The 111,033-nt window shown below is 60.5% G+C and carries 111 protein-coding genes and 2 tRNA genes (1 of these 113 only partly in view); 59 read left to right on the plus strand and 54 right to left on the minus strand.

Translation table 11 applies throughout. The features are described 5' to 3' along the window. A partial coding sequence (locus C1949_RS13230) for a class I SAM-dependent methyltransferase (RefSeq protein WP_146040318.1) occupies positions 1–361 on the plus strand: 361 nt, incomplete at its 5' end. 66 nt (positions 362–427) lie between these two features. Here C1949_RS13230 and C1949_RS13235 read toward each other — a convergent pair. Beyond that, on the minus strand, positions 428–2,086 hold the full coding sequence (locus tag C1949_RS13235) for a long-chain-fatty-acid--CoA ligase (protein WP_104738952.1): 1,659 nt from the start codon (positions 2,084–2,086) through the stop codon (positions 428–430). A gap of 231 nt (positions 2,087–2,317) precedes the next feature. Between C1949_RS13235 and C1949_RS13240 the strand changes: the two genes are divergently transcribed. The 5 genes from C1949_RS13240 (at position 2,318) to C1949_RS13260 (ending at position 6,965) form a co-directional block, all read left to right on the plus strand. Continuing rightward, positions 2,318–3,859, plus strand: coding sequence for a 2-isopropylmalate synthase (locus tag C1949_RS13240; protein WP_104738953.1), 1,542 nt, complete (start codon positions 2,318–2,320; stop codon positions 3,857–3,859). A 323-nt stretch (positions 3,860–4,182) separates the two neighbouring features. Next, positions 4,183–4,620: a hypothetical protein gene (locus tag C1949_RS19280; protein WP_146040319.1), complete on the plus strand. Its 438-nt coding sequence runs from the start codon at positions 4,183–4,185 to the stop codon at positions 4,618–4,620. Next, positions 4,617–5,069, plus strand: a complete 453-nt coding sequence (gene rimI / locus C1949_RS13250) for a ribosomal protein S18-alanine N-acetyltransferase (RefSeq protein WP_104738955.1) — start codon at positions 4,617–4,619, stop codon at positions 5,067–5,069. Before C1949_RS19280 ends, rimI begins: the two co-directional genes overlap by 4 nt. Before the next feature lie 4 nt (positions 5,070–5,073). Then, positions 5,074–5,973, plus strand: a complete 900-nt coding sequence (locus C1949_RS13255) for a DMT family transporter (protein ID WP_104738956.1) — start codon at positions 5,074–5,076, stop codon at positions 5,971–5,973. Continuing rightward, on the plus strand, positions 5,973–6,965 hold the full coding sequence (locus C1949_RS13260) for an isocitrate/isopropylmalate dehydrogenase family protein (protein WP_229744411.1): 993 nt from the start codon (positions 5,973–5,975) through the stop codon (positions 6,963–6,965). The genes C1949_RS13255 and C1949_RS13260 overlap by 1 nt, the downstream gene beginning before the upstream one ends. A 229-nt stretch (positions 6,966–7,194) precedes the next feature. On the opposite strand, the gene C1949_RS13265 is transcribed toward C1949_RS13260, so the two are convergent. After that, on the minus strand, positions 7,195–7,782 hold the full coding sequence (locus tag C1949_RS13265; RefSeq protein WP_104738957.1) for a DUF2726 domain-containing protein: 588 nt from the start codon (positions 7,780–7,782) through the stop codon (positions 7,195–7,197). Between the two features lie 471 nt (positions 7,783–8,253). On the opposite strand from C1949_RS13265, the gene C1949_RS13275 reads away from it, so the two are divergent. The 13 genes from C1949_RS13275 (at position 8,254) to C1949_RS13340 (ending at position 16,207) form a co-directional block, all read left to right on the plus strand. Continuing rightward, the gene (locus C1949_RS13275) at positions 8,254–8,514 is read left to right on the plus strand and encodes a hypothetical protein (RefSeq protein WP_104738959.1); all 261 of its coding nucleotides are present in this window, start codon (positions 8,254–8,256) and stop codon (positions 8,512–8,514) included. Continuing rightward, positions 8,507–8,719, plus strand: a complete 213-nt coding sequence (locus C1949_RS13280) for a hypothetical protein (RefSeq protein ID WP_104738960.1) — start codon at positions 8,507–8,509, stop codon at positions 8,717–8,719. The genes C1949_RS13275 and C1949_RS13280 overlap by 8 nt, the downstream gene beginning before the upstream one ends. Continuing rightward, positions 8,716–8,961 (plus strand): hypothetical protein, encoded by a 246-nt coding sequence (locus tag C1949_RS13285; protein ID WP_146040320.1) that lies wholly within the window; start codon positions 8,716–8,718, stop codon positions 8,959–8,961. Before C1949_RS13280 ends, C1949_RS13285 begins: the two co-directional genes overlap by 4 nt. Continuing rightward, a complete protein-coding gene (locus C1949_RS13290; protein WP_104738962.1) occupies positions 8,958–9,206 on the plus strand; it encodes a hypothetical protein in 249 nt (82 codons plus the stop codon). Before C1949_RS13285 ends, C1949_RS13290 begins: the two co-directional genes overlap by 4 nt. A 352-nt stretch (positions 9,207–9,558) precedes the next feature. Continuing rightward, positions 9,559–9,759 (plus strand): hypothetical protein, encoded by a 201-nt coding sequence (locus tag C1949_RS13300; protein WP_104738964.1) that lies wholly within the window; start codon positions 9,559–9,561, stop codon positions 9,757–9,759. Positions 9,760–9,906: 147 nt separating this feature from the next. Continuing rightward, a complete protein-coding gene (locus C1949_RS13305; RefSeq protein WP_104738965.1) occupies positions 9,907–10,254 on the plus strand; it encodes a hypothetical protein in 348 nt (115 codons plus the stop codon). A gap of 11 nt (positions 10,255–10,265) precedes the next feature. Then, on the plus strand, positions 10,266–10,478 hold the full coding sequence (locus tag C1949_RS13310) for a hypothetical protein (RefSeq protein WP_104738966.1): 213 nt from the start codon (positions 10,266–10,268) through the stop codon (positions 10,476–10,478). Between the two features lie 10 nt (positions 10,479–10,488). After that, entirely contained in the window at positions 10,489–10,698 is a 210-nt protein-coding gene (locus C1949_RS13315; protein ID WP_104738967.1) for a major capsid protein, read from the plus strand. Between the two features lie 144 nt (positions 10,699–10,842). After that, positions 10,843–12,294 carry a virulence factor TspB C-terminal domain-related protein gene (locus C1949_RS19680; protein ID WP_229744414.1) on the plus strand — a complete coding sequence of 484 codons (1,452 nt, stop codon included), beginning with the start codon at positions 10,843–10,845 and terminating at the stop codon, positions 12,292–12,294. Then, complete coding sequence (locus C1949_RS13325; RefSeq protein WP_170063075.1) at positions 12,294–12,593, plus strand: DUF2523 domain-containing protein; 300 nt, start codon at positions 12,294–12,296, stop codon at positions 12,591–12,593. The genes C1949_RS19680 and C1949_RS13325 overlap by 1 nt, the downstream gene beginning before the upstream one ends. Positions 12,594–12,605: 12 nt before the next feature. Further along, positions 12,606–13,808, plus strand: a complete 1,203-nt coding sequence (locus C1949_RS13330) for a zonular occludens toxin domain-containing protein (protein WP_104738969.1) — start codon at positions 12,606–12,608, stop codon at positions 13,806–13,808. A gap of 138 nt (positions 13,809–13,946) precedes the next feature. Beyond that, positions 13,947–15,230 carry a hypothetical protein gene (locus C1949_RS13335; protein WP_104738970.1) on the plus strand — a complete coding sequence of 428 codons (1,284 nt, stop codon included), beginning with the start codon at positions 13,947–13,949 and terminating at the stop codon, positions 15,228–15,230. After that, positions 15,227–16,207: a phage integrase gene (locus tag C1949_RS13340; RefSeq protein WP_104738971.1), complete on the plus strand. Its 981-nt coding sequence runs from the start codon at positions 15,227–15,229 to the stop codon at positions 16,205–16,207. Before C1949_RS13335 ends, C1949_RS13340 begins: the two co-directional genes overlap by 4 nt. A gap of 68 nt (positions 16,208–16,275) precedes the next feature. On the opposite strand, the gene C1949_RS13345 is transcribed toward C1949_RS13340, so the two are convergent. Together C1949_RS13345 and C1949_RS13350 are read right to left on the minus strand one after the other, a co-directional pair. Continuing rightward, positions 16,276–16,352, minus strand: a tRNA-Met gene (locus C1949_RS13345). Positions 16,353–16,476: 124 nt separating this feature from the next. Further along, on the minus strand, positions 16,477–19,434 hold the full coding sequence (locus tag C1949_RS13350) for a DUF748 domain-containing protein (protein ID WP_104738972.1): 2,958 nt from the start codon (positions 19,432–19,434) through the stop codon (positions 16,477–16,479). Between the two features lie 172 nt (positions 19,435–19,606). On the opposite strand from C1949_RS13350, the gene C1949_RS13355 reads away from it, so the two are divergent. Then, positions 19,607–21,292, plus strand: coding sequence for an amidohydrolase (locus C1949_RS13355; RefSeq protein ID WP_170063076.1), 1,686 nt, complete (start codon positions 19,607–19,609; stop codon positions 21,290–21,292). Positions 21,293–21,345: 53 nt separating this feature from the next. On the opposite strand, the gene ychF is transcribed toward C1949_RS13355, so the two are convergent. From ychF to C1949_RS13395, 8 genes are all read right to left on the minus strand, one after another. Then, the gene (ychF, locus tag C1949_RS13360; RefSeq protein ID WP_104738974.1) at positions 21,346–22,446 is read right to left on the minus strand and encodes a redox-regulated ATPase YchF; all 1,101 of its coding nucleotides are present in this window, start codon (positions 22,444–22,446) and stop codon (positions 21,346–21,348) included. A 37-nt stretch (positions 22,447–22,483) separates the two neighbouring features. Then, complete coding sequence (gene pth, locus C1949_RS13365; protein WP_104739072.1) at positions 22,484–23,059, minus strand: aminoacyl-tRNA hydrolase; 576 nt, start codon at positions 23,057–23,059, stop codon at positions 22,484–22,486. A gap of 44 nt (positions 23,060–23,103) precedes the next feature. Next, positions 23,104–23,730, minus strand: coding sequence for a 50S ribosomal protein L25/general stress protein Ctc (locus C1949_RS13370; protein WP_104738975.1), 627 nt, complete (start codon positions 23,728–23,730; stop codon positions 23,104–23,106). 94 nt (positions 23,731–23,824) lie between these two features. Next, positions 23,825–24,766, minus strand: a complete 942-nt coding sequence (locus tag C1949_RS13375; RefSeq protein WP_104738976.1) for a ribose-phosphate pyrophosphokinase — start codon at positions 24,764–24,766, stop codon at positions 23,825–23,827. Positions 24,767–24,886: 120 nt separating this feature from the next. Next, positions 24,887–24,961 (minus strand) — tRNA-Gln (locus C1949_RS13380). A 29-nt stretch (positions 24,962–24,990) separates the two neighbouring features. Further along, positions 24,991–25,842, minus strand: coding sequence for a 4-(cytidine 5'-diphospho)-2-C-methyl-D-erythritol kinase (gene ispE / locus C1949_RS13385; RefSeq protein WP_104738977.1), 852 nt, complete (start codon positions 25,840–25,842; stop codon positions 24,991–24,993). Beyond that, entirely contained in the window at positions 25,839–26,456 is a 618-nt protein-coding gene (gene lolB, locus C1949_RS13390; protein WP_104738978.1) for a lipoprotein insertase outer membrane protein LolB, read from the minus strand. The genes ispE and lolB overlap by 4 nt, the downstream gene beginning before the upstream one ends. Before the next feature lie 3 nt (positions 26,457–26,459). Further along, positions 26,460–28,184, minus strand: coding sequence for a tetratricopeptide repeat protein (locus C1949_RS13395; RefSeq protein ID WP_170063077.1), 1,725 nt, complete (start codon positions 28,182–28,184; stop codon positions 26,460–26,462). A 239-nt stretch (positions 28,185–28,423) separates the two neighbouring features. Between C1949_RS13395 and hemA the strand changes: the two genes are divergently transcribed. The 6 genes from hemA (at position 28,424) to C1949_RS13425 (ending at position 33,751) form a co-directional block, all read left to right on the plus strand. Further along, entirely contained in the window at positions 28,424–29,719 is a 1,296-nt protein-coding gene (hemA, locus tag C1949_RS13400) for a glutamyl-tRNA reductase (protein ID WP_104738980.1), read from the plus strand. Beyond that, positions 29,716–30,801, plus strand: a complete 1,086-nt coding sequence (gene prfA / locus C1949_RS13405) for a peptide chain release factor 1 (protein ID WP_104738981.1) — start codon at positions 29,716–29,718, stop codon at positions 30,799–30,801. The genes hemA and prfA overlap by 4 nt, the downstream gene beginning before the upstream one ends. Continuing rightward, complete coding sequence (prmC, locus tag C1949_RS13410) at positions 30,798–31,631, plus strand: peptide chain release factor N(5)-glutamine methyltransferase (protein WP_104738982.1); 834 nt, start codon at positions 30,798–30,800, stop codon at positions 31,629–31,631. Before prfA ends, prmC begins: the two co-directional genes overlap by 4 nt. Further along, positions 31,624–32,373, plus strand: coding sequence for a molybdopterin-synthase adenylyltransferase MoeB (gene moeB / locus C1949_RS13415; RefSeq protein WP_104738983.1), 750 nt, complete (start codon positions 31,624–31,626; stop codon positions 32,371–32,373). The genes prmC and moeB overlap by 8 nt, the downstream gene beginning before the upstream one ends. Further along, positions 32,370–33,152, plus strand: coding sequence for a glutamate racemase (murI, locus tag C1949_RS13420; RefSeq protein WP_104738984.1), 783 nt, complete (start codon positions 32,370–32,372; stop codon positions 33,150–33,152). Before moeB ends, murI begins: the two co-directional genes overlap by 4 nt. 74 nt (positions 33,153–33,226) lie before the next feature. After that, entirely contained in the window at positions 33,227–33,751 is a 525-nt protein-coding gene (locus C1949_RS13425; protein ID WP_104738985.1) for an acyloxyacyl hydrolase, read from the plus strand. Positions 33,752–33,760: 9 nt separating this feature from the next. On the opposite strand, the gene C1949_RS13430 is transcribed toward C1949_RS13425, so the two are convergent. From C1949_RS13430 to C1949_RS13470, 9 genes are all read right to left on the minus strand, one after another. Further along, the gene (locus C1949_RS13430; protein ID WP_104738986.1) at positions 33,761–34,300 is read right to left on the minus strand and encodes a DUF2878 domain-containing protein; all 540 of its coding nucleotides are present in this window, start codon (positions 34,298–34,300) and stop codon (positions 33,761–33,763) included. Between the two features lie 9 nt (positions 34,301–34,309). Continuing rightward, positions 34,310–35,581 (minus strand): SAM-dependent methyltransferase, encoded by a 1,272-nt coding sequence (locus tag C1949_RS13435; RefSeq protein WP_104738987.1) that lies wholly within the window; start codon positions 35,579–35,581, stop codon positions 34,310–34,312. Beyond that, positions 35,562–36,380 (minus strand): DUF1365 domain-containing protein, encoded by an 819-nt coding sequence (locus C1949_RS13440; RefSeq protein ID WP_104738988.1) that lies wholly within the window; start codon positions 36,378–36,380, stop codon positions 35,562–35,564. Before C1949_RS13440 ends, C1949_RS13435 begins: the two co-directional genes overlap by 20 nt. Beyond that, positions 36,380–37,627: an NAD(P)/FAD-dependent oxidoreductase gene (locus C1949_RS13445; protein WP_104738989.1), complete on the minus strand. Its 1,248-nt coding sequence runs from the start codon at positions 37,625–37,627 to the stop codon at positions 36,380–36,382. The genes C1949_RS13440 and C1949_RS13445 overlap by 1 nt, the downstream gene beginning before the upstream one ends. Then, the gene (locus C1949_RS13450) at positions 37,627–38,400 is read right to left on the minus strand and encodes an SDR family NAD(P)-dependent oxidoreductase (RefSeq protein WP_104738990.1); all 774 of its coding nucleotides are present in this window, start codon (positions 38,398–38,400) and stop codon (positions 37,627–37,629) included. The genes C1949_RS13445 and C1949_RS13450 overlap by 1 nt, the downstream gene beginning before the upstream one ends. Continuing rightward, positions 38,397–38,828, minus strand: a complete 432-nt coding sequence (locus C1949_RS13455) for a nuclear transport factor 2 family protein (RefSeq protein WP_104738991.1) — start codon at positions 38,826–38,828, stop codon at positions 38,397–38,399. The genes C1949_RS13450 and C1949_RS13455 overlap by 4 nt, the downstream gene beginning before the upstream one ends. Further along, on the minus strand, positions 38,825–40,246 hold the full coding sequence (phrB, locus tag C1949_RS13460; protein WP_104739073.1) for a deoxyribodipyrimidine photo-lyase: 1,422 nt from the start codon (positions 40,244–40,246) through the stop codon (positions 38,825–38,827). The genes C1949_RS13455 and phrB overlap by 4 nt, the downstream gene beginning before the upstream one ends. 63 nt (positions 40,247–40,309) lie before the next feature. Continuing rightward, entirely contained in the window at positions 40,310–41,275 is a 966-nt protein-coding gene (locus C1949_RS13465) for a YbgA family protein (RefSeq protein ID WP_104738992.1), read from the minus strand. A 120-nt stretch (positions 41,276–41,395) separates the two neighbouring features. Next, entirely contained in the window at positions 41,396–42,382 is a 987-nt protein-coding gene (locus tag C1949_RS13470; protein WP_104738993.1) for an NAD(P)/FAD-dependent oxidoreductase, read from the minus strand. A gap of 199 nt (positions 42,383–42,581) precedes the next feature. Here C1949_RS13470 and C1949_RS13475 point away from each other — a divergent pair, with 199 nt between their 5' ends. Continuing rightward, positions 42,582–43,484 (plus strand): TIGR01777 family oxidoreductase, encoded by a 903-nt coding sequence (locus C1949_RS13475; protein ID WP_104738994.1) that lies wholly within the window; start codon positions 42,582–42,584, stop codon positions 43,482–43,484. A gap of 27 nt (positions 43,485–43,511) precedes the next feature. Beyond that, positions 43,512–44,534 carry a ferrochelatase gene (gene hemH, locus C1949_RS13480; RefSeq protein WP_104738995.1) on the plus strand — a complete coding sequence of 341 codons (1,023 nt, stop codon included), beginning with the start codon at positions 43,512–43,514 and terminating at the stop codon, positions 44,532–44,534. Positions 44,535–44,555: 21 nt separating this feature from the next. On the opposite strand, the gene C1949_RS13485 is transcribed toward hemH, so the two are convergent. Continuing rightward, positions 44,556–45,188, minus strand: a complete 633-nt coding sequence (locus C1949_RS13485; RefSeq protein WP_104738996.1) for a LysE family transporter — start codon at positions 45,186–45,188, stop codon at positions 44,556–44,558. 65 nt (positions 45,189–45,253) lie between these two features. On the opposite strand from C1949_RS13485, the gene C1949_RS13490 reads away from it, so the two are divergent. The 6 genes from C1949_RS13490 to C1949_RS13515 all read left to right on the plus strand — a co-directional run bounded on the left by C1949_RS13490 (position 45,254) and on the right by C1949_RS13515 (position 51,307). Continuing rightward, a complete protein-coding gene (locus tag C1949_RS13490) occupies positions 45,254–46,219 on the plus strand; it encodes a 2-hydroxyacid dehydrogenase (RefSeq protein WP_104738997.1) in 966 nt (321 codons plus the stop codon). Positions 46,220–46,384: 165 nt separating this feature from the next. After that, positions 46,385–46,846: a type IV pilus modification protein PilV gene (gene pilV, locus C1949_RS13495; protein ID WP_104738998.1), complete on the plus strand. Its 462-nt coding sequence runs from the start codon at positions 46,385–46,387 to the stop codon at positions 46,844–46,846. Continuing rightward, positions 46,843–47,616 (plus strand): PilW family protein, encoded by a 774-nt coding sequence (locus C1949_RS13500; protein WP_104738999.1) that lies wholly within the window; start codon positions 46,843–46,845, stop codon positions 47,614–47,616. The genes pilV and C1949_RS13500 overlap by 4 nt, the downstream gene beginning before the upstream one ends. Further along, a complete protein-coding gene (locus tag C1949_RS13505) occupies positions 47,609–48,073 on the plus strand; it encodes a pilus assembly PilX family protein (protein WP_104739000.1) in 465 nt (154 codons plus the stop codon). Before C1949_RS13500 ends, C1949_RS13505 begins: the two co-directional genes overlap by 8 nt. Beyond that, the gene (locus C1949_RS13510) at positions 48,054–50,912 is read left to right on the plus strand and encodes a PilC/PilY family type IV pilus protein (RefSeq protein WP_104739001.1); all 2,859 of its coding nucleotides are present in this window, start codon (positions 48,054–48,056) and stop codon (positions 50,910–50,912) included. Before C1949_RS13505 ends, C1949_RS13510 begins: the two co-directional genes overlap by 20 nt. A 5-nt stretch (positions 50,913–50,917) precedes the next feature. Beyond that, positions 50,918–51,307, plus strand: a complete 390-nt coding sequence (locus tag C1949_RS13515; RefSeq protein ID WP_211287159.1) for a type IV pilin protein — start codon at positions 50,918–50,920, stop codon at positions 51,305–51,307. A 7-nt stretch (positions 51,308–51,314) separates the two neighbouring features. On the opposite strand, the gene C1949_RS13520 is transcribed toward C1949_RS13515, so the two are convergent. Together C1949_RS13520 and upp are read right to left on the minus strand one after the other, a co-directional pair. After that, on the minus strand, positions 51,315–52,562 hold the full coding sequence (locus C1949_RS13520) for a uracil-xanthine permease family protein (protein WP_104739003.1): 1,248 nt from the start codon (positions 52,560–52,562) through the stop codon (positions 51,315–51,317). Further along, on the minus strand, positions 52,562–53,203 hold the full coding sequence (gene upp / locus C1949_RS13525; protein ID WP_104739004.1) for a uracil phosphoribosyltransferase: 642 nt from the start codon (positions 53,201–53,203) through the stop codon (positions 52,562–52,564). The genes C1949_RS13520 and upp overlap by 1 nt, the downstream gene beginning before the upstream one ends. A gap of 165 nt (positions 53,204–53,368) precedes the next feature. Here upp and C1949_RS13530 point away from each other — a divergent pair, with 165 nt between their 5' ends. From C1949_RS13530 to C1949_RS13540, 3 genes are all read left to right on the plus strand, one after another. Then, entirely contained in the window at positions 53,369–53,926 is a 558-nt protein-coding gene (locus C1949_RS13530; protein ID WP_104739005.1) for a hypoxanthine-guanine phosphoribosyltransferase, read from the plus strand. 22 nt (positions 53,927–53,948) lie between these two features. Further along, positions 53,949–54,419, plus strand: a complete 471-nt coding sequence (locus tag C1949_RS13535) for a hypothetical protein (protein WP_104739006.1) — start codon at positions 53,949–53,951, stop codon at positions 54,417–54,419. Between the two features lie 67 nt (positions 54,420–54,486). Next, on the plus strand, positions 54,487–54,780 hold the full coding sequence (locus C1949_RS13540; protein ID WP_104739007.1) for a PA4642 family protein: 294 nt from the start codon (positions 54,487–54,489) through the stop codon (positions 54,778–54,780). Here the strand turns inward: C1949_RS13540 and C1949_RS13545 are convergent. Continuing rightward, the gene (locus tag C1949_RS13545) at positions 54,777–54,992 is read right to left on the minus strand and encodes a hypothetical protein (RefSeq protein ID WP_104739008.1); all 216 of its coding nucleotides are present in this window, start codon (positions 54,990–54,992) and stop codon (positions 54,777–54,779) included. The two genes, C1949_RS13540 and C1949_RS13545, sit on opposite strands and share 4 nt — an antisense overlap. 176 nt (positions 54,993–55,168) lie before the next feature. On the opposite strand from C1949_RS13545, the gene C1949_RS13550 reads away from it, so the two are divergent. Then, positions 55,169–55,753 carry a YajG family lipoprotein gene (locus tag C1949_RS13550; protein WP_104739009.1) on the plus strand — a complete coding sequence of 195 codons (585 nt, stop codon included), beginning with the start codon at positions 55,169–55,171 and terminating at the stop codon, positions 55,751–55,753. 51 nt (positions 55,754–55,804) lie between these two features. Here the strand turns inward: C1949_RS13550 and C1949_RS13555 are convergent, their stop codons facing one another. The 5 genes from C1949_RS13555 to gatC all read right to left on the minus strand — a co-directional run bounded on the left by C1949_RS13555 (position 55,805) and on the right by gatC (position 61,692). Next, on the minus strand, positions 55,805–57,853 hold the full coding sequence (locus tag C1949_RS13555) for a BCCT family transporter (RefSeq protein WP_104739010.1): 2,049 nt from the start codon (positions 57,851–57,853) through the stop codon (positions 55,805–55,807). 154 nt (positions 57,854–58,007) lie between these two features. Then, the gene (locus C1949_RS13560) at positions 58,008–58,403 is read right to left on the minus strand and encodes a septal ring lytic transglycosylase RlpA family protein (protein ID WP_104739011.1); all 396 of its coding nucleotides are present in this window, start codon (positions 58,401–58,403) and stop codon (positions 58,008–58,010) included. Positions 58,404–58,459: 56 nt separating this feature from the next. Continuing rightward, the gene (gene gatB / locus C1949_RS13565) at positions 58,460–59,908 is read right to left on the minus strand and encodes an Asp-tRNA(Asn)/Glu-tRNA(Gln) amidotransferase subunit GatB (protein WP_104739012.1); all 1,449 of its coding nucleotides are present in this window, start codon (positions 59,906–59,908) and stop codon (positions 58,460–58,462) included. Positions 59,909–59,922: 14 nt separating this feature from the next. Further along, positions 59,923–61,374 carry an Asp-tRNA(Asn)/Glu-tRNA(Gln) amidotransferase subunit GatA gene (gatA, locus tag C1949_RS13570; protein ID WP_104739013.1) on the minus strand — a complete coding sequence of 484 codons (1,452 nt, stop codon included), beginning with the start codon at positions 61,372–61,374 and terminating at the stop codon, positions 59,923–59,925. A 30-nt stretch (positions 61,375–61,404) separates the two neighbouring features. Next, entirely contained in the window at positions 61,405–61,692 is a 288-nt protein-coding gene (gene gatC, locus C1949_RS13575; RefSeq protein ID WP_104739014.1) for an Asp-tRNA(Asn)/Glu-tRNA(Gln) amidotransferase subunit GatC, read from the minus strand. Between the two features lie 305 nt (positions 61,693–61,997). Between gatC and C1949_RS13580 the strand changes: the two genes are divergently transcribed. The 8 genes from C1949_RS13580 to tldD all read left to right on the plus strand — a co-directional run bounded on the left by C1949_RS13580 (position 61,998) and on the right by tldD (position 72,839). Beyond that, positions 61,998–63,038: a rod shape-determining protein gene (locus C1949_RS13580; protein WP_104739015.1), complete on the plus strand. Its 1,041-nt coding sequence runs from the start codon at positions 61,998–62,000 to the stop codon at positions 63,036–63,038. A 107-nt stretch (positions 63,039–63,145) separates the two neighbouring features. Then, positions 63,146–64,084, plus strand: a complete 939-nt coding sequence (gene mreC, locus C1949_RS13585) for a rod shape-determining protein MreC (protein ID WP_104739016.1) — start codon at positions 63,146–63,148, stop codon at positions 64,082–64,084. After that, positions 64,074–64,547: a rod shape-determining protein MreD gene (gene mreD, locus C1949_RS13590; RefSeq protein WP_104739017.1), complete on the plus strand. Its 474-nt coding sequence runs from the start codon at positions 64,074–64,076 to the stop codon at positions 64,545–64,547. Before mreC ends, mreD begins: the two co-directional genes overlap by 11 nt. Further along, a complete protein-coding gene (locus C1949_RS13595; RefSeq protein ID WP_104739018.1) occupies positions 64,537–65,118 on the plus strand; it encodes a Maf family protein in 582 nt (193 codons plus the stop codon). Before mreD ends, C1949_RS13595 begins: the two co-directional genes overlap by 11 nt. Positions 65,119–65,180: 62 nt before the next feature. Beyond that, on the plus strand, positions 65,181–66,638 hold the full coding sequence (gene rng / locus C1949_RS13600; protein ID WP_104739019.1) for a ribonuclease G: 1,458 nt from the start codon (positions 65,181–65,183) through the stop codon (positions 66,636–66,638). A 15-nt stretch (positions 66,639–66,653) separates the two neighbouring features. After that, a complete protein-coding gene (locus C1949_RS13605; protein WP_104739020.1) occupies positions 66,654–70,547 on the plus strand; it encodes a YhdP family protein in 3,894 nt (1,297 codons plus the stop codon). Next, complete coding sequence (locus C1949_RS13610) at positions 70,547–71,404, plus strand: carbon-nitrogen hydrolase family protein (protein WP_104739021.1); 858 nt, start codon at positions 70,547–70,549, stop codon at positions 71,402–71,404. The genes C1949_RS13605 and C1949_RS13610 overlap by 1 nt, the downstream gene beginning before the upstream one ends. Beyond that, complete coding sequence (gene tldD, locus C1949_RS13615) at positions 71,397–72,839, plus strand: metalloprotease TldD (RefSeq protein WP_104739022.1); 1,443 nt, start codon at positions 71,397–71,399, stop codon at positions 72,837–72,839. The genes C1949_RS13610 and tldD overlap by 8 nt, the downstream gene beginning before the upstream one ends. A gap of 147 nt (positions 72,840–72,986) precedes the next feature. Here tldD and C1949_RS13620 read toward each other — a convergent pair whose 3' ends face one another. Continuing rightward, positions 72,987–73,469: an asparaginase domain-containing protein gene (locus C1949_RS13620; RefSeq protein ID WP_104739023.1), complete on the minus strand. Its 483-nt coding sequence runs from the start codon at positions 73,467–73,469 to the stop codon at positions 72,987–72,989. 31 nt (positions 73,470–73,500) lie between these two features. Between C1949_RS13620 and C1949_RS13625 the strand changes: the two genes are divergently transcribed. Then, a complete protein-coding gene (locus C1949_RS13625; RefSeq protein ID WP_104739024.1) occupies positions 73,501–73,812 on the plus strand; it encodes a GIY-YIG nuclease family protein in 312 nt (103 codons plus the stop codon). Between the two features lie 54 nt (positions 73,813–73,866). Continuing rightward, positions 73,867–74,802, plus strand: a complete 936-nt coding sequence (locus C1949_RS13630) for a glutathione S-transferase family protein (protein WP_104739025.1) — start codon at positions 73,867–73,869, stop codon at positions 74,800–74,802. A 59-nt stretch (positions 74,803–74,861) separates the two neighbouring features. Here the strand turns inward: C1949_RS13630 and C1949_RS13635 are convergent, their stop codons facing one another. Continuing rightward, a complete protein-coding gene (locus C1949_RS13635) occupies positions 74,862–75,602 on the minus strand; it encodes a hypothetical protein (protein WP_104739026.1) in 741 nt (246 codons plus the stop codon). A 210-nt stretch (positions 75,603–75,812) separates the two neighbouring features. On the opposite strand from C1949_RS13635, the gene C1949_RS13640 reads away from it, so the two are divergent. Continuing rightward, complete coding sequence (locus C1949_RS13640; protein ID WP_170063078.1) at positions 75,813–76,772, plus strand: ABC transporter ATP-binding protein; 960 nt, start codon at positions 75,813–75,815, stop codon at positions 76,770–76,772. Then, positions 76,769–77,530: an ABC transporter permease gene (locus C1949_RS13645; protein ID WP_104739028.1), complete on the plus strand. Its 762-nt coding sequence runs from the start codon at positions 76,769–76,771 to the stop codon at positions 77,528–77,530. The genes C1949_RS13640 and C1949_RS13645 overlap by 4 nt, the downstream gene beginning before the upstream one ends. Before the next feature lie 17 nt (positions 77,531–77,547). Here the strand turns inward: C1949_RS13645 and yejK are convergent, their stop codons facing one another. The 5 genes from yejK to C1949_RS13670 form a co-directional block, all read right to left on the minus strand. After that, positions 77,548–78,555, minus strand: coding sequence for a nucleoid-associated protein YejK (gene yejK, locus C1949_RS13650; protein WP_104739029.1), 1,008 nt, complete (start codon positions 78,553–78,555; stop codon positions 77,548–77,550). Positions 78,556–78,617: 62 nt separating this feature from the next. After that, the gene (locus tag C1949_RS13655; RefSeq protein WP_104739030.1) at positions 78,618–81,536 is read right to left on the minus strand and encodes a valine--tRNA ligase; all 2,919 of its coding nucleotides are present in this window, start codon (positions 81,534–81,536) and stop codon (positions 78,618–78,620) included. A gap of 185 nt (positions 81,537–81,721) precedes the next feature. Further along, the gene (locus C1949_RS13660; protein ID WP_146040321.1) at positions 81,722–82,213 is read right to left on the minus strand and encodes a hypothetical protein; all 492 of its coding nucleotides are present in this window, start codon (positions 82,211–82,213) and stop codon (positions 81,722–81,724) included. 3 nt (positions 82,214–82,216) lie between these two features. Next, the gene (locus C1949_RS13665) at positions 82,217–82,648 is read right to left on the minus strand and encodes a DNA polymerase III subunit chi (protein ID WP_104739032.1); all 432 of its coding nucleotides are present in this window, start codon (positions 82,646–82,648) and stop codon (positions 82,217–82,219) included. Positions 82,649–82,743: 95 nt separating this feature from the next. Then, positions 82,744–84,237, minus strand: coding sequence for a leucyl aminopeptidase (locus C1949_RS13670; RefSeq protein ID WP_104739033.1), 1,494 nt, complete (start codon positions 84,235–84,237; stop codon positions 82,744–82,746). A gap of 151 nt (positions 84,238–84,388) precedes the next feature. On the opposite strand from C1949_RS13670, the gene lptF reads away from it, so the two are divergent. From lptF to C1949_RS13690, 4 genes are all read left to right on the plus strand, one after another. Then, positions 84,389–85,492 (plus strand): LPS export ABC transporter permease LptF, encoded by a 1,104-nt coding sequence (lptF, locus tag C1949_RS13675; RefSeq protein ID WP_104739034.1) that lies wholly within the window; start codon positions 84,389–84,391, stop codon positions 85,490–85,492. Beyond that, positions 85,479–86,540: an LPS export ABC transporter permease LptG gene (gene lptG / locus C1949_RS13680; RefSeq protein WP_104739035.1), complete on the plus strand. Its 1,062-nt coding sequence runs from the start codon at positions 85,479–85,481 to the stop codon at positions 86,538–86,540. The genes lptF and lptG overlap by 14 nt, the downstream gene beginning before the upstream one ends. Positions 86,541–86,630: 90 nt before the next feature. Next, a complete protein-coding gene (locus tag C1949_RS13685) occupies positions 86,631–88,829 on the plus strand; it encodes a sensor histidine kinase (protein ID WP_146040322.1) in 2,199 nt (732 codons plus the stop codon). Next, complete coding sequence (locus C1949_RS13690; protein ID WP_104739037.1) at positions 88,826–89,497, plus strand: response regulator; 672 nt, start codon at positions 88,826–88,828, stop codon at positions 89,495–89,497. Before C1949_RS13685 ends, C1949_RS13690 begins: the two co-directional genes overlap by 4 nt. A 154-nt stretch (positions 89,498–89,651) precedes the next feature. Here C1949_RS13690 and C1949_RS13695 read toward each other — a convergent pair whose 3' ends face one another. From C1949_RS13695 to folM, 6 genes are all read right to left on the minus strand, one after another. Next, positions 89,652–90,146, minus strand: a complete 495-nt coding sequence (locus C1949_RS13695) for an RDD family protein (RefSeq protein WP_104739038.1) — start codon at positions 90,144–90,146, stop codon at positions 89,652–89,654. Positions 90,147–90,149: 3 nt separating this feature from the next. Next, entirely contained in the window at positions 90,150–90,491 is a 342-nt protein-coding gene (locus C1949_RS13700; RefSeq protein ID WP_104739039.1) for a HopJ type III effector protein, read from the minus strand. Then, positions 90,488–90,790, minus strand: coding sequence for a DUF1244 domain-containing protein (locus tag C1949_RS13705; RefSeq protein ID WP_104739040.1), 303 nt, complete (start codon positions 90,788–90,790; stop codon positions 90,488–90,490). The genes C1949_RS13700 and C1949_RS13705 overlap by 4 nt, the downstream gene beginning before the upstream one ends. Before the next feature lie 103 nt (positions 90,791–90,893). Beyond that, on the minus strand, positions 90,894–91,268 hold the full coding sequence (gene folX, locus C1949_RS13710; protein ID WP_104739041.1) for a dihydroneopterin triphosphate 2'-epimerase: 375 nt from the start codon (positions 91,266–91,268) through the stop codon (positions 90,894–90,896). A 2-nt stretch (positions 91,269–91,270) separates the two neighbouring features. After that, on the minus strand, positions 91,271–91,834 hold the full coding sequence (folE, locus tag C1949_RS13715; protein WP_104739042.1) for a GTP cyclohydrolase I FolE: 564 nt from the start codon (positions 91,832–91,834) through the stop codon (positions 91,271–91,273). Positions 91,835–91,851: 17 nt separating this feature from the next. After that, complete coding sequence (folM, locus tag C1949_RS13720) at positions 91,852–92,580, minus strand: dihydromonapterin reductase (RefSeq protein ID WP_373289808.1); 729 nt, start codon at positions 92,578–92,580, stop codon at positions 91,852–91,854. A 187-nt stretch (positions 92,581–92,767) separates the two neighbouring features. Here folM and C1949_RS13725 point away from each other — a divergent pair, with 187 nt between their 5' ends. Next, complete coding sequence (locus tag C1949_RS13725) at positions 92,768–93,685, plus strand: MerR family transcriptional regulator (RefSeq protein WP_170063079.1); 918 nt, start codon at positions 92,768–92,770, stop codon at positions 93,683–93,685. A gap of 6 nt (positions 93,686–93,691) precedes the next feature. Here C1949_RS13725 and C1949_RS13730 read toward each other — a convergent pair whose 3' ends face one another. Further along, positions 93,692–94,123 carry a PAS domain-containing protein gene (locus C1949_RS13730; RefSeq protein ID WP_104739045.1) on the minus strand — a complete coding sequence of 144 codons (432 nt, stop codon included), beginning with the start codon at positions 94,121–94,123 and terminating at the stop codon, positions 93,692–93,694. A 136-nt stretch (positions 94,124–94,259) separates the two neighbouring features. Between C1949_RS13730 and C1949_RS13735 the strand changes: the two genes are divergently transcribed. Continuing rightward, positions 94,260–94,712 (plus strand): flavodoxin domain-containing protein, encoded by a 453-nt coding sequence (locus C1949_RS13735; protein ID WP_104739046.1) that lies wholly within the window; start codon positions 94,260–94,262, stop codon positions 94,710–94,712. Positions 94,713–94,715: 3 nt separating this feature from the next. On the opposite strand, the gene C1949_RS13740 is transcribed toward C1949_RS13735, so the two are convergent. Further along, on the minus strand, positions 94,716–95,432 hold the full coding sequence (locus tag C1949_RS13740; RefSeq protein ID WP_104739047.1) for a Crp/Fnr family transcriptional regulator: 717 nt from the start codon (positions 95,430–95,432) through the stop codon (positions 94,716–94,718). Positions 95,433–95,597: 165 nt separating this feature from the next. On the opposite strand from C1949_RS13740, the gene C1949_RS13745 reads away from it, so the two are divergent. Both C1949_RS13745 and C1949_RS13750 read left to right on the plus strand, forming a co-directional pair. Beyond that, complete coding sequence (locus C1949_RS13745; RefSeq protein ID WP_104739048.1) at positions 95,598–96,371, plus strand: class II aldolase/adducin family protein; 774 nt, start codon at positions 95,598–95,600, stop codon at positions 96,369–96,371. Next, a complete protein-coding gene (locus C1949_RS13750; RefSeq protein WP_104739049.1) occupies positions 96,361–97,275 on the plus strand; it encodes an alpha/beta fold hydrolase in 915 nt (304 codons plus the stop codon). Before C1949_RS13745 ends, C1949_RS13750 begins: the two co-directional genes overlap by 11 nt. A 16-nt stretch (positions 97,276–97,291) precedes the next feature. On the opposite strand, the gene yaaA is transcribed toward C1949_RS13750, so the two are convergent. The 9 genes from yaaA to C1949_RS13795 form a co-directional block, all read right to left on the minus strand. Beyond that, a complete protein-coding gene (yaaA, locus tag C1949_RS13755; protein WP_104739050.1) occupies positions 97,292–98,068 on the minus strand; it encodes a peroxide stress protein YaaA in 777 nt (258 codons plus the stop codon). Positions 98,069–98,348: 280 nt separating this feature from the next. After that, entirely contained in the window at positions 98,349–99,731 is a 1,383-nt protein-coding gene (locus tag C1949_RS13760; RefSeq protein WP_104739051.1) for a PhoH family protein, read from the minus strand. Positions 99,732–100,078: 347 nt separating this feature from the next. Then, a complete protein-coding gene (gene rhlB, locus C1949_RS13765) occupies positions 100,079–101,608 on the minus strand; it encodes an ATP-dependent RNA helicase RhlB (protein WP_104739052.1) in 1,530 nt (509 codons plus the stop codon). Positions 101,609–101,729: 121 nt separating this feature from the next. Next, positions 101,730–102,386 (minus strand): alpha/beta hydrolase, encoded by a 657-nt coding sequence (locus C1949_RS13770; protein ID WP_104739053.1) that lies wholly within the window; start codon positions 102,384–102,386, stop codon positions 101,730–101,732. Positions 102,387–102,497: 111 nt separating this feature from the next. Then, positions 102,498–103,064, minus strand: a complete 567-nt coding sequence (gene efpL, locus C1949_RS13775; RefSeq protein ID WP_104739054.1) for an elongation factor P-like protein EfpL — start codon at positions 103,062–103,064, stop codon at positions 102,498–102,500. Between the two features lie 81 nt (positions 103,065–103,145). Continuing rightward, a complete protein-coding gene (gene mscK, locus C1949_RS13780; RefSeq protein WP_104739055.1) occupies positions 103,146–106,559 on the minus strand; it encodes a mechanosensitive channel MscK in 3,414 nt (1,137 codons plus the stop codon). 162 nt (positions 106,560–106,721) lie between these two features. After that, positions 106,722–108,524 carry an acyl-CoA dehydrogenase gene (locus tag C1949_RS13785; protein ID WP_104739056.1) on the minus strand — a complete coding sequence of 601 codons (1,803 nt, stop codon included), beginning with the start codon at positions 108,522–108,524 and terminating at the stop codon, positions 106,722–106,724. Positions 108,525–108,611: 87 nt separating this feature from the next. Next, positions 108,612–109,589 (minus strand): serine/threonine protein kinase, encoded by a 978-nt coding sequence (locus C1949_RS13790; protein ID WP_104739074.1) that lies wholly within the window; start codon positions 109,587–109,589, stop codon positions 108,612–108,614. Positions 109,590–109,672: 83 nt separating this feature from the next. Then, positions 109,673–110,305: a ComF family protein gene (locus C1949_RS13795; protein ID WP_229744416.1), complete on the minus strand. Its 633-nt coding sequence runs from the start codon at positions 110,303–110,305 to the stop codon at positions 109,673–109,675. A 175-nt stretch (positions 110,306–110,480) separates the two neighbouring features. Here C1949_RS13795 and bioB point away from each other — a divergent pair, with 175 nt between their 5' ends. After that, positions 110,481–111,033, plus strand: partial view of a biotin synthase BioB gene (gene bioB / locus C1949_RS13800; RefSeq protein WP_104739058.1) — the 5' portion only. It continues 491 nt past the right edge of the window; only the first 553 of its 1,044 coding nucleotides appear in the window; its start codon is at positions 110,481–110,483; its stop codon lies beyond the right edge, outside the window.

The raw sequence follows: 111,033 nt of genomic DNA on the forward strand, positions 1-111,033 counted from the left end.
GGCTGTCGATGTACGGGGGATACACGCCGATGACCGTTGCTTCGACACTATCGTCATGACCTTTACGCTCTGCAGTATTGCCGACCCGTTGCCGGCCTTGCGGGAAATGCATCGCGTACTGCGTGACAGTGGAAAGCTGTTGTTTTGCGAGCACGGGCTGGCTCCTGAGCCTGGCGTCCGACGGTGGCAGCATCGCCTTACTCCCTGGTGGAAGCCATTCGCAGGCGGTTGCCACCTTGATAGGGATATCCCAGCATTGATAGGTGATGCGGGTTTTTCCATCGAAGAGATTGAAACCGGTTACATCAAGGGGCCACGGCCGATGACATTTCTGTATGAAGGTGTCGCGACGAAGGGATGATTGTTCAGTGCCATAACAAAAGAGCGCCCTTGGGCGCTCTTTTGTTATGGCGGCGATCAGAGGCGGTCAGGCGCGACCCCACTCCAGGTCCTGCAGGTGGCGCCACATCAGCTTGCCTGTTGGCGATTTGGGGATGCTGTCGGCGAAGGAGACCATCTGCGGGCACTTGTAGGCGGCCATATTTTCATGGCACCAACTGATGATGTCCTGTTCGCTGGTGTTCTCCTTGCCTGCCGCGAGGACCACTACGGCCTTGACCGTTTCGCCACGGCGCTCATGCGGTGTAGAGATGACACAGACTTCCTGGATCGCAGGGTGCGCGTACATCAGCGACTCGACTTCCGCAGGCCATACCTTGAAACCGGATGCGTTGATCATGCGTTTCACCCGGTCAACGAGGAAGAAGTAGCCCTCTTCATCGTAGTAGCCCAGATCGCCAGAGCGGAAGAAGCGATGGCCATCCAGTTCGACAAAGGCTTCTTCGGTGGCATCCGGGCGGTTCCAGTAGCCCTGGAAGATCTGCTGGCCGCGCATGATGATTTCACCGGTTACGCCGGGTTCGACTTCCTTGAGCGTTTCCACATCGATGACGCGTGAGTCGACACCGATGAACGGAATACCGAGGCATTGTGCCTTGGATGCCTGCGGAGGGTTAACGTGGGTGGCAGAGATCGTTTCCGATAGGCCGTAGCCTTCCATATAGGTCAGCCCTGTCTTTTCCTGTAACTTGGCTGCGACGGCCGCCGGCATGGCTGCGCCACCGCCACCGATGCCTTTGAGTGAGCTGATGTCGTACTTGTCGATATCAGGGTCGGACAGCATGTCGACGACCATGGTCGAGATGTTGCGCCAGGTATTGACCTTTAGGCGCTCGATCAGGGTAGCGGCGACCTTGCGGTCCCAGCGGGTCATGACGACCAGTGTGCCGCCGGCATACAGCGTCGAGTTCATGCACGATTGCATGCCGGTCACATGGAACATCGGCACTGATACCAAGTGAATGCAGCTGTGCTGGGTGTTGACCCAGGCTGCGCCATACACCGTGGTAGCCATCACGCTGTGATGGGTGTGCACGCAGCCCTTGGGATTCCCGGTTGTGCCCGAGCTGTAGGGAATTACGCACAGGTCCTGCGGTCCTGCGGTCAGCGGGCCGGGCTGCAGCTGTGCATTGAGCGCATCCTGCCAGCGAGTTACGCCTTTGGCTGTATCGACGGTCGCCGGCTCTGTAACGGCTTCGGGTAGTGGCAGGTCAGTTGGGTTCTTCACGTACTCGCTGTAGGCGCTGACAATTACCTCGCGCAGACTGCTTTCGCCAATGTGGGGGGCGACAAAGTCGCTCAGTTCCTGGGCACATAGCGCGACTGGGGCTTGGGTGTCTTCGATCAGATAGGCCAGCTCGGCGGTGCGGTTCATCGGGTTGACGGGCACTACCACAGCATTTGCCCTGAGGATGGCGAAGTAGCCGATGATGTACTGCGGGCTGTTCTGCATGTAAAGCAGAACCCGATCACCAGACTGCACACCCGCCTTTTGCAGGTAACCGGCCAAGCGCTCGGTCTCATCCTGCAGTTCGCGATAGCTGATATCGCTGCCGTAATAATGGATGGCTGGGTGTTTCGGGTAGCGCAGTGCCGAGACGGTGATGTTGTGATACAGGTTGGTTGCGGGTAGCTCCAACTCGCGGGGTACCTGCTCCGGCCATACTGCAAAATGACGATCAAACATGCATCCAGTCTCCTGTTATTGTCAGCGCGTTGGCCATGGGCGCGCACCGACTGTTGTATTTGGGCATCGTCGCAGCATAGGGGGCGGCGTGGTTCAGGGGAATCAAACTGCACTCTCGTGTTAGCAGGCAATAAACAGCGCTTAGTCGGCGTCCCGTTGAGGGGCGTGGATCGGGTATAGTTACCGACTAAGGGTAGCGCCATGACGTGACCACGGGAGAGGGCTGCAGGCATGACACAGAATCAGGTAATCATCTTCGATACCACACTGCGTGACGGGGAGCAGAGCCCCGGCGCGTCCATGACCAAGGACGAGAAGCTGCGTATCGCTCGGGCGCTGGAGAAGCTGCGCGTCGACGTGATCGAGGCCGGTTTTGCAATCGCCAGTCCTGGCGACTTCGACGCGGTCAAGCTGATCGCGGATACCATTCAGGACAGTGTGGTGTGCAGCCTGTCCCGAGCCATGGATGCCGATATCGACCGTGCTGCCGAGGCGCTGGCCGGTGCGAATGCTGGCCGTATTCATACCTTTATCGCTACCAGTCCGATTCACATGCAACACAAGCTGCGTTTGCCGCCGGATCAGGTGGTGGAGCAGGCGGTCCGTGCGGTCAAGCGTGCGCGCAATCTCTGTCCGGATGTCGAGTTCTCCTGCGAGGATGCGGGTCGCTCGGAGATCGACTTCCTCTGCCGTATCATCGAGGCGGCCATCGACGCAGGGGCGCGCACCATCAATATCCCCGATACGGTCGGCTACGCCATTCCACATCAGTTTGCGGACACTATCGGTCAGATCATCACCCGGGTGCCGAATGCCGACAAGGCGATCTTCTCTGTTCATTGCCACAATGACCTGGGACTCGCTGTCGCCAACTCGCTGGCGGCGGTAACCGCAGGCGCGCGCCAGGTCGAGTGCACCATTAACGGTCTTGGGGAGCGGGCGGGTAACGCTGCGCTGGAAGAGATCGTTATGGCGATCAAAACCCGCAAGGACCTCCTCAACGTGGAGACCCGCATTCAGACGGAGAATATTCTCGCAGCGTCGCGTCTGGTTTCCGGTATCACCGGCTTTCCGGTGCAGCCGAACAAGGCAATCGTAGGGGCTAACGCCTTTGCTCACGAGTCTGGCATCCATCAGGACGGTGTACTCAAGCATCGGGAAACCTACGAGATCATGAGCGCCCAGTCGGTTGGTTGGCATACCAACAAGCTGTCATTAGGCAAGCTGTCGGGCCGTAACGCCTTCCGTTCCCGGCTTGAAGAGCTGGGCATCGAGCTGAGCGGCGAGGCGCTGAATGCCGCCTTTGCCCGTTTCAAGCAACTGGCAGACCGCAAGCACGAGATTTTCGACGAAGATCTGCAGGCCCTGGTAACCGACACTCTGACCGAAGTGGAAGAGCACATTCGCCTTGTTCACTTGGATGTGACCTCCTGTATGGGTGAGGTTCCGGTTGCGACAGTGCAGTTGACTGTAGACGGTGAAGAGAAGACCTCAAGTTCAGAAGGCTCCGGCCCAGTGGATGCGGCGTTCAAGGCCATCGAGCAGCTTGTTGGCTCGCAATCCAGTCTTCAACTGTATTCGGTCAACGCGATTACCCAGGGTACCGACTCTCAGGGCGAGGTAACGGTAAGGCTTGAGAAGGCCGGGCGCATTGTTAATGGCAATGGTGCTGATACTGACATCGTTGTGGCGTCCGCCAAGGCGTATATCAATGCGCTGAATCTGATGCGCGAAGGCGCTTATCGGGCTCATCCGCAAGCGGCGGACGTTTGATGTTCGAAGCGACTCGCCTCGCTTATCTGGAGGCCTTGGGCGTTACCAATTGGATGCCGCGAAAACCTCTTGCGGCGGTGCCTGCGCGTGCGCCCGCTCTGCTGTTGCCGGAGCCAGAGGTGTCCGCGGCGGAGGGTATTGCTGCGCCTGTCGAGCGAGCCACCGCCGCGCCGCGCGTTGAGGTGCCAAGGCCAGTCAAACCGACAGTCGCGCCAGCTCCTGTTCCTGCTTCGCCGGCGCCGGTTCCCGAGCCGGTGAAAAAAGGCCCCGCGGCGGAGCCGGTCGCAGCGTTCTACTTGCAGCTCTGGCAATCCGGTCCGTGCATGTTGCTGATTGAAACGCCCGAGCCGGGGCTGGAAAGCGCGATGCCCGGCTTTATCTTATTGCAGGACATTTTGCGTGCGGTGCAACTCCCGGATCGTCCGACATTGGTCGGTGATTTCCGCTGGCCGCTCAATCGCAACCCGCAGCTGGACCGCAGTGCTGCTGCGGCCAATCGCGGGTTGCTGGCCTTTTTGCAGGCGCGGCTGGAGTCACAGCAGATCGTTTCGGTTGGCTGCTTTGGTGTGATGAATACCCTGATGGTTGAAACTGACCTTACCCAGGCCGATGCATTGCTTGGTTGTGAGGAATCTGTCGAGGGGCTGCCACCGGTCTGGTTTGCGCCCAGCCTCGACAGCCTGCTGAAACGCCCGCAGGAAAAGGCGGCGTTGTGGACGTTGTTACGCCGTGTGCGATCGCGCTGGCAGGAGAAGTCATGAGTACGTTGTCCTTTCGCCGCATGCAGGAGTCAGATCTGGATGCGGTGCTGGCGGTCGAGTTTGCGGCATTCAGCCATCCCTGGACACGCGGCATCTTCCTGGACTGTATTCGTTCGGGGCATGAGTGCTGGCTTGCCTACAGCGGGCAGCAGCAGGTTGGGCACGGCGTGCTGTCGGCTGCCGCCGGTGAGTCGCATTTGCTCAACATCACCATCAAGCCCGAGAGTCAGGGCAACGGCCATGGTCTGGCGTTGCTTGATCACTTGATGCAGCAGGCCAAGGCGCGTGATGCCGAGGTCACGTTCCTCGAAGTGCGCGAATCCAACCAGAGTGCAGCGCGACTATACGAGCGTTACGGCTTTAACGAAATTGGTCGGCGCAAGAACTACTATCCGGCAGTGGGTGGGCGCGAAGACGCGCTCGTCATGGCCTGCTCGCTGCTCGATTGACCCCATGTCCAACGCACGTCGTAACGGCGCCATTGCCGGCCTGGTGATCTGCACGCTGGCCTGGGCCGGTAATGCACTGGTGGCGCGCGCCAGTGCCGGGATGTTACCGCCAATCGGGCTGTCCTTCTGGCGCTGGTTGACCGCGCTGCTGTTGTTGCTGCCATTCACCTTGCCGAGCCTGTACCGGCACCGCGATCTGCTCTCAGTGCACTGGAAACAGATCGCGATACTTGCGGCGCTGAGTATCTCCTCCTACAACACTCTGCTGTACCTGGCCGCGCAAAGCACCACCGCGATCAACATTACGCTGGTCAACACCGGCTTACCGGTCGCTGCCTTTATCTGGTCTGTCGTATTGCTGCGGCAGTGGCCGACACGGCTGACGCTGCTTGGCACATTACTGTCATTTCTCGGCTTGTTGCTGATTCTCAGCGCCGGCAAGCCATGGCAACTGCTACAGATCGGCTTTAATCGGGGCGACCTGATTATGGTGCTGGCGGTGCTCACCTGGGGCCTGTACTCCGTTCTGCTGCGGCGCTGGCCGGTTCCGGTGCCCGGGTTTACCTTGCTGGCGGCCATGCTGCTGTGCGGTGTACCACTGCTGTTGCCGTTCTATCTTTGGGAGTTGAATGCGCACGGTGGCATGCCCTGGTCGCCTCAGGCATTCGGCGCGATTGGCTACACTGCCGTTATGGCGTCGCTGGTTGCCTACTCCGCCTGGAACCACGGCGTGCGCGTGCTCGGGCCGGCAACAGCGTCGTTGTTCAGCTATCTGATGCCGATATTCGCCTCGTTGCTCGGCATTCTGCTGCTGGGCGAGCATTTGCACGCCTATCACCTGGCTGGCGGCGCGCTGACTTTTGTCGGCTTGTTGCTTGCGACTTGGCAGGGACGGAAAGCCTGATGCAGCTGTGTGTTATTCCCGGTGACGGGATTGGTCACGAGGTCATACCGGTTGCCGTTTCTGCGCTGCAGCGGTTGCTACCGGGCTTGCAGACGCAGACGGCGGATGCCGGATGGGAGTGCTTTCAGCGCTGCGGCTCGTCCGTTCCGGAGGCCACGCTGGAGCAATTGCGAGCGACAGGTGCCGGGCTGTTTGGCGCTGTCTCATCACCGGCGCGCAAGGTTGCTGGGTATCGCAGCGCCATTCTGACCCTGCGCCAACAGCTCGGCCTGCACTGCAACCTGCGCCCGGTGCGCAGCTGGCCAGTCATCTCGCCTCGCAGCGGTATCGACATGCTTATCCTGCGGGAGAACAGCGAAGGGCTGTATGTCGGTCGCGAGCACATGGAGAGCGAAGACATTGCGATCGCCGAGCGACAGATCAGCAGAGCGGCATGTGAGCAGTTCGCTGCACGTATCGTCGAGGTGGCCGAGCAGCGCAGTGCCCGCAGGGTCACCCTGGTGCACAAGGCCAATGTGTTGCCGCTGACCTGCGGGCTGTTCCGCGACACGTGTCGTCAGGTGCTCGCCGCGCATGGCTGGGAGACTCAGGTAGACGAGCGGCTGGTAGATGTTGCGGCTCTGCAACTGGTCGAGTCGCCGAATAGCTTCGACGTGCTGGCAACTACCAACCTGTTCGGTGACATCCTGTCCGATCTGGCCTGTTACTGGTCTGGTGGGCTTGGTATGGCGCCTTCGCTCAACTGGGGCAAGGGTATTGCCCTTGCCGAACCGGTACACGGCAGCGCACCGGATATTGCGGGGACCGGTAGGGCCAATCCTATTGCGGCCCTACTGAGCGCGGCCTTACTGCTGAGATATCACTGGCAAGAACTAGAACTGGCCGCGCGACTGGATGCGGCGGTTGAGGGGTTTTTGGTCGAGGCGGGTGCAGTTGATTTTGCCGATCGCACCACAGAGATTATTGCCGACGGCGTGATCAGCAGGCTGTAGTGCGACTACAGGCTATACGCGTAAACATAAAAAAAGGCCTAGCCGAAGCTAAGCCTTTGAAAAGGTTGGTGGCTACACCGGGACTTGAACCTGGGACACCAGCATTATGAATTATGTCTGACTCTCCCGGTTGAACCTCAAAGCCTTCTATTTCGGGCGTTTCAGCCCTGCGCCTTCCTCGTTAGAACTGGCCTTTACAGGTAGTTTCTGCCTTTTGGGCACACTGTTTTTATGCTTCTGGAAAGGCTAGAGCTATTTGCTCTGTTGACGGCATCACTTCGCATCGCCACCTGATTACCCGTATACCGGCAGCTGTCAGCACCTTGTCCTTCTTAGCGTCGGCCTTCTGCCTCTGTTCGTCCATGTAGTGTGTTTTGTCGTCCAGTTCGATCGCCGCAATGGTGTTTAGGTTCTGGTCCGTCACCACAAAATCAACGCTCATTCTGCTAATGCGTGCAAACCATCGTTGGAAGCTGTGTCCTTTCTTGATGCTCACCATCTGAGATAGTTGCACCTGGGTAAAGATGTGGTGGTTCGGTAAAGCCTCTTTCAGCCGTTCAAACAAAACTATTTCTGTGTCTGTTATCAGCCGTCGCTTTGTAAATGGCCACGCTTCGTCGGGTGCGTACTTGTAACCGTCGTCCCACTTCTTCGCCCCCTTGCTCTGCTCCGGTTTTTTCTCGTCTTCCTGGGCTTTCGGCTGCGTCGTTTTCAGCGTAGGGGCGTTCCACGTTGATCGGGTGGTTTCGTTCTTTCTCGCTTTGCTTAGTAGCACCAGTGCAGCAGCCAAAACCAGTGCGTAGAAAATCCATTCCATACTGTGATGCTTCCCTGACTCGTCATTTCCGGGCAAACCAGCGCTGTCCGACTTTCTGGGTGATCGCTATCCCGCGTGGTGATTGGTCAAGTTTCTGTTTGCCTCGTCGTACTCGGGGCTTGTTTGGCCGCATTCTGGCGCAATTTTCCCCCCTGCCAACCATAAGGCGTATTGAGGGTAAATCGCTACCAGCACGTCTAGCTCTTCGCTGCTTATCCTGGTCGTTTTATGGCGCACGTTTTTCCATCGCGCATGACCTATCGGCGATTTTCTGACCAGCTCGTCCAACCCTGTCATATATATCAGGGTTATAGCTCGTTCCTGAATTGATTCCAAAACAGTCTAACCCGCCTTCGATTAATTTTAAGGTTTAACTATTAATCCATAATCCAAGGTGCTAGTATATTTCCATGGTTTAATAATTAAACCTGATTTTTGGAATTAAGGACGCTCAGATTATAGGTGGTTTTCATGGAACAGTCAGGCGTAGCGGGGTTAAAGATCGATCAGGCCGCAGCGGTGGAAGTCATCCGCAGCGTTCCTTTCTGCACGCATGAGGCGCTGGCCGACATGGTTGGTGTCACTCACGACGTGGCGCGGGGTTGGATTGAAATGCGCACCGTCCCAAGCGTCAAGATCGGTCGCCGCCGCGTCATCAATCTCGCCCGCATCATGGCTGACCTGTCCCAGGGCAAAACCATTTTCTGCTCGGGGGATTACGGCGATGAATGAGCGCATATCGGCCAGTATCCGTCGTCAAGTTCAGAACGTTGGCAATTTAAGTAGCCCAGTCAACGACCGCCAGCGTGATTTCATCCGCCTGTGTGGTTATGTCCAAGCTTTGGAAGACGCGGAGATTATTTCTTCTGATGAGCGTCAGCGTTTTGTTGAGCAGGCATGCGACGCCCTCATTCTTGATTTGTCGGCTGGCTCATGAACTCCATGACAGCCGAGGGCGTCTGCGCCTTCTTCGAGCGGGAGCGCAAGCGCATGTACAACTTCAAGCACCTCAAGGGCTGCACCTGCGTCGTGTGTTGGAGTGCCGCATTCCACCGGCAGATGCACGACCGCAATGAAAAGCGTGCCGAACGCTGCCGCCAGCTACTCGCCAATCCTGAAACCGCTCTGACTCCAGCTCAGGGCAACTTTTTCGCCCAACTTGATGAGGTAGCCCAATGAAACCGGCCATTCCTCCCCGTCAGGAAACCATCGAAGACAAGGACCGCCGTTTTTACGTTGTCGCTCCCGGTTCTGTGTACCTGGCACTGCAACAGGAGGCCCTGCAACGCGGTTCGGACCTCTGGACCCTCGGCGGCTCTGTGTTGGCCGCTTGGCTCAATGCCGGGTGCCCTGACTTCCCCTCCGAATCCCCCAGCCCGTCACCGTCGCCTGTCGCGGGACCGACTCGGAGCGCTGAGGAATGAGCGTCAAGGGCCGCGTGCGGGCGCAGCGAACCCTTGACGCTCATTCAGCTGCGCTCAAGGTCCGCAAAGCGACCGGCGTCGGTGTCGGGTTGGGGGGTGAACCCCAGCCCAGAACCGGAACCTTGAGCGGTTTTGACTTGGTTGTTGGTGAGCGGAGCGCGCAGGCGTCAGGGATCGTTACCCGTGAGGGCCGTAATCGGCAGATTGCGGTGAGCGAAGCGAGTAGAGCCCGCCCGGACGCACAATGGATGCGAGTCGACTTTAGCGATGAGTACCAAGAGGGGTTTTATTTTGTGGTTATCCCTCTCTGTGGTGCAGACAAAGCCGGTTCCCTGCTTGAGGTGTCACCGACATGAACGAAAACACCAATTTCTATTTGAATCAGTATCTGCAGCAAGTGCGTTTTGGACCAAATGATATGCGAAAAAATGCGTATCACTTTTTCCTTGGATATATCAATGCGCTCCGCGTTTCCGGGGTTGTTAGCCATGATGAGGCGGCTTGCTTTTGTGAGATGGCGTTGACTGCCATTACTTATGGGCATGCGGAGTGATTGATATGCAGCAACACATTGCCATCCGAATTTTAACCGGCAGCGTTGTTTTTACCGTTTTGGCATCGCTGACTGTTTGGATTTTTTATTGAAGTAAAGCCGCCCACTGAAAGGGCATTAATCGTAAGTCGATAAGAGGAAAAGACGATGAGTTTCCAAATTCCTACGCTGAAAAGTACCAAGTCCCTGTTCGTGATCAACAAAGACTTCTACGCGAAGAAAGACACCGGCGAAGTCCGCGTGACTGTTGAGTGTCTCGTGCCCGCTGGCGGCACCCGCCCTAATAAAAAGGGCTACAGCGTTGCAGCGTTTACCGCTGAAAAAGAGGTGTATGACGCGCTCAATCTGGATAACGGCCCGATCATGGTTAATTTCGAGTCGGAACCACGCGAGAGCCGTAACGGCTTTGGCAATACCACCAACACCGATCACCTGTTGCGAGTCATTGCGGACAAGTCCGCAGCGGCCCCAGCAGCTCAGCCCCAGCAGAAGTAAGGGGCTGAGTAATGAATTTTCTGGCCTGTGAGGGTGCGTGGTCGGTTGCTGCTGGCTCGATCAGCTGTGACGGCACCCTCGTCACCATCACAAGTCAGGAAATCGCGGACGAGGTTAATGCCGCGTCCGCGTTAACCCTTGAGGAAGCTGGCGTGCTTATTGACGCAGCCATGCTGTTGTTTGTCGCCGTGTTTGGTTTCCTCGTTCTGAAAAAACTCCTGTGAGGTAACTCCTATGAAACGCATGAATGTGGTTCGCAAGTACGGCAGCAAGATCGCCGTCGCTACTGGTGCTCTGGCCGCTTCGGCTGGTGCGTTCGCTGACGTCACCGCTACCGAGACCGCGATTACCGCTGTCGGCGCCGACGTTTCCACCATCGGTTGGGCTGTGCTCGGTGTGCTGGTAGTAGCCGCTGGCTTCAAGTACATGCGCCGCGCCATCTGACCCGCTTTGCCCCACTGCTCGCGGTGGGGCTTTCCCTTTCCCCAGCTAATCGCAGGCCCCCGCCATGACCATCGACGCTTCCACGTACTACCTCGTTGTTGTCACCGTCGCCTTGGCGGCTTTGTTCTTTGGGCGGGTGTAGTCATGCGTTTTCTATTGCTGTCGCTGCTGATCCTGTCCACCTCTGCGTTTGGTGGTACTCGTGTTACTCCGAATGTCGGCACTAACTCCGCGATTCTCAACAGCAGCAATTCGGCTTATTTGTCTGGCAATGTGCTCTGGAAACAGGGCGATACCGCAACGTCTTACATTGAGCGCCTTGGTCGTCATACGCCTGTTGGGGTTACCCCTTCGCGTGGTGTTCCAACTGGTCGCATTGTTTCAGCGGCTAAAGACCTGATCAGGCTCTCGCCAACTTCGGTCGTTGCTAGTGTTGGGCTTATGGCTATCGTCGAGGGCGCGGGCTGGGCAATTGATGAGTTGACTGGTCAGATTAGCGTTCGTGAACAGTCTCCAGTTTTCGACAATAATTATATCTATTGGTACATACAGGCCAACGGCCAGCGCGGCGAAGGTGCCACACCAATGCTTGCTTGTCAGGCATGGGCAGATAAGTCTGCTTTTGGTGATCAGTGGGAGGCTATATCTTATACTCTTAGCTCCTACAATCATGGCACCTGCCTGGTTTCTTATACCCAGCTTTCTTCGGGTAACTCTGGAACAACTTCTAAGAATCTTGCTCGTACTGGTTCTGGTTGCCCTTCCGGAACATCCTATTCCGATGATCAATATGGCTGTATTGGCACTATTGACCGCCCGGTTCTTGATTCTGATATCTCTAAGCTAAGTATTACTGGTGATGCCTCTTTTTATGACGGGCTGATGCGCGACGCCTGCGATCTCTCCGCGTCACCTTCTCGTTGTTTCGACAGCCTGGTTGAGCAACGCCGCTTATCGGGGCCTGCCACTGTCGAAGGGCCCAAGACTACTACCACAAGCACGCAGACCAATGCTGACGGCAGCACCTCCACTGTTGAGAAGGAAACCCGGACGCAGTACGACATTGAATACGGCGACGATCACTACGTCTACACGCCCAAGACCACCACCGAAACCAAGGTAGACGGCCAGACCACCGAGACCACCACCGAGCAGGAAGATACCTCGGAAGATTCCGAGCAGAAGCCCGAGGAAGAAATGGTGTCTGAGATTTCGGGGCTTAACTGCGAGGCGTCGATTGCCTGTTCCGGCGATGCTATCCAATGCGCCATCGCCAGCACCCAGAAAGACACCAAATGCATCCTCCAAGATGCCTTGGACTTTCCAACCCAGCAGTCAGAAATCACCAGTATTTTTCAGGGTGACGAGTTCGCGCTCGATGAAGAAGAAATCGAGATTCCCTCCTTCATCAATCAGGGCACCCGGTTTCTGCCTTCCACCTGTCCCGCGCCTATCGCGCTTGCCCTGAGCGGCAAAACCCTGCAGCTCGACACGCAGCCGTTCTGCACCTTTGCCAATGACCTCAGCTTTCTGATCGTTGCGTTCTCTGCGCTCGGCGCTGCGCTCTATGTTGGTCGCGCCTTTGGAGGTGAATGATGTGGTACTACCTCGCGGTTCTGTTCAACATCATCATTGTTCCCTTGCTTTTCAAGGCGCTCAAAGCCTTAGGCATTATGGCCGTCTCCTATGTCGGCATTAACCTCGTCCTCGATCAGGCCGCCAGCTACATCCAGTCGCAGATGGGCCAGACGACGGTACTAATGCAACAGATGCTGGGCGTCGCCAAGATCGACATTGCTATCAATATCTATCTGTCCGCTATCACCACCCGCGCCGTTCTCGCCGGTATGAACAAGCTTTCCGGCCGCAAGAAAGACTTCGTGCTCAAAGCCTGATAAGGGGGACTTATGTCCACTGCTACGCTGATCATTCGAACCGGCCTGCAGGGGCACGGTAAAACCCTGAACACCATCAAGGAAGTAGACACCAAGGCGTTTCAAGAGCGGCGCCCCGTCTACTTTCACAACATCACCGATCTGGAACCGTCGAAGCTCAAGGCCGACTGGTTCCCGTTCGACGATCCCCACAAGTGGTACGAACTGCCTAACGACTCGATCATTGTCGTGGATGAGGCGCAGGGCTTTTTCCCGGTTCGTGATCCGCGTAAAGAAGTGCCCGAATACGCCTCCCGCTTCGAGATCATGCGCAAGCAAGGCCACGAAGTTCACTTGATCACCCAGGACCCGCGCTTCATTGATGTGCATGTGCGCCGGCTGTGCGGCTGCCACATTCACTACAACCGCGTGTGGGGTTCGTCCAACGTTGCCCGCTACCAGACTGAGCGCGTGTTTAATGAGGTCGAGAAATTCCCGGGCAACAAGACCGCCGACCGAACCATCATCAAGCTCGATAAAAATTACTTCGGCGTCTACAGCAGTGCCCAGGCGCAGCACCACTTCAAGTTCAAACCCAGCAAAAAGGCCCTGTTCTTCGTTGGCGCTGCAGTGGTCACGCTCTGGCTCTGTTACCGCGTCTATGACCGTATGTATGCCGCTGATCCAGAGGAAGAAACCGCCACGGCACAAAGCACTGAACAGCCGTCTGCCTCATCTAATGCAGCCAGCCTTGCCGCTGGTGCAATGGGGGCTCTGCTCAAGCCTCCGACACAAATCGAGGGCAAACCCCAAACGAAGGCGGAATACCTGGCGTCCCTTGATCCTCGCATTCCTGATGTACCGGCTACGGCACCGATCTATGACGCCCTTACTCAACCCCAGAGCCATCCACGGTTGTTCTGTGTGCTCAGTACCGACCCTGATCTAGTCGACCGGACGGATGCGCCGCGTAGTGATGTGGATGGGGTGCCGACTACTTGCCAGTGCTACACGCAGCAGGCCACCCGCGTCGAAACCAGCTTTGGGTTCTGCCTGAACGCGGTGAACCGCGGCTACTTCGACAATACCCTGCCAGATCGCATGACCGCACAAATGCAACAGCTCGCTGCTCCATCCGCTCCCGCTGTCTCCTCTCCAGGCATTCTTACTGCTCCTTCCCAGCCGGCACCGTATATCACCGTCGTCGAGTATGAAAAAGGGCGCTTCACATGGTGATCATTCGCGGCCCGGTTTTTTGCACACGCAGCGAGGCACGAGCGCGTGGCAAAAACCGGTCGCGCTGACGTCCCTGTAGCACGTCATTAAAAGGAAGGGTGAAAACCCCGTTACGCCAGATAATTACAGAGGTCTGCAATGGTAAAGCCGATTGATCAAGTGAGAATGTCTACCCTGACCGGTAGCGACGATTATGCGCGTCGCTTCATTGATCCCAGCACTTTCAAAGAGACTGATTTGTCTGGTGTGCGTTTTCTCGGTTGCCGTGTTGATACCGTTCGCCAGCTCTATCGGGGTTCCATTCCGGCCCAGCTCTTGGAACAGCTCTCCCAGGTCTCCGGCATCGCTATGTTTTTCGGTTATGAGTGGCATGTTGGCCGGGTAGGGCGCGATTCCGGTTACCAGATCAAGCTACAGAACGCTGACCTCGGTCTTATCATTCTGCTTAAGAATCATAACGTCAAAGCCGAAGTTGAAGGCCCACACCTTAAGTTTGAGGTCTCTCCCCACCTTATCGACCAGCATTCCCCGGCGCAGCTGCAATTGCTCCTAGACGAATTGGCCGGGCAGATTCTTGATGACTGTCGCCCTAATCAATGTGCTGTGCATCTTGCTCTGGACTTTCAAGGCTGGCATCCGCCTGCTGACTTCGTTGCCCGGTTGCATTGTCGTGCCCGCGCTCAGCGCGAGTTCAGCACGGTTGAGCGTATTGAGTTTGACGAGCGTTCGGCTGTGTATGGTCGTGGAATGTCCTACCTTTTTGGCTCGGCTGGTGCTGTCCAGCTCGCACTGTATTGCAAAACAGCTCAGGCCCGCGCTACTGATAAGCTCGATTATTGGGAGAGCGTTTGGCGTCGCCAAGATAACCCGTTTGATCCTGCTGACCCCGGCAACTATGACGCTGCTGTTCCAGTCTGGCGGCTTGAGGTCCGTTTCCATCATTCTGTTGTCGATCAGTTCGCGCAGGGTTCTGTCAATCTGCACACCGGGGAAATCATCGACACGTCCACCTTTGGCGAGTTGTCGGCACACCTGCAAGGCCTCTGGGGCTACGGCCTGACCGCGTTTAAGCTGCTTTCTCGCCCTGGCTGCTATGACGCTTTTTGGACTCTGATCCGTCATGACGTGACCGTGCAGGTCAGTGCTGATTCGCTTAGTGATGAGGTCGAATATCGCCGCCGCTACAAGACATCTAACGGGTTTAGCGGTAAGAACGTTGAGTTATTCATGGGAAACTTCGTTAGCCTGCTGGCACGGGAGCGAGTGGGCGCAGCAAAGGCGTTTGAGCGGCTCAAGGATTGGGAGTGCTGGCCGGTCATCCGTGACCACTTTTCCGACAAGGGTAAAGCGGAGAAGGATGTTTATGCTTGGCTGCGCGACAAGCTAACAGAGCGCACCGTCAGGTGGGGGCGTGCTGTATGACTGCCAGGAAGCTGCCCGGTGGCTGGATGGCTGACTTTTACAGCAATGGTACCCGCATTCGTAAACAGGGCTTTGCCACCAAGTCGGCGGCGTTGCGTTATGAGAGCGAATACAACGCCCAGATCAAACACACTGGCAGGCCGCTTGATGATCGCCTGTCTGATCTGATTCGCGTTTGGTACGATCTGCACGGCCAGACCCTCAAGGACCACCAAACACGCCTTGCCCGAACTCTGGCGATCGCCGATCGCATGGGTGACCCGCTTGCTATGGATTTCACGGCGTTGACCTGGGCCCGTTATCGTTCATCGCGCCTGGCCGAGGTGAAGCCGGCCACCGTCAACCACGAACAGCGCTATCTGTCTGCGGTTTTTGCTGAGCTAATCCGGTTGCGCGCTTGGCACGGTGCTAACCCTCTCGATGGCGTTCGCCAGATCAAGGTTGATGAAACCGAGCTGACGTTTTTGTCATTGACTCAGCTACAAACCTTGCTCGATGAGTGCAAGGCCAGCAGCAACAATCATTGCCACCCGGTCGCCCTGGTCTGCGCTGCTACTGGTTGTCGTTGGAATGAGGCGGAGTCACTTACCCGGTCTGCGGTCCACGGTGGCAAGGTCCATTTTCACAAGACAAAGAACAGTCGGAGCCGGTCGGTGCCGATACCTGTTGAGGTAGAAAACGAGATCTTGAAAAACGCTATTCCTGGTCCCGGTCGGCTGTTCGTGTCCTGCAAGGCTGCCTTTCGCGGTGCATATGAGCGGTGCGGTTTCCACACACCTGGGCAGATGACCCACATTCTCCGGCACACCTTCGCAAGCCATTTCATGATGGCAGGCGGGGATATTCTGACCCTGCAGCGGATTCTAGGTCACTCAGATATCAAGATGACCATGCGCTATGCGCATTTCTCGCCTGATCATCTTAGTACGGCAATGTCCCTTTCACCCTGGGCGCAAATGCAGCAGGGCCGGGCATAGCGTGGGCATAATGTGGGCATATCGGGGAATAAAAAAAGGCCTAGCCGAAGCTAAGCCTTTGAAAAGGTTGGTGGCTACACCGGGACTTGAACCTGGGACACCAGCATTATGAATGCTGTGCTCTAACCAACTGAGCTATGTAGCCATCCGAGGCGCGCATTATTCATTTCTGCGGAATTGTTGTCAACCCTGTTGGCATAACTTTTTTATCTTCTTTTTCAATTGTTTAACCATGCCCTGCCTGAGGGGGCTGGTCGGGCGATTTTGTTCTAGCGGCTGTCGAGCTGCATGGGCACGCTGACGCCCTCGGCGCTGCTGTCTTGGTTGACGCTGACGTCGATTTGGAAAACGCGCCCTGCATCCAGCCCGGCGCGATCTACCAGGTAGCCCTTAATGTTGCCTGCTCGCAGCTGGGCGAGGCGCCGGAGCATCAGCTCGCTTGCGCTCCAGTGCTCGAGGACGGCTTGGCGCAGCTGGACTTCGCGTGCTTCCTTGTCGAGCTCTGCCCATTCTGCGGGAGGCTGCCGCTTTAGCTGGGTGCGGTAGATGGCCTCCAGCAAGGCCGGCTTGTCGTCTTCGTCGACGACTAGCTCACTGGGATCGGCTGGCAGCTTCTTGCCGCTGTTCTGCAGTATCTGGTACTGCAATCGCTGGTACTCACTTTCCAGCCGCTGCGCCGCCAATGGCGGACCGTCCTGCTTGATAGTGCTGAGGCCTTCAATTTCCAGAATCAGGGCTGGCCGCTCATTTAGCGCCTTGGCAAGGGTGTCCAGAGTGTTCTGTGCGGCGCCATCCAGCTCGGCACTGCCCGCTGCGAAGCCGACTTGGCTGATGTCCTGATCGTTCCCGGAGACGAGGCCCGCAATGAACTTGAACGGTGCCTGAGTGGCACGTAGCAGCAGGTTACGGAAGGTTTTCCAGACAATCGGCATGACGCTGAACTGCGGGTCGTTTAGGTTGCCTGATACCGGCAGCGAGAGGTCGATATTGCCGTTGGTGTCCTTGAGCAGTGCAACTGCTAGCCGGACTGGTAAGTCGACTGCGTCCGGGCTATCTACTTTCTCTCCCAGTTGCAGACCTTCCAGTAGCAGTTTGTTCTGGGCGTTCAACTGACCTTGCTGGATACGGTATTCAAGGTCCAGATTCATGCGCCCCTTACGGATGCGGTAGCCGGCAAACTTGCCGGAGTAGGGGGTCAGTGTGGTCAGCTCTACGTTGCGGAATCGGGTCGCGATGTCGAGGCTGTTGAGCGGGTCAAACGGTGTGAGGCCGCCCTTGATAGTAACGGGCGCATAGCGGTCGACGCGGCCGCTGATGTCAACATCGGCAACCAGCGGCCGCTGATTGTCTATGGTGCCTATCTGGCCGTTGAGTTGTCCCATGGCGGTGGCAAAGTTGGGGGTGAGGCTGAAATCAGCGAAGTTGGCGGAGCCGTCACGTACCGAAATACCACCGATATGCAGTGCCATCGGTGGCTTGTCTGCTGTCTGCGCTTGGGTTTGTGTCTGCCCCGGCTGCTTGACGATCAGGTCGCTGAAGTTGGTGGTCAGGTTTTCGTTGACGATGAACCGAACATACGGGCGCTGCAGGGTTATGTGTTCAATGCCGAGACTGTCGCCTTGATAGTTGATGCCGGCAACGTTCAGGGTTTGCCACTTCAGCAGGTCGCGCTTGCGAGCGGAGTCGACAATATGCAGTTGACCGACGCTGGCATCACCGGTTACGCCCAGATCAAGCGGCGAGGTGCTGCGCAGCTGCAGCTTGAGGTTACTGTCCAGCAGGCCGCTACGCAGCTGAATGTGTACCAGCGGTTCGATATATGCTCTGGTCAGTTGCAAGTTGATATCGCGGGTGCTGATGTTGAAGTCGGCGGTGACAGGCTGAAGGTTGACCTCGCCGCTGGCACTGATGTGACCGGTGCCGTTCACACCTGTTTCGACGCTGAGTTTAAAGGGGGCGGCAGCGCTGCTGTCAAAGTCACTCAGGGTCAGATTGAGCGGCGCCAGTTCTAGGTTGACGTCGTTTTCAGGCAGGCGGTCCTGCAGATGCAGTTGGTATCCGCTGAGCTCTGCGTTGGCCAGCAGCACTTGCCAAGCTGGCGTTGGTTGCTGCGGCGCATTGTCTGCGCTCTCGCTGGCGGCGTCATCTTCAGCGGCATTGTTATCGACAGGCGTGGCAGAGGCGTCGCGGGCGGTGGCTGCGTCGGCGGCCGGTGGTTCCTTGCTGGTGGTCTCCGGCATCAGACTCAGGAGGTCGAGCTGACCATCTTCGGTACGGGCGGCCCAGGCTTGCAGCCCTTCACTACGGACGTTGCCGACGCGTGCCTGCCGGGTTGCGAGATCGAGTGCTCCGTCGCGGATATGCAGCGATGGTATGCGGAGCAACGGATTCTCGCCGTTGTCGATAACCAGGTCCTGGAGGTCGAAGGCGGCATTGCTCAGGCGTACGTCGGTCTGCTCAGAAAGGTCGATATGGTAGTTGGTGCTGGTGTTGACCTTGCCGCTGCGTAGCAATAGAGGCAGCCGTTCGCGTACATATGGCCAGATGGTCTGTAGCTCAGCCGCCTGTACGCTGATCTGGCCGTTGGAGCGCAGCGGAACCAGGCTAAGCTCACCTTTCCAATCCAGACCGGCGCCGTAGGGGCCGGTGGCGGTCAATACCATTTCACCGCTGTTATCGGGCAGCGTACTCAGGTTGTAAAGCTCCAACGAAAGCTCGTCGTAGGCGAACTCGACGGCATCCGAGGGACGCAGGTCTTCGAAGTTGAAGCTGTTTTTGATCAGCGCGATGCGATCGAGTATGACCGGAAAGGGCTGTGTGTTCGACTCCTGTTGCTGCGGTTCGGATGGCGGCAGTTTGAACAGCTGCAACAGGTTCAGTTGCCCCTCGGCATCAAAGCGGGCCTCGATGTGGGCGCGTTCCAGTTCGACATTGCTCAGGTGTACAGCCCCACGCCAGAGGCTGTCGAGTTCCAGGTCAGCATAGGCTCGCCGAAAGGCGATCTCTGGCGCTGCCTCTTCTCCGATCTGGAGGTTCCACAAAGTGAGTTCAAAGCTGAACGGGTTGAACTCGACACGCTCCAGTTTGGCGGGAACGTTCGCCAGTTGGCTCAGCTGCTGATTGGCAACGTGCAGCACTATGGCAGGCAGCAGCAGGACTCCAACCAGACTGTAGGCAAACACGGCTATTAACAGTGAAACAAGCAGGGTCTTCTTGCTTGGACGCATGGAATTCTCACCGCAGGACGAAGCATTGACGAATTATGGCACGGTAATCGCCGTGGCGCGGCCTTTGTCGGCGAGGTTGTAATGTCTTAAGAGTGGCACATAGGGCATGCGTGATGTTGGCGTATTGCTTCTAGAATGGTCGCAAACAATAAGACCAATGGGAGTGGCGCTTATGCGCAGGTTTGCAGTCTGGACGGCGGCGCTGGTGTTGTTGGCGGCGGCTGGAAGCTGGTGGTTGGGCAGACCACCTGCGTCGGACCTGATTTTCTATGGCGGCCCTATTCTGACCGTCAATGATCAGGACCAGGTGGTCGAGGCGCTGGCGGTCAAGAACGGGGTGATTGTTGCCGTTGGGCGTGCCGCTGACGTCCTGACCCATCGTACGGCGGATACCCGGCTGATTGATCTGCAGGGTCGTACGCTGCTGCCGGGGTTTGTCGCTGCACATGAGCACCCGACGCTAACGGCGGTGTTTCGCGGTGCGCATGACTTGTCTGGATTTACCCACCATAGCAATGCCCAGGTGTGGGCGGAGCTGAAAAAGGCCGTAGCAGACACCGACCCGGGTGAATGGGTTTATGCTGGCGGCCTGGATGCGATTCTGGTACCGGATCTGCAGGTTCCGATGCGTGAGGCGCTGGATACGCTGGCGCCGGATAATCCGGTCGTGCTCATTTCCCAGACGCTGCACTCGGCGTGGGCCAACTCCAGGGCGTTTGAGGAAGCAGGGATTACGCCGGAAACGCCTGACCCTGGTCTTGGGTCGTACTACGAGCGTGATGCCAATGGTGAATTCACTGGTTTCATTGCTGAAACGCGGGCCATGGCACCCTTTGTCGATGGCCTGCGTGCGCCGCTGGGGCTGGTGGGGCGATACGGTGACACGTTGGACGGCTACCTGAGCCAAGGTTTTACCTCGGTTGCGTCATTGGGCTACAACCTTCCGCCGTGGATGGCGCGCTTGGTTGCCCTGCGTGATTTTCATCCGCGTATTCGGCAGTTTTTCTATCTGGTCGACAGCGAGCTGAAGTTCCTGCCGGAGCGTCCGGATCATGACGAGGCGTACTTCCGCGTGCTCGGCGTCAAGCTATGGCACGACGGTTCACCTTACACCGGCAGCATGTTGACCTCGGTTCCCTACCTGGATAGCTCACTTGGCAAGACCCTTGGTATCCAGCCGGGTAGTCACGGTGCCGGGATGATCGCGCAGGACGAGTTGGTCGAGCGCGTTCGGCGCTACACGGCACAGGGCTGGCAGGTGGCAATCCATAGCCAGGGGGATGAGTCTAACCGGCAGGTGACGCAGGCTATCCTCAAGGCCCTGCCATCTGATGCGGTTACGCGGCAGGTAAGGCTGGAGCATTCGGTCATGCTGCCTCCGGACCTGATGCCTGCACTGGCGGAGCGCGGCGTCAGCGTCAGTTTTCATATCAACCATATTCTCTATTACGGCGATGCCCTGGCTGACTCAATTATCGGCCGTCGGGCGGCGCAGCAGGTGTTGCCGGTGCGTCGTGCGTTCGAGCTGCAGATGCACCCTTCGCTGCACGCGGACAGTCCGATGTTCCCGACCGAAGGTTTCAGCTTGATGCAGACCGCGATCACGCGCAAAACGTCCAGCGGGCAGACGCTGAATGTTGCGCAGGCAATCGATGTAAAACAGGCGTTGCGGGCAATGACAATTAATGGCGCTTGGCAATTGGGCATCGAACGGCAGGCTGGAAGCCTTGAGGTAGGCAAGTGGGCGGACCTGCAGATTGTCGATCGGAATCCCTATGCCGTGGCGCCGGAAACGCTGCGTTCAACCAAGGTTCTAGAGGTGTTTGTCGGCGGTCAGTCGCAGTTCGTCAGCGAGTAAAACAAAAAAGCCCCGGACGCCAAGGCGTGCGGGGCCTGTCTGCACAAGAGGGCTCAGACGTTGAAGCGGAAGTGCATCACGTCACCGTCCTTGACGATGTATTCCTTGCCTTCCAGGCGCCATTTGCCAGCTTCCTTGGCACCGCTTTCGCCGTTGTACTGAATGAAGTCGTTATAAGCGACGACTTCGGCGCGGATAAAGCCTTTCTCGAAGTCGGTATGGATCACGGCCGCAGCCTGCGGCGCGGTGGCGCCGACCTTGACGGTCCAGGCCCGTACTTCCTTCACGCCTGCGGTGAAGTAGGTCTGCAGGTCCAGCAGTTCGTAGCCGGCTCGGATCACACGGTTCAGCCCCGGCTCTTCCATGCCCATGGTTTCGAGGAACATCTGCTTTTCTTCGTCGTCATCCAGTTCGGCAATCTCAGCTTCGATCTTGTTGCAGACCGGAACTACGACCGCGCCTTCTTCGGCGGCGATTTCGCGGACCACGTCCAGATGCGGGTTGTTCTCGAAGCCTTCCTCGGAGACGTTGGCGATATACATCACCGGCTTGTTGGTAAGCAGGTGGAAGCCCTTGGCCAGTTGACGCTCTTCCGGGCTCAGGTTCTTCAGTAGCGAGCGGGCGGGCTTGCCGTCTTCAAAGTGCGGAATCAGCTGTTCGAGCAGCGCCTTCTGCGCCAGGGCTTCCTTGTCGCCACCCTTGGCGTTGCGGGCAACGCGCTGCAGCTGTTTCTCGCAGCTTTCCAGGTCGGCGAAGATCAGTTCCAGATCGATGGTCTCGATGTCGCGGCGCGGGTTGACGCTGTTGGAAACGTGGATGACGTTTTCGTCTTCAAAGCAGCGCACGACGTGGGCGATGGCGTCGGTTTCGCGGATGTTTGCCAGGAACTTGTTGCCCAGACCTTCACCCTTGGAGGCGCCTTCTACCAGGCCGGCGATGTCGACAAACTCCATGCTGGTCGGAATGACGCGCTCGGGCTTGACGATGGCGGCCAGTGCATCCAGGCGGGCATCGGGCATGGGAACCACGCCGCTGTTCGGCTCGATGGTGCAGAAGGGGAAGTTCTCGGCACCGATACCGGCTTTGGTCAGTGCGTTGAACAGAGTGGATTTGCCGACGTTGGGCAGTCCGACGATGCCGCAGTTAAAACCCATGGTGTTGTCCTCTGCCGATGGTTCGGCGTAATGAGATTCAGGCCTTGAAGCTGTGCAGGCGTTGCATGACCGCGGTCCAGTTGCCGTCGACCATGCCCGGCAGTTCGCTGATCGCCTCGTCGATGCAGGCGTCCAGAGCGTCCTGCTCGGCGCGGGGTGCTCGGCCCAGTACAAAGCCGGTCACCTGCGAGCTGTGGCCAGGGTGGCCGATACCGAGTCGCAGGCGGTGAAAACCGTTGTTGTTGCCCAGTTTGGCGATAATGTCGCGCAGACCGTTGTGCCCGCCATGTCCGCCACCTTTCTTGCACTTGACCACACCCGGCGGCAGATCCAGTTCGTCGTGGGCGATCAGAATTTCTTCGGGTGCAATGCGATAGAAACTCGCCAGCGCGGCGACGGCCTGACCGCTGCGGTTCATGTAGGTGGTGGGGATCAGCAGGCGAACATCCTGACCGTTCACGCTGATGCGTGCAGTCAGGCCAAAAAACTTGCTCTCTGGGCGCAGGCTGGTGTTGTGCCTTGCGGCCAGACGTTCAATAAAAAGGGCGCCAGCATTGTGGCGGGTCAGTTCGTATTCCGGGCCTGGATTCCCCAGTCCTGCAATCAACTTGATTCCCTGCGTCACAACGGGCGCCCTCTTCAGAGTCGTGCGGAAGCTTACTCCGCGGACTCCTCGCCTTCAGCAGCCGGCGCGTCAGCAGCAGCAACGCGAGCAGCGTGGACGTTAGCAACCGGCAGGTCGTGATCAGCGCCCTGAGCCAGAGCAGTGATAGCAACACCTTTCGGCAGTTTCAGGTCAGTCAGGTGAATGATCTGGTCCAGTTCAACGGCAGCCATATCGACTTCGATGAACTCGGGCAGATCTTTCGGCAGGCAGTGTACTTCCACTTCAGTCATGGTGTGGGAGATGATGCCGCCTTTCTTGACGCCAGCGCAGCTGTCTTCGTTGACGAAGTGCAGCGGAACGTGGACGGTGACTTCGTGGCCTGCAACAACGCGCAGGAAGTCAGCGTGCATGATCATCGGCTTGGCCGGGTGACGCTGCAGTGCTTTCAGCAGCACGTCTTCTTTCTTACCGTCGATGGACAGGCTGATGACGTGGGAGTAGAAAACTTCGTTTTCCAGAGCTTTCTTCAGTTCGCGTGCTTCCAGAGCAACGTTCTGAGGAGCCTTGTCGCCACCGTAAACGATGGCGGGAACCAGATCAGCGTTACGACGCAGGCGGCGGCTCGCACCTTTCCCCAGGTCGGTACGCGCTTTCGCATTCAGAGTGAAGTCGACCATTTGTAGTCTCCTTGCTAATTCCCCCGGGCGTTTGCGACCAACGCGTCGGGCGAGAGGTGATGCCCTCGCGGGCAGTTAAATCAGCGCGCGTTTCTTAACGGAACATTGCGCTGATGGATTCTTCATTGCTGATGCGGCGCATGGCTTCGGCCACGATCGGAGCCATGTCCAGCTGGCGAATGCGCTCGCAGGCAGCGGCGGCCGGGGCCAGCGGGATGGTATTGGTCACCACCAGCTCGTCCAGCACGGAATTGGTAATGTTCTCGATTGCCTTGCCCGACAGGATCGGGTGAGTGCAATAGGCATAAACCTGAGCTGCGCCATGGTCCTTCAGGGCCTTGGCTGCATGGCACAGGGTGCCGGCGGTATCGACCATGTCGTCAACCAGGACGCAGGTGCGACCTTCAACGTCACCGATGATGTGCATCACCTCAGACTGATTGGCTTTCGGACGACGTTTGTCGATGATCGCCAGGTCAACGCCGAGGCTTTTGGCCACTGCACGTGCGCGAACAACACCGCCGATGTCGGGCGATACAATCATCAGGTTTTCGAAGCGCTGATCCTGGATGTCGTCGATCAGTACCGGCGAGCCATAGATGTTGTCGACCGGAATGTCGAAGAAGCCCTGGATCTGGTCCGCGTGCAGATCGACGGTGAGCAGGCGATCAACGCCTACGGTGTCAAGCATGTCGGCGACGACCTTGGCGCTGATGGCAACGCGGGCCGAGCGTGGGCGTCGATCCTGGCGGGCGTAGCCGAAGTAGGGGACAACCGCGGTGATGCGGGAGGCGGAGGAGCGACGCAGGGCGTCGGCCATGACTACCATTTCCATCAGGTTGTCGTTGGTCGGTGCGCAGGTGGGCTGCAGGATGAAGACGTCCTTGCCGCGCACATTCTCGTTCAGTTCGACGTTGACTTCACCGTCGCTGAAGCGGCCGACGGTAGCGTCGCCGAGGGGGATGTGCAGTTGACGCACGACGCGCCGTGCCAGATCGGGGTTGGCGTTCCCCGTGAAAACCATCATCTTGGACACGCAGCAATACCTTTTGTGGGTAGTGGCTAGGCGGAGAATTCAGGTCTGCGGGAATGCCGAAATGGCCTCAACCAGCCAGACATGAACTGTTCTGTACTTGATTGCTGCCGGAGAGAAAAATGGCAGGGGCGGCTGGATTCGAACCAACGCATGGCAGGATCAAAACCTGCTGCCTTACCGCTTGGCGACGCCCCTGTATCTGTCCGGATGCACGGCTGCATCCGTCATGCTTGCTTTTGCAGTTCGCGGTGTAACGGGGAAACGTTACAACCTCTTGCTACAAAACTTCGCAGTGTGGCTGGCAACCGGGCGCGAACTTTATCAGCTTCGCGTTCGTTTGGGAAGGCCCCAAACAAGCAACTGCCAGTCCCGGTCATCTTAGCCTCACAATATTTGTTTAGCAAGATCAACGTGTTACGAATTTCAGGGTAACGCGTTGTGACGACCGGCAAGCAGTCATTCCGACCACCGCCTGCGACGAAGGCCGCTAATGTAATGGGCGATGTGTTTCGCGTCAACCTCTCATCGGAAAAAATTTCCGCAGTACTGACCTGGCAGTCTGGTGCAACTACCAGAAACCAAGGCTCATCCAGTTCAACCGGGGTCAGTTGCTCGCCTACACCTTCGGCCCAGGCGGCATGGCCACGGACGAATACAGGAACGTCGGCGCCCAAGCGGATGCCCAGTTCAGCCAGTTGGTCGAGGTTCAGGTCGGTCTTCCACAGAGTGTTGAGCCCCAACAGCGTTGTTGCTGCGTCGGAGCTGCCGCCACCGATGCCGCCACCCATTGGCAGGGTTTTGTCCAGCTGGATATCGGCGCCGAGTGGTGTGCCGCTGGCCTGTTTGAGCATCTGGGCCGCACGGATGATCAGGTTGTCGTCAGCGGCAACGCCGGGCAGGTCGGTCAACAGTCTGATCTGGCCGTCGCTGCGCAGGCGGAAATGCAGGGTGTCGCCATGGTCGAGGAACTGAAACAGCGTCTGCAGGTTATGGTAGCCGTCGTCGCGGCGGCTGGTGATGTGCAGAAACAAATTCAGTTTGGCCGGAGCCGGCAGGCTGAGCGTTGCAGTGGTCATTCGTTGATGCCAGGTTTCCATTCGGTGATCACCAGCGTCAGCAGCAGGTCATGGCCGGAAATCTGCAGGCGCTGGGGCAGTTCAAGGTCGCCAACCTGTTGGTAGCGACTGTATTCGATGGTCCAGCCACTCTGCTCCAGGCGTCCGAGTCGACTATGGCTATCCAGTTGCAGGCGGCTGGTTGAGTCTGGTGCGGGCAGGCCGCGTACCCACCAAAGCAGATGGTCGACCGGCAGACGCCAGCCGATCTGCTGGGCGACCAGCTCCTCTGCGGAGCTGGCGCTGACCGGGGCGTGGCCGGCTACTTCCAGAGTGGTCTGGTTACGGTCGCCCTGAATGCGGGTTGCGCCGCGCCCCAGCGGGCCGGACAGGCGGATATCGAAATACCGCTGGCGCTGCAGCCAGAACAGTGTTCCGCTGCCGGACTCTTGTGGGCTGCGGATTCCCAGCTTGCCCTGCAATATCCAGCGGTCCAGCGGTTCCAGCGTGGCTCGGTGGTTCTTCCAGGCGGTCTGGTCACCACCAAATTCGATGGTTTCGCGTTGATGCAGGCTGCCGCAGGCGGTCAGGGTCAGCAACAGGCAAAACAGAAGGGGCAGGCGCAGCGCGGGCATGGCTTATTCGGCTTCCAGGCGATCACGGGTTGAGGGAATAAGGTCGCTTTCAGGGTCCAGCTTCAATCCTTCGCGCCAGACCTTGCGGGCTTCGCGCTTGCTACCCTGGCGCCAGAGCACCTCTCCGAGGTGGGCGGCGACTTCCTGATCCGGATAGTCTTCAAACGCTTCGCGCAGCAGTGCCTCTGCCTGGTCGAGATTGCCCAGACGGAAGTGAACCCAGCCCAGGCTGTCCTTGATTGCCGGGTCCTCCGGCGACAGTTCGGCTGCACGGGTGATCAGCGAAAGGGCGCGCTCGAGTTGAACGTTGTGGTCGGCCAGAGTGTAGCCCAGCGCGTTCAGAGCCATCGCGTTGTTTGGGTCCTGCTCTATTATGGTGCTGAGGTCTTGCTCGACGCCGCGCAGATTACCAAGGCGCTCGTGCAGCATCGCACGGCTGTACAGCAGGCTGCTGTCCTGCGGGTACGCCTGCAGGGCTGTGCTGACCTGAGCCATGGCAAGCTCCGGGTGGTCGGGAAGCAAAGCCTCTATCTCTATCTGAAACAGGGTCAGTCCGTGTTGCGGGTGCTGGTCGCGGTCTTGCTGGAACTGCGCCCGCAGCGCAGTAATCCTGTCCTGCTCCAATAGCAGTTGGGCAATCTGCACGCGCGAGGTCAGTAACTCGGTGCCGCTGTCGATGCTCTGCCAGGTCAGCATGGCGTCTTCACTACGGCCGGCGGCCAGGTAGGCGCTGCCGAGATGGTAGCGCGCAGTATTGTTGCCGGGGGCCAGCTGCAGAGTGTGCTGCAGATGAATGACCGCCTGTTCTGCATCGCCCAGCTCGAGGTCAATGAGGCCCAGTGACATCTGCAGGTCAGCGTCGTCCGGGTTGTCGGCGGCAAGTTTCTGGTATTGCACCCGGGCATCTTTGAAGTTGCTGTCACTGACTAGTAGGCGGGCAAGCATCAGGCGCAGCCGGACATCGCCGGGAAAGCGCTCCAGGCCGTCATAGAGAAGTGCCTCGGCGCGCTCGGGGTCTTGCTCGGCGAGCAGGCGGCTGTGCAGCAGGATGATCGGGGCGACCTCATTACTGCGTGGGTGCTCTTCGAGCAACTCCAGGGCCTGCTCCGGGCGATCTGCCTGTTGCAATAGCAGGGCGCGGGCGAACACCAGTTGTGCGTTGTCCGGGTGGCGTTCTTGCATTTGGCGGAGGCTGGTCAGCAGGGCGTTGCGGGTCTGCGGATCAGTCTGAGCGGCGGCCAGGGCAAGAAAGTCGAAATGGGTTTCGCCGTGCAGGTCCAGAGCGCGCTGCATCATGCTCATTGCCTGTTCATGCTGGCGGGCGCGAGCCAGATGAATCGCGGCCGAGCGCAGTGCTTCCGGGTCCTGAGGGGCGATTTCAACCCACAGGGCCGTCATCTCGTTTGCCGCTTGCTCATTGCCAAGAAACTCAGCGACGCGCACGGCGCGTTCGGTGATTCCGGGATCGCGAGTGCTGCGGGCCTGTTTCAGGTAGTTGTCGAGCGCGATGTCGAAGCGGTCGCGCTGACCCGCTATCTCTGCGGTCAGCAAGTCAAACAGGGTGTCCTGGCTGAATTGACCATAGACCGTCGGCTCCGCTGCGGAGCTGGCCTCTGCTGCTGGCTGCGCTGGCTCGGCCGGCAGATCGGCCTGATTCAGAGCGCTGCAGCCGCCAAGCATCAGTGCGCTCAGCAGCGCAGGCAAGGTCGGATTGAATATACCCTTCATAGGAAATCTCGTGCGAAACGGTGGGCTGGCCTCAGCGAATGGCAGCGCTTGGCATAGCGTTGAGGCATCATGACACAGGCGCCGAGACAAGCACAGTACGGGGCTTTGCGTGGGTAACCGCGGCATCCTGACGCTGTGCTCCGAACGACCGTTGGCCATGCGGCGATTGATTGGCTTGAACTAACATAGGACAATTGCACGTTTTTGGCAGCAGCTCCGTTCTCGCAATACGAGGCATCATGGGTTTTATCGCACTGGGCATCAATCATCGGACCGCAGGGGTTGAGGTACGCGAGCGCGTGTCTTTCTCAACCGAGCAACTGCCCGATGCACTGCAACGTCTGCGTGCCGAGGCCGGTGCTGACGAGGTTGCCATTCTGTCGACCTGCAATCGCACCGAGCTCTATTGCGCTCAGGATCAGCTTGACGCCGAGCGGCTGGTCGAATGGGTTGCCCGCTTCCACGGTATGACCGCAGACGAGGTTCGCCGTTCCAGTTATTTGCATCAGGACGCTGGCGCGGTGAATCACATGATGCGCGTCGCCGCCGGGCTGGACTCGATGGTGCTGGGCGAGCCGCAAATTCTGGGGCAGATGAAGGATGCTTGGCAGACCGCGCGCACGGCCGGCACCTTGGGGCCATATCTGGATAGGCTGTTTCAGAGCACGTTCAATATGGCCAAGCAGGTGCGCACCGATACCGCCATCGGCGAAAATCCGGTATCAGTCGCCTTTGCCGCAGTCAGTCTGGCCCGTCAGATCTTTGCTGACCTGCGCCGTAGTACCGCGTTATTGATTGGCGCTGGCGAGACCATCGGGCTGGTCGCCCGCCACCTGTTTGAGCAAGGCGTTGGCCGGATCATCGTTGCCAACCGTACCCTGCAGCGGGCCGAACTGCTCAGCGAGCCGCTGGGAGGGCAGGCCATCGTGTTGACCCAGATTCCCGATATTCTTGCCGAGTGCGATGTGGTGATCAGTTCTACCGCCAGCCCGCTGCCGATTCTCGGCAAGGGCGCGGTGGAACGGGCACTGAAGCAGCGCCGGCACAAGCCGATGTTCATGGTCGACATCGCCGTACCGCGTGACATCGAGCCGGAAGTTGGCAGTCTGGCTGATGTCTACCTCTATACCGTCGATGATCTGCATGAGGTGATCGAGGAAAACCTGCGCTCGCGCCAGGGGGCTGCCGAGGCAGCGGAACGGCTGATCGAGCTGGGGACCGGCGAGTTCATGCAGCGTTTGCGTGCACTTGCAGCGGTGGATGTTGTCCGCAGCTATAGGCAGAAGGCCGAGCAGGCACGCGATCAGGAACTGCAGAAGGCGCTGGCCAAGCTGCAGCGCGGTGCTAATCCCGAGCAGGTGATGACTGAGATGGCGCGCATGCTGACCAACAAGTTGCTGCATGAACCCAGTGTGCAGCTCAAACAGATGACGGCGCAGGGGCGGGTAGAAGCGCTGGCGCTGGCGCAGGAACTCTTTGCCCTGGGCGACAACGCGCCGGGCAACAGCAATACCACGGTACAAGGCGACTCATGAAAGCATCCCTGTTGAACCGGCTGGACTCCCTTGGCGAACGTTTCGAGGAGCTGTCGGCGTTGCTCAGCGACGCCGAGGTCATCAGCGATCAGAATCGCTTCCGTAGCTACTCGAAGGAGTACGCCGAGCTGGAAGGCACGGTCAAGTGCTATGAGCAGTGGCGCCGGGTCCAGGGGGACATCGACGAGGCACGTAGCCTGCTGAAGGACAGCGATCCTGACCTGCGGGCCATGGCCGAAGAAGACCTGGAGAGCGGCTCTGCGCAGCTGGTCGAGCTGGAAGAGGAACTCAATCGCCTGCTGCTGCCGAAGGACCCCAACGATGATCGCAACGTATTCCTCGAAATCCGTGCCGGTACCGGCGGCGATGAGGCGGCGATTTTCTCCGGTGACCTGTTCCGCATGTACAGTCGCTACGCCGAACGTCAGGGCTGGCGCGTCGAGGTGCTGTCGGAAAACGCTGGCGAGCACGGCGGGTATAAAGAGGTGATCGCCCGGGTCGAAGGTCAGTCGGTCTACGCCAAACTCAAATTCGAGTCCGGCGCGCACCGCGTGCAGCGGGTACCGGAAACGGAATCCCAGGGCCGGATCCACACCTCTGCGTGTACCGTCGCGGTCCTGCCGGAAATGGACGAGCAGGCCGAGATCGAAATTAATCCGGCTGATCTGCGGGTCGATACTTACCGCGCCTCCGGTGCCGGTGGTCAGCACGTCAACAAGACCGACTCGGCCATTCGCCTGACCCATCTGCCAACCGGCATCGTGGTCGAGTGTCAGGATGAGCGTTCACAGCACAAGAACCGCGCCCGCGCGATGAGCCTGCTGCAGGCCAAGCTGGTCAACCAGCAGCGCGAGGCGCAGGAGAAGGAGCTGTCTGACACTCGCCGTTCGCTGGTGGGCTCCGGTGACCGCTCAGAGCGGATCCGCACCTACAACTTCCCGCAGGGCCGGGTGACCGATCACCGCATCAACCTGACGCTATACAGCCTGGACGAGGTGATCGCTGGCAATCTCGACAACGTCATCGAGCCCCTGCTGCGCGAGTATCAGGCCGATCAGTTGGCGGCACTGGAGTCGGCATGACGCCGACCCTGGCCGAGTTGTTGGCCAGCGCCGAACTGCCGGACTCGGACACTGCCCGGCTGGATGCGGAGCTGCTGCTCTGTCACGCCATCGGCAAACCCCGCACCTATCTGCGCACCTGGCCCGAGCGTCAGCCTGATGCCGAGCAAGTGCGTCACTTCCAAGCGTTGCTGAGCCAGCGTCGCAGCGGCGTGCCGGTAGCCTATTTGCTCGGCGAACAGGGCTTCTGGAGTCTGCAGCTGGAGGTCAGCGAAGCGACGCTGATTCCGCGGCCGGATACGGAACGGCTCGTCGAGGTGGCGCTGGAGCTGGGGCCTGCCGGACCCGCCGAGGTGCTGGACCTGGGCACAGGCACCGGGGCGATTGCACTGGCGCTGGCGGTTGAGCGCCCGCAGTGGCAACTGACCGGTGTGGACCGGGTCACCGAGGCGGTCGCGTTGGCCCAGCACAACGCCGAGCGTCTGCAGGTCAGCAACGTCACTTTTCAGCGTAGCGACTGGTTTTCCGAACTGGCGGCGCAGCGTTTTAATCTGATTGTCTCCAACCCGCCCTATATTGCCGAGAGCGACCCTCATCTGCAGCAGGGCGATGTGCGCTTTGAGCCGGGCAGTGCGCTGGTCAGCGGCGTCGATGGGCTGGATGACATCCGTATGTTGGTGCAACAGGCGCCGAGCCATCTGCATCCAGAGGGTTGGCTACTGTTCGAACACGGCTGGCAGCAGGCCGATGCGGTTGCCTTGCTGCTGCGCGAACAGGGTTTTGAGCAGGTACAGAGCTGGCGCGATCTTGGCGGCCAGCAGCGGGTAACCGGAGGACAATGGCGTGGATGACCAGCAACTGCTGCGCTACAGCCGACAGATTCTGCTGCCGCAGATTGATATTGAAGGTCAGCAGCGGTTGCTGGACAGCCGGGTGCTGGTTGTTGGGGTCGGTGGGCTGGGCTCGCCGGTCGCGCTGTATCTCGCTGCTGCGGGTGTCGGCGAGCTGGTGTTGGCCGACTCTGACCAGGTCGACCTGACCAACCTGCAGCGCCAGATCATTCATCACGCAGCCGACATCGGCCGCGATAAGGTCGCCTCTGCAGCTGAACGGGTCACCGCGATCAACCCGCAGATCACTTGCCGCACACTGCCGGTCGCACTGGTGGGCGATGCTTTGCTGGCCGCAGTGGGCGAGGTCGATCTGGTGCTGGATTGTTCCGACAACTTCGCCACCCGCCACGCGGTGAATGCCGCGTGCGTGCAATTGGCCAAGCCGCTAGTATCCGGCGCTGCGATTCGGCTCGAAGGCCAGCTCAGTGTGTTTGATTCGCGCCGTGACGACAGTCCCTGCTATCAGTGCCTGTATGGTGATGGCGACGAGCAGGCGCTGAGTTGCAGTGAAGCGGGTGTAGTCGGCCCGCTGGTTGGGCTGGTCGGCAGTCTGCAGGCGCTGGAAGCGCTCAAGTTGCTGGCGGGGTTTGGCGAGCCGCTGGTTGGCCGCCTGCTGCTGATTGATGCGCTCGACAGCCGTTTCCGTGAACTACGGGTGCGCCGTGACCCGGGTTGCAGCTGCTGCGGACTTGCCGCATGAGTGCGCCTATCGGGGTGTTCGACTCCGGGGTGGGTGGGCTTTCGGTGCTGCGTGAGATTCGCCGACTGCTGCCCGGGGAAGACTTGCTCTATGTGGCAGACAGCGGTCACGTCCCCTATGGCGAGAAACCACCGGAAGCCATTCGCGAGCGCAGCATGCGAATCGCCGAGTTTCTTATTGTGCAGGGTGCCAGGGCGCTGGTGCTGGCTTGTAATACGGCCACTGCGGCGGCCGTGAATGAACTGCGCAGCACTTTCGATATGCCGATCATCGGTATGGAGCCCGCGGTCAAGCCGGCGGCGGCGGTAACCCGTAACGGCAAGGTCGGTGTGCTGGCAACGACGGGGACGCTGCAGAGCGCCAAATTTGCCGCCTTGCTTGATCGGTTTGCGCGCGACGTGCAGGTGTTGACCCAGCCCTGTCCCGGGCTGGTGGAGTGTGTCGAGCGTGGCGATCTGCAGGGGCCGGAGGTGCGGGTTCTGCTGCAAACCTACCTGGCTCCGCTGATGCAGGCCGGCTGCGACACTGTGATTCTGGGCTGCACGCACTATCCTTTCCTCAAGCCCCTGCTGCGTGAGCTGCTGCCGGAAGACATCCAACTGGTGGATACCGGTGAGGCCGTGGCCCGTCAGCTCCAGGCACGGCTGCTGGAGAGTTCGGTCGTGGCTGCGGGTGAGGGGCGGGAGCGTTTCTGGTCCAGTGCCGACCCGCAGCATATGGCGGCGGTGCTGCCGGTGCTTTGGGGCGCTCGGGGTGATGTGGACACGCTGCCGGTTTGATGCAATTTACGAACTATCGGCTATATAACTGTCTATTTGACGGTGATTGTTGAACATATAAGGAAGAAGACGCCATGAGACGTTCAGGTTTGATCATCAGCACCGTGTTTGCGGCCATGACCCTTAGCCCGGCGGTGTATGCACTGGATGGAGTCACCGTGGAAGGCGGCGACAGCAGCGAGTCGACCAATGTGTGGCGCCTTGGGGTGCAGTTCGATTTTGGCCGTACCCTGTGGCAGAGCGATGGCGGTGGCGCCGTGCTGACCGGCTTCTGGGATGCCGGTTATACCCACTGGAGCGCGCTGGACGCTGACACCTTCAGCCTGGCACCTGTGTTCACCCTTAACTTTCCCGGTAATGGCGGAGTGACTCCGTTCCTGGAAGGCGGCATCGGGGCAGCAGTGTTCACCGAGACAGATCTGGCTGATCGGCGTGATCTGGGATCCAAATTCCAGTTTGAGGACCGCATTGGTGCGGGCCTGCGCTTTACCTCTGGTGCCGAGCTTGGTGTGCGCTGGTACCACTACTCCAACGCCGGTATCAAACAGCCTAACTCGGGCATCAACAAGTCGGCAGTTTACTTCCGTTACCCGCTTTGAGGGCTGCGGTCAGGCGTCCTGGCGACGTCTGGCCAGCAGCTGGGTCCGGTACTGCTCGCGGTACAGGTGGGCAAAGCCGTGCAGCAGCGGAAACATCACTGCCCAAATCGCCGCGAGCAGCAGCGCGCTATTGCTTTCACCTAGTGGCAGACCCACACCCGCCAGTTCTGCGCCAGCCAGATAACTCAATGGGCCGCCGATGGCGCCGAGCAACAATGCCCGCCATATTGGCTTGGCGCTCCACGCCAGGCAATGATTGAGGGTGGTGCCGAGCAAGGCCCACAGCAGTACCAGCCAGAGCGGAGCCAAACTGTCCTGGCCGACGAAGGTGAATACGCCCATTTGCAGCAGAAATGAGTCGAGCGCGGCGCCGGCCAGCATTACCGACACCACCAGCTTGCCCTCGGCAGCCCAACTGCTGATCCAGAAAAAATGCAGCAGCAGGGCTATCACCGGAATCACCAGCCAGTAGCTGTTGCCGCCCAGCACGCAAGCCACCCAGCTGAGCTGGAACAGCAGGGCGTTGGCGATCAGTCGCCGGTCAGGCATATCAGTCTCCTAAGCGCAGAAGTGTTCTCCGGGGCGAGCGTCGGGCTTGCCAAGCAGAATCTGCGCCGTGCCGATGCCGCGTTCGTGGAAGCCCCCTTCGCAGTAGCAGAGGTAGAACTCCCAGAGCCGGAAAAACGCGTCATCATACCCGAGTTGCGCGAGCTCGCCACGATAGCGCTGCAGGTTGTGGTGCCAGTGGCGCAGAGTACGAGCGTAGTGCAGGCCGATGTCTTCCATGTGCAGCATGGCCAGGTCGGTATGCCGACGGGTCAATTCGCCAATCAGGCTGACCGATGGCAGTGAGCCGCCCGGGAAAATATAGCGCTGAATAAAGTCGACGCTGCGGCGAGCCTGCTCATAACGCTGGTCTCGTATGGTTATTGCCTGCAGGAGCATCAGCCCGTCGGATTTGAGCAGGGTGGCGCAGGCTTTGAAGTAGGCGGCGAAGTACTCGTGACCGACCGCTTCGATCATTTCGATCGAGACCAGCTTGTCGAACTGGCCTTCCAGCTCGCGGTAGTCCTTGAGCAGCAGGGTGATGCGGTCTTGCAGTCCGGCGGCGTGGATGCGTTCTTCGGCGTGGCGGTACTGTTCTTGCGATAGTGTGGTGGTGGTGACACGGCAGCCAAAGTTCTCTGCTGCGTAGATCGCCATGCTGCCCCAGCCGGTGCCGATCTCCAGTAGATGGTCGTCCGGCCCAAGTTCCAGCTTGCGACAGATGCGTTCCAGCTTGTTTAGCTGGGCCTGATGCAAGTCGTCGCTGCCGGGCGGGAAAATCGCTGCCGAATACATCATGGTCTCGTCCAGCAAGCGCGAGAACAGTTCGTTGCCGAGGTCATAGTGGGCGCTGATGTTGCGCCGGGATCCCTTGAGGCTGTTACGGTTGAGCCGATGCAGCCATTTCAGTGCGGGCTGGCCGAGCCGGGCAAGGCCGGTTTCCATTGCATCAAGCACGTCCAGGTTGCGTACAAACAGGCGTGTCACCGCCGTCGGGTCGGGGCTACTCCAGTAGCCGTTGAAGTAGGCCTCGCCTGAGCCAACGCTGCCGTTGCAGGCGATCTGCACCCAGGCAGCCGGGTCGTGCAGACGAATCTCGGCGTGCAGGCCGTCGCTGTCGGGTTGACCAAAGACCAGGTCCTCATCGTCGGTTTGCAGGTGCAGGGTGCCGCGCTGAATCGCATTCAATTGGCGCAACACGGCCTTACGGCATAGTCGTTGGAGCCAGCCGCCGCGCTCGCGGTAGTCACTGTTGCAGGTCAGTTCAGGTCTGCTCGGTTTCATCTCGGGACTCCTTGACGGGGCGCAGTGGATGCGCTGCCACCGATTGCCGTGCGGGCGAATGGTCGAACAGCGGGATGCGTTTGATCAGTAGGCGCAGCGCCTGCCAGTAGATGCCGGTCAGAGTGCGCAGCACCATAAATGGAAAAGAGAGTGCTTCGCGGCGCAGCAAGCGGGCGCTCAGCTGCTTGCGCTGCAGGCTGAGACTGGCATCGAACAGGCGCTGGTCGCCTTGCTGATGCGCGATATGGACCTGTACGCGTTCGCCGGGACGGCTGAAACGCATGTGATAGTCGGCCTGCAGCGGCAGGAACGGGGAAACATGGAAGCGTTTATGCAGGGTGAAGTTCTGCTGTTGTTCGTTCGGGTTGGCTTCCAGCACGTAGCAGAAGTGTTCGCCCCAGGGGGTGTTGGTCACTTCGCAGATGATGCTGCGGAGTGCTCCGTGGCGATCGTAGCAATAGAAAAAGGACGCTGGATTGAACAGCATGCCGAAGCTGCGGATTTGGGTGAGCAGTTGCACCGCACCGTCGACCTCAAGTTGCAACTGTTCCCTGACCAGGCGCTGGGCACAGGCCTTTAATGACTCCTCGTGCTGGCGTTCTGCGCGCAGGTAATCGGTTTCGCGAAAGCGCATGGGAGACCACCAGCGGCCGGACCAGAGTTGGCTGAGTCCGAACACCTGTTGCTGCTCGTCCAGGTCGAGCAGTAGCAGGCTGCTGCGGTAGCGGAACTGATGAACGCGCGGCTGGTGCCTGCGATGCTGCAGCAAGCCGCTGTATAGCGCGCTGTTGAGCGTCATTAGAGAGCTTCCCCAAAGTGCGAGGCGACCCGCAATGCGCTGACCACGCCGTCCTCATGAAAGCCATTGGCCCACCAGGCTCCGCAGAAGAAAGTGTGCCGCTTGCCCAGCAGGTTTTTCCATTGTTGCTGGGCGTTGCTGGCAGCCAGACTGAACTGGGGGTGAGCGTAACTGAAGCGGCCGAGAATCTGCGCCGGGTCGATCTGGTCAGTTTGATTCAGGCTGACACAGAACGTGCGCGATGCATTGATGCGCTGCAGGATATTCATATTGTAGGTCAGGGCCGCCGGTTGCTCCGGATCGCCTCCGAGACGGTAGTTCCAGCTCGCCCAGGCCAGCCGGCGCCCTGGCAGCAGGCGGGTGTCGGTGTGCAGCACCACGTCGTTGTCGGCGTAGCGGATGGCGCCAAGGATTGCCTGTTCTTCATCACTCGGTTGTTCCAGTAGTCGCAGTGCCTGGTCGCTATGACAGGCCATCACGACCCGGTCGAAGCGTTCCTCTCCCTGGCGGCTGAGTACGGTTACACCGATGTCGTCGCGGCGAATGCGTTGCACTGGGCAGTTGAGTCGGATGCGGTCGGCGTAGGGCGCGGTCAGGGCTGGCACGTAGCTGCGCGAGCCGCCCGTGATGACACGCCACTGTGGTCGCTCGTTGACGGACAGCAAACCGTGATTGCTGAAGAAACGGATGAAAAACGCCAATGGGAAGTCGAGCATATCGCGCAGCGACATCGACCAGATTGCCGATCCCATGGGCACGATGTAGTGGTCAATGAAGCGCCGACTGTAACGCCGCTGGCGTAGATAGTCGCCCAGGGTCAGCTGTCCTCCCAGCTCGCCGGCCTCCAGCTCCGCGATCGTCTCACGGTTGAAGCGCAGGATGTCGGCCAGCATGCGCAGAAACCCAGGAGACAGCAGGTTGCTGCGTTGAGCAAACAGAGTATTGAGGTTGTTGCCGTTGTACTCCAGACCGCTGCGCGGATCACAGACGGAAAAGCTCATCTCGGTTGGTTGCGACGGCACGCCAAGCCTCCCCAGCAGCCGAATGAAGTTGGGGTAGGTCCAGTCGTTGAAGACGATGAAGCCGGTATCAATGGCATGGTGCTGCTGGTCTACCTCAACATCGACGGTGTGCGTGTGGCCGCCGATGCGGTCGTCTGCTTCGAATAGTGTCACCTCGTGACGCCGGGACAGCAGATAAGCGGCGACCAGACCGGAAATGCCGCTACCGACAATCGCGATACGCATCAGTGGGTCTCCTGTTGCCGGGCGGCTTCTCGTCGCCGCCGGGTGAGTGCGACACGAAGCCAGTCAGGCAGTGCCGCCAGTAGCCGCAGCACAAAGATGAAGCGGCCGGGAAAACGTATTTCTCGCTGTCCCCGCTCCAGGCCAATCAGAATGCGTTGTGCGGCCTTTTTGCTGGTGAGCTGCATGGGCATGGGGAAGTCATTGCTCGCCGTCATTGGGGTCTCGACAAAGCCGGGACTGACCAGCGTGGTGGCGATGCCCTCATCAGCCAAGTCCAGCTCCAGCGACTGCATCAGGTAGCGAAGCGCTGCCTTGGATGCGCCGTAGGCCTCGGCACGGGGCAGGGGCAGGTAGGTGACGCTGCTGCCAACGGCTACCAGCCGCGGTTGCTCGCCATGGCGCAGCAGCGGCAGGGCTGCTTCGATGCAGTTAGCTGTTGCCAGCACGTTCACCTGCATCACGCGCTCGACCAGACTGGCGGAGAAGGCTGGCAGCTCCATGTATTCGCAGGCACCGGCGTTGAGGATGGCCCAGTCCAGTCCGCCCCAGATGGCCTCAATGCGCTCCCCCGCCTCCTGTACCGCATGGCGGTCGGTGAGGTCCGCGGTGATCACCAGTACCTGACCGGGGTAACGGCTCGCCAGTGCCAGCAGCGGGTCTCGGCGTCTTGCGGTCAAGGCCAGGCGATGACCTTCGGCCGCCAGCAGTTCAGCCAGCGCCAAGCCAATACCGCTGGATGCGCCGGTCAGCCAGATTCTGCGTTGCAGGTTCATTTCAGTCGCCTCTTGAGCCAGCGGATCAGGTTGCCGAGCACCGGGACGTGTTCGTATAACAGCGCACCGGCGTCGTAGTGATCAATATGGCGGTACGCCTTGCCCTCGCGGAACCAAACCTGACTGACGCCTGGAACCTGGATGTCCTGGCCGCCGGCCAGCCTGGGGTGCCGATAGGTCATGGTCCAGCAGAGTAGTGCCTGTTCATGATCAATCGGACTGAGCTGGGTAAACTCGAAGCGCAGCGCGAGCACGTTCTCGTAGAGGTTGGCGCAGTAACTGTGGAGCGCGGCCAGGCCAAATACATCGTGCATCGGGTCGCTGAAGTGGACTTCCGGATGGTAGATCTGGTCCAGCAAGTGCAGATTGTTGCGATCAATGGCGGCAAACTGCCGAGCAAACTCTTCGATGCTGCTACGTTCAATCATGCTGGTTCTCCTGCGCTGCGGAAGGCGTCAATAGCGCGTTGGCGGCTGCTGCGCAGATCCACGATGGGGGCGGGGTAGTTACCACCGGAGAACAGGTCGCCTGTGGGGGGGAGATGAATCTGCCGGGCCGGCAGGTGCGCCAGCTCCGGGACCCAGCGCCGGATGAAACTGCCGTCCGGATCGAATTTCTCGGATTGGCTGACCGGGTTGAACACGCGGAAGTAGGGGGCTGCATCGGTGCCGGTCGAGGCGCTCCACTGCCAGCCGCCGTTGTTGGCCGCCAGATCACCATCGATCAAGTGCTGCATGAACCAGCGTTCGCCCTCGCGCCAGTCGATCAGCAGGTTTTTGGTCAGGAACATCGCGCTGACCATACGCAGTCGGTTGTGCATCCAGCCGGTGTTGAGCAGTTGACGCATGGCGGCGTCTACCAGTGGAATGCCGGTTTGTCCCTGCTGCCATGCGGCAAGCCCTTCAGGATCGTTGCGCCACTGAACAGCTTCGGTCTCGGGGCGGAAGGCGCGATGGCGGGAAACCCGCGGATAGCAGACCAGAATGTGCTTGTAAAACTCACGCCAGAGCAGTTCATTGATCCAGCTGACCGCGCCGGGATTGCCGCCATCGAACTCGCCTTGGTTCATCCGCAGCGCCGCGTGCAGGCACTGGCGGGGGGACAATACGCCGGCAGCCAGATAGGCTGACAGCCGGCTGGTCGCATCAAGATCAGGCTTATCCCGGTCGTCGGCATAGTCTGCCAGCAACTGGTTGCTGAAGCGTTGCAGGCGCTCGGACGCGGCGGCTTCTCCGGCGGGCCATAGTTGTTGCAGTTCCGGTGTGGGGGGAGCGAAGCCGTCGAAATGGTCTGGAATGGAGCTGCTGGCGCGTGCCAGCGGCTCTTGGCTGTTCGGTGGTGGCAGCTCCGCAGGCAGGTGCTGGTGCAGGCGATGGTAGGCTTGACGGCGAAACTGGCTGTACACCTTGTACATGGTGCCGCTCTGGGTCGTCAGGCTGCCGGGCGCAAACAACAGCTGGTCGGTGTAGCGCTGACAGGAGATGCCTGCCTCGGAGAAGGCCCGGCTGACCGCATCGTCACGCTGTTGCTCATGCAACCCGTACTCGTCGTTGAAGTGTAGGCCGCTGGCGCCCAGGTCTCGAGCCAGTTCTAGCAGGCGGGAAGGGCACTCGTTCCAGTGGCCGGCGTGCAGCAACTGCAGTGGAATATTGCGGTGGTTCAGGGTGGCGGCCAGCTCGATCAGATTACGTCTCCAGAAATCGACCTTGATCGCAGCGTCGTCGTGCGCGTGCCAGTCATTCGGCGTGACGATAAACACGGCGACCACCGGGCCGCGCTGGCGCGCATGCCAGAGGGCGTGGTTATCGGCGGTGCGCAGATCGGCACGGAGCCAGCACAGTTGCACGTTGTTACTCAAATCTCTCTCCTGTAGTGGATCGGTCGCCCGGTCCACCGGTTGTTGGTGGCGCTATATCGCGTTACGCAGGCTCAGCTCTGGCGGATGCGGCTGCAGGTAGGCCTGTTGCAGCAGATAGGGATCTGGATGGCGGAGCAGGTGGTGCTGGAGCAGGGTGATGGGTACCACCAGCGGCACGACGCCGCTGCGGTAGCGGCTGATCAGTTGCTGCAGCTCGGCTTTTTCCGGTGGGTTCAGGACGCGCTTGAAATGGCCGGCAACGTGTTGCAAGACGTTGCTGTGGCCGCGTCGGCTGGCCGGACGGCGCAGGGCGGTCATCAGTTCACTGAAATACGCTGCAGCGGTCTCTCGCAAGGCGTCGCCTCTCCCCGGATTGGCCAGCAACTGCCCCATGCGGCGGTAGCTGGGTGCCTGATGGGCCATTAGCAGGTACTTGTGGCGGGCATGAAACGCCAGCAGGCGGCTCGCACTGAGCCCGTCACTCACCAACTGTTGCCAGTCAGCGTAGACAATTACTCGGGTAACGAAGTTTTCACGCAGTACGGGGTCGTGCAGGCGGCCCTCTTCCTCGACCGGCAACAGCGGGTTGTGCTGCATCAAACGGGCAGCAAATACCCCCTGTCCGGTGGCAGGGGCTGGGTGGCCATTGTGGTCGTATACCTTGACTCGCTCCATGCCGCAGCTCGGCGACTTTTGCATGAAGATGAAGCCACAGAGATCCTGGCTGCGCTCATTGACTTCGTCGGCATAGGACTGCAGGGCCTCAGTCACATCCAGCTGATTGTCTTTGGTGCCGATGGCTCGCGGAGCTACCGGGTCTCCAGCCAGGCGAATGGCCTTGCGGGGTGTGCCCAGACCAATGGCTACCTCGGGACAGACCGGACGCAGATCAAAAAGGGCACCTAACTGCTCGGTACACAGACGAGAGTGTTTGTGACCGGCGTTGAATCGCACAGGGTCGCCGACCAGGCACTGACTGATGCCGACCGGAATGCGCGCGGTGGAAGCGGTATGCATGGCTTTCTCCTGTACAACTTGGCTTGTGTTGTACAAGGATAAGCGTGATTTCGGTATTTTTGTACAAGTTTATTTGCCGTCCGTCAGAGTGTTCACTTCGACGAACGGCTTGGTCTGAGCTCAGAGCTGGCCCAGTACCGCCTGAGCTGCTTGCTGGCCGCTCAACCAGGCGCCTTCCAGGCGGCCTCCGAGGCACCAGTCGCCACAGGCATACAGGCCTATATCCGGCGCAGCGAGCGCGCCCCAGTCGCTGGTTTGGGCCGGGCGCGCATACAGCCAGCGGTGGGCCTGCAACAGCCGGGTTGCTGGAAGCGCTGTTTGCAAGGCCTTGCCCAGAGCCTGCAGCAGCAACTTGGCTACTTCGGCAGCGGGCGTATCCAGATGCGCTGCAGCCCATTCCGGGGTGGACTGCAATACCCAGTTACAGTTCTCTGCGCGACCGGGTTTACTGTGGTTGGCGCAAATCCAGTCCAGTGGTCCGCTGCGCACAAAAGCGGCGTCTATGGTTGTGGCAACCGGCTCGCTGAAACTGATTGATACCGCCCAGCCCGGCTCCATGGCGGCCTGTTCGGCTGCGCGGGCCAGCTGCGGCGCTGCGGCTAGCAGTGGGATTGCCTGTGGCGCAGGGGTGGCGACGACGACCTGGATGAATGGGCCATACCGGTTGCCGTCGCTGTCAGTCAGTATCCATTCCTGATCGTGCCGGTCGAGCTGCGTAATGCGCACCGACCCGTGCAGCGTCAAGCCGCCCAGCAGGCCGCGGCTCAGCGCCGTCATGCGTGGACTACCGACATAACGGTGCTGCTCGTCTTCGGAGGGATGGATCCCGTGCTCGTCAATCCGGCACAGCCGGGGTTGCCACCGCGCCACCCAGCCTTGCTCACGCCAGGACTCGAGTTCTGAGCAGAATGCATTGTGGCGCGCCGTGAAGTACTGGGTGCCGATGTCGAACTCGCCGTACTCGGTCCGCTTGCTGCTCATACGGCCGCCGGTGCCGCGGCTCTTGTCGAACAGTTCAACGGTAACGCCGGCTTCGTGCAGCTGGCGGGCGGCGCTGATGCCGGCCATGCCGGCGCCAATTATGGCTACGCTGGAGGGTAGGGACATGGTTGATCCTGATGATGGCTTCTGGGGCGAATGATAGGCAAAGGTGTGCAAAAGGCTATACAAGTTTTTTTAGTTGTATAGCATTGGGGCTTCGTTGACGACAGTGATCTGTATTTTTCGCACTGTCGGCTGTGTTCAGTGGCATGCGCCTGGCTGCGTTGGTGCGCAGGTTGGTTCGTATGCGGCCGGGAGGTCTGAGATGAGAATATTACTGACTGGGGCGACCGGGGTGATTGGTCAGCCGCTGTGTCGCCAGTTACTGGAGGCCGGACACGAGCTGACGGTCTGGAGCCGGCGACCAGCGCAGGTGCCAGCGTTGTGCGGTGACGCAGTGCGTGGTGTTTCCAGTCTGGACCAACTGAACGACGAGACGATTGATGCGGTTATCAACCTTGCCGGCGCACCGGTTGCCGACAGGCACTGGACAGCGGCGCGGAAAGAGTTGCTGTGGGATAGCCGAGTCACGCTTACCGAGGAGCTGGTCCACTGGCTTGGTCGCAGGAAACAGCGTCCGCAGGTGTTGGTCAGTGCGTCGGCAATCGGCTGGTATGGCGATGGTGGCGAGCAACTGCTGACTGAGGCAAGCCCTGGACGGGTAGAATATACCCACACGCTGTGTGATGCCTGGGAGCAAGCGGCCAAGCGGGCGGCATCCTACGGCATGCGGGTGTGCATTCTGCGCATCGGTCTGGTGCTATCGCCGAACGGTGGTTTTTTGCAGCGCATGCGGCTGCCTTTCAAGTTGGGGCTGGGAGGGCGGTTAGGTTCCGGGCGCCAGTATATGTCCTGGATCCATCATCGAGATATCGAGGCGATGTTGCAGTGGTTGGTGGAGTCAGCAGACTGCCATGGCGTGTATAACGGTACTTCGCCTAACCCGGTCAGCAATCGCGAATTTACTGCTGCTTTGGCGCACGCGTTGAAGCGGCCCGCCTTTTTGCCTGTGCCAAGCGGGGTTTTGAAGCTGGCACTGGGGGAAATGTCTCGTTTGCTGCTGGTCGGACAGCGGGTAGCACCGGTGCGAGCCCAGGAAGCCGGTTTCTGTTTTCGTTTTCGTCATCTGGAGACCGCCTTGGCGGATGTTCTGCAGAAGGCGGAGTGATCTTGTTCTGTTTGCTGGAGTGAATTGATGTCTGATCGTGGGGTACTGCTGGTTAATCTGGGTTCGCCCAGCAGCACGCAAGTGGCTGATGTGAAACGTTATCTGAACCAGTTCCTGATGGATCCCTATGTTGTCGACCTGCCCTGGCTCGCCCGGCGGCTGCTGGTCAGTCTGATTCTGGCGACGCGACCGAAGGCTTCGGCCCACGCTTACGCATCAATCTGGTGGGATGAGGGGTCCCCTCTGGTCGTTATCAGCCGGCGGGTCCAGCGGGCCTTGCAACAGCAGCTTGATATGCCTGTTGAGCTGGCGATGCGCTACGGTGAGCCTTCCATTGAGCAGGGGCTGCTGGCGTTGGCGAAACAGCCTGGCGTGCGCGAGGTTCTTTTCATGCCTCAGTACCCGCAGCATGCGGACAGCACGATTACCACTTCGGTGGAAGAGGCGCGGCGGGTGATCGCTAAGCATCAGTTGGGCATCAAACTGAATGTGGTACCGGCATTTTACAATCGACCTGACTACATCGCTGCGCTGACGCAGTCGGTGCAGCCATACCTGGAACAGGGCTTTGATCACCTGCTGCTGAGCTATCACGGTCTGCCTGAGCGTCATCTGCGTAAGGCTGACCCGACCGGGTCGCATTGTCTGGCCAGTGGCGATTGTTGCGAGCAGGCATCTGCTGCGACCGCTACCTGCTACCGGGCTCATTGCAGTCACGTCAGCCGGGAGCTGACCGCGGCGCTGGGGTTGCGGGCAGAACAATGGTCGCAGGCCTTTCAGTCCAGATTGGGGCGTGACAAGTGGATTGAGCCCTATACCGAGGCGCGCATCGATGAGTTGGCTGCGCAAGGCGTCAAGCGGTTATTGGTGGCCTGTCCGGCATTCGTTGCAGACTGCATCGAGACACTGGAAGAGATTGGCGACCGCGCCCGTGAGCAGTTCATTGCGGCGGGTGGCGAAGAGCTGGTGCTGATTCCTTGCCTGAACGATCAGCCGCAGTGGATCGACGTGCTGGCCACCTGGGCGCGCGAGACGCCCTCGGCGGCTTGAGCTGAGTGATAATGAAGCGCGTTAGCCGCGCTTCAGCCACTGCGACAGTGCCAAGTGCAGGCCCAGCCCAATCAGAACGCCCCCCATCAGGCGGTCAAACCAGTGACCCAGGCGGTTGAACGCGCGCCTTACTGCATCTCGACTAAACAGCATCGCGACCAGACAGAACCAGGCGCCCGTCGCAAAGGCCAAGTAGACGCCATAGCCTGCTTGCACCGGTAGCGGGGTGTCGTGGCTGATAACAACCGTGAACAGTGACAGAAAGAACAGTGTCGCCTTTGGGTTCAGACCGTTGGTGATAAAACCCTGAATGAACGCCTGGCGGGCGGATAGCTGGCTGGCGGTTGTCAGCGGTTGGTCCGCAGATACTGGCTGGGCCCGCAGCGCGCGAACGCCAATGTAGATCAGGTAGGCGGCGGCCAGCAGCTTCATCAGATTGAACAGCCAGACTGACTGCGACACAATCAAGCCAATGCCCAGTAGTGAATAGGCAACGTGAACGAAGATACCGGTACCGACCCCTACAGCCGTATACAGGCCAACGCGGTGACCTCCGCTGACGCTATTGCGAATCACCACAGCAAAGTCCGGACCGGGACTGATCACCGCTAGCAGGTGCACCAGTGCAACCAGCAGAAACTCATTCAAATACATGTACATTCTCCTCTGGGTGGCCGATTTTAACCGCTTGAGGCGTCTTCAGACAGGTACAGACCAGCATGCAGCACTCTCTTTCTACGGTATTTCTTGATCGCGCGACGCTGGATCTGGGCGACCTCGATCTGCGCGCATTGGAAGCGGCCTGCGCTTCGTTCACCAGCTATCCAGGTACCACGCCCGAGCAGGCCCTCGAGCGGCTCGCCGGGCAGCAGGTGGCGATCACCAACAAGGTGGTGATTGATCGGGCCATGATGCAGGCCAATCCGCAGTTGAAACTGATCCTGATCGCGGCCACCGGCACCAACAACGTCGACCTGCAGGCGGCGCGCGAGCAAGGGGTCGTTGTCTGCAACTGTCAGGCCTATGGCACACCGGCGGTGGCTCAGCATACGTTGATGCTGATGTTGGTTTTAGTCACCCGCTTTGAATCCTATCGCCAGGCGGTACGCGATGGAGCCTGGCAACGTAGCAGTCAATTCTGTTTGCTCGACTATCCGATTGGCGAGCTGTCGGGTCGTACCCTGGGCATTCTCGGCTATGGTGAGTTGGGGCAGGCGGTTGGCAGGTTGGCCGAAGCGTTTGGCATGCGGGTTCTGGTCGGCGCCTTGCCCGGCCGTGAGCAGGCTGGACGCCCTGCGTTGGCCGAGCTGTTGCCGCAGATCGATGTACTCAGCCTGCACTGCCCGCTGACCGAGCAAACTCGAGACTTGATCGGTGCCCAGCAGTTGGCGCTGATGAAGGCGGGCAGCCTGCTGATCAATACCGGGCGCGGTGGTCTGGTCAACGAAACAGCCCTTGCGGCGGCGTTGCGTAGCGGCCATTTGGGGGGCGCTGCCTGCGATGTGCTGAGCGTAGAGCCACCAGCCGAGGGCAACCCTTTGCTCGATGACACCTTGCCCAATCTGGTCATCACTCCGCATAGCGCCTGGGGGAGTCGAGAAGCGCGTCAGCGCATCGTCGGTCAACTGGAGGCCAACCTGTGCAGTTTCATCGCCGGTGCTCCCCAGCGTCAGGTCAACGGCTGACTGAGTGTTATCGCCATCACATCATGGTCGCGACGCCCACCCGTTCGGGTGAAGTCGCATAGGCCGTGCCGACCTAAGCTGGTGAACGTCAACGGATGACGTTCGCCGTGCCCCAACGGGGCCGGCGAATCCGCCAAATGGATTTGGCACAAGGATTCCGCCGTCATGGCATTGCCCTTTCGCACTGTGTCCGCGCGGCCGCAGTGCGGTTTTTCTCTTATTGAAGTGCTGGTTGCGTTGCTGCTGGTCGCCCTTGGCGTATTGGGTGCTGCGGCCTTGCAGCTCAACGCCCTGCGTTTTACCCAGGACAGTGCATATCGCGTCCAGGCCGGTTTGCTTGCAACCGACCTGTTGGAGCGAATGCGTGCCAACCCCAGTCGAATAGCGTCCTACGCTGGCTCAGTCGCTGGTGACTGCGTCGCTGCACCCTCCGACTCCCTCTCCGTGCTGGCGCAGGATCAGGCCGATTTTGCCGTCGCTGTAACCTGCCATCTGCCAGACGGGCGCGCTCAGGTGAGCGTTGAAGACGGGCGAGTGCGAGTGCAGCTTAACTGGTCGCAGGCGCGCGTGGACGATAGCGCTGAGGACGAGCTCGTGGTCTCGGTGCGGTTGGGACGTGGCGCGTGAGGGCGCCACTTCGTGGCTTCGGCCTGGTCGAGCTGATGGTCGCCATGCTTCTGGGGCTGACGCTGGTGCTGGCGCTGCTGCAGTACTTAGGCGGTAGTCGGGACGCCTGGTTGCTGCAACAGCTGAGCGCGCGACAGCAGGAAGATGCCCGTTATCTGTTGGGGCGGCTGGCACGTGATATCCGCGCCGCCGGCAGTTATGGCTGTCTGGATCTGCAGCGGCTGTTACCGCAGGGCTTGCCGGCTGATCTGGCCCAGCCGGTGCGTTTTGATCAGGGGGTATTGACGTTGATTACCGGCCTGCCGGTGCAGGTGGCGGTTGAGGAGCCTCAGCCGATGCGCGCGGCTGACTTCGGTGCGCGCTGGCTATTGGCGGGCGATTGTCAGCAGCGGGTGGGGCTCGCCGACGAGCAGGCGCTTTCGGTCATGCCGGGGGACTGGTTACTGCCGTTGCGTCTGGTTGAGTACCGCCAGCAGGATGACCGTGTCCAGGTCAGGCTCAATGGGAATGGCAACTTCGAGACGCTGATTGAGGGAGTGACTCGCTTCGAGCCACGTTTTGCGCTGGCCGCCGACGCATCGGCGGCGGGCGTATCTGGTCGCTATCAGCCGGGTCTCGACGAAGCTGAACAGGAGCGCCTGCGCAGCGTGCGGATAGCGCTGGAGCTTAGTGACCGGTCCGCGGATACCGGCCGCGAGCGCATGCGAACGCTAGTCTTTCGGCAGGTGACACAGGTGCGCAACCGGCCAGACTGGGGGAGCGATGAATAACCAGCAATCTGGCAGCATCCTGCCGGTGACGCTCATTGGTCTGCTGGTGGTGACGATTGGCGCGCTTGCGGCAAGTAGCTCGGCACGTCTGCAGCAGCAACAGGCGACGAATCTGCTGCTGGCGACGCGCTGTTTTCAGGCCGCAGAAAGCGCGTTGCGCACGCTTGAAGGGGAATTGGCGTCGGGCGAGCTGGTGGTCCCCGATGAACCATGCCTTGGCGCCCGGTGCGCGGAGTGGGCAGCGTCGAATGCAGCGCAGGATGGTTTCGGCTGGCACCGACGACAGTCAATGGGGGAGGTGGAGCTTTGGTATCGCGTCGACTGGCTAGGGCGCAGCCCTGCGCCAGCGCAACTCGCCGCGAGTGGCGAGAGTCGGCTCTACCGAGTGCAGATAGAGGCGCGGCTGGGGCGCAGTCGCCAGCTGCTGGAGGCTACTTATGCCTATACGCTGCACTGACTCGCGGTATCTCGTCGCCAGCTTCGGCTTGCTGCTTAGCGCGTCGGCAGCCGGGTTTGAACCGCTGAGCAGTGGTTATGCGACGCAGGCATCTGTGCCAGCCAATGTCGTGATTCTGCTCGACAGCTCAAGCAGCATGGCGATGACCCCGGTGGGTGATCTGAGTCGCCTGCAGGTCGCCCGCGAGGCCATCCGGCGATTGCTCTATCGGCAACGCAATACTCGCTTTGGGCTGTTCAGCTTCAATCCGTCGCGTGGGTACGGCGCTGCGCGGGAGACTGCGGGTGGTCGGTTGCTGGTCGACGTTGCCGGAATTGCACCGGGTGTGGCCGGAGAGCTGCATCTGCAACGACTTGAGCAGGCGCTGGATCAGTTGGCACCGGATACAGGCACTAATCCTGATCGCTACACCTGGACCCCGTTGGCTGAAACCCATTACGAGATTAGCCGCTATCTGCGTGGTATGGACTCGTTCTACAACCCGGGGACGCCAACTTACCCTAGTCCCCTGCAATGGCGCTGTCAGCCCAGCGCAGTGCTGGTGGTGACCGACGGCCTACCGACCTACGACAGCCAGTTTCCTTCCTCGGTAGAGCAGGAGCCTGCATTGCAGCAGTACCCGTTTGAACTGCCCGATTGGGATCAGGACGCGAGTAATGACGTGAGCGGCGAAGATATGCAGCAACCGGGTAGCACCTTTTATCTCGACGATATGGCCGGCTTTGCCGGCGCGCTGGATCTGCGCACCGGCGGTTTAGATGCGGCTGGCGTGAGCTGGGATGAGGCCCCCTTCGCTTATCAGCAGGTGCGTACTCACGTGCTTGGCTTTGGTGTTGACGACGCACGGTTGCAGGCGGCTGCGCGCGCTGGCGGCGGGCTCTATCGCACGGTCGACGATGCCGAGCAGCTCGACGCAGCGCTGACACGTATGGTGAATCAGTTGGAGCCGTCGCGTCTGGTGCTCGACAGGCGCCTTGATGGGCTGCAGCTCACCGGTAACGAAGCGGCGTTGATGCGCGTTTATCAGCATCCGCAGGACGGCAGTGGGGAAGTACAGCTCTGGGGCATCAATGACACCGGTGAGCCAACCCAGATGCGCTGGACCAGCGATCAGGCGTTTGCCCCGGGGGCTCCCCGTGGCCCAATGCAAACCTGGCGGTTGGCCGATACCTCGGCTGGCGCGGGGCCGCTGGCTCTTGATATGAATACCCTGGCGCAGTTGAGCACAGAGCAACAGCTGGCGTTGCAGCGCGCTGCGGCCGCTTTACTGCCGGGTCAGCATGACGGCGGCTCGCAGTTGCTGGACTGGCTGCGTGGAGAACCTGTTGCAGGCTTGCGCACGCGCGAGCGTTTGCTGGGAGATCTGGGGCGTTTCGGACCGCGCGTGCTGCCAGCCGGAGCGGCGCTGGCCGAGCAGAACAGCGAGACCTATAAGCGCTATCGGCGCGAGCGCGCTCAGCTCGGTGACCTGATGCTGCTTGGCAGTAACGACGGTTTTCTCCATGTGGTCGGTGCGGGGGGCAAGCGACACTTCAGCTATCTGCCCGGCAGCCTGCTAGCTACGGTGCTAGAACGGGCGGCCGTGAATTATGTGTCTGGTCTTGCGCATCGAGCGGGCGTGGATGGGCGTATTGCTCTGGCGGACGTGGCGCAGGGCGGCCAGTGGCGAACACTCGCTGCGACAGGTCTTGGTGCCGGCGGTCGCGGGCTGCTCATGCTGCGACTGTATGGCCAGGCTGTGGGCGAGGCCGCGCCGGGGGTACTCTGGGAGCATAGTGCCAGTGAGCCTGGCTGGGCTGCCTTGGGCCACATCTATGCCGAACCACGGCTCCTTGAGCAGGATGGTCGTAGCCTGCTGCTGACTGGCAATGGTTACGGCAGCGCGAGTGGGCAGGCTGCTCTGCTGGTTGTTGATGCCATCAGCGGGGATAGGGTGCTGCAACTGGATCTGCCGGCCCGGCAAGACCTGAAAAGGGGGAACGGCTTGTCTGCGCTGACTCTGGAGCGGGATGCCTCCGGGCGGGTGGTTGCAGCCTATGCCGGGGACTTGCATGGCCAGCTATGGCAATTTGACCTGTCGGCGGAGGACCCGCTGCAGTGGCGGCTGGCAAATGATGGGGCCCCTCTATTCAGGGCCGAGCCGGGACAGCCGCTGACGGCAGCTCCCGTTCTGCACTATAGCGCTGCGGCTCGGGCGGACTTGTTATTGTTCGGCAGCGGGCGACTATTGGCGCAAGGTGATCCGACCAGTACCGCAGTACAAGCCTTCTACGCGGTGCGTAATCGGCTGCTCGAGCCTGGCCAGACGCTCACTCCCCGTGACCTGCAAGCGCAACGGGTGCTGCCGAGCCCCTATTCGAGCAGCCGTAAGGTGACCGAGCAACGGGTAGACTGGCGTCGGCAAGCAGGCTGGTTTCTGCCGCTACCGGCAGGGGCTCGTTCTTCGGAGCGGGTGGTTGAACCAGCGCTGGTACAGGGTGGGAGAGTGGTTTTCACATCGCTGGCACCGCTGGCTGAGGAAAGCGATCCGTGCCTTCCGACGGTGCGCGGTTGGCTGATGATGCTGACGTTGGACGACGGTGTCATGCCACCCGCAGCGACACTGGATAGCGACGGTGACCGGCAGCTGGATAGTGACGACTCCCGTGTTGCGGGTATTGCTCTGGACGTTGGGCTGCCAGCGGAGCTGAGGCTGGCGCCGGGTGTGGCGGAAGATGCGGAACAGCCTTTGACCTGCGAAGGGGAGCGCTATCAGGTTGCAGGCAGTACTGGCTCGGCTGAGCTGCTGGCGAAAGGTCGCTGCCAGTTGGTGCGTATCCACTGGCGGCAGTTGCAATGAGCTGCGTGAGGGGCTTTTCCCTGATTGAACTGCTGATCGCACTGGTGATCGCCAGCCTGCTCGCGAGCGTTGCCTACCCGTCATACCTGGCGCATGTGCGCAAGGCGCAGCGCGTGGAGGTTAGTGGTTTGCTGTTGGAGAATGCACAGCGCCTGGAACGCCATTATGCGCTTGCTGGGCGTTATGATCAGGGCGTGGTTGGCAACCTGCATCAGCAAAGCCCGGCTCAGGGGAGGGCGGTCTATCAGTTGGCTGTGCAACGGCAGTCGCAGCAGTTTGTACTGACGGCAAAGGCTTTGGTTGGCAGTGCGATGGAGGGGGACGTCTGTGCGTTCTACAGCCTGAATCAGCTTGGCCAGAGGACGCCAGCAGACGAGCGCTGCTGGCGTCGCTGAGCGGGTCTCAGTGAGCAGCCGGTGCTGCTTCCTCACCGTTGGGCAGGATCAGGTTGAGCAGGATGGCAACGACTCCGCAGAGGCTGATGCCCTGCAGGCTGAAGCTGTCATTACCAATAACCATGCCGCCGATACCGAATACCAGCGTCACCGATACGATGCACAGGTTGCGGGCCTGGGCCAGGTCTACCTGATGGCGCACCAGCGTGTTGAGACCGACGACCGCGATGGAACCGAACAGCAGGCAAAGAATGCCGCCCATGACCGGTACCGGCATGCCCAACAGAATGGCGCCAAACTTGTCGATGAAGGCCAGGATGATGGCAAACACGGCGGCCCAGATCATGACGTTGGGGTTGAAGTTGCGAGTCAGCATGACCGCACCGGTGACTTCGGAGTAGGTGGTGTTCGGCGGGCCGCCGAGGAAGGCTGCTGCCGAGGTGGCAATACCGTCGCCCAGCAGGGTGTTCTGCAAGCCGGGCTTTTCCAGATAGTTCTTGCCGGTTACACCACCGATGGCCAGTACGTCACCGATATGCTCAATAGCGGGTGCAATCGCGACCGGGATCATGAACAGGATTGCTGCCAGCTGGAACTCCGGGGTAACGAATTCGGGCATGGCCAGCCAGGGTGCCTGCGCCACCTGGGTGAAATCGACGATGCCAAGCAGCCAGGACAGGGTGTAGCCAACCAGTACGCCAGCCAGAATCGGCACCAGGCGGAAGATGCCCTTGGCAAACACGGCAACCACGATGGTGGTAACCAGCGAGGCGCCGGCGATCAGAATGGCGGTGTTGTACTCGACCAACTGGGCGCTGCCATCACCCGCTTTGCCCATCGCCATGTTAACGGCAACCGAGGCCAGTCCCAGGCCGATGACCATAATTACCGGACCAACCACCACTGGCGGCAGCAGGCGCTGAATGAAGCCGGGGCCCCGCAGGCGGATCAGCAGACTGAGCAGGATGTATACCACACCAGCTGCGACTAGGCCGCCGAGGGTGGCGGGCAGCCCCCAGGTCTGGTTGCTGTACATGATTGGCGCGATGAAGGCGAAGCTGGAGGCCAGGAAGATCGGGATCTGCCGGCGGGTGGTGAACTGGAACAGCAGGGTGCCGATACCGGCGGTGAACAGCGCAACGCTTGGGTTCATGCCGGTGATCAGCGGCATCAGCACCAGCGCACCGAAGGCCACAAACAGCATTTGCGAGCCAGCCAGCGCAGTCCGCCAGCCGTGGGTGTGAACGCCTTCCATTACTCGATATCCTTCTGCTTGGTACCAAAGATCTTGTCGCCGGCGTCGCCCAGACCAGGAATGATGTAGCCGTGCTCATTCAGACGTTGATCGACTGATGCGGTATAGATCTGCACGTCGGGGTGGGCGTCGTTGACGCGCTGGATACCCTCGGGGGCAGCGACCAGCACCAGTGCGCGGATGTCTCGGGCACCCGCCTTTTTCAGCATGTCGATGGTGGCAACCATGGAGCCGCCAGTTGCCAGCATTGGATCGATGATCAGCGCCATGCGCTGATTGAGTTCACCGACCAGTTTTTCCAGATAGGTGTCGGCTTCCAGAGTCTCTTCGTTGCGGGCCAGGCCAATGACGCTGACCTTGGCGCTGGGCACCAGGCTGAGCACACCGTCGAGCATGCCGAGGCCGGCACGCAGGATCGGTACCACGGTGACCTTCTTGCCGCTCAGCTTTTCAACGTCCACATCGCCGCACCAGCCTTGGATGGTGTGGGTTTCGACCGCCATGTCCTGGGTTGCCTCATACGTCAGCAGCGCGGCGACTTCCTGCGCGAGCTCACGGAAATTCTTGGTACTGATATCGCTGCGGCGCATCAGCCCCAGTTTGTGTCGAATCAATGGATGGCGGATTTCTTTGACGTTCATGCTGGAACTTCTCTCTTGCGTGGAAGGGCGCCGCAATTATGGCACAGCCCAGACGTTGACAGCAGGGGCTCGTCTGTCGGAAAAGCTCCTCTATACTTGTGCTTTCGCGACGACATGGGTATTTTTCGCCCCTTTTTTCCATACCGGGACCGGCGGAGGTCATGCATGGCGGTAGAGCTGGATCACATCAAACAGGTCATGGCAGAGGCCGACTGTCTGTTCACCGAGGCAGACGTCGAAGGCGCACTGCAGAGCATGGCTAGCGAAATCACCGAGCGTCTGGCCGACAGCAATCCGATTGTCTACAGCGTGATGAATGGCGGTCTGATCATCAGTGGCAAGTTGTTGCCGAAGCTGCCGTTCCCGATGGAAGTGGGCTATTTGCACGCTACTCGCTATCGTAACAAACTGTCCGGCGGTGAACTGTTCTGGAAAGCGCGTGCCGAGCATTCGCTCGTTGGCCGTAGTGTATTGATCATCGACGACATTCTGGATGAGGGTCATACGCTGGCTGCGATTGTCGAGTATTGCCGTGATGCTGGCGCTGAACACGTCTATACCGCGGTGCTGCTGGATAAGCAGCATGATCGCAAGGCCTATCCGGGCATGCGTGCCGACTTTACTGGTCTGGATGTCGAAGATCGCTACATCTTCGGTTACGGCCTGGACTACAAGGGCTACTGGCGCAACGCCGCCGGCATTTTTGCACTCAAGGGTCACTGACGCGATGACGGTTCGAGCGGCTATGCTGACACTGGCGGTTTTGCTTTCGCAGCCGCTGGCTGCCTCGCAGGTCTCGCTGCCGCACGACGAATATCTGCCGGAAGATATCTACGGACAGCGTCAGGATCGCCCCGAACAGGTATTGTTCGAGGTACAGCGATACAGCTTGACCATTGGTAGCGAATTGCGTCCGGGCGCCCGCCCGAATGACGCGCAGGCCAGCGTTTCCATTCTGCTGGAGGGGCGCAGCACGCTGACTGGGTCGCCGGTCCGTCGCGCGCGTCTGCAGTTTGCCGAGGGCACTGGGGGGCAGCGCGGGGCGCGTTTGGTCGATGACGGTACGCTGCTTGTCATCAACTATCCGCTAGCCTTGCTGCCAGCCATTCGCCAGATGCTCGACAGCCCCGGGACGGATTATGTGCAGGGGCGTTTCTACGGCAATGGTCTGATCTGGGCTGATCTGCACTCCGAGCCGGTTGCTGCCGCGGACTGAGTACTGAACTGGTTAGACGCCCGGGGGATGGTTACAATGCCCGCCCTGGACTCTCTGAGGAAGTTTCATGCGTAAAGACAAGCAGAAGGTGATCGGTGAGCCGATGACCGATGAACAGGTTGCGGTATTTCTGAACGCACGCCCCTATAACAGCGACGAATCGGTTGAACTGCATCTGCTGGTGCGCGCCTATCGCGGCTTGCGTGTGGAAGACTTCGAGCGTTTTCTGGTGATGTTCAAGGCCGCCGGGCATGACCTGAATGCGGTAGGTGCTGATGGTCGTACATTCCTGGCCACTGTGCGTGAGCACGCCCAGGGCGAAGACTACGTCGCAGTACTGGAAGCGGCTGGCGCCCGTTAAGCTGGCAGCATTCTCCAGCCGGTGCGGTTAGCGCGTCGGTTGACGCGAGCTGCCGTCGGCAGGGACTTGCCAATCCAGCGAGGCTGCAGCTCGTTGACCTCGACCCAGCGACCTTGCTGTGGCTGTCTGGGCAGCTCCCATAGCGCAACGCATATCCCCTGTGCGTTGAGTTGGGCATAGCAGCGGCGTCGCTTGAACAGGCTGGTGATCATGACAGTCTTCCTTTGTTGAATCTGCGCGCAGGATCGCTGATTGGCATGTCAGCTTGATGACAGGGCGTAACGCCCTCTGTTGGCCCCTCCGGAACCGGAGTATGCTGCGCCTGTCCAAGGTGGCACTGACCACGTTTCCCTTTCCAATCCCGACAGACGGCAGGAGTAAGGTACTTATGCTCAAGCGTTCAGGCATGTTGCTGCTGGCCATGATGGCCGCGGCTCTGGTGGGCTGTGCTCACAGTCCTCAGCAGTTGACGGTGCAACCTCAGATCAACAAGCCGCTAAGCCCGGTTGCCCGCCAGCAGCCGGTCAGCGTGAAGGTGCAGGATACCCGTCAGAACAAGATATTGGGGACGCGCGGAGGCATTTACCCTGACTCCAGTAACATTACCATCAGCGACAGTGCGCTCCCGGCGATCCGTCAGCAGGTCGAGCAGGCGTTACGCCAGTTGGGGTTCAATGTGGTGCCTGAAGGGTCACCCAATGCCAACAGCCTGACCCTGAATCTGGCCGAGCTAAGCTACCAGTCGCCGAAGGACTCGGTTTACGTGACCCAGGCCGATATCAGCGCCACCTTCGTTGCCGAAGCCAGCAACATGAATCGCAACTATCAGGGGCGCTTTACGTCCTCGCTGCAGCAGCGCTTTGGTTATGCGCCGAACCAGCAAACCAATACCAAGCTGGTGACCGACGTGATGAGTGATGCTCTGACCCGGGTGTTTCAGGATCCGATGATTTTGCAAACGCTGCAGCAGTAGGCTCAACAGCAAAAAAAACGGCGCATAAGCGCCGTTTTTTTTGCTCGCCATTCAAGCCGGCGGGGGTTGCAGCATTTCATCGTGCTCGGTCATGTTCCAGGGCAGCACGCCGGGAGATATGTGCAGGAAGTGCAGATACTTTTCAAAGTGGTCGAGGATGTCGCCGATGATCTCCTGCTCATCGTAGCCGTAGACATCATAGGTCTGGCCGCCGCGGCGCAGGAAAACCTCAGCCCGGTAATAATGCTGCTGGGCGTCGTTGTCGGTGCGCCGCATCTCCGGGTAGGCAAAGTCGGGGCGTAGATACTCGCGCAGGCGAATTTCGTAGATGAAGTCGAGCTGATCTGGCTTGTTGATCTGCAGGTAGGCGCGGCCGTTCTCAGCATCCAGTTCTGCCTCTGCTGGCCAACCCTGCTCGGCCAGCGCCGCGCTCAGGCGTTGCATGGCTGGCATCGCTCGATTGTGGATGAAGCCTTCCACCGCGGCGCGATCCGGGAAGTGGACGATGCTGGCCAGGCGTTTTTTCCAGTTGGCTGCCAGGCTGTTGTCGCTATAGCGGCTGACCTGCATGTGATGCAGCAGACTGACGTCACGGTGGCCCTCGATGACCAGCGCGCGCCACATGCCGAGCATCGCAATGATCATGATGATGGCGAAGGGCAGGGCGGTAACGATGGTCATGGTCTGCAGAGCGCCAAGGCCACCGGCGATCAACAACACCGCAGCAACCACGCCTTCCAGGATCGCCCAGAAGGCGCGCTGCCATACTGGCGTCTGCAGCACGCCGCCGGAGGCCAGCGAGTCGATCACCAGCGAACCGGAGTCCGATGAGGTGACGAAGAAGGTGACGATCAGCACCACGGTAACGAACGACACGATGCTGGTTAACGGCAAGTGCTCGAACAGCTTGAACAGCGCAATCGCCTTATCTGCCTGGACCTCGCTGATCAGGCTGGTGTAGCCCTCGTTCATGATCAGGTGCAGCGCGGTATCGCCAAACACCGAGAACCAGAGAAAGGTGAACATGGTTGGCACCAGCATGACACCGAAGACAAACTGGCGAATGGTTCGGCCGCGGCTGATCTTGGCAATGAACAGGCCGACGAAGGGCGCCCAGGCAATGGTCCAGCCGAAGATGAACAGCGTCCAGTTGCCAATCCAGTCGCTATGGGTATAGGCCTGCAGGTTGAAGGTGCGCTCGACAATGTTGTTCAGGTAGCTACCGGTGTTCTGCAGGAAGGCTTCGAGAATGAAGATGGATGGGCCGACCAGAAAGACGAACAACATCAGGGTTACCGCCAGCACCATGTTCAGGATCGACAGGTTCTTTACCCCCTTGTCCAGCCCGGCCACCACGGAGAACAGGGCGAGACCGGTGACGGCGGCGATGGTCACGACTTGCACGCTGCTGGCTACCGGAATGCTTGGCCACAGGTAATTGAGCCCAGCGTTGATCTGCGCGACGGATAGCCCCAGCGTCGTGGCGATACCGAACAGGGTGCCGAGAATCGCTACCACATCGACCGTGTGGCCTATCGGGCCGTGAATGCGCTCGCCAATCAGCGGGTAGAGGGCCGAACGCATGGACAGGGGCAGGCCGTGGCGGAAGGCAAAGTAGGCCAGCACCAGACCGACCAGTCCGTAGATCGCCCAGATATGAAAGCCCCAGTGGAAGAAGGCAATCTGCATGGCCTGTTTGGCCGCATCCAGGGTTTCCGGTGCGCCGGCAGGCGGGCTGGCGAAGTGGGTAACCGGCTCGGCGACGCCGAAGAACAGCAGGGCGATCCCGTAGCCGGCCGAGAACAGCATCGCGAACCACGCCGGGAAGCTGTATTGCGGCTCGGCGTGGTCCGGTCCGAGGCGAATGTTGCCCCAACTGCTGCAGGCCACCAGCACTACAAACAGCAGAAAACTGGCGACCGCCAGCATGTAGAACCAGCCAAAGGTTTCGGTGATGTAGGCCAGGGTGCTGGAAAACAGCGAGCCGGCCAGCTCGGGGTTGCTGATGGTGCCGATAACCAGCAGCAGAGTCACAATCACGGCAGGGGCAAACACGGGAACCAGTACGGTTGATTGCCAGCCACGCTTGGCGTCAGTCATGCAGATCTCCTTGTCCTGCGTGTACCGGTCGGTTGACCGGCCGTTTTTTTGGCGAGCAGCAGCTGGCCAGCATGCGGGCCTCGGGGCGCCGATGTCGGTCAGTGTTTTCGCTCGTTACCTGATACAGGATAGCCGTCAGGGCCAAAGGTTCCGCTTATTCGCTGTGCTGGTCCGGGTCCAGGACCTCGATCTGCACCCGGGCACTGCCGGCGCGAACCATGCCAAGCTGCTCTGCTGTACGCTGGGAAACGTCGATGATGCGATGGCCGACGAAGGGGCCGCGGTCGTTGATACGGACGACTACTGCGCGATTGTTGTAGGTGTTGGTAACCTGCACCAGGGTGCCGAACGGCAGCGCCGGATGCGCGGCGGTGAGATCGGTTTCGTCGTAGGGTTCGCCGCTGGCGGTGCGCCTGCCATGCAGTCGGGAGGAGTAGTAGGACGCCTTTCCGGTCTGGGTCCAGCCGGGCTCACCGAGCAGCTGTGCTTCGGTGGCGTGAGCACTGAAGGGCAGCTGCACCAGCAGTGCGATCAGTAGCGTGCGAAACATGGCGAGTTCCCGGAAAGTGGGCGGAGCGACCTCTGACCGCTCCGCCGCTTTCAGGTTCAGCCTTCCAGTTTCTTACGCAGCAGTTCGTTGACCTGCTGCGGGTTGGCCTTGCCTTTGGATGCTTTCATCGCCTGGCCGACAAAGAAGCCGAACATCTTGCCGCGCTTGGCTTCGTCGCTCGCGCGATACTGCTCGACCTGTGCCGCATTGGCTGCCAGTACCTCGTCCAGCATGGCTTCGATGGCGCCGCTGTCGGTGACCTGCTTGAGTCCCTTGGCTTCGATGATCGCATCGGCAGAGTCGCCTTCACCGGCAGCCAGTGCCTCGAACACCATCTTGGCGATCTTGCCGCTGATGGTGTTGTCCTTGATGCGCAGGATCATACCGCCGAGTTGCGTAGCACTGACCGGCGACTGCTCTATCTCCAGGCCTTCCTTGTTGAGCAGGCTGGACAGCTCGCCCATCACCCAGTTGGCGGCCAGCTTGGCGTCGCCGCAGGTCTGCTGAACCTGCTCGAAGTAGTCGGCCAGTTCGCGGCTGGCAGACAGCACGCTGGCGTCGTAGGTCGACAGGCCGAACTGGCTTTCGAAACGCTCGCGCTTCTGTTGCGGCAGTTCCGGCAGTTCGCCACGGACTTCCTCGATAAAGCTCGGCTCCAGCACGACCGGCAGCAGGTCCGGGCAGGGGAAGTAACGGTAATCGTTGGCTTCTTCCTTGCTGCGCATGGAGCGGGTTTCGTCCTTATTCGGGTCGTACAGGCGGGTTTCCTGTACCACCTTGCCGCCGTCTTCGATCAGCTCGATCTGGCGCTGGACTTCGGTGTTGATCGCCTTCTCGATAAAGCGGAACGAGTTGACGTTCTTGATCTCGCAGCGGGTGCCGAACTCGGCCTGGCCCTTGGGGCGGATCGAGACGTTGCAGTCGCAGCGCAGGGAGCCTTCGGCCATGTTGCCGTCACAGATGCCCAGATAACGCACCAGCGAGTGGATGGTCTTGGCGTAGGCGACGGCTTCCTTGGCGCTGCGCATGTCCGGCTCGGAAACGATCTCCAGCAGCGGGGTGCCGGCGCGGTTGAGGTCGATGCCGCTCATGCCGTGGAAGTCTTCGTGCAGGCTCTTGCCGGCATCTTCCTCCAGATGCGCGCGGGTCACGCCGACGCGTTTTACGGTCCCGTCTTCCAGGGTGATGTCCAGATAGCCCTTGCCGACGATCGGATGATCCATCTGGCTGGTCTGGTAGCCCTTGGGCAGGTCCGGGTAGAAGTAGTTCTTGCGCGCGAAAACGTTGGTCATGCCGATCTCGGCGTCGATCGCCAGGCCGAACTTGACCGCGTTGCGCACGGCTTGGGCGTTGAGCACCGGCAGTGTGCCCGGCATGCCCAGATCAACCAGGCTGGCCTGAGTGTTGGGCTCGGCGCCGAAGGTGGTGGCGCTGCCGGAGAAGATCTTCGACGCGGTGGTGAGCTGGGCGTGGATTTCCAGCCCGATGACGATTTCCCATTGCATTGCTGTCAATCCTCTCAGTAGCCGGCCGGAGCGCGCTGGTGCCAGTCGGTAACCTGCTGGTACTGGTGCGCGATGTTGAGCAGACGGGCTTCGCTGAAGTAGGGCCCCAGCAGTTGCATGCCCAGCGGCAGACCGTTGGCGAACCCGGCGGGCAGGGCGACGCCCGGGACCCCGGCCAGGTTGGCGGTAATGGTGTAGATGTCGGTCAGGTACAGGCTGACGGGATCGTCGATCTTCTCGCCGATCTTGAACGCCGGGGTCGGCGAGGTCGGGCAGAGGATCACATCGACCTGCTCATAGGCGGCCATGAAGTCGTTCTTGATCAGGCGACGGATCTTCTGCGCTTTCAGGTAATACGCATCGTAGTAACCGGCCGACAGCGCGTAGGTGCCGACCATGATGCGGCGCTTAACCTCGGCACCGAAGCCTTCGGCACGCGAACGCTTGTACAGATCGGTCAGGTCGGCCGGGTTGTCACAGCGGTAGCCGAAGCGCACGCCGTCAAAGCGTGACAGGTTGGAGGAGGCTTCAGCGGGGGCGATGACATAGTAGGCGGGAATCGCCAGCTCGGCGTTCGGCAGGCTGATTTCCTTGACCTCGGCGCCGAGCGCCTGGAATTGCTTGACCGCAGCACTGATGGCATCGGCGGTCGCAGCGTCCAGGCCGGCGGCAAAGTATTCCTTCGGCAGGCCGATGCGCAGGCCCTTGAGCGAGTCGTTCAGGCCGGCGCTGTAGTCCGGTACCGGTTGGTCGACGCTGGTGGAGTCCTTGGCGTCGAAACCGGCCATGACTTGCAGCATCAGAGCGCAGTCTTCGGCAGTGCGGGCCATCGGGCCGCCCTGGTCCAGGCTCGAGGCGTAGGCGACCATGCCCCAGCGCGAAACCCGTCCGTAGGTCGGTTTCAGGCCGGTCAGAGCCGTGAAGCCGGCCGGCTGACGGATTGAACCGCCGGTGTCGGTGCCGGTTGCCGCAGCGCACAGGCGGCCGGCAACAGCGGCAGCGGAGCCGCCGGAGGAGCCGCCGGGTACCCGGTCGGTGTCCCACGGGTTGCGGGTCGGGCCGTAGAAGCTGGACTCGGTGGAGGAGCCCATGGCGAATTCGTCGAGGTTGGTCTTGCCGAGGCTTACCGCGCCAGCGTCGAGGAAACGCTGGGTGACGGTCGATTCGTACGGCGAAACGAAGTTGTCGAGCATTTTCGAGCCGCAGCTGGTGCGTTGGCCCTGGGTGCAGAACAGGTCCTTGTGCGCCAGCGGGATACCGGTGAGCGCAGTGGCGTTGCCGGCAGCGATACGGGCGTCTGCTGCTGCGGCCTGCTCAAGGGCTGATTCGGCGGTAACGGTGATGTAGCTGTTGAGCTGGTCATCAAGCTGCTCGATGCGCTTGAGATAGTGCTGAGTCAGCTCGACGCTGGAAAGCGTCTTGTTCTGCAAGGCCTTTGACAGTTCGGCCAGAGTTTTCTCGTGCATGGATATGTCTCTTGTCTGGGCGCGGCAGGATTATTCGATGACCTTGGGAACCAGGTACAGGCCAGCTTCGGTGGCCGGCGCAATGGCCTGATAGGCCTCGCGCTGGTTGTGTTCGGTGACCTCGTCGGCGCGCAGGCGCTGGGTGGTTTCCAGCGGATGGGCGAGCGGTGCGACGGCGCTGGTATCCACCGCCTGCATCTTGTCGATCAGCTCCAGAATGCCGGAGAGTTTGGCAGTGGTTGCCGGGATGTCGTCTTCGCTGAGGGCGATTCGGGCCAGATGCGCGATCTTTTCCACATCGGTGCGATCCAGGGACATGTACGTGTGCTCCATGTTGCCGGTGATTTCCGGTCGTCTGCTGGCGTCGGGCGCCGTTTGGTGGTTCGCCACGGAAAATGCGGGCAAAGGCGCGAATTTACCACAGTCGTGCCTTGCCCAAAAACCCCGCCGTTGTTAGAGTTGCGACACTTCTGGAAGTACCGATCAGTCACCTGCTTACGCTGCGCAGAAGGCCGCCAATCAAGGCCTTTAGCCACCAGTTTCCAATCCAACAGCGTACAGGGCAGGTGGCTTATCCGTACTTTTTCCAATTAACCCACGCGTCTTCGGGGTCTAGTCAACGCATGTTCAAAAAAATCCGTGGCATGTTTTCCAGTGATCTGTCCATCGATCTGGGTACAGCCAACACGCTTATTTACGTTCGGGACCGCGGTATTGTACTGGACGAACCGTCTGTGGTCGCGATCCGTACCACTAGCGGCAATCAGAAAAGTGTCGTGGCCGTCGGTACCGACGCCAAGCGCATGCTCGGTCGTACCCCAGGCAACATTCAGGCGATCCGCCCGATGAAGGATGGCGTCATCGCCGATTTCAGTGTCTGTGAAAAGATGCTGCAGTACTTCATCAACAAGGTTCATGAAAACAGCTTTATCCAGCCCAGCCCCCGCGTGCTGATCTGCGTTCCGTGCAAGTCCACCCAGGTTGAGCGCCGTGCCATTCGTGAGTCGGCGCTCGGGGCGGGTGCCCGCGAGGTATATCTGATCGAGGAGCCGATGGCTGCCGCCATCGGTGCCGGCCTGCCGGTTGAAGAAGCACGCGGCTCGATGGTTGTCGACATCGGTGGTGGTACCACTGAAATCGCGCTGATTTCCCTCAACGGCGTGGTCTACGCCGAGTCCGTCCGCGTTGGTGGTGACCGCTTTGACGAGGCGATCGTGACCTATGTGCGCCGCAACTACGGCAGCCTGATCGGTGAATCCACCGCTGAGCGCATCAAGCAGGAAATCGGTGTGGCTTTCCCCGGCGGCGAAACGCTGGAAGTGGATGTGCGTGGTCGTAACCTGGCCGAGGGTGTGCCGCGCAGCTTTACCCTGAACTCGACTGAAGTGCTCGAAGCGCTGCAGGAGTCGCTGGCAACTATCGTTCAAGCGGTCAAGAGCGCGCTGGAGCAATCGCCGCCGGAGCTGGCGTCCGATATCGCCGAGCGCGGACTGATTCTGACCGGCGGTGGTGCCTTGCTGCGTGATCTGGACAAGCTGCTGACCCAAGAAACCGGCTTGCCGGTTATCGTCGCGGAAGATCCGCTGACCTGCGTTGCCCGTGGCGGCGGCAAGGCGCTGGAAATGATGGATCAGCACACCATGGATCTGCTGTCGACCGAGTGATCTGACTGGTGGCAAGCCTTGCGGGACGGGAGTTCCGGCTCTGTCCGGCTTGCCGCTGACGGCGACTAACCTGTGGCTGCGAGGAGCCTGCCATCAAACCGCTATTCATCAAGGGGCCGTCGCTCGGCGTTCGTCTGGTTGTGCTGACCGTGCTGTCCATCGTTCTGATGGTGGTGGACGCCCGGTTCGATGCCCTGAAACCGCTCCGCGCTCAGTTGGGGCTGCTGGTCGCGCCGCTGTACACCGCGGCCGAGATGCCGGTCCGTGCCTGGCAGTCGGTCACTGAGCTGGCGACCAGTCGCGCTCAGCTGATTGCGGAAAACGAGCGACTGCGTGCCGAGGCGCTGCTGACCCAGCGCAAGCTGCAGAAGCTGGCAACGCTCACCGAGCAGAACGTGCGTCTGCGTGAACTGCTCAATTCCTCTTCGCTGGTTGACGAGCGGGTACTGGTAGCTGAGCTGATCGGCGTTGATCCCAATCCCTTTACCCAGCGTATTCTGCTCGATAAGGGCGAAGTCGACGGCGTTTTCCTTGGTCAGCCGGTACTCGACGCTACCGGCCTGATGGGGCAGGTGGTCGAAGTGTTGCCGCACAGCGCCCGGGTGCTGCTGATTACCGATGCTTCCCACAGTCTGCCGGTGCAGATCAATCGTAACGGCCTGCGCGCCATCGCCGCCGGAACCGGCCGCAATGAGTGGCTGGAATTGCGCTTTGTCGGTGATACGGCCGACGTGCGTGAGGGCGACATCGTGGTCAGCTCGGGCCTTGGACAGCGCTTTCCGGCGGGCTATCCGGTTGGCCGTGTGCAATCGGTCATTCGCCATCCTGCCCAGTCCTTTGCCGAGGTGCGCGTAACACCGTCGGCCCAGCTGAACCGCAGTCGCTATCTGCTGCTGGTGTTCAGTCCCGAGAGTGGTTACGGCGATGTGTTGCCGGCGCTGGAGTTGCGGGCTGACGATGCTGCGGGGGCCGCAGCAGACGAGCCGCCGTCGACTGAGGCCCCGGCGTCTGACGCTGAATCGGAGGGCTCCGGCAATGCAGACTAGTCTGGCAATCATCTTCAGTATTCTGGTGGCGCTGTTGCTCAGTGTTATGCCGATGCCCGAGCCGATCAGTCTGGCGCGACCGATGTGGCTGGCCATGGTGCTTGCCTACTGGGTTATGGCGCTGCCACATCGCGTTGGTCTGCTGACTGCCTGGCTGGCAGGACTGGTTTCGGATGTGCTGTTTGGTCAGTTGTTCGGCCAGAATGCGCTGGTTATGACGCTGGTCGTGTGGATGGTCCTGTTACTGTACCAGCGTATTCGTCGTTTCCCTTTGTGGCAGCAGAGTCTGGTGATGCTGCCGGTATTCGGTATCGCCCAGATGGTCATGCTTTGGCTCAATAGTCTGAGCGGTAATCGGCCGCCAACCCTGTTGTTCCTGCTGCCAGCGGTGGTCAGCACCGTACTCTGGCCCTGGGTGTTCTCCCTGCTGCGCGGGGTAAGACGTCGCTTCCATGTCAACTGAGCTACTGCTGGCCTCCGCGTCGCCACGGCGCGCCGAGTTGCTGGCGCAGATTGGTGTTCGGGCAACGCGACTGACCTGCAGTGTTGATGAGCAGGTGCAGCCAGGCGAGTTGCCTGCGAATTATGTTGAGCGCGTCACCCGCGATAAGGTTCAGGCTGCGGTTCGGGCCGCGCCCGGACGCGTGGTGCTGGCCGCAGACACGGCGGTGGTGCAGGGCGACCGCATCCTTGGCAAGCCGGTCGATCGGGCTGACGCGCTGCGCATGCTGAGTTTGTTATCCGGAGCCGAACATACGGTGATGACCGCCGTGGCGGTCGGTTGCGATCAGCGCATCGAGCTGGTCCGGGTTGATACACGGGTACGTTTTCGGCCGCTGAGTAACGCGGAAATCAGCGCCTACTGGGATACCGGCGAGCCCGCTGACAAGGCTGGCGCCTATGGTATTCAAGGGCTGGCAGCGGTTTTCGTAGAACGTATTGAGGGCAGTTACAGTGCTGTGGTGGGGTTGCCACTGCTGGAAACCGCTACGCTGCTCAAGTCATTTGACATCCCCTGCTGGCAGCGGCTCTGACGCGGCTGTTCCAGGGCTCGGATCACCGGTATTCTGGTGACAGAACAGGAGTGGTAGAGCCCATGAGTGAAGAGATTCTGATCAATATCACGCCGATGGAGACCCGCGTTGCGTTGGTCGAGAACGGCGTGCTGCAGGAAGTCCACATCGAGCGTACCCAGCGCCGCGGCATTGTCGGCAACATCTACAAGGGCAAGGTGGTGCGTGTGCTGCCAGGCATGCAGGCGGCCTTTGTCGACATCGGCCTGGAACGTGCCGCTTTCATTCATGCCTCCGAAATTTCCGATCGCGAAGGCCAGGCGGTCGAGCCGATCAGTGCGCTGGTGCATGAAGGCAAGGCGCTGGTGGTTCAGGTTACCAAGGACCCGATAGGTACCAAGGGGGCGCGGCTGACAACCCACCTGTCGGTGCCGTCGCGCTATCTGGTCTACATGCCGCGCACGCCGCATGTTGGCATTTCCCTCAAAATCGAGGATGAAGGCGAGCGCGAGCGTCTCAAGCAGGTGGTTGCTGATTGTCTGGAGCAGGAAGGTATTCAGGAAGCTGGCGGCTACATTCTGCGTACGGCTGCCGAAGGGGCTCGGCAGGAAGACATCCTGGTTGATATTTGTTATGTGCGTCGGCTGTGGCAGCAGATCGGCCAGCAGATGGGGTCGGCCCCGGCTCCCTCGGTCATCTATGAAGACTTGCCGCTCGCGCTGCGGACCTTGCGAGATCTGGCCAACCCTCGTCTGGAAAAGATTCGCATCGACTCGCGGGAGACCTTCCAGAAGGTTGAGCAGTTTGTGCACGAGCTGATGCCGGGGGTAGAGGAGCTGCTGGAGCACTACCCCGGCGAGCGACCGATCTTCGACCTATACAGCGTCGAGGATGAAATCCAGCGTGCGATGGAGCGTCGGGTAATGCTCAAGTCCGGCGGTCATCTGGTGATCGATCAAACCGAGGCGATGACCACCATCGACGTCAATACCGGCGCCTTCGTGGGTCACCGCAACCTTGAGGAAACCATCTTCAAGACCAATCTGGAAGCGGCGACCGCGATTGCCCGTCAGCTGCGGCTGCGTAATCTGGGCGGCATCATCATTATCGACTTCATCGACATGGAAGACGAGGAGCACCAGCGTCAGGTTCAGCGCACGCTGGAGAAGCAGCTGGAGCGAGATCACGCCAAGACCAACATCATCGGCATCACTGAGTTGGGGCTGGTGCAGATGACCCGTAAGCGCACGCGTGAGAGCCTTGAGCAGGTGCTGTGCGAGCCCTGTCCGAGCTGTCAGGGGCGGGGTATTCAAAAAACGCCGGAAACCGTGTGCTACGAAATTTTCCGCGAAATTCTGCGCGAGGCGCGCGCCTATCAGGCCGGTGCCTATATGGTGTTGGCCTCACAGTCTGTAGTCGACCGGTTACTGGATGAGGAATCTGGAAACGTTGCTGATCTAGAGCTGTTCATCGAACGTCCGATCAAGTTTCAGGTGGAAACCATGTACACCCAAGAGCAGTATGACGTGGTGTTGATGTAATGGGACGCTGATCCGGTGCTTTGGCAACGTTGGCTTACCCGAGGCCTTAACGGTCTGATCTGGCTGCTGGTCGCCTGGCTGCTGGCGGCGGCTGCCTATGTCAGCCTTGGCCGTCAGCTGGTGCCGGTGGTCGCCGACTATCAGGCTGAACTGGTGGCCAAGGCCGAGTCCTTGTCTGGCCGGCACATCGAGCTGCGCTCGCTCAGTGGCCAGATGCAGGGTAGCCAGCCGGTGCTGACGCTGCGGGGGCTGCGGGTGCATGAAAACGCCGACCCCGATAGTCCGGTGCTGTTTGATCTGGATGATGTGACTGCTCGGCTGGATGTCTGGCGCAGTCTCTGGTTACGCCGGCCGGTGATGGACGCGCTGCAGATTCGCGGTCTGGCGCTGGCGCTGAGCGAAGATGAGCAGGGGCTTTGGCATCTGCAGGGGCTGGGCGAGCGAACACGGCAGGTTGGCGGGCTGGAAAAGGCGCTCACCGCACTGCGTGAGCATCACCGTATTACCCTGCTCGACACCCAGATTCGGGTGAGCCCGTTCGGTGAGCCTGAGTGGCAGTTTGAGCACGGCGAAATGACACTGCTAAACGGGCTGGATTGGCAGCGGCTGGATGGCCGCGTGAGCTTGCCGGATGGTGAGCAGTTGCACTGGCAAATCAGTGCACTGGTGCCCGGCAATGACCTGAGCGCTGCGTCCTTTGGCTTCTTTCTGGAAATCCCGGCCAGTGACTGGAGTCGCTGGCTGCCGGAAGACTGGCTTGATCGAGCTCATCTACGTCAGCTTTCGGCTGGCGGGCGGTTCTGGGGAAGCTGGCAGGACCAGCGTCTGCAGCGTTTTCAAGGCACGCTCGTCGCCCCCGAGATCGGTCTGCGGACAGAAACCTCGGAACCGACCCTTAATGATCTCTTTGCCCGCTTTGAATACCGGGATGACGGCGACCGGCAAAGCCTGACGGTGCAGGACTTCAGCATGCACCTGGGTGAGGATGTGTGGCCGACGACCAACCTGCAAGGCCAGCGCGAGCGTAGCTCGGGGCGCTGGTCCCTGGCGTTGGACCGGCTGCTGCTTGACCGTGCGGCGCTCTGGCTGACGACGCTGGCGCCCAACCAGCCTGTTGCTGATCTCGCCACTGAACTCGCGCCGCAGGGCATTTTGCGTCAGCTGTCTGTCAGCGGCCAGGGGGCACTAGCTGACTGGCAGTCAATGCGCTTCGACGCAGCGCTGGAACAGGTAGGAGTGCAGGCGTTTCATAATGCACCGGCGTTCAGCGGTGTCAGTGGCACCCTCAGCGGCAGCCCGGCGCAGGGCGAGCTGCGTGTCAATAGCGATGTGTGGAGCATGCAGCTGCCGAACCTGTTTCCGCAGGCTTGGCAGTATGATCGCGCTCAGGGTGCCCTCCACTGGAGCTGGTCCCGCGAGCAGGGCTTGCTGCTGAATGTGCCGGGCATGGCTGTCACCGGCCCGCAGGGGCAAGGCAGTGCGCTGCTTGACCTGCACCTGCCGCCCAAGGGGCAGACGCCGACTATGGATTTGCGCGTCGCCCTGCGCAATTCGACGGCCGACCAGCATCAACCCTATCTCCCGTTGCGCTCGCCGGGTTTTAGCCCTGCTCTGGCCAAGTGGCTGGCCGCCAGTGAGGTCAAGGGCAGCGTCCCGCTGGCGATCTTCGAGTATCACGGCTCGTTGCTAAAGGGGGCTACACCGGAGGAACGGCAAATCGGTCTGTATGCGCAGTTGCGTGACGGCAAGATGCACTTTCAGCCGGGCTGGCCTGCTCTGACTGAGATTGATGGTGAACTGCTGCTGCGTGACGGCGAGTTGACCGTGTCTAGTCGTCATGCCCGTTTGCTGGATTCGGTTTCGACCCAGGCGCAGGCCCAGGCTCAGCTGTTACACCGAACCGGTCCGGCGGTACTCGCTGTCGAGTCCAATTTCAGCGGCCCGCTCGCTGACGCGCTGAAGCTGATGCAGGATGGTCCGCTGGCAGAGCTGACGGGTAATCCTCTGGTCGGCTGGCGCGGTGACGGAACCGTGTCCGGAATCCTTGAACTTGCCATTCCGCTGCAGCGTACCGAAGATCCGGCAGCGCATCTTGCGGTTGATCTCAGCTCCGACGTACAGGCCAGTCGGGTGGATATTCCAATGCTGCAGGCACCCATCGAGAACGCCAGCGGTCATCTGCACTACTCACGTGAAGACGGGCTGAGTGCCAACAACCTGAACGGCCGCTTTCTGGGTGCTGCCGTCAGCGGCAGTATGGCGCCGAGAGGCGCGCGTGGTCAGCGTTTGCGGCTTAACGGGCAACACCCGGTTGAGGCGTTGCGCCAGTGGCGACTGTTGCCGCGTATTCCCTCAGGGATCGCCAAGGGGGCGGTGGCTTGGCAGGCGGTACTGGATATTCGCGCTGGTCAGCAGGATCTGACTGTGACCAGCGACCTCAAAGGGGTCGAGTTGACGGTACCTGAGCCTTTCGCCAAGTCGGCCGAGACACCACGAGAACTGACGCTACAGATGACGTTGGCCAGGGGGACGCAGACCTGGCAGGTTAGCTCAGACGATGGCCTGCGCGGTCTGCTGCGCTACCGCAACGGTCAACTTGCGGGAGATCTGCGTTACGCCAGTGGCTCGCCGCAGCAACCGACCGGCCAGGGGCTGAACCTTCAGGCGCGGGTGCCGACGTTGGACTGGGAAAGCTGGCGTAGCTGGGCTGCAGGCCTCAGCAATGCCAATGGTACCAGCCGGACAGCCAGCGCCGATGGCGGCGTATTGGCAGAGCTCCTGCGTCAGCTTGACGTGCGTGCCGACACCTTTACCGGATTTGGCCTGACTCTCGCGGATACCCACGCGTTGGTTGCGCGTGAGGCCGCGCACTGGCGCGTGACCGTTGATCAGGCCGATGTCGCTGGTCGGATCCTGGTACCGGACGACTCGGCGCAGCCGATTGACATCGCGCTGCAGAGACTGCGGCTAAACGCGGTAGATGAAGACATCAGCAAGCTGCCGGTGGTAATGCCAAGTGATGTCGCAAGCGAAGCCGAGCCGCCTGACCCTCTCGCTGATTTCCGACCCTCTACCTTGCCGCCACTGGATGTTCGTATTGAACAGCTTTCCTGGGGGAATAAGCCCATCGGCCTGGCGCGGTTCAACCTGCGTCCGGACGCAACCGGGGCGCGGCTGCCTGATCTGGAGCTAAATCTTCGCGGGCTTGTCCTCAAGGGTACGATGGACTGGCGTGAACAGCCGGCTCACAGCGTTTTTGAGGGTAGTCTGGAAACGGAAGATGTTGGAAAGGCGCTGAAGGCCTGGGGGTATGCGCCGACGATCACCAGCAAGCGCTTTGTGGTCAATGCGGCATTGAACTGGCCGGGCTCACCCGCGGCATTCAAGCTGCGCCGGGCGTCGGGTACGTTGGGTATTGAGGCCCGTGATGGCATGTTGCAGAGCGGCGAGACCAGCGCCGAGGCGCTTCGGGTATTTGGATTGCTCAACTTCAACGCCTTGACCCGGCGCCTGCGGCTCGATTTCTCGGATATCTTCAGCAAGGGCACAGCCTACGACACCCTAGACGCAGGGCTGTATGTAGACAACGGTGTGCTGCATAGTGAACAGCCGATGGTATTGGAAGGGCCCGGCGTCAAGATTCAGGGCGAAGGTAGCCTCGATCTGCGCAACAATCAGGTTGATATGGGCATGGTGGTGACCCTGCCGGTGACCAACAACCTGCCACTGGCGGCGCTGATCGCCGGCGCACCGCAGATTGGCGGCGTACTGTTTCTGGCCGACAAGATCCTCGGCGACAAGGTCGCCCGCTTTGCTTCGGTGAAATACAAGATCAGCGGTGACTGGCAGCAGCCCACGGTCGAGTTTGACCGCGCGTTTGATGACAAGGCCGCACTGGAGGAAGACTGATGTCCACGGTTGCTGCGATTCAGATGACCAGTGGCCCGGTGGTGGCCGATAACCTGAGGCGGGCCGCCGAGCTGATCGCCGAGGCGGCGGAGCAGGGCGCTGAGCTGGTGTTGTTACCCGAGTGTTTTGGCGCTTTCGGTAACCGCTCGCTGCAGGCCATTGCTGAGGCAGAGTGGGGGGCTGAGCGCCCGATTCGCCGTTTCCTTGCCGATCAGGCCAGGGCCCACGGTCTCTGGGTGATTGGCGGCAGTTTGCCGTTGCCGGTGAGTGCGAACGGCAAACCGCTGGCATGTCAGCTGGTAGTGGACGAGCGGGGACACGAGGTGGCGCGCTACGACAAGCTGCATCTGTTTGACGTGGATGTGGCCGACAGCCACGGCAGCTACCGCGAGTCCCGTGATTACGGCTTTGGTGAGCAGGTGTTGTGTGTCGACAGTCCGGTTGGGCGAGTTGGCCTGAGTATCTGCTACGATGTGCGCTTTCCCGAGTTGTATCAGGCATTGCGTGCCGATGGTGCCGAGCTGATTGTGGTCCCGGCAGCGTTTACTGCGGTTACCGGCGCTGCGCACTGGGAAGTTCTGCTGCGCGCGCGGGCGATCGAAACGCAGTGCTGGGTGCTGGCGGCCAACCAGACCGGTCAGCATCCCAGTGGTCGTCAGACCTTTGGCCACAGTTGTTTGATTGATCCCTGGGGAGCCGTGCAGGCCTGCTTGCCGAGCGGCGAAGGGGTCGTTGTCGGCAAACTGGATCCTGCTCAGCTCGAGGCCGTGCGCACACGCATGCCGATCCTCAGCCACCGTCGTTTTGCCCTGGCAGCCCAGCCGCTGCCCGTGGCCAAGGAGTCCGAACATGAGTGACCTGATTACCCACGCCGAGCAGGCGCTGCTGCAGCCTGCCGACCTTACGCCCGATGCGGTTGCCGGCGTCCTTGGTACCTTGCTGCAGGCACCGGGCGTCGACGCCGCCGACCTGTATTTTCAGCATCAGCTGAGCGAGTCCTGGGTGCTGGAAGATGGCATCGTTAAGGATGGCAGCTTTCACGTTGACCAAGGCGTCGGCGTGCGTGCCCTGTCTGGCGAAAAAACCGGTTTTGCCTACAGCAATGATATTCGATTGCCCGCGCTGACCCAGGCCGCCGGTGCCGCCCGCTCGATTGCCCGGGCCGGTCAGTCTGGCAGTGTACAGGCCTGGCGGCGCCCTGAATGCTCGCCGCTGTACTCGGCGGTCAACCCGCTGGATGTCATGCCGCAGGCCGACAAAGTCAGCTTCCTGCAGCGCATCGATGCCTTCACCCGTAGCCTTGATCCGCGCATCACTCAGGTCAGCGTGAGCCTCAGTGGTGTGCACGACACCGTTATGGTGGCGGCCAGTGATGGCACTTGGGCCGGTGATATTCGTCCGCTGGTACGCATGAACGTCAGCGTGATCATGGAGCACAATGGCCGCCGCGAGCGCGGCAGCAGCGGTGGCGGCGGGCGAACCGACTATCTCTATTTTGCAGCCGAAGAACGTGCCCTTGGTTATGCCCGTGAGGCAGTGCGCCAGGCTTCGATCAACCTTGAAGCCATTGCGGCGCCAGCTGGCAGCATGCCGGTGGTAATGGGCCCCGGCTGGTCTGGCGTGCTGCTACACGAGGCGGTCGGTCATGGTCTTGAGGGGGACTTCAACCGCAAAGGCAGCTCGGCCTACAGCGGTCGTGTTGGCGAGAAGGTTGCGTCAAGCCTCTGCACCATCGTCGATGACGGTACTCTGCCCGGTCGTCGCGGCTCGCTGACGATGGATGACGAAGGCGTGCCGAGCAACTGCACCACGCTGATCGAGAACGGCGTACTCAAGGGTTACATGCAGGACAAGCTCAATGCCCGTCTGATGGGCGTGGCTGCGACGGGCAACGGTCGCCGCGAATCCTACGCGCACCTGCCCATGCCACGTATGACCAACACCTATATGCTGGCCGGCGAGAGCGACCCGGAAGAAATCATTGCGTCGGTCAAGAAGGGTATCTACTGCGCCAATCTGGGCGGTGGGCAGGTGGATATCACCAGCGGCAAGTTCGTGTTCTCCACCAGTGAGGCCTATTTGATCGAGGACGGCAAGATCACTGCGCCGGTGAAGGGCGCAACGCTGATTGGCAATGGTCCTGAGGCGATGAGCCGGGTGTCGATGGTCGGCCACGACCTCAAGCTCGATACTGGCGTCGGTGTGTGCGGCAAGGATGGACAGTCGGTGCCGGTCGGCGTCGGCCAGCCGACGCTGAAGATTGATCAGATTACGGTAGGCGGCACCGGCTGACGCCGGTCCCGCAGCCACAAGCTTCAAGTCAAACCGGATTGTGCTTTGGTTTGGGTTCTCAGCTGGTGCTGTTACCCAATGATGTTTTGATTGCAGCCAAGGTCTGCCTCGCACGGTTTTTTGCTTGCAGCTTGAGGCTTGGAGCTATCACCGCCCCTCAAACCGCCCGGCCAGCCGGTTCTTGCGGACCTGGTCGACCGGAAATACCTTGCCGCTCATGGCGACATAGACTCCGTGGGGCAGGCAGTTGAGCGCGCCGACTGCCAGTCCGAGGTTGAAGCTGGCATCGGTATCGCGAAAACGGGCCGGCTGCATGGCGCCGGTCAGTACGATGACCTTGTCGTCGATATCGGCCAGTGCGGCGCCGGTTACCGTCATGGTGTCGGTGCCGTGGGTAATGAGGATATGCTCGTAGGGGCAGGCGGCGACTTTGGCGTGAATCAGGTCTCGATCGGCATCGGTCAGCTCCAGGCTGTCCTTGCGGGTCAGCGATTCGACGCTGTACTCAAAACCGACGCGGGCCTGCTGCAGAATGTCCGTTGCCATCGGCTCACCAATCTGAAAGTCGCTGAGAGCGTCGAAGTAGACCTTGTCGATGGTTCCACCGGTAGAGAAAATTTGAATGAACATCCTGTTTCCTTGCTGATGAGTCTGTCTGCACATGTCTGCTGATATTGAACAGTGTACCGCGCCGATGCGGACCTGGTGGGTGTATATGGTGCGCGCCGAGAATGGTCACCTCTATACCGGGATCAGTGTTGATCCGCAGCGCCGTTTTGCCCAGCACCAGCGCGGCAAGGGTGCGAGGTTTTTTAATCGCAGCCCGGCGGCGGCATTGGTGTGGCGCCGCGAGTGTGCCGACCACGGCGATGCGCTGCGGCAGGAAATCGCCATCAAGGCGCTCACGCGCAAGGCCAAGGAGCGGCTCATCAGTCAGTTGGATGAACCTTCATCAACTGCGGCGAGAGACTAGTCAGCGCGCCGCTTGCGGGTCTAAAGTGGCTGCTCAATTTGCCGGAGAGCTGTCATGACTGATCTGATTCTGCACCATTACCCGCAATCTCCCTTTGCCGAAAAAGCACGCCTGATGCTGGGGTTCAAAGGCTTGTCCTGGCACTCGGTGATGATTCCGCCAGTGATGCCAAAACCGGACCTGACAGCACTGACCGGTGGTTATCGTCGCACTCCCGTGCTGCAAATCGGCGCTGATATCTACTGTGATACTGCGCTTATCGCCCGCCGCCTGGAGCAGGAGAAGGCCGGTCCGGCGCTGTTCCCCGAGGGGCAGGAAGCTGCTGCCGCCGGTCTGGCTCAGGTGGCCGATCAGGTGTTGTTTCAGCACGCGGTTGCGATCAACTTCCAGCCGCAGGGGTTAGCCGAGCGCTTTGCCGGCCTGCCAGAGCAGGTGGTCAAGGCGTTTGTGGCAGACCGCCAGAAACTGTTCAGCGGCGGCACGGCAAGCCGACTGGAGACTGAAGTGGCTCTCAGCCAATGGCCGGCACTGCTGTCGCGGTTGGAGCTGCAGCTGGAGCGCGATGGCGACTTCCTGCTCGGCGAGCACGCCAGCGTCGCTGACTTTGCCCATTACCATGCACTCTGGTTTGTTGCCAGCAACCGTGCTGTTGCTGCGGCGCTTGAACCCTACCCTGCGGTGCGCGCCTGGATGCAGCGAGTGGCTGACTTTGGTCATGGCTCACACACGGAAATGGCTGGTGAGCAGGCCATTGCCATTGCTCGCGACAGCGCGCCGGCAGCACTGCCAGCGGATGCGATTGCCAGTCCCGGTGGTTTCGAAACCGGTCAGTCGGTGACCGTCAGTGCCGTTGATTACGGCACGGATGAAGTCTCAGGTACGCTGGTGTTCGAGGGTGAGGAAGAGATTATCATTGCCCGCGAAGACGAGCGCGCGGGTCTGGTGCACGTCCACTTCCCGCGGTTCGGGTTCCGTATTCGCGCGGTCTGATCCTTGCGTGCGGCGTGCTTGTCACGCCGCCAATCTTTATGAGCAGTATCGTCTCCGGCCTACGGGTGTGAGCTGGCCAGCAGGAGCCGGGTGTGGCGCTGCTCCAGCAGGTTAAAGATCAGCTTGCCCGGCAGGGCGTTCTTCCAAGTCAGGAACAGCGCACCCTTCAGTGTCAAAGCACGCCTGCCCTGATCGTCTATTTCGGGTTTGCAGTAGCCGAGTCGAACCAGCTCATCTGACTCGCGGGCGATGAACGCCTCGATCGGCTGGAAGCCCTGATCGCTGGGGTAGGGGATCGCGGGCGCCGAGTTGGGTAGTCGTTTACGCAACCGCTGCAGGGTGCCAAACAGCAGTTTCAGGTTGTTGACCTCGCTCAGACGGACGCCCAGACGGCATGGCATGCTCGGGTATGACGACAAGGTAGGCGCGTTGTGCACATCCAGCAAACTGCCGTCGGCGTACAGTTGAGTGAACTCGGCGTAGGTTACCCGTCGCTTCCCGCTGGTCATGGTGACCAGCATGGCCGCCGCCTGATCCCGCGGATGAACGTACAGTGAAAAGTGGCTGACCGTGTGGCTGGAAGGCAGAGCGGAAGACCCTACGTGGGCAAACTGCAGTTCCTGGAGCTGTTCATCGAGTTGCTGGAAGACGTCGCCGCGTTCGGCGAGGAAGCATTCGCGGTCGGTATCGCTGAAGCGGACCCTGGCAGGAATTCGCTGGGTGCGCATAACCAGCCACGGACCGATCACGTTGATTGCGATCAGAGGTACAAACAGGACCACCAGCAACAGGTTAAACACGGCCTGTTCCTCCCATTCATTGTTCTTTTGATGATGGGGGCAAAGGATCACCATCGCTGTGGAAAAGGTTTAGTTCAGGATCACCGACAGGTCAACGGCAAGGTGCCGGGCGGCTGCGTGCATGGGCAGATCGGCGTATGCTGTCTGACCGCTGGGTGCGCTGCGAAAATGGCGTAGTGATCTATTCGAGTCATGATTGTTGGGGGGCGTGTGGACAGCATCATCGTTGTAGACAACCTGACCAAGACCTACGAGACCGGGTTTCGGGCGCTCAAGGGTGTCAGTCTGAGCATCCGGCGCGGCGAGATTTTCGCCCTGCTCGGACCCAATGGAGCAGGCAAAACCACCATGATCAGCATCATCTGCGGCCTGGTTAACGCCAGCAGCGGCCAAGTGCTGGTCGACGGGTATGACAACGTGCGCGAGTATCGCAAGGCACGCAGTCGAATAGGCCTGGTACCGCAGGAACTGACCAACAACATGTTCGACAGCGTCTGGGCAACGGTTCGCCTCAGTCGTGGTCTGTTTGGCAAACCGCGCAATGACGCGCTGCTGGAGCAGATCCTGCGCGAGCTGTCGCTGTGGGATAAGCGTGAGGAACGGATCATGGCGCTGTCTGGCGGCATGAAGCGTCGGGTGCTGATTGCCAAGGCGCTGGCCCATGAGCCTGAGGTGCTGTTCCTCGACGAGCCGACCGCCGGCGTTGATGTCGAGCTGCGGCGCGATATGTGGAACATGGTGCGCCGGCTGCAGGAACGTGGGGTAACTATCATCCTCACCACCCACTACATCGAAGAAGCCGAGGAGATGGCCGACCGTATTGGGGTGATTCGTCAGGGCGAGCTGATTCTCACCGAAGACAAGAACACCCTGATGCAGCAGTTAGGTACTCGCCAGCTGACCTTGCAGCTGCAGCAGCCGCTGGAGGCGGTGCCCGAAGCGCTGACCGGTTATCCACTGGCGCTCGGTGAACAGGGCTATGCGCTGGTGTATACCTTTGATGCCAAGGCTGAGCAAAGCGGCATTGCGGAGCTGCTCAAGCGCATCGACCAGTTGGGGATCGAGGTGCGTGACCTGCATTCGAGCCAAAGCTCGCTGGAGGACATCTTTGTTGGCCTCGTTCATAGCCGGGCGCAGACGGATCAACAGGCAGCGGGAGAATCGGCATGAATCTGTATGGGGTAAAGGCGATCTATCTGTCGGAAATGGCGCGGATGATGCGTACCCGGCTGCAGAGTATCGCCTCGCCGGTAATCTCGACCTCGCTGTATTTCATCGTGTTCGGTGCTGCAATCGGTACGCGTATGACCGAGGTGGACGGGGTCAGCTATGGTGCCTTCATCATTCCGGGTCTGATCATGCTGATGCTGCTGAACGAAAGCATCTCCAATGCGTCGTTCGGCATCTACATGCCGCGCTTTACCGGCACCATCTACGAAGTACTGTCGGCACCGGTGTCGCCGGTTGAAATAGTCGTCGGTTATGTCGGCGCGGCTGCGACCAAGTCGGTACTGCTCGGCTTGCTCGTACTGCTTACGGCACGGTTGTTTGTCGATTACGAAATCCAGCACCCGGTCTGGATGCTCGGCTTTCTGATCCTGACGGCGGTGACCTTCAGTCTGTTCGGTTTCATCATTGGCGTCTGGGCGGATGGTTTCGAGAAGCTGCAGATCATCCCGCTGATGATTGTCACACCGCTGGCGTTTCTGGGTGGCAGCTTTTACTCGATCACCATGCTGCCGCCGTTCTGGCAGACGGTGACGTTGTTCAACCCAGTGGTGTATCTGATCAGCGGTTTCCGCTGGAGCTTCTACGGCGCGGCTGATGTGCACATTGGCGTGAGCGTAGGGATGACGCTGGTGTTTCTGACCCTGTGCACCAGTGCGGTCTGGTGGATCTTCCGCACCGGCTACCGGATCAAGCCCTGAGGTGAGGCAAGCGGCGCTCAGCGCCGCTTGTTGCGCAGTTGTTGTACCAGCCCCTTGGGCGGGTGGCGGATAACCAGGGCGTCTTCGCTTTCGTCGTACTCCACCCGCTCGCCAAGCAGATGTGACTCAAAGCTGATCGACAGGCCATCGGCCTTGCCGTAGTAGCGCATGAAATTGTTGATTGCGCGCTTGTCGGCGGGCATCTCCGGATTCAGGCCGTAGTCCTTGTTGCGGATGTAGTCGTAGAAGGCGCGGGGATGCTCTTCGTCGATCACGCCCGACAGTTCTTCCAGTGCGACCTGCTCACCGGCACGGCTCTGGCTGTTGACGTAGCTGCTCATCGCCTTGGCCTTGTCCTTGACCAGCTCGGGCTCAAGGGAGGCTTCGCCGACGTAGTCGCTGAAGGCCTGCAGCAGGGTGTTGGTGTCTTCTTCCGGGTTGGAGCCTTCCACGCAGCCGATGAAGTCGCGGAAGTAGTCCGACACCCGTTTGCCGCTGCGCCCGCGAATAAACGAGATATAGTTTTTCGCGCTGGCGTTCTGCTTCCACTCGGTCAGGTTGATGCGTGCCGCCATGTTCAGACTGGACAGGTCCAGATGGCGGGCGGCAGCCACATCCAGCTCATCGGTTACGGTCACGCCTTCGGTGTGGTGCAGCAGGGCGATGACCAGAAACGCGGTCATGCCCTGACGGTAGCGGATGAACAGTACGTGGCCGCCGAGCGCCAGGTTGGAGCCTTCCATCAGGGTCTTGAGGTGCTCGGTCGCCTGACTGGAGAAGCGCACGAAGTCCAGCTCCTGATCCACCAACTGCTGCAGCCAGCCGCTGAACGGGTAGGCGCCGCTTTCCTCGTGGAAGTAGCCCCAGGCCTTGTTCGGCTTGCTGTTGTAAGCCTCAATCAGACCGGCCAGCAGTTGCTCCAGTGCTTCGGAGCTGGCCAGCTCGGCGTCACGCAGGGTCAGGCTGGCCGGTTGGCCGTCGGGCTTCTTGTGAATCTGATGAACGATGCTGTTGTCGATGGGCATGGGACGGTCCGCAATCACTCAGGGCGACCCTGCCGCTCGGTGAGCGGCAGGGTCAGGTGGGGTTACAGGCTGGCAATACGGGCGCGCTGCTCGCTTAGCTGGGTGAGGGCCTGTTCTGCGTCGGCCAGCTTGGCGCGCTCTTTGTCGATCACCGCAGCCGGAGCCTTGTCGACGAAGCCAGCGTTGGACAGCTTGCCGCCAATCCGTTTGACCTCGCCGTCGAGGCGGCCGATTTCTTTGTCCAGGCGCGCCAGCTCGGCGGTCTTGTCGATCAGGCCGGCCATCGGCACCAGCACTTCCAGCTCGCCTACCAGTGCGGTTGCGGCCAGCGGCGCTTCTTCATTCTCCGCCAGCACCTGCACGCTGGACAGCTTGGCCAGCTTCTTCAGGAAGGCTTCGTTTTCCGTCAGGCGGCGAATATCTTCGTCGCTGGCCTTGCGCAGCATGACTTCCAGCTCTTTGCCAGGCGCCACGTTCATCTCGCCGCGGATGTTACGCACACCCAGAATCAGCGATTTCAGCCACTCGGCATCGCCCTCGGCGCCGGCGTCGATGCGGCTGTTGTCCGCTTCCGGCCACGGCTGCAGCATGATGGTCGGGCCGCTCTTGCCTGCCAGCGGCGCGATACGCTGCCAGATTTCCTCGGTGATGAAGGGCATGAACGGATGGGCCAGGCGCAGGGCCGCTTCCAGTACGCGCACCAGGGTGCGACGGGTGCCGCGCTGGCGCTCGGCCGGAGCGTTCTCGTCCCACAGCACCGGCTTGGACAGCTCCAGATACCAGTCACAGTACTGGTTCCAGATGAACTCGTAGAGCGCGTTGGCGGCCAGGTCGAAGCGGAACTGGTCCAGCTGGCGGGTGACTTCAGTTTCGGTGCGCTGCAGCTGGGAGATGATCCAGCGGTCAGCCAGCGTCAGCTCGACGGTCTCGCCAGCGGCGCCGCAGTCCTTGTCTTCACACTGCATCATCACGTAACGCGCAGCGTTCCAGATCTTGTTGCAGAAGTTTCGGTAGCCTTCGACGCGGCCCATGTCGAACTTGATGTCACGGCCGGTGGAGGCCAGCGAGCAGTTGGTGAAGCGCAGCGCGTCGGTACCGTAGGCGGCGATACCGTCCGGGAATTCGGCGCGGGTCTGCTTTTCGATCTTGGCCGCCAGCTTGGGCTGCATCATGCCGCTGGTGCGTTTCTGTACCAGTGATTCGAGGTCGATGCCGTCGATGATGTCCAGCGGGTCGAGCACGTTGCCCTTGGACTTGGACATCTTCTGGCCCTGACCGTCGCGCACCAGACCGTGCACGTAGACGGTCTTGAACGGGATCTGCGCCGTGCCGTCGTCATGCTTCATCAGGTGCATGGTCAGCATGATCATGCGGGCCACCCAGAAGAAGATGATGTCGAAACCGGTCACCAGTACGTCGGTTGGGTGGAAGGTTTTCAGTGCTTCGGTCTGTTCCGGCCAGCCGAGGGTGGAGAAGGTCCACAGGCCGGAGCTGAACCAGGTGTCGAGCACGTCTTCATCCTGACGCAGCACGCCCAGACCGCAGGCCAAGGCGGCATTCTTGAGTTCCTCCAGGGTCGGCAGCTCGGCTTCTGCTTCACGGTCGTTGGCTTCCAGCGCCTTGCGATAGGCTTCCTCTTCGTCACGTCCAACGTAGACGTTGCCAGCGGCGTCGTACCAGGCCGGGATGCGGTGGCCCCACCACAGCTGACGGGAGATGCACCAGTCCTGAATGTCACGCATCCAGCTGAAGTACATGTTCTCGTATTGCTTGGGCACAAACTGGATGCGGCCGTCTTCGACGGCGGCAATCGCCGGCTCGGCCAGCGGCTTGGTGGAGACGTACCACTGGTCGGTCAGCCACGGCTCGATGACCACGCCGGAGCGGTCGCCTTTGGGCACCTTGAGGGCGTGCGGCTCGATCTTCTCGAGCAGGCCAAGGGCATCGAAGTCCTCGACGATCTTCTTGCGCGCCTCGAAGCGGTCCATGCCGGCGTAGGCCTCGGGCAGGGTGGCGTCGATCTCGTTGTTGACGCTGCCGTCGATGTTGAACACCTGGGCGCGGGCCAGTACGGCGGCGTTCTGGTCGAGGACGTTGATCAGCGGCAGGCTGTGGCGCTTGCCGACTTCGTAGTCGTTGAAGTCGTGGGCGGGGGTCATCTTCACGCAGCCGGTGCCGAACTCCGGGTCGCAGTAGTCGTCGGCGATGATCGGGATGCGGCGGCCGACCAGAGGCAGCTCGACGAACTTGCCAATCAGCGCTTGATAACGCTCGTCTTCCGGGTTTACTGCAACCGCGCTGTCACCCAGCATGGTTTCCGGGCGCGTGGTGGCGACGATCAGATAGTCCTTGCCATCAGCGGTGGTAGCACCGTCAGCCAGCGGGTAGCGCAGGTTCCACAGTGAGCCCTGCTCGTCGTGGTTTTCCACTTCCAGATCGGAAATCGCGGTGTGCAGTTTCGGGTCCCAGTTGACCAGACGTTTGCCGCGGTAGATCAGACCGTCCTCATGCAGGCGCACGAAGGCTTCCTTGACCGCTTCGGACAGGCCATCGTCCATGGTGAAGCGCTCGCGGCTCCAGTCGACCGAACTGCCCAGTCGGCGAATCTGGCGAGTAATGTTTCCGCCGGACTCTTCTTTCCACTCCCAGACCTTTTCAAGGAACTTCTCGCGGCCCAGATCGTGGCGGTTGACACCCTGTGCGGCCAGCTGGCGCTCGACTACCATCTGGGTGGCGATACCGGCGTGGTCTGTGCCTGGCTGCCACAGGGTGTTGCGGCCTTGCATGCGGCGGAAGCGGATCAGCGCATCCATGATCGCGTTGTTGAAGCCGTGGCCCATGTGCAGGCTGCCGGTCACGTTTGGCGGCGGCAGGGCAATGGTGTAGGACTCGCCCGAGCCCTGGGGGGCAAAGTAGTTGTTCTGCTCCCAGGTCTGGTACCAGGAAGTTTCGATGGCGTGGGGCTGGTAAGTCTTGTCCATGGGTGTTGTGGCTATCCGGCTGTTCAGGAGTGGCAGGCGCTGGAGACGCGGCAGGCGTCGAGCGCGCAGGAAAAGCCGCCATTATAGCGGGCTGAGGCGATCAAGGCCCAGCCCGTCGGGCGCGTGAAGCGAGGAATAATTACCAGTGAGCGGCTAACTGCGGCTCTGACGCGAAAATCAGCGGCTTACTTGAGCTGCTCGCGGATGATCTGTTGCAGTCGGCCCTGCATGCGTTTGCGCAGTTCTGCCTCGATGGTTGGGATCAGATCGTCGATCACTTCCTGCAGCAGTAGCTGGGCTTCGGACTGCAGCCGGGCTTCCAGTCGCATCTCACGGGCACTGCTGGTGGCGGGCACTGGTTGGCTTGGTGTCGGCTGGGTCAGCAACTGGTCTAGCTGCATACGTTCTTCAGCCAGCCGGGCCAGCGAGGCATAGGGCAGGAATGGGTTATGCGATTTGCTTAGCGGTGCCTGGGGGGTTGGCTGTTCGGTGGAATCGAGCGCGCTCAACGGTGCTTCATTCGGGTTGATGATCACGTCCTGCAGCAGCGGAATATCCAGTTGGCCATCAGCCGTCTGGTCTCCTGATGGTGCCTCCGGGTGCTCATCCAGCAGCGTACGGATGGACTCCAGATCTTCCAGCAGCCGTGATGGCTCCGAGGGATCGCGCTGCTTCATCATTCATCCTGCTGTGCGAATGGGGTGTGAATTCAGAGGATAGCCCCGTTCACGGTACAAACGGAAGCGGTCCCGCGCCGGTAGCCGCACCGGGTCGTGTTCGATGACGATCTCAGCCATACGCTGGAAGCGGCTGAAGAACGCTGGCGGTTGGTCCGAGAGGTTGATCAGCAGATCGTTGTAGCTGCCGGGTTGGTCGGCCCAGCCACAGGCGACTGGCTCTTCCGGGCCTTCGCCCAGCACCACATGAGGTACAAAAGCGTCGCGTCGGAATGACCAGAGCAGGTCGTCGACCTGACGGGTAATGGCCTCGTCCGGGCAGTGCAGATACACCCGATGGCCCTTGTGCCAGGCCTTTTGAGCCAGGCGGCAAGCGTACGCCAGCCGGGTGTCCGGCTGATCGCTGGAGAGCAGGTAGAAATCGATGCGGGTCATAAAGGTAGCTTCAAGCCTCAAGCGGCAAGCTGCAAGCTAAAACCGCAACACCAGACCGGCTTGAGGCTTGTCGCTTGCAGCTTGTGGCTGCTGTATCAGGCGCCAGCCTGAGAAAGCAGATATTGCATCAACAGCGGAACCGGCCGGCCGGTGGCGCCTTTATCCTTGCCGCCGCTGATCCAGGCGGTGCCGGCGATATCCAGGTGCGCCCACGGGTAGGCCTTGGCGTAGCGCGACAGGAAACAACCGGCGGTGATGGTGCCGGCCTTCGGGCCGCCGATGTTGGCCATGTCGGCAAACGGGCTGTCGAGCTGCTCCTGGTATTCCTCAAACAGCGGCAATTGCCAGGCGCGGTCGCCGGCGCGGGTGCCGGCATCCAGCAACTGAGCGATCAGCTCGTCGTTGTTGCCCATCAGGCCGGAGGCGTTGCTGCCAAGGGCGACGATGCAGGCACCGGTCAGGGTGGCGATGTCGATTACGCTGGCGGGCTTGAAGCGTTCGGCGTAGGTCAGTGCGTCGCACAGCACCAGACGGCCTTCGGCGTCGGTGTTGAGAATCTCGATGGTCTGGCCGGACATGCTGGTGACGATGTCGCCGGGGCGTGTCGCGGTGCCGCTCGGCATGTTCTCGGCCGAGGCAATCAGGCCAACCAGATTGATCGGCAGCTGCAGGCTGGCGACCGCCTTGACCACGCCGAGTACGGTTGCCGCGCCGCACATGTCGTATTTCATTTCGTCCATGGTCGCGGCTGGCTTGATGCTGATGCCGCCGGTGTCGAAGGTGATGCCCTTGCCGACCAGAACGTGTGGCTTGTCCTTGGCCTTGCCGCCGTTGTAGCTGATGCGGATCAGTTTGGCCGGTTCGGCACTCCCGGCGCTGACCGCCAGCAGGGCGCCCATGCCGAGGGCCTTCATGGCTTTCTCGTCGAGCACTTCGACTTCGAGCCCCTTGTGCGCCTTCGCCAGCGCCTTGGCCTGGTTGGCCAGGTAGGTGGGAGTGCAGACGTTGCCCGGCAGGTTGCCCAGGTCGCGGGTCAATGACATGCCGTCACTGATGGCAGTACCTTCGGCAATGGCTTGCTTGAGCGCGTCGGCATCGGCCTTGTCGGCTGCCCACAGGCTGAGCTTTTTCAGCTTCGGCTTGTCGGCCTTCTTACTCTTGAATTGGTCAAAGCCGTAGAGGTTATCGTAGCAGGCTTCGACCAGCAGGCGGGTTTGCTCGGCGGTGGTGCGGTTCTTCACGCCGCTGGCGTTGAGCGCAAACACGGCGTCGGTCGCCGGCCCGGCCTTGACTGCTGTCAGGGCCTGTTGCACCAGCTTGCGCCAGGCGCGATCGCTCAGTGCTTCTTCCTTGCCGCTGCCGAGCAGCAGCACGCGCTGGGCGGCGACGCCGGGGAGGGCAAACAGCATCAGGCTGCTGCCGCTCTTGCCGCTGAGGTCACCATTCTTCAGCGCGGCACTCAATTGCCCGCCGCAGACCTTGTCCAGATCAGCGGCCGGGCCGCTCAGGGTCTTGCCTTCGTTGACCGCGACAACCAGACAGCCGCATTTGATGGTTTCCAGTGCGCCGTGCTTTACGTTGAACTCCATGGTACTCCCCAAGACAAATCGAGATGATTGGCTGATAATACGGGCAAATTCCCGTGGGTGTCTGTCGGGCTGCTGCTGGCAGACATGTCAGTCCTGCATTCTGGCCTATTCGTGCAGCCCCTTAAAGACCCCGGAGCCAAGGACCTTATCCGTGATTGTTTTTCGTTATCTGAGTCGCGAGGTGCTGCTGACCCTGACGGCGGTGAGCGGTGTACTGCTACTGATTATCGTCAGTGGGCGCTTCATCAAGTATCTGGCGCAGGCCGCCGCCGGTCAGCTCGACGCAGCAGTGCTGTTCTCCATCATGGCCTATCGGATGCCCGGCTTTCTGGTGCTGATCCTGCCGCTTGGGCTGTTCCTCGGCATCCTGCTGGCATACGGGCGATTGTATCTCGACAGCGAGATGACGGTGCTCTCGGCGACCGGGATGAGCGACCGCAAGCTGCTGGCCTATACCCAGGGGCCGGCGCTGCTGGTTGCGCTGCTGGTCGCGTTGCTGAGTTTTTGGGGCGCTCCGGCCGGGGTGCTGAAAACCCAACAGTTGCTCAATCAGCAGGATGCTCTGACCGAATTTGACACACTCTCTGCCGGCCGTTTTCAAGCGCTCGGCAGCGGCCAGCGGGTAACCTACGCGGGCGGCTTGTCGGATGACCGTACCGAATTGCAGGACGTTTTCATCACCGAGCGCCGCGGCCAGGGCGAAGACGCGGTACTGGGGGTGCTGGTGGCCGAGTCCGGTACCCAGGAGCTGAATCCGGATGGCAGTCGCTATCTGGTGCTGAAAAACGGTTTCCGTTACGAAGGTCAGCCCGGTGCGGCCAATTTTCGCAGTATTTCCTATGACACCTACGGTGTGTTGCTGCCCAAGCCGGAAGTGCAGACCGAAGTCAGTGATCGCGAAGCGATGAGCACGACTCAACTGCTGAGCGAAGACGGGCTTGATGAGCGTGCCGAATTGCAGTGGCGCATTGCTATTCCGCTGCTGGTGCCGATTGTGGCTTTCTTCGCTGTGCCGCTGGCGCGGGTAAATCCGCGCCAGGGACGATTCCTCAAGCTGCTACCGGCGATTCTGCTGTATATGGCCTATCTGGCGTTGCTGATCAGTGCTCGCGGCTGGATCGAGTCGGGCAAGCTGTCGCCGCAGATCGGTCTGTGGTGGGTGCATGGTTTGTTCCTGCTGATAGGGCTGGGGTTCAACTGGCGGGCGTTGACTGCGCCCAGCCGTGCCCAGGGAGGTGCGCATGCGGCGGCTTGATCGACATATCGGCAGTGCGGTACTGCTGAGCATCCTGGTAGTGCTGGCTGTGATTCTCGGGCTGGATCTGCTGTTTGCCTACATCAACGAACTGGACGAACTCAAGGGTGGCTACGGCGCGGCTCAGGCCCTGAGCTATACGCTGCTGTCGTTGCCACGCCGGGTGCATGACCTGCTGCCGCTGGCCGCGCTGGTCGGCTGTCTGGTCGGATTGGGTACACTGGCGAGCAACTCCGAGCTGACCATCATGCGCGCCGCTGGCGTGTCCATCGCGCGCATTACCTTTTCGGTCATGAAGCCGTTGCTGGTATTGATGCTGCTGGGTGTGCTGGTGGGCGAGTATGTTGCGCCCTACAGCGAGAACATGGCCGCCAGCCGCAAGGCAATCGCGGTGGGCAGTAACGAAGCGCTCAAGTCCAAGGGGCTCTGGCACCGTGAGGGCAATGATTTTTTGCACATCAACGCGGTCCAGCCCAATGGCGTTCTGTACGGCGTTACCCGCTATCGCTTTGACGACCAGCGCCGCCTGCTGGATGCCAGCTTTGCCAGTCGCGCCTCGGTACAGGAAGATGACTGGTTGATGGAAGACGTTCGCTCCACCCACTTTGCCGAATCGGGTGAGAGTACCGTGACGGTTAATCTGCAGGAGCGCTGGAGCATTCATCTGTCACCTGAGTTGCTCAAGGTGGTGGTGCTGGACGCCGACGCTCTGCCGCTTACCGGGATCTGGCATTACCAGAAGTATCTGGCCGACCAAGGGCTGGACAATCAGCCCTACTGGCTGGCGTTTTGGAAGAAGCTGTTCCAGCCGCTGGCAACCGCTGCGCTGGTTTTTGTGGCGGTGTCTTTCGTCTTTGGTCCGTTGCGCTCTGTGACTATGGGCCAGCGCTTGTTTACCGGGGTGTTGGTGGGCTTTGTTTTCCAGATTGGTCAGGACCTGCTGGGGCCATCCAGTCTGGTGTTCGGCTTTTCGCCGTTGATCGCTGTACTACTGCCGATCCTGGTGCTGGTGCTGTTGGGGAGCTATCTGTTGCGCAGGGCCGGGTGACGCTGGCCCTTTGACGCAATTGGGGGATGACCACCAGCTGTGGCTCAGGCATGCTTGGGCCGAAGCAGTTGTCCCGACAGGTAAGCAGGGTTGCTCCGTCCAATGCTCAAGGAAACACCTCCATCCAGTGTGCTGTCCGCCGGACTGGCGATTGCACTGTTGTTGTTTCTTCTCGCCATTCATGTCGCCTCAAGCCAGCCCGGGCTGGGCTTTTCTGTTGGATCTGCGGCCAGCGGCGTGGCTGTCCGCTCGGTTGATGAGCGAAGCCTGCTGGCACAGCAGATAACACCGGGAGATCTTGTGCTGGCCCTGCGTAGCAGTGCAGGACTGATGGCGCTGGAAGGCTGGGACGCCGTTGCCGAGCCCGACGATGCTGTCGAGTATGCGACCTACAACCGTTTCTTTCTGCGCCATGAAGCCCTCTGGCAGATCATTCACGGTGAAGGGCTTGAGGTGCTGGTACAGCCGTATGTGCTCAAGGGGCAGCCACCGCCACCGCGCTGGCTTGCGCTGACACCCGCACCGCTGCGCGGTATTGACGCGCTACCGCTGTCGTTCTGGTATCAGATGGCTTGCGCCCTCGCCGTGCTGCTGATGGGCGTTGCCGCCTGGGCTTTCGTCAACACCGAACGCGGGCCTCAACTCTACGCCATGGCAGGTCTGGTGGTTGCTGTGGCGATGACGGCTAGCGCGATCTACACCAGCCGTGAACTCACGCTCGCGCCGGACTGGTTCCTGCTGCTATCGAGGCTTAATCAGGCCGGTGCCATGCTGTTCGCGGGTATGGGAACCACGCTGTTCTGGTACTACCCGGTCAGGCTGGGGCGGCTGGCATTCGAGTACCTGATGCTGCCGCTGGTGCTGCTGACTCTGATCGGAAACTGGTTGCAGTGGTGGCCGAACTTGGATCTGGCGGCCCGTTATCCGCTGCTGGTCTGGTTGATGGTCGACTTCGTTTTTGCCTTTCTGCAATGGCAGCGAACCCGGTTTGAGCCGGTTGAGCGGGCGCGCCTGAAATGGATGCTGGTGGCCTGGTTTACCGGCGCAGTGGGTTACCTTGGTGCAGTGATTGCGCCACAGGTAATGGGTTTCCTGCCACTCATACCTCAGCAGTATGCCTGGGGGCTGTTTGTTGTCAGCTACCTGGGCATTGCGCTGGGTATTGTCCGCTACCGCTTGTTTGATCTGGACCGCTGGATACTGATGGCATGGTTCTGGTTTGCCTTCGGGATCGTGTTTGTCGCGATTGACGCCAGTCTGGTGCTGCTGCTGGATCTGCAGACCAGCATCGGCGTTTTGATGTCGCTGGCGCTGGTCGGCTGGGTTTACCTGCCGCTGCGCAACAGCATGATGAACTGGCTGTCACCCCGTGATGCACCCGAGACGCTGCACAAGCGTTTACCGGCGATCCTGCAGCAGGCATTCGAGTACCAGCGGCCGGTTGCCGAGCAATGGGGGCAGGCGCTGCAGGATATCTACCATCCACTGAGTTGCGAGTCGTCGAGCGAACGGATAGATACGCCACAATTGCGTGACAACGGATTGCGCATGGCGGTGCCTGCGGTAGCTTCGCAGGGAAGCTATTTGCTCAGTTATGCCGCTGGCGGCCGACGCCTGTTCAACCCGCGTGATCTGCAGTTCAGTGTACAAGCCCTGACCCTGTTTCGTTATGCGCGCGACTATCACCAGTCCTTCCAGAATGGCGTGATCAGTGAACGTCGGCGAGTAGCGCGTGACCTGCACGATGATGTGGGGGCGCGCCTGCTGTCAGTGGTCTATCGCGCCCAGGGTGATGAGCGGTTGCAGCGTCTGGCCCGAGAGTGCCTCGGTGAGCTGCGTGAGGTCATTCAGGGGCTGCAGAAAAGCGAGGTGCCGCTGCTGCAGAGCTATTCACGCTGGCACGCCGAAGCGCGTGAGCGCTGCACATTGTTCGGCGTGGAACTAAGCATGGAGCTGGCCCCGGATATCGGCAGCTACCTGCTGAGTCCGCGCTTGGAGCGTAACCTGTCGCGCGTGCTGCGCGAGTGCCTGTCGAACAGCTTTCGGCATGCCGGGGCAACGTCAATCACGGTCAGCTTACGGATGACAGCGGGGCGGTTGGCATTGGAGTACGCCGATAACGGCCGTGGACTGGCGGCTGCTGTACTGGACGGGCTGGATGGCCTGGGGCTGGCGGGTATCCGCCAGCGCTGTGAGGAGCTGGGCGGAGAGGTGGCGCTCTGGTCGCCACTGCAGGGTGGCTTGGCTGTGCACTGTGAGGTCCCGATGGGAGGGGGCGGGCGAACATGAACAGAGTCATGATTCTGGAAGATTTGCGTGACGCGCAGGTGTGGTTGAGCGAGGCGGTCAGACTGGCCTGGCCAGAGGCAGGCATTCAGCTGTATGCCCGGCTGGATTCGGCACTGGCAGCTCTTGAGCAGGAAGAGCCGGCGCTGTGTCTGGTCGATCTGCAGCTGCCGGATGGATCTGGGGTCGACTTCATTGCGGGCTGCCGGCAACGCTATCCAGCGGCGCAGTTGGTGGTTGCCACCATGTACGATGATGACATGCACCTGTTTCCGGCGCTGCAGGCGGGAGCTAATGGCTACTTGCTCAAGGAAGACTCTCAGCAGCAGATTGCGCTTGCACTGCAGGGAATCGTACGCGGAATTCCGCCGCTGTCACCGCAAATTGCCCAGCGCATGCTGGGGTATTTTCAGCAACTGCCCAGCGGTGCGGCCGCCGAAACAGCGCGGCGTGATCCGGCCGACGAGGAGGCTGCTGATTGTCTCAGCGCCCGTGAGCGCGAGTTTCTGCTGGTCATCGGTAATGGATACAAGACGGCGGAGGCGGCTGATATGCTGGGTGTGAGTTATCACACCGCCGCCAAACACATCAAAAACATTTACGCCAAGCTCGGAATCAGCAGCCGTGCCCAAGCGGTGCAGGAAGCCATTCGGATGGGATTGCTTAATTGAAGGTGCTGCATCCGCTGCCATTTACTGAATGTATGCATACAGATAGTCCCTTGATGTGAGTGATCGCAGGCGGGACTGTAGGAGGGGGCAGGAGCAGTGTCGTACCCAATAATGGTATTTGCCATCAGCGTACCCAAGATTGGGTACGCATGAGTCAGTCTTTGAAAGTGCCCTTGGGCAGGGTGATCAGGCGGGTGCCGGAGGCGATGTCGTGCCAACTGCGAGACTCGCGGTCCCATAGTTGCCAGAGAAAGCCGAGCCCAGCGCAAAGCCAAGACAGCTGTGCCACTGCCAGACGGATCAGCGCCTGGCGACCGGTGATCGAGCTGCCGTCTGATTGCTGCAGGCGAATACGCCACGCTTGCATGCCCAGGGACTGCCCCTTCTTGGTCCAGAACCAGCTGTAGAAACCGATGGTGATGGCGATCACGATCAAGGTGAGGATTGGGTCGCCGACGTAGGCGCCCTGTTCGGCCTCGGCGTGAGCCACCGCTTCACCGCTGATCCAGATATGCACGCTGAGATAGATCAGGGTCGCGACCATCAGCGCCGCGAGCAGCAGCAACAGGTCGTAGCCAGCGGCGAACAGCCGGCGGAAGAGCCCGGTCGGCGGGAAATCGCCAACCGGCTGCAGTTGTTTGACGGCCATGGCTTAGCTCTGGCGGCGGGTCAATGGGGGGGCGGCGAAGCGAACCTTGCTCAGCCCGCCCTGCATCAGCGCCCGAATGTTGCCATGGTCGCTCCCCTCTGGTGTCTGCACGACCGCGCGGTAGTGCTCGGCAAAGCACTGCAATGCCTGCTCATCGCTCAGTCCCTGGTCCAGTGCCATGGCCAGCACCTTGCAGGAGCCCTGATTCTGTTCAGCGCTGTTATGCACCGGGCCGTTGTCAAAGGCGGTGGGCTGGTGGTCATAGGTCGCGTCGATAAAGGCCAGTGTCTCGGCGAACTGGTGCTCTGGGTTGCCCAGGCGGGCAATGAACTGCTCGGGGGTCATGCTTTGTCCTGTTTCTGCGCCTTGTCGAAGGCGGCTTTTTGTTCCGGGCTGGCTTCGGTCTGGTATTTTGCCTTCCACTCGGCGTAGGGCATGCCATAGACCGCTTCGCGCGCTTCATCCATGCTCAGCTCAATGTCCATGTCATCAGCCGCCGCTTTGTACCATTTTGACAGGCAGTTGCGACAAAAGCCGGCGAGGGTCATCAGGTCGATGTTCTGCACGTCCTTACGGTTGCGCAGATGGCTGACGAGGTTGCGGAAGGCGGCAGCTTCCAGTTCGAGACGCTCCTGCTTGGTCATGATCGGGTTTCCTTCATGCTGCGATGGCGGGGCATGGCGCGTCGATACGGCGCACCGACTCTGAGCGCAAGGATAATTGGCTACCGGGTATTGTCAATCAGCCTCAGTCACGCGCGGCGCTGAGGGTGATCGATACCGACTCGGCAAACCGCAGTGCATGTGGCTTGTCGACTTCCACTTCGGCATAGCGGACCTGCTCGTGCTGCATGACGATGTCGAGCAGCTCCTGAGTCAGCCGTTCCAGCAGCGCGAAGCGGTTTTCTTCAACATGCTGAATGAGTGCCTTGGTGATAGTGCGGTAATTCAGCGCCTGCTCTATCTGGTTGACGCTGACCGCGTCGGCGGCCGGATAGAGAATGGTAGCGTTGATCAGAATATCCTGCCGGTTGAGGATTTCCTCTTCCTTGATACCGATATAGGTGCGCAGGCGCAGATCTTTGATGCGGATGCGGGCCAGGCCCGGTGGCAGTTGGTTCATGGTCAGTTACCCCGGCTGATCAGTTGCAGGAATTCCTGGCGGGTGTTGACCGATTCACGGAAGGCACCGAGCATCACCGAACTGTGCATTGAGGAGTTCTGCTTCTCGACGCCGCGCATCATCATGCACATGTGCTTAGCCTCGATGACGACAGCAACGCCCCGGGCATTGGTAACCTGCTGAATGGCCTCGGCGATCTGGCGGGTCAGGTTCTCCTGAATCTGCAGTCGACGGGCGAACATGTCGACAATGCGCGCGACCTTGGAGAGGCCGATCACCTTGCCGGTCGGTATGTAGGCGACATGCGCCTTGCCGATAAACGGCAGCATGTGGTGCTCACACAGTGAGTACAGCTCGATGTCCTTGACGATCACCATTTCATCGTTGTCGGAGTCGAACAGTGCGCCGTTGACGATTTCGTCCAGTGACTGGTTATAGCCGTGGCAGAGGAACTGCATGGCCTTGGCAGCGCGTTCCGGCGTGCCCTTGAGGCCGTCACGTTCCGGCTGTTCTCCCAGGTTGGTGAGGACGTCGAGGTAGTTTTTCGTCAGTTTTTCCAGGCTCATGGCGTTGTCTCGTCGGCTTACTTGAGATGCCGGCCGCCGTTCAGGGGCAGGCAGCTTCCGGTTATATAGGGGTTATCCATCAGAAAGCGGATGGACTGGTAGACGACATCCGGTCCGGGCTCGATGCCCATTGCCGACTTGGCCAGCGCCCGGGCGCGGTAGTCGGCATCGTCCTCTGGGTTGAACATGATCAGCGCCGGTGTGATGGCGTTGACCTTGACTGCGGGTGCCAGACTGGCGGCAAAGGAGCGTGTCAGTCCTTCAAGGCCGGTTTTGGTGGCGCAGTAGCCGATATGGCGCGCGCTGCCCTTGCGGGTGACATCATCGCCAAGATGGATGATGTCTGCGGGGGCGCCGGCTACGAAGAGTGTGCTGCATTGCAGGTTGATCAGATAAGGCGCCTGCATATGCACCATGAACATTTGCTGCAGGGCGTCGGCACCGGCACTGTCATCCATCCAGAGTGAGGCGTTGTGGATGATGGCACGCAGGCGCGGCGCGCGGGCGCGCAACTGGTCGATGAACTGCTGAATACCGGCCGTGCTGGAAAAGTCTGCCAGCATCGCTTCAATGCCGGCTGGCAGCGGTTGCTCTTCCCACTCAGGGCGCAAACGACGGCAGGTAATCAACACCCGATAACCGTCAGCGGCAAGGCGGCGGGCGCAATGCAGCCCGACACGTTGGGCACCGCCGGTAATGACAATGGTATCGGGAGCGGCCGATGTGCTCGGCATACTCGTCTGCATGAAGTTCGAATTCCTTGGTCCGCAGTGCGGATGCTGCGTCTTTGCACAGGTTTCGGCGGGCATGTTAACACGCTGGCAGACGTTGGTCGGACAACTTCATGTAACAGGGCAGTACCAAACGCCTGATCATGTACAATGTCCGTACAAGTTGCCCGGTTGGGCTTCGGTTCGCTACGGACATGATGCGATGAATGAAGCAGCTGACGGCGAGCAGTCTATCGCCCTTGAGACCCTTTACCCGATCCGCGAAGTCTCGCGGTTGACGGGTGTTAACCCCATTACCCTGCGGGCGTGGGAGCGACGCTATGGCCTGCTGGTACCGCATCGCACCGATAGCGGTCACCGGCTTTATTCCCAGCGAGATATTGAGCGGGTCCGCACGATTACCAACTGGATCGCCAAGGGCGTTGCGGTCAGTAAGGTGGCATCGATCATTGATCGGGGTGGTCTGGACGCGCCGCGTCCGGCAGCCACCCCGGAAGTGCCGACGGTGCTGGACCAGTGGCAGAGCAGTCTGGAGGACGCGCTGGGCGCGTTCGACCTGACGCTGCTGGAGCGCCGCTATGAGCAGTTATTGGCGGTAATGCCGCTGGCTTCGGCCCTCACTGGCGTGCTGCTGCCGGTGTTGCGGCGCCAGCGTCGCGGTACGTCCGAGTCGTTGCTGCTCGACGGCGTGTTGCGTGGTCGGCTGCTGCAGCGTTGTGCCCATCGGGAGGAGGGACGGCCGTCGGTCCTGCTGGTCAATCTGCAGGGCGCCGAGGGCGAGGTCGAAGCGTTGGCTACCGCCGCGCTGATCGCTGACGCTCAGGTCAATCTGGGGTTCCTTCCTGCACTACCGGAGCTGCCAAGCTTGCTGCTTGCGGCTGAACAGTCTGGCTGCAAGCTACTGGTGATGTTCAGTGAAGGGCCGTTGGAAACTGCTTTTCTGCAGCGTCAGTTGAGCGCTTTGAACCAGCATCTGGAATGTGAGCTTGCGGTAGCGGGTGGCTGTTGTGCGCTGCAGACTGATGCGCTGGCTGCGGCAGGAGTGCATTGCATGGGTGGGTTGGGGCAGGAGTTGTGCGCCAGCACCCGGTTGCTGCTGGCCGGACAGTTCGACAGCTGAGATCGCTCAGCTGTCTGCGCGCAGTGCGTCGAGTTGTGCTTGCAGTGCGTCGGCCCGCTGCTCTGCCTCGACCCGTGCGGTCACGTCTTTCTGAATGCCGATGAAGTAGGTCAGTTGGTCGGCGTCGTTCAGCACCGGGGTAACAGACAACTCATTCCAGAACAGGCTACCGTCCTTGCGGTAGTTACGCAGCGTGACGCGACATGGGCGCCCGTCGCGAATGGCTTCGCGCAGATCCTGAAGTGCCTGCTGATCACGGTCATCACCCTGCAGAAAGCGGCAGTCCTGATAGAGAATCTCATCGGCACTGTAGCCGGTGAGCGCCTCAAAGGCCGGATTCACGTAGATGAGGATGTTGTCGTCACCTTCCTGCTCTGCGACGACAATGCCGTCGTTGGAAGCGTTGACGACCAGCTGCAGCAGCTTCGCGTTGATCATGCGTTATCTATCCGGGTTGCGTGTCGGCCCATTCTATCGCAAGGCCCCGGGGTGTCCAGCAGGCAGTGCGTACCGGCAGTTCCTTTGTGCTTGAGGCATAATGCCGCCTCGTGATTATTTCGGGAGAACAGAATTCATGCATCTGGTGATCATCAGCGGTTCGGTATTCGGGACCGCGAATCTGGTAGCGGACGAAGCACAGACCCTGCTGAGCAATGCCGGTGTGCAAGTCAGTCGCTTGCAGCCGCTGTCGTTGGATGCCTTGCTGGCGCTGGCACCGGATGCACTGCTGGTCTGCACCTCAACCACCGGTATGGGTGAGCTGCCTGACACCCTGGTGCCTCTGTTTCACGAGATGCGGGATCGCTTCCCGCTGCTGACCGGCAAGCCGTTCGGCGTGATCGCGCTCGGAGACTCGGCCTACGGCGATACCTTCTGCCTGGCGGGCGAACAGTTTCGTGAGCTGCTGCTGGAGCTGCAGGCCAGCGAGGCGCTGCCTATGCTGCGGCTGGATGCCAGCGAAACCGTTACCCCGGAAACCGATGCCGAACCCTGGCTGCAGGAACTGGTCGGTCTTTTGCAGGACTGAGGGTCAGTCCTCGCTGGGCAAAGGAGCGCCGCTGGCCAACTGCGTCAGCGCGTCCTCTTCCAGCAGGATGATCTGACCGTACTGAATCTTCAGCCAGCCAAGACTTTCCAGGCGCTTGAGTAGTTTGTTGATGCTCTGTCTTGAGCTGTTGAGCATCTGGCCGAGTGACTCCTGTGACAGCTGCACGCAGGGGCGTCGCCCTTCGTCATCCGTCTGGCCATAGTTGTGCGCGTGCATCAGCAGCCGTTTGGCCAGCCGTGAGGACAGTGGCAGTAGCGCGCTGTCTTCAAGCATTGCAAAGGAGATGCGGATGCGCCGGCAGAGGATGCGCATGAACATCGGGTAGAGCTCCGGGCGCCGTTCCAGCATTTGATGAAAGGCCGGGCGAGGAATCATGAGCAGCTCGGTCGGGCCGCTGGCGACGGTGTCGTGGGAGCGCGGCAGGCCATCGAACAGCGAGATTTCACCGAACCAGCTGCCGGGGCTGAGAATGGCCAAAATTGCTTCACGACCGTCCTGACCGATATTGCTGATGCGGGCGCTGCCGCTGATTACGCCATAGAGCCCATCGGGCTGGTCGTCCTTGGCGTAGACAAATTCACCGTCCTGCAAGGTACGTATCCGCGCCAGCGCCAACAGCTCATCCAGCACGTCCTGCGGCAATTCTCCAAACCAGCGATTCTGCTGCAACAGCTTGGCCAGCTGCGGGTTGTTGCCCATCTCGGACACTGTAATGTGTTTGACAGTCCGCTTTGCCGTCACCGTCTAGACTCCACTGATACTGAACGTCCCACAGTATGCCGCACGAGCGCTGGGGATGTCCTGTAGCGTCAGCCGCCTGTACGGGCCCGATTACATTATTCCAACAATAGAGGATTACTCCCCATGAATGCAGTACATGCTCTGTCCGAAATCAGCCTGAAGAACAAGGTTAGTGCCGAAGAGTGGCAGGTCCGTGTCGAGTTGGCCGCATCTTACCGTCTGATCGCCATGTACGGCTGGGACGACCTGGTCTTCACCCACATCTCTGCCAAGATTCCGGGCACTGAGCACTTTCTGATCAACCCCTATGGTCTGATGTTCGAAGAGGTCACCGCGTCCAATCTGGTCAAGATCGACCTGCAGGGCAACAAGGTTGAAGAATCTCCCTATAACGTCAACCCGGCGGGCTTCACCATTCACAGCGCCATTCATGAGGTGCGCCATGATGCCAACTGCGTGATGCATACGCACACCGCTGCCGGGATTGCCGTGTCCGCTCAGAAGGATGGCATTCTGCCGATCTCCCAGCAGTCGATCTTTGTACTCAGCAGCCTGGCCTATCACGACTACGAAGGGGTTGCGCTGAACCATGAAGAGAAGCCGCGCCTGCAGGCCGACCTGGGTCGCGCCAACAACCTGGTGCTGCGCAACCATGGTTTGCTGACCTGCGGCAAATCGGTCGCTGATGCTTTCCTGACTATGTACACCCTGCAGCGCTGCTGTGAAATCCAGGTGCGCGCCCAGGCGCAGAACGCCGAGCTGATTCCGATTCCGCAGTCGGTGCTGGACGGTGCTGCTGCCAGCATGAAGAAGGCCACCAACGGTGCTGGCGCCGGTATTGCCTGGCCGGCGCTGCTGCGCAAGCTGGATCGTGTCAACCCGGGCTATGACGCCTGAGGTGGCTGTTACCGGCATTGCCTTGGACGACTGGCTCGCTCAGAGCCAGGTGTTCGATTATCGAGGGCATCAGATTCGCTGGTGGGAAGCAGGGGCGGGTGAGCCGCTCCTGCTGATCCACGGTTTTCCTACTGGATCATGGGATTGGCACTATCTCTGGCAGGCGCTGGCCGAGCGCTATCGGGTCATTGCGCTGGACATGATCGGTTTTGCCTTCTCCGACAAACCGCGCAAGTACCGCTACAATTTGCTCGATCAGGCGGACCTTCAGCAGGCGCTGATGCAGCACCTGGGTATTGACCGCTATCACGTGCTGGCGCATGACTACGGCGATAGCGTCGCGCAGGAGTTGTTGGCGCGGCATGAAGCCAGTGATGGTTTTCTGTGTTCGATGTGCTTTCTGAACGGTGGGCTGTTCCCGGAGACCCATCATCCTGTGTTGTTGCAGAAACTGCTGATGAGCCCGATTGGTCCACTTATCGGTAGACGCTACAACCGAGCACGGATGGCGCGGACCTTCGGCAACGTCTTTGGACCGCAGACGCAACCCGATGAGCGCGAGCTCGACGGTTTCTGGCGTCTGATCGAGTTCAATCAGGGGCCGAAGATCATGCATCTGCTGATCCGTTACATGGCGGATCGCCGAGAACATCGTGATCGCTGGGTGCAGGCAATGCAAGCAACCTGCCTGCCGCTGCGGGTCATTGATGGTGCGGTTGACCCGGTTTCCGGTGCGCATATGGTTGAGCGCTATCGGCAACTGATTCCGAACCCGGATACCGTACTGCTGCCAGATATCGGCCATTACCCGCAGGTTGAGGCGCCTGAACAGGTGTTGAAGCACTACCTGGCGTTTCGTCAGCAGCGGGTGGATGTGACCGAAGAAGCAACAACCCCGGCCTGAGCCGGGGTTGTTGTATTCAGGCCTGTTCTTCGCGCAAGAACACCAGTTGGTTCTCGCTGCTGGAGGCAGGGTCGAAACGGTAGCCGTCCAGGTTGAAGTCCTTCAGTCCTTCCGGATCCTGCAGCCGTTCCTTGATGATGTAGCGGGCCATCAGGCCACGGGCCTTCTTGGCATAGAAGCTGATGATCTTGTACTGCCCGTTCTTCCGGTCCTTGAACACCGTATCGATAACCCGCGCATTCAGCGCCTTGGGTTTGACCGCGCCGAAGTACTCCTGCGAGGCCAGGTTGATCAACACCTGATCGCCCTGCGCCGCCAGGTCCTCGTTCAGCCACTGGCTGATACGCTCACCCCAGAAGGTGTAAAGATCCTTGCCGCGCGGGTTGGCCAATTTCGTGCCCATTTCCAGACGGTAGGGCTGCATCAGGTCGAGCGGACGCAGCAGGCCGTAAAGGCCGGAGAGCATGCGCAGGTGCTGCTGGGCGAAGGCAAAGTCGTCGGCACTGAAATCCTCGGCATTCAGGCCGGTATAGACATCGCCCTTGAACGCCAGCAACGCTTGTTTGGCGTTGTGCGGCGTACTCTCCCGCTCCCAGCTGCCGTAGCGGGCAACGTTGAGGCTGGCCAGTTTGTCCGACAGCGACATCAGTTTGGCGATCTCCTGCGGCGACTTTTCGCGCAGTACTTCGATCAGCTCGACGCTGTGTTCGACAAAGCGCGGCTGGGTGTTCTGTTCGATCACCGGGGGCGTGTCGTAATCAAGGGTCTTGGCGGGGGAAATCACCATCAGCATGGGCGTACTCCTGTCAGCTTTAGCCGTGGATTATGCCGCAAAGCTGCGCCGCGATGGGTAATGGGTTGGATAGAGGGGGGCTATCGGGCTTCGCAGCTACAAGCTACAAGCTACAAGCTACAAGCTACAAGCGAAAAGCGAGAAGCGAGAAGCGAAACCGGGGTGAGCTATCGGGTACGTTGAGGACGCTCGACTTATGAAAAACCCGCGTGATCTGACACCACGCGGGTTTTTCTTGCAGCTTGAAGCTTACGGCTTGCAGCTACCGGCCAAAGCTCGGTCAGAGGTGCGTTTCTGCGTACTCAGCCAGTGCCGAGCGTGGAACGCCCTGCAAGTGGATGTGCACACCGTGAGGAAAGTCTTTGAAGCATTCGGTCAGATAGGTCAGGCCTGAGCTGGTGGCATTGAGGTAAGGGGTGTCGATCTGCGCCAGGTTACCAAGACAGATCACCTTCGAGCCGTTGCCGGCACGGGTAATGATGGTCTTGATCTGGTGCGGGGTCAGGTTCTGGCTTTCGTCGATCAGGATGAAGCTCTGCTGGAAACTGCGGCCGCGGATGTAGTTCAGGGATTTGAACTGCAACGGTACGCGATCGAGGATGTATTCCACGCTGCCGTGGGTGCTCTCGTCATCCATGTGCAGGGCTTCAAGGTTGTCGGTGATCGCCCCGAGCCAGGGCTCCATCTTCTCTTTCTCGGTACCGGGCAGAAAGCCGATATCTTCGTCCAGGCCCTGGGTGCTGCGGGTGGCGATGATGCGGCGGTAGGTCTTGGTGACCATGGTTTGCTCGATGGCGGCAGCCAGCGCCAGAATCGTCTTGCCCGAGCCTGCCGCGCCGGTCAGGTTGACCAGATGGATGTCCGGGTCCATCAAGGCATACATGGCCAGCGCCTGGAAGATGTCCCGCGGGCGCAGCCCCCAGCACTCCTGATGCAGCATAGGTTCCTGGTGCAGGTCGCGGATGGTCAGGTTGCTGCCGTCGATGCCCTTGACCCAGCCGATAAAGCCCTGATCATCGATGATGAAGTCGTTGATGTGCAGCGCTGGCAGGTTGTCGGTGAGCTGAACCTCATGCACGGTCTGACCGGTCAATTGACGGGTCTCCACCTTTGCCACCCGCTCCCAGAAGGAGCCTTCGATTTCATGGTAACCACGGGCCAGCAGGGAAATGTCATCGAGCAACTGGTCGGTGTGGTAGTCCTCAGCGTCAATGCCGCAAGCCCGCGCCTTCAGACGCATGTTGATGTCCTTGGACACCAGCACGATGCGGTCATCGGGATGCAGGCTCTGCAATTGGCAGAGCTGGTTGATGATCTTGTTGTCGTTAAGGTCGTTGGGCAGGCAGTGGGCGGGAATCGGGGCCTTGTCCATCAGGATGGCGAGTGTGCCGTTGGGGCCGAGCTTGCCGCGCTCGATGGCAACGCCCTGTTCTACCTGATCAGGTGGTGCGTCTCCGAGGGTTTTGTCAATCAGCCGAATCGCCTGACGACAGTCTGCTGCGGTGCTGGATTTGCCGGATTTGAGTTTGTCGAGTTCTTCCAGAACGGTCATCGGGATGATGACGTGGTGTTCTTCGAAGTTAAGCAGTGCGTTGGGATCGTGAATGAGTACGTTGGTATCAAGAACGTAGAAGGTGTGCTCGGTCGGTCCGCACGCTTCCATATGCTGTACCTCGCAGTGCCGGTGACGCGACTGTATCAGGCAGCATCGGCTGCGCCTGGCAGTCCACTGGGCCGGCTCGCACAGCACTCGGGTATCAAGGGATCACCACGACGGCGTGGACCGGTTGATCGACGTATAACGCAAACAGAATGACCTTCACAAGCGCGGAAAATGCTTAAGGCAAAAAAACTCGAAAATTGATCAAAGGGGCTGGGCAGAGGAGAAAAAAGCGCGATATAGTCATGAGCCCGGTCACTGGAAAGTGGCCGTTTTTTTTTTGCCCAAATGGTCAGTTTTTCAAGGGTTTGGGCAGGTTGCGGCTCTGTCGAGCCGCAACCTGAGTCAGGTCAGTGGCGACCCTGTGGACGACCACCGCCGCGGCGGCTATTGCTGCCTGCGGAGCGCCGACGAGCTGCAGCTGCGGCCGCAGCCTGCTCCGCTTCATTGGCGTCAGTAGCGGCTTTTTCTTCCGTACTTTGCTCGCGCTTGGGGACCGGCTTGAGGAAGCGTTCTTCCGGCGGAATGCACTCCAGCTTGTTGCCCAGCAGCTCTTCGATCGGCGGTACCTGGAAGGCATCGTCTTCACCCGCCAGGCTGATGGAGGTGCCCTTGGCGCCGGCACGGCCGGTGCGACCGATGCGGTGGACGTAATCTTCCGGGTCTTCCGGCAGGGTGTAATTCACCACATGGCTGATGCCATCAATGTGGATACCCCGGCCCGCGACGTCGGTTGCTACCAGCACCTTCAGCTTGCCGCTCTTGAAGTTCTCCAGCGTACGCACGCGCTTTTGTTGCGGCACATCGCCGGACAGCTGGGCGGCATTGATACCGTCACGCATCAGGCGCTCTTGCACCCGGCGCACTTCGTCCTTGCGGTTGGCAAAGACCATTACCCGGTCCAGTTCCAGCTGAGTGATCAGGTTGTAGAGCACCTTGTACTTGTCGCGGCCGCTGACGGCGTAGACTTTCTGGGTCACGTTCTCGGAGGCTGGGCGTTCTGGCTCGATCTCGACGACCGCGGGTTCGTGTGTCCACTGGCGAGCGAGGTTCATCACGTCGTCGCTGAAGGTGGCGGAGAACAGCAGCGTTTGACGGTCGCCCTTACGCGGGGTCTGGCGAATGATCTGGCGTACCTGCGGGATGAAGCCCATGTCCAGCATGCGGTCGGCTTCGTCGAGGATCAGCACTTCAAGCAGATCGAGGTGGACTTCGCCGCGGTTGCAGAAATCGAGCAGCCGGCCCGGGGTGGCAACCAGAATGTCGCAGTAGCGTTGTTCCAGTTGCTTGAGCTGCTTGTCGATGTCCATGCCGCCGACGAAGGTCATGACGTTCAGCGGGCAATGCTTGGTCAGTCCTTCGGCGTCACTGGCGATCTGCATCACCAGTTCGCGGGTTGGGGCGATGATCAGCGCCCGAGGCTCACCCATGAAGCGCTCGTCCGGCGGCGGTGTTTCCAGCAACTGGGTAATGGTCGACACCAGGAAGGCGGCCGTCTTGCCTGTGCCGGTCTGAGCCCGGCCGATAGCGTCGTGTCCGCGCAGGGTGCTGCCCAGTACGGCGGCCTGAATCGGGGTGCAGTAACTGAAGCCCTGGTCCTGAATGGCGCGCATCAGGCTGTCAGGCAGCGGGAAATCGTGGAAGCGGGTTTTACCCTCGGCCGGTGGCACCTGAAAGTCACTGATGCTCCAGGGCTTGACCGGGGCCGCCGGTGGTTTGGCTGGACGCTTGCGGTCACGGTTACGTGGCTTGCGTTCGCGATTACCGCCTTCATTCTGCTTGGCAGCAGGAGTGGGTGCCGCCTGGTTGGGGCTGGTGTCGGCCGCTTGCGGCGCCGGCTCTTCTGTCTTGCTAATCAGCTTTTTCAGTGCTTTGAGCACAGGCTTCTCTCGACTACATGGAAATTAAAGATCAGGCAGTGTAAAGCAAGGCCGCGCGTTCGCGAAGCCTTGCGGTTGTTTTTTGAACAGCTGTGACCGGCGCGTCGAGGCGCGACACAGCTCAGAGGCCGAGGCGCTCGACCAGCCAGTGGCGGATGTCGGCAATCTCGTCCATGCAGACCTCATGGCCCATCGGGTATTCGAACCAGCGCGTTTGGTGGCCTGCGTTCTGCATCAGGTCGTGGGCTTCGCGGCCCATGGCCAGCGGCAGTACCTCATCAAACCGGCCGTGGGCGCAGAACAGCTCCAGCGGATGCTGCATGGGGTGCTGCTGCAACAGCTGCTCAAGGCCGGGCCCGTAGGTCGACAGCGCCATCACACCGCCGAGCGGCAGCTCGCTGCTGACGGCGGTGCAGAGTACAACCGCGCCGCCTTGGGAGAAGCCAGCCAGAATGATGTTTTCCAGCGCGATGCCCTGTGCACACTGTTCGTCGATCAACTGGCGCACCAGTGCGACGGCTTCATCAAGGTGTGCCTGATTGATGGCGCGGGCCGGTGACATACCGAGGATGTCGTACCAGCAGGGCATCGGGAAACCGCCGTTGATGGTCACCGGGCGGGTCGGGGCCTGCGGAAAGATGAAGCGGATGCCGTGATCAGCGGGCAGCTGCAGGGCTCCAACCACCGGCACAAAATCGTAGCAGTCGGCGCCCAGACCGTGCAGCCAGATAACGCTGCGAGTGGCGGGCGAGGCGGGTTCGATGATGTGCGGTGACATGCGGGCTCCTTGCAGGAAAGCGAATTTGGACGCCCTTTATACTGCTGCGCGGGGCTAATACCAAGCGCAAGTGCAGCCCGTCGGCTGGCGGGCTGCAGGCGAGCTGGGTACTCAGGCGCGGGACATGAACTTGCCGGACTCAGTATTGATGCGCAGCACTTCGCCGGTTTCCAGGTACTCGGGAATCTGGATTTCCAGTCCGGTGGCAAAGCGCGCAGTCTTGGTGCGTGCGCTGGCGGAGGAGCCCTTGATGGCTGGCGGCGTTTCCTCGATGGCCATTTCTACTACTGCAGGCAGTTCGATACCGACCAGATTGCCTTCGACCAGCAGGCCATACAGACCTTCGATCCCGTCGTGCAGGTAGGGCAGTTGGTCTTCCAACTGGTCGGCTGTCAGGGTGAACTGGGCGAAGTCTTCGTTATCCATGAAGGTGTAACCGTCGGCATCCAGATAGAGGAACTGAACCGGGCGCTTCTGGAAGTCGATGAAGGTCAGGATGTCGTCACCGGTAAAGCTCTGGTCGAGTTTCTGCTTGGTCTGTACGTGGTTGAAACGGACTTTGTACAGGGTGGTGCCGCTGCGCGAGGACGGGCTCTTCACCTCGATCTGGCTGACGATATACGGCTGGTTGTTGATCTGGACGATATGGCCTTTTTTCAGTTCGGCAGCTTTGGGCATGACGGCGTACTCAGGGGATGAAAAGAGGCGCTATTCTGCCCGCAGCCGCGGCCCGTGAGCAAGCGGCTACAGGCCCCGTGGTCAGCGGTCCGACGGGGCGTCAGGCGTGTTGTCGGTTCCTTCCTGATCGGCCGGTGTGATTGGATCAGCGCTGGTGCCCGTGGCCGGAGAGGATAACGGCTCGGCCCCCGGATTGCCTTCGATGCGGTAGCTGTGCACCAGCTTCTCCAGGCCCTCGCTGTTGCGCAGGTTGACGTCCAACTGGCGGAAGGCGATCTCGATACCGTGCTCTTTGAACTGGCGGTCAATCTCGCGGTTGATCTCGTCGATAGCCATGTTGCGATCGGCCAGTTCCTTCACATGCACGCGCAGCTCGTGATCCAGGGTGCTTTCGCCAAAGTTGAGGAAAAACACCAGCGGTTCAGGGTCCTTCAGGACCCTGCTGTTGGATTGGGCAATTTGCATCAGCAACTCCCGAACCAGCTTGACGTCCGAACCATAGGCAACCCCGACCTTGATGATGACCCGGGTAATGGTGTCCTGCAGCGACCAGTTGACGATCTGTTCGGTCACGAAGTTCTTGTTCGGGACGATGATTTCTTTGCGGTCAAAGTCGGTAATCGTCGTTGCCCTAATCCGGATTCGATTGATGGTGCCGGACAGATTGCCGAGGGTGACCACGTCACCAATGCGCACTGGGCGTTCAAACAGGATGATCAGGCCGGAAATGAAGTTGGCGAAGATCTCCTGCAAGCCAAAACCCAAACCAACACCGAGCGCGGCGACCAGCCATTGCAGTTTGTCCCAGCTGACGCCAAGGGTCGACAGCGAGGACACCAAGCCAAAGCCGACGATGACATAGCTCAGCAGGGTGGTAATAGCGTAGCTGCTGCCCTGACGCAGTTGCATGCGTGAGAGCACCAGGATCTCAAGCAGACCTGGCAGGTTTCGCGCCAGGGTGATGGTCAGGACGATAGTAACCAGTGCGCCGAGAATATCGCCGACGCTGATCGGTACGGCTTCGCCGGCATTCAAGCCCGTGCCTTCGTAGTGCCATAGGGTGACGGACTCGAGATAGGAGGTGGCACTGATCAGGTCGGCCCAGGTGAAGTAGAGGGCAATACCAAAAGCCAGCAGCAGGGTCAGCTTGGCCAGCCGCAGCGACTGTTGATTGATCTGCTGCAGGTTCATTTCCGGGATCTCGACGGCTACCTCGGTGTCGCTTTGCCCTTCGCGTGCCTGCGCGGCCTGACGTTTGCTGATGGCGCGCTGGTAGGCCAGTCGCCGCCCGGCAACGTTCAGGTTGCGCACGACGGTACCCTCGACCAGCATCCAGAGCACAATCAGATAAAGGCTGTCGATAAAGCGCTCGGCCAGCTTGACCGCCGTGTAGTGGTAACCCATTGCTGTCATGCCTGCCAGGGCCAGCGGTGCGATGATCAACAGAGCGGTGGCGACAGAGTGCACCACGCGGGAGCTGTATAGCGGCTGACTGCGTAGCAGGAAGCGCCCCAGCAGCAGTGATAGCGCCACCATGCCGACCAGCATGCCGGTGCGCCCGATCGGGTCGGTACCGCTGTAGTCGGGCATGGAGCCATGCAAGCCGAGCATCAAGACGAGTGGCATCAGAATCCAGGCCACATTGCGTACCAGTTTGCGCAGCCGGTGAACCAGATCGTCGTCCCAATGGAAGTGGCGGGTCGCGACACCATGCGGATCGAACACCCGGTACAGCATGTGCAGGACGAACCAGGCCAACGCCAGCTTGAGCAGGCCGATACCCAGTGCCGGAGCACTTTGCTGGCTATCGAGGCGCAGCAGCAGGCCGGCTCCAGCCAGTAGCGCGGGCATCGGGCTGACCAGCAGCGCGGTCAGCAGGAGCGCGCGCGGGGTGTGCCATTGGCTGTCACGGCGAAAATGGCCTACCTCGTCATGCAGCGTATTGAGGCTGCTGCGCAGTCGTGGTCGGCGCCAGAGGTACAGCGCCAGCAACAGCAGTGTGCCCAGACACCAGGGGAGGTGGCGCTTGGCAGCGTCAAACAGATTGTCCCACTGGCGGGGTAGGTTCATGCTGTTGACCTGGCGGGCAACTTCCTTGGGCAGGCTGGTCAGCCAGCTGCGTTCGATGGGGCGGCTGCTGGCAACCCAGAACAGCTGATCGTCGATGGTCCGTTTAAGGTCGCTGCTCAGTTGCTGCAGCTGGCGCTGGTTGATCTGCAGGGTAATGGCCAGATTGATCAGGCTGTTGATATTGCCGTTAAGCTGCTCGACCAGGTTGACCCGGGCGTTGACCATCTTCTCCAGTTCCGGGCGTAGCGTATCGCGCTGGCGGACCGGGATTTGCAGCAGCAGTTCGTTAAGGTAGGCGTCTGGGCTGGCCAGGTTCTGTGCCTGTTGGTTGAGCTCGAACTGGCGCAGGCGCAAGTCGGCAATCTGGTTGGGCAGGTCCTTGTCTACCTCCACCCGGGGCAGTTCGTTCTTCTGTTGGTGCAGGATGCGCGACAGCAGCAGGCTGCCTTCCAGCACCTCGATCTGTTGCTCCAGCGCCTTGTCGATCTGTGTCAGGTGCTCAGTCTGTTGTTTGGTCTCGATGTTCTGGCGAGTCAGCACACCAATCTGTCTGGTCGCGTTCAGCAGTTCCTCGCTCAACTGGCGGTTGATGCTGCTCTGGCCCTGCAGCACCTTGTTCTGACTTGCTTCCTCCGGCAGGGTGGCGTCGCTGACGGCCTTCTCGGATACCGACTGACGTTTGTCATTGATGACGGTTTGCAGCAGCTTGATATCGTCTTCAATTTCCCGAATCTGCAGCGTCAGCAGGTTCTTCTGCTGGGTGGCCAGGTCCTGCAATACGTTGTTGCCGGCCAGCCGCTGGCGCAGCAGTTCGCTGTCGGCGCTGAGGTATTCCAGTTCCGACTGCAGCAGGGCAATGCGGGCTCGGGTGAGGGTGGTAGGGGCCAGGCGTTGCTGGGTGCGCAGCTGATCATTCAGTTGCTGACTGCGGCGCTGATTCTCGGACACGCTGGCTTGGGTGCGCTCCGGCCGGGTCTGAGCGGCGATCAACTGGCCATTGACGCCGGTCAGCTCATTCTGCCAGGTGAACATCTGGTTGACCTTGTCGCTGAGCAGGGTTTCCAACTGATCCAGTGACTGGCGCTCCAGTGCCGCGCGTTGCAGGCTGTCGTCCTTCTTTGCCAGCCGGTTATGCTCGGCACGCACGCTTTGGGTCTGGCGTGGGGCTTCGGCGATTTGCTCTTGTAGGGCCTGTTGTTCATCCAGGGTCTGCCGGGTCTGCCTCAGAAAACCCAGAGTATTCTGTTGCAGATCGCTCAGTTCGCGCTTTTCCGCTTCCTGCATATTGCTGTTGTTGGTGCTGTCGATCTCCGCAGTGAGGCTTTCAATCCGTTGATCCAGATCGCCGGTCTGCTGGTTATCCTGAGCCCAGCTCAACGAGCTGAGCAGCAGACAGCTCAGAAGCACGATCGCACGTAGCGGCATGGTGATGTTCCTGAATGAGTCTGTGCGCAAGGTTAGCCCTCCTGCTGCCGATTGGGAAGCTGACCACGCTGCCACTTCCGGGTTCCCGCAGGCCCAAACGCAGCAGGCCACCCGAAGGTGGCCTGCTGGGATGCCGCGAGCGGCAGGGAGGTCACAGATCGATCAGAACCAGGCGTCCTGCATGTCGTAGCAGGTCAGGTCGCGGTTTTCCAACACGTTCAGGTCGTGGTGGCAGGACGGCACTTCCCAGCGCAGGAAGTAGCGGGCGGCCTGCAGCTTGCCCTGATAGAACGCGGTGTCTGCGTCGTTGCCGGCAGCCAGGCCCTGTTGAGCCTTGACAGCCTGCTCCAGCCAGCGCCAGCCGATGACCATGTGACCGAACGCCTTGAGGTAGAGCGCCGAGTTGGCCAGTGCCTCGTTGACCTTGCCCTGACCCATGTCACCCAGCAGCGTCATGGTGACGCTGCCGATGTGCGCGTGCAGTTTTTCCAGCGGCTCGCGCAGATCGTTCAGCTCGCTGTATTCGGCAGCACGCTTGCAGCAGCTCTGAATCAGGCCGGATAGTTGCTTGAGCGCGGCGCCACCGTTCATGGTCACCTTGCGGGCCAGCAGGTCGAGCGACTGGATGCCGTTGGTGCCTTCGTGGATCGGGTTCAGACGGTTGTCGCGGTAGAACTGCTCCACCGGGTACTCACGGGTATAGCCGTGGCCACCGAGGATCTGAATCGCCAGTTCGTTGGCCTTGAGGCAGTAGTCGGACGGCCAGGCCTTGACGATCGGGGTCAGCAGGTCCAGCAGCTCAAGTGCGGTCTTGCGCTGCTCTTCGGTTTCCAGGGTTTCGGTGTCGTCGAACAGACGGGCGGCGTAAAGCCCCAGGTCAAACGCGCCTTCAACGTAGGACTTTTGGGCCAGCAGCATGCGCTTGACGTCGGCATGCTCGATGATCGAGACCTGCGGCGCGCTCGGGTTCTTGCCGTCAGGCAGGCGGCCCTGCGGGCGCTCGCGGGCGTAGTTCAGCGAGTACAGGTAGCCGGCGTAGCCGAGCATTACCGCGCCCATGCCGACGCCGATCCGGGCCTCGTTCATCATCTGGAACATGTAGGACAGGCCGTGGTGCGGCTTGCCGACCAGATAGCCGACGCAGTTGTCTTTGTCACCGAAGTTCAGCGCGGTGGACGTCGTGCCGCGCCAGCCCATCTTGTGGAACAGGCCGGCCAGGGCCACATCGTTGCGCTCGCCGAGGGAACCGTCTTCGTTGACCAGGAACTTGGGCACGATGAACAGCGAGATGCCTTTGACGCCGGGCGGTGCGTCGGGCAGCTTGGCCAGGACCATGTGGACGATGTTCTCGGACAGCGGGTGATCGCCGCCGGAGATGAAGATCTTGTTGCCTTTGAGGCGATAGCTGCCGTCACTGGCCGGTTCGGCCTTGGTGCGAATGTCGGACAGCGAGGAGCCAGCGTGCGGTTCGGTCAGTGCCATGGTGCCAAAGAAACGGCCTTCGATCATCGGCTGCAGGTAGCGCTCTTTCTGCTCTTCGGTGCCGAAGCTCTCGATCAGGTTGGCCGCACCCATGGTCAGCATCGCGTAGGACGAGGTCGCTGCGTTGGCCGACTGGAAGTGGGCGAAGCAGGCCTGCGACAGCAGATTCGGCATTTGCATGCCGCCTTGCTCAAAGGTGCGGGTCGCGTTCAGAAAGCCCGCTTCGAGGAAGGCATCGACCGCCGGTTTGACTTCCGGGATCAGCTCGGCCGCGCCGTTGACATACTTCGGCTCGTTCTCGTCATTCTTGCGGTTGTGCGGTGCGAACAGCTTTTCCGCAATGGTACGGGCGGTGCCGATGGCCGCGTCGAAGGTTTCGCGGTTGTGGTCGGCAAAGCGCGGGCGCTCGGTCAGCGCCTCGGCGTCGAGCACTTCATAGAGTTCAAACGCCAGGTTGCGTTGGTCAATCAGCAGTTCGGACATAGTTCTTACCTCTATAGGAATCGCGGGGCAGTGTATTGAGTCGGTTTCAGTCAGGGAACGGCCATTGATGCCCTTGATATGCGCAAATCAGAACAGGCGAAGCGCAGGTTCGTCCAGCGCCGCGCGCTGCTCGCGCAGCGTCAGGATCTGGTCGGCCCAGTAACGCTCCTGGGCGAACCAGGGGAAGTGCATGGGAAAGGCAGGATCTTCCCAGCGGCGTGCCAGCCAGGCGCTGTAGTGCACGAGTCGCAGGCTGCGCAGGGGCTCGATCAAGGCCAACTCGGACGGGTTGAAATCGTGGAACTCGTTGTAGCCGTCGATCAGTTCGGAGAGCTGCGCCTGACGCTGATCGCGTTCGCCGGACAGCACCATCCACAAATCCTGCATCGCCGGGCCCATGCGGCAGTCATCCAGGTCGACCATATACAGGCTGTCGTCGCGCCACAGCAGGTTGCCCACGTGCAGATCGCCGTGCAGGCGAATCTGCTTGGCCGGATGCGCTTCCAGCTGATGTTTGACCACCTGCAGCAGGTCTTCGGCGACCGAGAAGTAGGCGGGTTGCAGGCTGGCAGGGACGACATTGGCGCTGCGCAGGTAATCCAGGCTGTCGCCGCCGAAGCTTTGCCAGTCGAGGGTCGGTCGGTGCTCGAATGGGCGCATTGAGCCGACCGCATGCAGACGGCCGATCAGCCGGCCGAGCATCAGCAGATGATCGGGATCGTCGAACTCGGGGGCGTGGCCACCAAACCGGCGGAACAGGCTGAAGCGAAACCCGGCATGCTCGAACAGCGTGCGGCCGTCGATCTGCTCGGGGGCAATCACCGGGATCTCGCGTTCAGCCAGTTCCAGGCTGAAGGCGTGCTCTTCAAGAATCGCCGCGTCGCTCCAGCGGCCTGGCCGATAGAACTTGGCGATCAGCGGTGCGGCGTCTTCGATGCCAACCTGGAATACCCGGTTCTCGTAGCTGTTCAGGGTCAGGATGCGAGCGTCCGACAGGTAGCCAAGCGACTCGACCGCGTCCAGGACGGTGTCGGGCGTGAGGGTGGAAAAGGGGTGGCTGGACATGGCGATCGACTCGGCGGCAAAGCGTGGTTGGACCGCACAGGGTAGCAGGTGTTGGCCGTGGAATCGCTTGTTACAGACGGGTTTCAGGGCGTGCGCGCGACGCACCAGACCTGAACCGAGGCGGCTCCTGCTCTAAGCAGCGTGCGGCTGGCCTCTCCGAGGGTGACCCCGGTAGTCATAACATCATCGATCAGTGCCAGATGTCGGTTCTGCAGTTGCCCGGGTTCAGGGCAACTGAAAGCACCGCGCAGATTCTGGCGCCGAGCTTTGGCGTCCAGCCCCTGCTGTGGCAGGGTGGCCTGGGTGCGTTCAAGTAGGTCGGGGCGACAGCTCAGGTTTGTCCGCGCAGCAACATCGCGGGCCAGCTCGTAAGCCTGGTTGTAGCCACGCTGCGCCTGTCGCTTGCGGTGCATCGGCACCGGCAGCAGCAGGTCGGGGCAGGGCGCGATGTCCTGCTGCAACCAGTCTGCTGCTGCCTCGGCGAGCAACTGGCCAAGCAGTCGGCCGATGGTTGTCTGGTCGTGATACTTGAAGGCGGGTATCAAGCTGTCGACCGGGAAGCGGTAGATCAGTGGAGCCAACGCATGGCTGAACGGCGGCGGTGCTTTGAGGCAGCGCCCACACTGCGCGGCCGCTTGCGGCAATGGCAGGGCGCAGCGCTGGCAGCAGGCCTGTTGCCAGGGCAGGTCAGCCTCACAGCCGGCGCACAGTTGCATGCCAGGTTGTGGGTTGGCACCAAGACAAAGTATGCATTGCGCGAATAGGTTGTTTTTTGTCCACTTGTAAACCTTCGGTGTTTTCAATGGTTGACAGCCTCCGTGCCGTCGTTATGATGCTCGGCAGACTTGGAACCCGCCCGGTTCCCCTGCCAATTCGAAGGGACAAGACCCCATGACTGCATCCGTGACCCGCCACGACTGGACTCTGGCAGAAGTGCTGGAGCTGTTCAATCAGCCGTTCAACGATCTGTTATTTCAAGCACAGACGGTGCATCGCACGCACTTCGACCCCAACCGGGTGCAGGTCTCCACGCTGCTGTCGATCAAAACTGGCGCCTGCCCGGAAGACTGCAAGTACTGCCCGCAGTCCGGTCATTACAACACCGGGCTGGACAAGGAAAAGCTGATGGAGGTCGAGAAGGTGCTCAAGGCGGCCGCCGACGCCAAGGCCATTGGTTCCACCCGCTTCTGCATGGGCGCTGCCTGGAAACACCCGTCCGCCAAGGACATGCCGTACGTTTTGAAGATGGTCGAGGGCGTCAAGGCGCTGGGCATGGAAACCTGCATGACCCTGGGCAAGCTGAGCAAGGAACAGACCGAGGCGTTGGCTGAGGCAGGGCTGGACTACTACAACCACAACCTCGATACCTCGCCCGAGTTCTACGGCAACATCATCACCACCCGGACCTACGCCGACCGGCTGGAAACCCTGTCGCACGTGCGCG

The organism is Halopseudomonas oceani, from assembly GCF_002903165.1.
Lineage (GTDB): Bacteria > Pseudomonadota > Gammaproteobacteria > Pseudomonadales > Pseudomonadaceae > Halopseudomonas > Halopseudomonas oceani.

What these genes read in the sequence shown, in the direction of transcription:
- C1949_RS13595 (WP_104739018.1), top strand. Translation starts at nt 64,537, where the DNA reads ATGTCAACTGAGCTACTGCTGGCCTCCGCGTCGCCACGGCGCGCCGAG.
- C1949_RS13690 (WP_104739037.1), top strand. Translation starts at nt 88,826, where the DNA reads ATGAACAGAGTCATGATTCTGGAAGATTTGCGTGACGCGCAGGTGTGG.
- C1949_RS13300 (WP_104738964.1), top strand. Translation starts at nt 9,559, where the DNA reads ATGAACGAAAACACCAATTTCTATTTGAATCAGTATCTGCAGCAAGTG.
- rng (WP_104739019.1), top strand. Translation starts at nt 65,181, where the DNA reads ATGAGTGAAGAGATTCTGATCAATATCACGCCGATGGAGACCCGCGTT.
- C1949_RS13490 (WP_104738997.1), top strand. Translation starts at nt 45,254, where the DNA reads ATGCAGCACTCTCTTTCTACGGTATTTCTTGATCGCGCGACGCTGGAT.
- C1949_RS13315 (WP_104738967.1), top strand. Translation starts at nt 10,489, where the DNA reads ATGAAACGCATGAATGTGGTTCGCAAGTACGGCAGCAAGATCGCCGTC.
- folE (WP_104739042.1), bottom strand. Translation starts at nt 91,834, where the DNA reads ATGAGCCTGGAAAAACTGACGAAAAACTACCTCGACGTCCTCACCAAC.
- C1949_RS13325 (WP_170063075.1), top strand. Translation starts at nt 12,294, where the DNA reads ATGTGGTACTACCTCGCGGTTCTGTTCAACATCATCATTGTTCCCTTG.
- murI (WP_104738984.1), top strand. Translation starts at nt 32,370, where the DNA reads ATGAGTGCGCCTATCGGGGTGTTCGACTCCGGGGTGGGTGGGCTTTCG.
- C1949_RS13550 (WP_104739009.1), top strand. Translation starts at nt 55,169, where the DNA reads ATGCTCAAGCGTTCAGGCATGTTGCTGCTGGCCATGATGGCCGCGGCT.
- C1949_RS13760 (WP_104739051.1), bottom strand. Translation starts at nt 99,731, where the DNA reads ATGGAAGCGTGCGGACCGACCGAGCACACCTTCTACGTTCTTGATACC.
- C1949_RS13660 (WP_146040321.1), bottom strand. Translation starts at nt 82,213, where the DNA reads ATGAAGCAGCGCGATCCCTCGGAGCCATCACGGCTGCTGGAAGATCTG.
- C1949_RS13505 (WP_104739000.1), top strand. Translation starts at nt 47,609, where the DNA reads ATGAATAACCAGCAATCTGGCAGCATCCTGCCGGTGACGCTCATTGGT.
- C1949_RS13435 (WP_104738987.1), bottom strand. Translation starts at nt 35,581, where the DNA reads ATGAAACCGAGCAGACCTGAACTGACCTGCAACAGTGACTACCGCGAG.
- lolB (WP_104738978.1), bottom strand. Translation starts at nt 26,456, where the DNA reads ATGCCCGCGCTGCGCCTGCCCCTTCTGTTTTGCCTGTTGCTGACCCTG.
- C1949_RS13735 (WP_104739046.1), top strand. Translation starts at nt 94,260, where the DNA reads ATGCATCTGGTGATCATCAGCGGTTCGGTATTCGGGACCGCGAATCTG.
- C1949_RS13520 (WP_104739003.1), bottom strand. Translation starts at nt 52,562, where the DNA reads ATGGAAGGCGTTCACACCCACGGCTGGCGGACTGCGCTGGCTGGCTCG.
- C1949_RS13610 (WP_104739021.1), top strand. Translation starts at nt 70,547, where the DNA reads ATGTCCACGGTTGCTGCGATTCAGATGACCAGTGGCCCGGTGGTGGCC.
- C1949_RS13310 (WP_104738966.1), top strand. Translation starts at nt 10,266, where the DNA reads ATGAATTTTCTGGCCTGTGAGGGTGCGTGGTCGGTTGCTGCTGGCTCG.
- C1949_RS13545 (WP_104739008.1), bottom strand. Translation starts at nt 54,992, where the DNA reads ATGATCACCAGCCTGTTCAAGCGACGCCGCTGCTATGCCCAACTCAAC.
- C1949_RS13265 (WP_104738957.1), bottom strand. Translation starts at nt 7,782, where the DNA reads ATGGAATGGATTTTCTACGCACTGGTTTTGGCTGCTGCACTGGTGCTA.
- C1949_RS13285 (WP_146040320.1), top strand. Translation starts at nt 8,716, where the DNA reads ATGAACTCCATGACAGCCGAGGGCGTCTGCGCCTTCTTCGAGCGGGAG.
- C1949_RS13785 (WP_104739056.1), bottom strand. Translation starts at nt 108,524, where the DNA reads ATGTCCGAACTGCTGATTGACCAACGCAACCTGGCGTTTGAACTCTAT.
- C1949_RS13560 (WP_104739011.1), bottom strand. Translation starts at nt 58,403, where the DNA reads ATGTTTCGCACGCTACTGATCGCACTGCTGGTGCAGCTGCCCTTCAGT.
- C1949_RS13450 (WP_104738990.1), bottom strand. Translation starts at nt 38,400, where the DNA reads ATGAACCTGCAACGCAGAATCTGGCTGACCGGCGCATCCAGCGGTATT.
- C1949_RS13745 (WP_104739048.1), top strand. Translation starts at nt 95,598, where the DNA reads ATGAATGCAGTACATGCTCTGTCCGAAATCAGCCTGAAGAACAAGGTT.
- gatA (WP_104739013.1), bottom strand. Translation starts at nt 61,374, where the DNA reads ATGCACGAGAAAACTCTGGCCGAACTGTCAAAGGCCTTGCAGAACAAG.
- C1949_RS13700 (WP_104739039.1), bottom strand. Translation starts at nt 90,491, where the DNA reads ATGACCCCCGAGCAGTTCATTGCCCGCCTGGGCAACCCAGAGCACCAG.
- mscK (WP_104739055.1), bottom strand. Translation starts at nt 106,559, where the DNA reads ATGCCGCTACGTGCGATCGTGCTTCTGAGCTGTCTGCTGCTCAGCTCG.
- efpL (WP_104739054.1), bottom strand. Translation starts at nt 103,064, where the DNA reads ATGCCCAAAGCTGCCGAACTGAAAAAAGGCCATATCGTCCAGATCAAC.
- upp (WP_104739004.1), bottom strand. Translation starts at nt 53,203, where the DNA reads ATGAACGTCAAAGAAATCCGCCATCCATTGATTCGACACAAACTGGGG.
- C1949_RS13330 (WP_104738969.1), top strand. Translation starts at nt 12,606, where the DNA reads ATGTCCACTGCTACGCTGATCATTCGAACCGGCCTGCAGGGGCACGGT.
- prfA (WP_104738981.1), top strand. Translation starts at nt 29,716, where the DNA reads ATGAAAGCATCCCTGTTGAACCGGCTGGACTCCCTTGGCGAACGTTTC.
- lptG (WP_104739035.1), top strand. Translation starts at nt 85,479, where the DNA reads ATGCGGCGGCTTGATCGACATATCGGCAGTGCGGTACTGCTGAGCATC.
- pilV (WP_104738998.1), top strand. Translation starts at nt 46,385, where the DNA reads ATGGCATTGCCCTTTCGCACTGTGTCCGCGCGGCCGCAGTGCGGTTTT.
- C1949_RS19280 (WP_146040319.1), top strand. Translation starts at nt 4,183, where the DNA reads ATGTTGCTGATTGAAACGCCCGAGCCGGGGCTGGAAAGCGCGATGCCC.
- gatC (WP_104739014.1), bottom strand. Translation starts at nt 61,692, where the DNA reads ATGTCCCTGGATCGCACCGATGTGGAAAAGATCGCGCATCTGGCCCGA.
- rimI (WP_104738955.1), top strand. Translation starts at nt 4,617, where the DNA reads ATGAGTACGTTGTCCTTTCGCCGCATGCAGGAGTCAGATCTGGATGCG.
- C1949_RS13355 (WP_170063076.1), top strand. Translation starts at nt 19,607, where the DNA reads ATGCGCAGGTTTGCAGTCTGGACGGCGGCGCTGGTGTTGTTGGCGGCG.
- C1949_RS13350 (WP_104738972.1), bottom strand. Translation starts at nt 19,434, where the DNA reads ATGCGTCCAAGCAAGAAGACCCTGCTTGTTTCACTGTTAATAGCCGTG.
- C1949_RS13335 (WP_104738970.1), top strand. Translation starts at nt 13,947, where the DNA reads ATGGTAAAGCCGATTGATCAAGTGAGAATGTCTACCCTGACCGGTAGC.
- C1949_RS13795 (WP_229744416.1), bottom strand. Translation starts at nt 110,305, where the DNA reads ATGCAACTGTGCGCCGGCTGTGAGGCTGACCTGCCCTGGCAACAGGCC.
- ispE (WP_104738977.1), bottom strand. Translation starts at nt 25,842, where the DNA reads ATGACCACTGCAACGCTCAGCCTGCCGGCTCCGGCCAAACTGAATTTG.
- gatB (WP_104739012.1), bottom strand. Translation starts at nt 59,908, where the DNA reads ATGCAATGGGAAATCGTCATCGGGCTGGAAATCCACGCCCAGCTCACC.
- folX (WP_104739041.1), bottom strand. Translation starts at nt 91,268, where the DNA reads ATGAACCAACTGCCACCGGGCCTGGCCCGCATCCGCATCAAAGATCTG.
- C1949_RS13580 (WP_104739015.1), top strand. Translation starts at nt 61,998, where the DNA reads ATGTTCAAAAAAATCCGTGGCATGTTTTCCAGTGATCTGTCCATCGAT.
- C1949_RS13625 (WP_104739024.1), top strand. Translation starts at nt 73,501, where the DNA reads ATGTCTGCTGATATTGAACAGTGTACCGCGCCGATGCGGACCTGGTGG.
- C1949_RS13790 (WP_104739074.1), bottom strand. Translation starts at nt 109,589, where the DNA reads ATGTCCAGCCACCCCTTTTCCACCCTCACGCCCGACACCGTCCTGGAC.
- C1949_RS13655 (WP_104739030.1), bottom strand. Translation starts at nt 81,536, where the DNA reads ATGGACAAGACTTACCAGCCCCACGCCATCGAAACTTCCTGGTACCAG.
- C1949_RS13275 (WP_104738959.1), top strand. Translation starts at nt 8,254, where the DNA reads ATGGAACAGTCAGGCGTAGCGGGGTTAAAGATCGATCAGGCCGCAGCG.
- C1949_RS13475 (WP_104738994.1), top strand. Translation starts at nt 42,582, where the DNA reads ATGAGAATATTACTGACTGGGGCGACCGGGGTGATTGGTCAGCCGCTG.
- tldD (WP_104739022.1), top strand. Translation starts at nt 71,397, where the DNA reads ATGAGTGACCTGATTACCCACGCCGAGCAGGCGCTGCTGCAGCCTGCC.
- C1949_RS13770 (WP_104739053.1), bottom strand. Translation starts at nt 102,386, where the DNA reads ATGTCACCGCACATCATCGAACCCGCCTCGCCCGCCACTCGCAGCGTT.
- C1949_RS13290 (WP_104738962.1), top strand. Translation starts at nt 8,958, where the DNA reads ATGAAACCGGCCATTCCTCCCCGTCAGGAAACCATCGAAGACAAGGAC.
- folM (WP_373289808.1), bottom strand. Translation starts at nt 92,580, where the DNA reads ATGCAGACGAGTATGCCGAGCACATCGGCCGCTCCCGATACCATTGTC.
- mreD (WP_104739017.1), top strand. Translation starts at nt 64,074, where the DNA reads ATGCAGACTAGTCTGGCAATCATCTTCAGTATTCTGGTGGCGCTGTTG.
- C1949_RS13430 (WP_104738986.1), bottom strand. Translation starts at nt 34,300, where the DNA reads ATGCCTGACCGGCGACTGATCGCCAACGCCCTGCTGTTCCAGCTCAGC.
- C1949_RS13255 (WP_104738956.1), top strand. Translation starts at nt 5,074, where the DNA reads ATGTCCAACGCACGTCGTAACGGCGCCATTGCCGGCCTGGTGATCTGC.
- C1949_RS13445 (WP_104738989.1), bottom strand. Translation starts at nt 37,627, where the DNA reads ATGCGTATCGCGATTGTCGGTAGCGGCATTTCCGGTCTGGTCGCCGCT.
- C1949_RS13340 (WP_104738971.1), top strand. Translation starts at nt 15,227, where the DNA reads ATGACTGCCAGGAAGCTGCCCGGTGGCTGGATGGCTGACTTTTACAGC.
- C1949_RS13395 (WP_170063077.1), bottom strand. Translation starts at nt 28,184, where the DNA reads ATGAAGGGTATATTCAATCCGACCTTGCCTGCGCTGCTGAGCGCACTG.
- C1949_RS13555 (WP_104739010.1), bottom strand. Translation starts at nt 57,853, where the DNA reads ATGACTGACGCCAAGCGTGGCTGGCAATCAACCGTACTGGTTCCCGTG.
- C1949_RS13535 (WP_104739006.1), top strand. Translation starts at nt 53,949, where the DNA reads ATGCTGACACTGGCGGTTTTGCTTTCGCAGCCGCTGGCTGCCTCGCAG.
- C1949_RS13465 (WP_104738992.1), bottom strand. Translation starts at nt 41,275, where the DNA reads ATGCATACCGCTTCCACCGCGCGCATTCCGGTCGGCATCAGTCAGTGC.
- C1949_RS13695 (WP_104739038.1), bottom strand. Translation starts at nt 90,146, where the DNA reads ATGGCCGTCAAACAACTGCAGCCGGTTGGCGATTTCCCGCCGACCGGG.
- C1949_RS13670 (WP_104739033.1), bottom strand. Translation starts at nt 84,237, where the DNA reads ATGGAGTTCAACGTAAAGCACGGCGCACTGGAAACCATCAAATGCGGC.
- C1949_RS13305 (WP_104738965.1), top strand. Translation starts at nt 9,907, where the DNA reads ATGAGTTTCCAAATTCCTACGCTGAAAAGTACCAAGTCCCTGTTCGTG.
- C1949_RS13510 (WP_104739001.1), top strand. Translation starts at nt 48,054, where the DNA reads ATGCCTATACGCTGCACTGACTCGCGGTATCTCGTCGCCAGCTTCGGC.
- hemA (WP_104738980.1), top strand. Translation starts at nt 28,424, where the DNA reads ATGGGTTTTATCGCACTGGGCATCAATCATCGGACCGCAGGGGTTGAG.
- C1949_RS13540 (WP_104739007.1), top strand. Translation starts at nt 54,487, where the DNA reads ATGCGTAAAGACAAGCAGAAGGTGATCGGTGAGCCGATGACCGATGAA.
- C1949_RS13750 (WP_104739049.1), top strand. Translation starts at nt 96,361, where the DNA reads ATGACGCCTGAGGTGGCTGTTACCGGCATTGCCTTGGACGACTGGCTC.
- C1949_RS13620 (WP_104739023.1), bottom strand. Translation starts at nt 73,469, where the DNA reads ATGTTCATTCAAATTTTCTCTACCGGTGGAACCATCGACAAGGTCTAC.
- C1949_RS13470 (WP_104738993.1), bottom strand. Translation starts at nt 42,382, where the DNA reads ATGTCCCTACCCTCCAGCGTAGCCATAATTGGCGCCGGCATGGCCGGC.
- C1949_RS13485 (WP_104738996.1), bottom strand. Translation starts at nt 45,188, where the DNA reads ATGTATTTGAATGAGTTTCTGCTGGTTGCACTGGTGCACCTGCTAGCG.
- C1949_RS13240 (WP_104738953.1), top strand. Translation starts at nt 2,318, where the DNA reads ATGACACAGAATCAGGTAATCATCTTCGATACCACACTGCGTGACGGG.
- C1949_RS13705 (WP_104739040.1), bottom strand. Translation starts at nt 90,790, where the DNA reads ATGACCAAGCAGGAGCGTCTCGAACTGGAAGCTGCCGCCTTCCGCAAC.
- C1949_RS13630 (WP_104739025.1), top strand. Translation starts at nt 73,867, where the DNA reads ATGACTGATCTGATTCTGCACCATTACCCGCAATCTCCCTTTGCCGAA.
- C1949_RS13740 (WP_104739047.1), bottom strand. Translation starts at nt 95,432, where the DNA reads ATGGGCAACAACCCGCAGCTGGCCAAGCTGTTGCAGCAGAATCGCTGG.
- C1949_RS13260 (WP_229744411.1), top strand. Translation starts at nt 5,973, where the DNA reads ATGCAGCTGTGTGTTATTCCCGGTGACGGGATTGGTCACGAGGTCATA.
- hemH (WP_104738995.1), top strand. Translation starts at nt 43,512, where the DNA reads ATGTCTGATCGTGGGGTACTGCTGGTTAATCTGGGTTCGCCCAGCAGC.
- prmC (WP_104738982.1), top strand. Translation starts at nt 30,798, where the DNA reads ATGACGCCGACCCTGGCCGAGTTGTTGGCCAGCGCCGAACTGCCGGAC.
- C1949_RS13280 (WP_104738960.1), top strand. Translation starts at nt 8,507, where the DNA reads ATGAATGAGCGCATATCGGCCAGTATCCGTCGTCAAGTTCAGAACGTT.
- yaaA (WP_104739050.1), bottom strand. Translation starts at nt 98,068, where the DNA reads ATGCTGATGGTGATTTCCCCCGCCAAGACCCTTGATTACGACACGCCC.
- C1949_RS13725 (WP_170063079.1), top strand. Translation starts at nt 92,768, where the DNA reads ATGAATGAAGCAGCTGACGGCGAGCAGTCTATCGCCCTTGAGACCCTT.
- C1949_RS13730 (WP_104739045.1), bottom strand. Translation starts at nt 94,123, where the DNA reads ATGATCAACGCGAAGCTGCTGCAGCTGGTCGTCAACGCTTCCAACGAC.
- C1949_RS13425 (WP_104738985.1), top strand. Translation starts at nt 33,227, where the DNA reads ATGAGACGTTCAGGTTTGATCATCAGCACCGTGTTTGCGGCCATGACC.
- C1949_RS13665 (WP_104739032.1), bottom strand. Translation starts at nt 82,648, where the DNA reads ATGACCCGCATCGATTTCTACCTGCTCTCCAGCGATCAGCCGGACACC.
- C1949_RS13370 (WP_104738975.1), bottom strand. Translation starts at nt 23,730, where the DNA reads ATGGTCGACTTCACTCTGAATGCGAAAGCGCGTACCGACCTGGGGAAA.
- C1949_RS19680 (WP_229744414.1), top strand. Translation starts at nt 10,843, where the DNA reads ATGCGTTTTCTATTGCTGTCGCTGCTGATCCTGTCCACCTCTGCGTTT.
- C1949_RS13440 (WP_104738988.1), bottom strand. Translation starts at nt 36,380, where the DNA reads ATGACGCTCAACAGCGCGCTATACAGCGGCTTGCTGCAGCATCGCAGG.
- C1949_RS13645 (WP_104739028.1), top strand. Translation starts at nt 76,769, where the DNA reads ATGAATCTGTATGGGGTAAAGGCGATCTATCTGTCGGAAATGGCGCGG.
- ychF (WP_104738974.1), bottom strand. Translation starts at nt 22,446, where the DNA reads ATGGGTTTTAACTGCGGCATCGTCGGACTGCCCAACGTCGGCAAATCC.
- C1949_RS13530 (WP_104739005.1), top strand. Translation starts at nt 53,369, where the DNA reads ATGGCGGTAGAGCTGGATCACATCAAACAGGTCATGGCAGAGGCCGAC.
- C1949_RS13235 (WP_104738952.1), bottom strand. Translation starts at nt 2,086, where the DNA reads ATGTTTGATCGTCATTTTGCAGTATGGCCGGAGCAGGTACCCCGCGAG.
- C1949_RS13455 (WP_104738991.1), bottom strand. Translation starts at nt 38,828, where the DNA reads ATGATTGAACGTAGCAGCATCGAAGAGTTTGCTCGGCAGTTTGCCGCC.
- yejK (WP_104739029.1), bottom strand. Translation starts at nt 78,555, where the DNA reads ATGCCCATCGACAACAGCATCGTTCATCAGATTCACAAGAAGCCCGAC.